Origin of the sequence: Mycetocola miduiensis (genome assembly GCF_900115155.1) — a bacterium.
GTDB lineage: Bacteria > Actinomycetota > Actinomycetes > Actinomycetales > Microbacteriaceae > Mycetocola_A > Mycetocola_A miduiensis.
Window position 1 is genome coordinate 1 of sequence record NZ_FOVM01000011.1, and the last position, 98607, is coordinate 98607.

A 98607-nucleotide genomic window follows, 5' to 3' on the forward strand; every position below is an offset into this window, starting at 1 on the left:
GGTTCGCCGCCCGCGGCGTGACGGTCGAACGCGTGCTTTCTGACAACGGCTCTGCCTACAAATCTCACCTCTGGCGCGACACCTGCTCCGAGCTTGGCGTCAAAGCGAAGAAGACCCGCCCTTACCGTCCACAGACGAACGGGAAGATCGAACGCTTCCACCGCACTCTCGCCGACGGTTGGGCATTCAGCAAGCACTACCCAACGGAATCAGCCCGCCGGAACGCGCTCCCGGCCTGGCTCCACGAATACAATCACCACAGACCCCACACCGCCATCGGAGGCCACCCACCCATTAGCCGGCTAACTAACCTGCCTGTGCAGTACACCTAGGACGCCGGATTCGCCGCCAGGCGCCAGAGCGAGGTCACTTCTGCCGCGCGTGCCGCATACAGCGGGTCCGTGGCATCCGTCGCCCGAGCGTGCGTCGGTCTGGTGTCCATTCGCGCAATCACGGTGAGCCCGGCGTCGTCGATGGCGTCAAGCAGGTCGCCGCGTGAGCGGAGCCCGAACCGTTCAGCGATGTCGGAGATCACGAGCCAGCCTTCGCCGCGGGGTGTCAGGTGCTCGGCCAGCCCGGAGAGGAAGCCGGCGAGCATCTGCCCGTCGTCGTCGTACACGGCGAAGTCCGTTGCGGTCTTCGGTATCGCCGGGATCCACGGCGGGTTGCAGGCGACGATGTCGGCGCGGCCGGGCGGAAACAGGTTCGCCTGCACGACGGTGACGGAATCCGCGTAGCCGAGGGTCTCGAGGTTCTCGCGCGCGCAAGCGATGGCCCGGGGGTCCATGTCTGTGGCGGTGATCGAACGGATGCCACGCGAGGCAAGGATCGCAGACAGTACGCCGGTCCCTGTGCCGATGTCGAACGCGGTTGCGGCATCCGGGGGAAGCGGTGCCGTCGCGACGAGGTCGAGGTATTCACCGCGGACGGGCGAGAAGACACCGTAGTGGGGGTGGATCCGGGCACCGAGGGCCGGCACGGGAACCCCCGTCGTGCGCCATTCGTCGGCGCCGATCACACCGAGAAGCTCGCGCAACGAGAGGACGGATGCCTCGTTCACGGCGCCCCAGACGTGGGAGGCGGCACGGCGGATGTCGGGGGAGCGACGGAGCGGGATGGTTCCGTCGGCTGCCAGCGGGACGAGGAGCATGCCCAGGATTGTTGCCCGGCGAAGCGCGTCTTCCCGCGAGCGGTGAAAGGCGGCGGTGATGTTGTCGTTCTTCGGTCGGGGAGAGTCCGCCAGGCGCCTGCCCATTGCGCTGAGCAGCTGCCTTGCGTTGTGGAAGTCGCCTTTCCACAGGATGGCGGTTCCCGCTGACGCAAGACTGAACGCCGCCTCAGCCGTCAAGTCCTCGTCGCCGAGTAGAACGGTGGCCGGGGCCGGCCAGCCGCTTTCAGAGCGCCAGAGGGCTGAGCGAGGAGTGCCGTCTTCCAGCCACGAGATCTGTGCGGGCGCACTGGTTCTGGCGGCTTCGGGGGCGTGCGTCCTCTCGGACATGTGTCTGCTTTCGGGATTTTTCGCTTGCGCGGGTCCAGTCAGTATCGCACGCCGTTGTGTGCCCGGAATGATCGGGATGAGACGCGCCGGTAATGTTCCGTCATCCTCGGCGCTTGGTCATTCGCGACGCTCGATCATTCACGAGGGCGCGGTTCGCTTCGGTGCCGCAGGCAGGGTTTTCTTAGCGTTGGAGCCAGTCGGGTGGGACGACGCGGGGTTTGCCGTTGTCGACGGTGATGGTCCATTCGCCGAAGTCGAGCATGCGGTGGTGGTACCAGCAGAGCAGGATCCCGTTGATCACGTCGGTTTGTCCGCCGTCTGACCATTCCTGGATGTGGTGTGCTTCGGTGGCTGTGGCGGGGATGGTGCAGTCTTTCACCGCGCAGGTGGGGCCGTCGCGGGCGATCATGCCGAGGCGTTGGAGCCGGTTGAAGGTGCGGTTCTCGGTGCCGAGCGCGACGAGCGCACCGTCTGGGTCGAGGAACGCGGGAACGGTGCTGGCGTCGCAGAGGATCTGGCGAATCGTGGAGTACGGCACCGGGTCCTGGATCCCGACGATCGTGCCGGTGCCGGTCTTCTTCTGCAGCACGTCGGCGGTGACGGTGACGACGACGGTGGGCGCGGCACCGGTGACGGTGGGGGCATCGGTGGAGCGGGCGAGGGAATCGATCATCGCCGCGAACACGTCGGCGCGTTGCTGGCCCGGTGTGCGGCGATCCTTCGTCAACTCCCGTTCGGCTTCTTCTTGCTCCGCCCGTTCTTGGTTGGACAGGAACCGGGGTGCGGTCCTCGGGGAGAGGATCGCGTCGAGCAGGGCGAGCAGTTTCGCTCCGACGTCGATGGTGACTTTGCCGCCGAACCCGATCAACCCGTTCTCCGGGTGCCGGCTGACCCAGAGTTCTCGTTGCTCGAACGCCGCTTTCGCCCGCGGTTCGATGCCGTCTTCGTCGAGGGCGTCCCGCCACACCCGGGCCTGCACCGCGACGAGGTCCGCCGACAACGGGGCCCCGCCGGGGTGGGTCGCTCCGGTCGCTTCACCGACCAGGGTGGCTTCGGCGACGGTGAGGGCGTCGACCTTCGCCCGGGGTGCCGCTTTGCCCAGTTCGGTGCTGATCGTGTCGGCGGTGTCGATGCCGAGCAGTCCCGCCCGGAACGCTTCACCGACGATCGGGAACAACGGCGGTAACGGCAGCCCGGTGTCGGTGGCCCGGTCGAACACCCGACCGCCGACCCGGATCAGCCGCGACGCGGTGCGGGCGGACACCCCGCTGACCTGCTCGATGAGTTGCGATGCCCGGTGGTGCCCGTGCCGGGCGGCGAGACCAGCGGAGCCGCGGGCCGGGTCCGAGCGCACCGCGATCTCGTTCGCCACCTCCGCGAGCGTCGCTTCACATCGCCGAAGTGCACGGGCGGCGTCCGACGCTAATTGCAACAGTTCTTCACCCGACAGCGACCCGAGCAACCCCGGCGAACCAGCGCCGGCAACTCCAACACCGGAAGCGCTCCCGCGCGCCCCAGACTCCCGCGCCCCAGACTCCCGCGCCCCAGACTCCAATGGCGTCTTCGCCGGGCGGGCCTTCGTTGGCGGGATGTTCATGCACTAAGTGAACCAGCGACCACCGACATTGACCCCGCCGAAACCCCCGGTATGAGGCTCCCTGTGGATAAGTCGCACAGACTTATTCGCTTGAGAAATGCGACTCTCCCGGGCCGTTTCGCCCGATTGACTTAATCGAACGTGTGTTCGACTATTAACGTATGTCCCTGTCCGTCGCTACTCCTCGACCCCCGGTTTTTGCCGGCGCACCGGCGCCGGTCGAAACCGCTGCGAACCAGGTCGCGGAGTTGCAGGCACGCATCCGGGGAATGCAGCGCACCCGGATAGATTCACACGGGCTACCGACATCCCCCGGCATCGCGGAGCTGCTGCCGGGCGGGGTGCTTCGTGCTGGCGCCGCCTACTCGGTCCACGAATCAACCAGTCTCGCCCTCGCCCTCCTCGCCGGCCCCAGCGCGGCCGGGGCCTGGTGCGGCGTCGTCGGCCTGCCCGCCCTCGGCGTCGAAGCAGCGGCAGCGGCAGGTATCGACCTCGACCGGCTCGTGCTCGTGCCCGAACCGGGGGAGCAGTGGCTGCAGGTCACAGCAGCCCTCGCCGACGTCGTCACCGTCGTGCTCGCCCGACCGCCGGCCTCGCTCTCCGCCGCGGAAGTGGCGAGGCTCGGCTCCCGGCTGCGCCAGCGGGGATCCACCCTGGTCGCCCTCGGCGAATGGCCGCAGAGCGAGGCGACGCTGCGGGTGTCAGACGACCGGTGGATGGGACTCGGCGACGGCCACGGCTTCCTGGCCGCCCGCCGGGTGACCGTGTCGGTCAGCGGGCGCACACTCACCGGCAAGCCACGGCGCAAGCAGTTGTGGCTCCCAGACACCGAACAGGTCGTCCGCCCGGCAGGGCTCGCCGGCGTGCCCACCAGGCCCGTGCCCGCCCAGCCCGTGCCCGCCACCCCCGTGCGATTCGACGAGGCGGCCGTCTCATGACCGCATCGATGTCACCGGTACGGAGCATCCTCCTCTGGTGCCCGGACTGGCCGACCAACGCCGCTGCGGCAGAACTCGGTCTCGCCCCTGGCGCCCCGCTTGCCCTGATCGAACGGGGTGACGTGTTCGCCTGTTCAGCGGCGGCCCGCAGCGAAGGGGTGCGTCGCGGGCTCCGCGTGCGCGAAGCCCAGTCCCGCTGCACCGACCTTGTCGTGCTGCCGTACGACCCGGTGCTCGACCACCGGGTGTTCGAACCGGTCGTGGCCGCCGTCGAGCAGATCGTGCCCGGTGTCGAGCTCTCCCGCCCAGGCACGTGCGTGATGCGTGCCCGCGGGCCGAGCCGGTATTACGGCGGAGAACGACAGGCAGCCCAGGCACTGCTCGACACCCTCGCCGGTGTTGGTGTCTCCGATGCGCGGGTGGGAATCGCCGACGGCCCGTTCGCCGCCGAGCAGGCAGCGAAGCTGCACTCGCCGACGGTGACGGATGCCATCCGCATCGTCCCGGCCGGAAGATCTCCGGAGTTCCTCGCCCCGTTCGGTGTCGAACTCCTTGAGCGCCCCGAACTGGCCACGTTGCTGCGCCGGCTCGGCATCCACACCCTCGGCAGTTTTGCCGCGCTCGACGACATGCAGGTCCGTGACCGGTTCGGGCCTCACGGAGTGCTCGCCCACCGGCTCGCCTCCGGATTCGACCCGAGCGATGTCGACGCCCGGGTGCCTCCCGCCGACCACTCCAGCGTCCTGGAATTCGAACCGCCGCTCGACCGGGTCGACCAGATCGCCTTCGCGTTCCGCACCGCCGCCGAAGAATTCGTGGCGAGGCTGCAGGCGTCATCACTCGTGGCGACCGCCATCCGCATCAATGTCTCCACCGAGAACGGAGACTCCCGGTCTCGCACCTGGTTGCATCCTCGGTGGTTCACAGCCGGCGACGTGCTCGACCGGGTGCGCTGGCAGGTGCAGGGCGCTGGCCTCGCCGAAAGCGGGCTGAACAGTGCCATCACCCGGCTCCGGGTGGAACCGGAGAGCGTCGACCCGGCAGGCAACCACGAAGCCGGGCTGTACGGCGGCGCAACCGATGAACGGATTCACTCGGGCCTCTCCCGGGTGCAGAGCATGGTCGGTCACACCGGAGTGCTCACCGCCCGCATCGCCGGCGGCAGGCAGCCGTCTGATCGCCGAATCCTCGTGCCGTGGGGCGACCTGCCGCCGGGCGGGGAGGCATCCGTTCGCGCATCGCAGGCGCTGCCCTGGCCGGGCCGGGTGCCTGGACCACCGCCGGCGACCGTGTTTCCCGAGCGTCGTCGTGTCCTCGTCTCCGGCACTGGAGGTGCTGACGTCGCCGTCGACGACCGGGGCGAGCTTTCCGCCGTCCCCGTGTCGTTCGCGGAGCCCGGCGGCAGGCCCGGTGCGGTCTCGGCGTGGGCGGGCCCGTGGCCGGTCACCGAACGCTGGTGGGATGCCGGCGGCCGGCGGCTGAACCGGTTCCAGCTCGTCGATGAGAGTGGGGGAGCCTGGCTCCTCGTCCTCGACGATTCCGGCTGGTGGGCGGAGGCCCGCTATGACTGACACCGCTGAAAGGAGGAATTCGCATGGGCTGGCATAACCCTCCGGTGCCGTGGTCCGAGTTCGAACGCGCCCTCTCGGACGCCAGCCGACCCGGTTCGCCTCCCACCGGGGTGGACGGCGGCGACAGCCCGGCCTGGTCTCGCAAGCGACTGGCTTACATTCCCGAGGCGACCCCCGAGCCCGTCGCCGAAGCGGTGCCATACGTCGAACTGCACGCCCACTCCAACTTCAGCTTTCTCGACGGTGCTTCATCACCAGAGAAGCTCGTCGAGGAGGCAGCGCGGCTGGGTCTCGACGGCCTCGCCCTCACCGACCACGACGGGTTGTACGGCATCGTCCGTCTTGCCGAGGCGGCCGAAGCCCACCCGGGGCTCCGCACGATCTTCGGCGCTGAACTGTCGATCGGCCTGAGTAAACCGCAGAACGGCGAACCCGACCCCGAGGGCACCCACCTCGTCGTGCTCGCCCGGCGGGAGGAGGGCTACCACCGCCTCGCCGGTGCGATCACCGCGGCGCACCTCGCGGCCGGGGCCGAGAAAGGCAAACCCTGCTATGACATCGCCGACCTCGCCTCCGCAGCCGATGGCACCTGGCTGGTGCTCAGCGGATGCCGCAAGGGCGCGGTCAGGAAGGCGCTCGCCGCCGAGGGCGCAGAAGGCGCGCGACGGGAACTCGCCGAACTCGTCCGGCTGTTCGGCGACGGTAACGTCGTCGTCGAACTCGTCGACCACGGCAACCCGGAGGACACCACCTCCAATGACACCCTCGCGGCCGTCGCCGCCGAGCTCGGGCTACCGGTCGTCGCAACGACTGGGGCGCACTACGCAACGCCGGCGCAGTATCCGCTCGCTTCGGCGCTCGCCGCGGTGAGGGCACGGAGAAGCCTCGACGACCTCGACGGCTGGCTGCCGGCATCCGGTGCCGCACACCTGCGGAGTGGCGCCGAGATGGCCCGCCGGTTCGCCCGTTACCCCGGTGCCGTCGCCCGCACCGTCGAGATCGCCGACGAGCTGGCCTTCCGGTTGCGCAGCGTGAAGCCAGGGCTGCCGCTCCAGGAGGTTCCGGAGGGCCACACGCCGATGAGCTGGCTGCGGGAACTCACCTGGCAGGGTGCTGCGAGACGCTACCCGGATGCCGACGCCTCCGTCACCGAACGGATCCGACGGGAACTCGAGGTGATCGAGCAGAAGGACTTCCCCGGCTACTTCCTCATCGTCCATGAAATCGTGCAGTTCGCCCGCAGCCGCGGCATCCTCTGCCAGGGCAGGGGATCAGCGGCCAATTCGGCGGTCTGCTACCTGCTCGACATCACCGCGGTCGACTCGATCGCCTACGGGTTGCCGTTCGAACGGTTCCTTTCCAGCATGCGTGACGAGGAACCAGATATCGACGTCGACTTCGACTCCGACCGGCGTGAAGAGGTGATCCAGCACGTCTACGAGAAATACGGCCGGTTCAACGCCGCCCAGGTGGCGAACGTCATCACCTACCGGCCGAAGTTCGCGGTGCGCGACATGGCGAAGGCGCTCGGCCACAGCCCAGGGCAGCAGGACGCCTGGTCGAAACAGGTGGAGCGCTGGGGTGCGATCACCTCGAGCGACGACCACGACATCCCCCAGCCGGTGGTGGATCTCGCCCAGCAGGTGCTGACTTTTCCCCGTCATCTCGGCATCCATTCCGGTGGCATGGTGCTCACCGACCGCCCCGTAGGCGAAGTATGCCCGATCGAGCATGCACGGATGGACGGGCGGACGGTGCTGCAGTGGGACAAGGACGACTGCGCCTGGATGGGCCTCGTCAAGTTCGACCTGCTCGGTCTCGGCATGCTCGCCGCTCTCCAGTACTCCTTCGACCTCGCCGATGAGCACTGCGGGGAACGGTGGGACCTGCAGTCCATGCCGAAGGAAGAACAGGGGGTGTACGACCAGCTCTGCCGCGCGGACACCGTCGGCGTGTTCCAGGTGGAGAGCCGGGCGCAGATGGGCATGCTGCCCCGGTTGCAGCCGAGACGTTTCTACGACCTGGTGATCCAGATCGCGATGGTGCGGCCAGGGCCCATCCAGGGCGGTGCGGTGCATCCGTACATTCGCAGGCGCACCGGGGGAGAACCTGTCACCTACCTGCATCCGGATCTTGAACCGGTGCTCAAACGCACCCTCGGGGTTCCGTTGTTCCAGGAGCAGCTCATGCAGATGGCCATGGTCGTCGGCGGCTGCACCGGTGAGGACGCCGACCTGCTGCGGCGAGCGATGGGCTCGAAGCGGGGCCAGGAGAAGATCGAGTCGCTCAAGGCCAAGCTTTACGAAGGGATGGCGGCCAACGGGATCACCGGTGAGGACGCCGACACCATCTACCTGAAAATCCAGGCCTTCGCGAACTTCGGTTTCGCCGAAAGCCACTCGATCAGCTTCGCCCTGCTCGTCTATGCGAGCGCGTGGATGCGGCTTCACTACCCAGCGGCGTTCCTGGCCGCCCTGTTGCGGGCGCAGCCGATGGGGTTCTACTCGCCGCAGTCGCTCGTCGCGGATGCCACGCGGCACGGTGTGGAGACGTTGCGTCCCGACATCCTGCTCTCCGGGGTGGAGGCGGGGCTCGCCCTTCGGCGCGGCCGCCAGCGGCCTTGCTCAGGGACCGAAAGTGAGACGAGCCCACCGCACGTAACAGGCCTCGACGCCTGCCTCGACCCGCACCAGCCCACGGTCCAGGCTTTTGACCGGTCAGCGCCGTTCGACCCGGCCGAGCACAGACGCGACGGGCGTTACGCGGTCCGGCTCGGGCTCGCCTCTGTCACCTCGATCGGCGTCCGCAAGGCGGAGCAGATCGTGGCCGAGCGGGAACGCGGCGGCGACTACCGCGACATGCGTGACCTCTCCCGGCGGGTCGGCCTCAACTCCGCCCAGCTCGAAGCGCTCGCGGCAGCCGGGGCTTTCGACACGTTCGGGCTGTCGAGGCGAGGCGCGTTGTGGGACGCCGAGCAGGCGTCCCAGGAGCGCCCAGACCAGTTGCAGGGCAGCCACCTCACTGTGCAACCTCCGCTGTTCGCCATGCTCACCGACGAAGAGCAGGTGGTCAGCGACCTGTGGTCGACCGGGATCACCCCAGACGATCACCCGATCCGGCATGTCCGGAGTGCGCTGGCCGAGCGGGGTGTGAAGAGCGCTGCCCAGCTCAAGACCACCGAATCCGGGCGGAGGATCGAGGTCGGTGGTGTCGTGACCCACCGGCAGCGCCCGGCGACGGCGAGCGGCATCACCTTCGTCAACCTCGAGGATGAGACAGGGCTGGTCAACGTGATCTGCAGTGTCGGTGTGTGGGGGCGTTACCGGAGGACCGCTCGAGAGGCGCCGGCGATGATCGTGCGCGGCATCCTCGAGCGGTCACCTGATGGCATCATCAACCTGCTGGCCGACCGGCTCGAGCCTCTCTCGCTCAGCGCCAGGACCCGCTCCAGAGACTTCCAGTGACCCGGCGCTGTCTCTTTACGACCGGCGCCACCGACTCCAAGAACTTTCGATAGACTGGCCGCATGGCTTTCGTCCTCTCCTTCGCGCTGTTCCTGGCTGGCATCTTCCTCTTCTATTTCGCGTTCACCGTCGAAAGCTTCCAGGCCATCATCTTCTTCGCGGGCATCCTGTCGATCTCGCTGTCCTTCGGTATCCCGGCCCACGTTCTCGCCAGGCGCTAGAACGACCTGCTAGACGAGGTCGTCGAGCGGCCTCACCCGTCAACGGCCAGCAGATGACCCATCCGGTTGCGTTTCGTCCGCAGGTACTCACGGTTGGCCGGGTCTCGCCTGCGGAAGTCTTGAGCTCGGCTGTCGAAGAGTCCGACCGCACCGGAGCGCCGATCGGCGAGACATTGCGCCGTGTCTGCTGGCGCAGAGCCACCCGCAGACGATCTGCGGTGCGAACGTCGCGATGCTGCGGGGGGCCGCTGACGGAGTGGGCGAGTGGGACCGCCGGGTCGATTTCGAGCCGCGGGCGGATGGGTACTGCTGCGTGCACGTTGTGCCTGTTGCCCCCAGATCATCCGAACCGGATGAGTTTGCCGATAGCACGCCGTCCATAAACTGACCCGCGCGTCGTACTGAGCGTCGATGTCCGCGCTCATGTCGATGTCTGCGCTCATGACGATGTCCGCGGTCAGTACGATCTCTGCGCGCATACAGGGTGGGCCCCGCCGGGCTCGAACCGGCGACCCGCGGATTAAAAGTCCGATGCTCTACCAACTGAGCTAGAGGCCCCAACACAGTTAATCTACCGGTTCCCGCTGGACGTTGTGACCACCCACACGCAGTGAGCGCGGAGTACCGTTAACCGTTGCCCATTGCGAAAGGGGAAAACTCATGGCTGACGAGTTCCACAAGCCCACCAAATTTCCCGGCAAAATCTTCGAGTCGTTCGTCGGCGGGATCGACCCGGCCGAGTCGAGCCGCATCGCCCACGAGACGGCGATGGCGCTGCTCGCGCGAGTTCGCGTCGACCCCGACCCGGATGTTGTCGAGCGGCTCGTGGCGTACACCGACGAGAACGGCATCGACACGATCGCCGAGCTGTGGTCGCGGGCGACGCCGCGAAGCCTGCCGGGCGCGCTCTGGCGGATCTACCTGCTGCGGCTGATGATCCGTGAAGACCCGCACGAGTCGAGCTACCTTTTCCAGCGGGGGAGCGAGATCATCGGCACGATCGACCCTGTCGTGGCCGGAGCGTCGATGCCGACCGGCCCCGACGAGATCATTACCCTCGCCGATCAGATTCTCCGCGGCATCTTCGAAGGCGACTTCGCGGTCGCCCTGGAGAGAGCGGCAGCGTTCTGCCGGGTGTCAGCGGCAGGCAGTGCGAGCGTCGCCGACGATTCGGATGCCGCCGAACCGACCCGGTCGGCGGCGCTCACCACCCGCGCCCTCAGGCTGTCGACCCTCGCCGACGAGCTCTCTAGCTGTGCCAGGCTCTGGCGGCACGAGTCGCTCGACTGACCCTTACCGCGCGGCCGCGCCGCTCACTACTACTGTTGCGTTATGAGCCCGAGCCGTTTGGCACATCCGCTTCTTCTCCTGAGGCGGGTCGTCGTCCTGCCCGCCTGGGTTCGGCGCCTTGACGCTGCGGCCGGTCGCCGCATCAACGCCAGGAAGGTGCATCCCCTCCTCGATCGGGGATTCGTCCGGCTGTCGCACTTCGCCGACCGGGGTGTCCTCTGGTTCACCGCTGCTGCCGTCCTCGTCCTGCTGACCCGGTACCGCGCCGCGCTGCGCGGAGTGGCGTCGCTCACGGTGGCCAGCGCGCTCGCCAACCTGGTCGGCAAGCAGATTTTCGGTGGGGACCGGCCACTTCTCAAGGACATTCCGATCGGGCGCCGCCTCGCGAAGCACCCCGAATCCGGGTCGTTCCCGTCCGGTCATTCCGCAAGCGCCGCTGCTTTCGCAACGGGCGTGGCGCTTGAGTCGCCGCAGATCGGGGCGGTGACGGCTCCTGTCGCCGGGGCGGTCGCCTACTCCCGGCTGCACACCGGTGCGCACTGGCTCTCCGACGTCCTCGGTGGCGTCGCCATCGGGGCAGGCGTTGCTTTCCTCGGCAGGCTACTTGTTCCAGTTCCGCGGCGCACACCGGAGCGGCACGGCGGAACCCCGACCCCGCTTCCAGCCGCCCCCACCGGGGAGGGATTGTTCCTGGTCCGGAATCGCGCATCCGGTCGCGCCGTCGTCACCCGACCGGACCCCGCCCCCACTCTGGCCCGCCTGCTGCCCGATGCCCGAATCCACCTCCTCACTGAGGGAGAAGACGTCTCAGCGGTCGTCCGGGCGGCGCTCGACGCCGAGCCGAGACCCCGCATCCTCGGGGTCTGCGCCGGCGACGGCACAGTGGCATCCGTCGCCCACCTGGCGCGAGAGGCAGGACTACCGCTCCTCGTCGTGCCGGGCGGTACGTTCAACCACTTCGCGCGGACCGCCGGCGTGGAGTCCATCGAGGATGCCGTCGGCGCGCTCGCCGCCGGCGAAGGACTGGTCGTCGACGTCGGCGAATTGCGCCTCGGCACAGGGGAGCCCGAAACGGTACTCAACGCGGCATCCGTGGGGATCTACCCCGACTTCGTTGCCGAGCGCGAAGAACGCGAAGTCCTTCTCGGCAAATGGGTGGCTGGCATCGTCTCGGCGATCCTCGTGCTGCGGCGAGCGGAACCGGTCGAGCTCGTCCTGGATGGCCGCCCGATCCGGGCCTGGTCGCTGTTCGTCGGCATCAACCGCAACCATGCGATCATTCCGGCGCCGCTGCAACGCCGCCGGCTGGACGACGGTGTGCTCGACATCCGGATCCTGCACGCGCACAGCCGTGCCCACGCGGTCGCCGCTCTGTCGTTCGGCCGGAGGATGAGCGCCATCCTCGCCCGGCTGCGACTGATGCCTGTTGGTTCGACCGTTGAGTCGTTCACGGTGGAGAACCTCGTCACAGCAGTACTGCCGCGCGAGGGCCAGGCGCCGGGCTTCGCGCACGACGGCGAGGTTCAACGCGAGGTGGGCGACGGCGGGATGCCGCTGGGCGGCTACCTCTCGACGGTAAGCATCGTGGAGGGCGGGCTTCGGATCTACGCACCGCACCGGTGACGCCGCAGGCTGGTGTCTCTCAATCGAACCGAAGCGAGTGACACAGGACAAATACCGATCCCGCCGCAAGTCAAGTGTGTTCGCGCGGCGAGAACACGGACTATCGCTCGCCCTCGGTTGCTACACTTGTTCAAGCCGGGCCGCATAACCCCGGGCTCCAATTTTTGCCGCCGCGAGCGGCCTTCCGCCGAGAGGCGTTTTGCGGCCCGGCACCTTCAGTTAACGCGCGGGTTCGACCGCAGCCGCGGACTCGCGAGGCTGACAGTTCCCTGAGATCCGACATCCGGGGCAAACCAGTTCACATCCCGCGCCGAATCGCTTGCATGACTTCACTGCTTCGGTTCCGCACCCGCATCGCCCTCCCGGCGGCGCTCGCGCTGTCGCTCGCCGGGCTCAGCCTCACCGGCTGCGCATCGGGCGAACCCGGATCAACGAAGCCAGGCGGTTCGAGCCCGACATCGTCGGCTGTGAACAGCGACGTCACCCTGGTGAGCCTCAACTTCATGCCGGAGACCCTCACGGTCTCTGCCAGAGACACGGTCACCTGGGTCAACGGAGAATCCATCACCCACACCATCACGAGTGGGGCCTTCTCCGACGTCGACGAGACCACGGGCCTTCGCGGTAGCGAAACGTCCGATGGCCTCTTCGACGAGCGACTCGGCCAGAAAGGTGGCACGTTCTCGTACACCTTTGAGACCGCCGGGACCTACCCATACTTCTGCGACATCCATGACGGCATGAACGCCACCGTGGTCGTCGAAGAGGGATGATCGCCGACGCTGGCGATCGAATCCAACCACCCCCGTCACATCCGCCCGCTAGGGCACATTCCAAGGAGAACGTCATGAAAAAGGCAACACCCCTCGTCGGCGCAGCGCTCGCCGCAGCTCTGCTCCTCTCCGGATGCAGCATGGGCGCCGCGAACGACTCCATGTCGAGCGGTACATCGTCGAGCGACGAGAAAGCCGCCGCCAGCGCCGAAACGGTCGACACTGTCAACAGTGACGGCGCCGGACTCCGAGCCGGGCTGACCGCGCTATTCAGCGACCACGTCTACCTGGCCGGCGCGGCCATCCACGCCGCCCTCGCCGCAAACGGCGACCTGACCGAAGCGAAGACCGCCGGAGCCGTCGCAGCGCTCGACGCCAACTCGGTGGACATCGCCGCCGCCGTCGGTTCGGTCTACCCGGATGCCGAGGAGCCGTTCCTCGAGTCCTGGCGCGAGCACATCGGGTTCTTCGTCAACTACACGATCGGAAAGGCCACGGGCGACCAGGCCGGAGCCGACGCCGCCGTTGCCGACCTGACAGAGTACGCGGCAAGCTTCGGCGAGCTGCTCAACTCGGTCGTACCGACCCTCCCGGCGGATGCTGTCGAGGAAGCGCTCGGGATGCACGCGACGTCGCTCATCGCGGCGATCGACGCGGACATCGCCGGCGACCCGCAGTACTACACCCTCCTGAAGGAAGCAGCCGGCCACATGCCGATGACCGCAACGGCTATCGCAGGCGCCATTGCTGAAGATCAGGACATCGAATAACACGTCCCGAACGTGAAGGGCGGGCGACGGTATTAGATCGTCGCCCGCCCGAGCGGCGTCTGCGTATCGTCGGGGAACCTGACATGCTAGTTCTTGTGGAAAATGCACAAGGTACCGAGAGCGACGTGGCTGCCGGCCCGTCGACGCTCGAGGAACTACTCGGGCGCGTCGCGACCGGAGACCAGCAGGCATTCGCTTCCCTGTACGACCTGCTTGCACCTCGGGTTCTCGGGCTGATCCGCAAGGTGCTGCTTGACCATGCCCAGTCCGAGGAAGTCGCACAGGAGGTCTTCCTCGAGATCTGGCAGAACGCTACCCGCTTCGAACCGGGAAGGGGCGCCGCCGCCTCCTGGATTCTGACGATCGCCCACCGCCGGGCGATCGACCGGGTCCGGGCATCACAGGCTGGCCGGGACCGAGACGTGAGGATCGGAATCCGGGATTTCCCCACCGCATTCGACTCAGTAGCCGAATCGGCGGAGATCTCCGTCGAACACGAGAGAGTGAGCCGGGCCATGGCGAACCTCACCGAGATACAGCGACAGGCTGTCTCTCTGGCCTACTACGGCGGATACAGCCAAAGCGAGGTGGCCGACATCCTGTCGGTTCCCCTTGGAACAGTGAAGACCCGTCTGCGTGACGGGATGATGAGACTACGAGACGAGATGGGGGTGGCATCATGACCGAGAACCGCGATCCGGCAGAACTCGCGGGAGCGTACGCCCTCGACGCGCTGAGTGCCGACGAGAAGGCAGAATACGAACGTCACCTCGCCTCGTCCGCCGACGCACGCCGCGAGTCCGAGAGCCTTGCAGCGACCGCGGCAATGCTCGGCTTCGACGCTGACCCGGTCCAGCCGTCAGCAGGCCTTCGCGCCAGTGTGCTTGACGCGATCGCGTCCACCCCACAACTGCCCGAAATAACGGTCCCTGTTATGGATGCCGCAGGGCCGGTAGCGGATGCCGCGGCCCCGGCAGTCAGCCAGGCACCGGTCGCAGCGACCGACGAAGGCGCCCCGAAGGCGCAGCCCGTCCGGCCGACGTCACAGCCTGCAGCACCGACCACCAAGGCCGCCACCGCCCGGTCGGCGTCGGGTAACGCCGAGCGCAAAGCCAGCCGACGGTGGTACACGCAGCCGCTCGCCGCTGTGGCTGCCGCCGCGGCCCTCGTCGTCGTGCTTCTCGGTGTCAACGGGCTCACCAGCGCGTTCAACAACGGCAATGGCCTCCCCGAGGCGCTGCAGCTCGCGCACATCAATGCCCAGCCTGACGCCCAGCGGGAGACCGTGAGGCTGACCAACATCAACGACGACAAACGCGTCGTCGCCACTCTGGTCTGGTCGGGGGAGCTCGGCCAGTCGGCGCTCGTCGTCGACGGACTCGCCTCACTCAGCGACGAACAGATCTACGAGCTCTGGTACATCGGCGAGGACGGGGCTACCCCTGCCGGAACCTTCAACACGACCGGGACCGGCGACAGCTGGCGGATCCTCGAAGGTGCCATGGAAGCCGGCGACGCCGTCGGCGTGACCGTGGAACCGGCGGGCGGTTCGGAGCAGCCCACCACAGACCCGCTCATCGTCGTCCACACGGCGTAGCGCAAAACCACGAAAGCAGGAGATCCGATCGGATCTCCTGCTTTCTGCTGCCCCCCGGCCGAACTCGGAACGCGGATGTTATCCGAAGCGCCCCGAGACGTAGTCCTCAGTCGCCTGCACGCTCGGCTGAGTGAAAATCGTGTTCGTGTCGTCGTACTCGATGAGTTTGCCCGGCTTGCCGGTCCCGGCGATGTTGAAGAAAGCGGTGCGGTCAGAAACCCGTGACGCCTGCTGCATGTTGTGGGTGACGATCACAATCGTGTACTCGTTTTTGAGTTCCTCGATGAGGTCTTCGATGGCGAGCGTCGAGATCGGGTCGAGGGCCGAGCACGGCTCGTCCATCAGCAGCACGTCCGGTTCAACGGCAATGGCACGAGCGATGCAGAGCCGCTGCTGCTGGCCACCGGAGAGACTGGAGCCGGGCTTGTCGAGCCGGTCCTTGACCTCTTTCCACAGGTTCGCTCCCTGAAGTGATTTCTCGACGAGGTCGTCTGCGGTCGACTTCGGCATGCGGCGATTGTTGAGCGTCACGCCGGCGAGAACATTTTCGCGGATCGACATCGTCGGGAACGGGTTCGGCCGCTGGAAAACCATGCCGATGTTCCGGCGGACGAGCACAGGGTCGACGCCAGGTCCGTAGAGGTTGTCGCCGTCGACGAGGACTTCGCCCTCGACGCGTGCGCCGGGGATGACCTCGTGCATGCGGTTGAGCGTGCGGATGAACGTCGATTTGCCGCAGCCGGACGGCCCGATGAAGGCGGTGACGCTTCGCGGTTCGATGGTGAGGGAGACGTCTTCGACCGCGAGGAACTTGCTGTAGTAGACGTTGAGGTCTTTGACTTCGATGCGCTTGGACATGGTTTCCTTTGGTGCTAACGGCCGAGCTTGGGGGAGAAGGCGCGGGCGACGAGTCTCGCGATGAGGTTGAGTGCCATCACGATGAGGATGAGGGTGAGGGCGGCAGCCCAGGCGCGGTCGAGGTACGCCTGTGCGTCGGTGCCCTGGCTCACGTATGAGCTGTAGACGAAGACCGGCAGGCTCTGCATGCGGCCGTCGAAGGGGTTGTAGTTCATGTTTGCGGTGAACCCGGCGGCGACCAGGAGGGGAGCGGTTTCTCCGATAACGCGGGCGATGGCGAGCATGACGCCGGTCGTGATTCCCGCGATCGAGGTGGGCAGGACCACCTTGAGGATGGTCAGCCACTTGGGTACCCCGAGGGCGAACGCCGCTTCGCGGAGTTCGTTGGGCACGAGGCGCAGCATCTCTTCGCTTGAGCGGACGACAACGGGGATCATCAGCACGCTGAGCGCAACCGCGCCGGCGATACCGAGCCGGATGCCAGGTCCGAAGAAGATGGCGAAGAGCGCGTAGGCGAAGAGGCCCGCGACGATCGACGGGATGCCGGTCATGACGTCGACGAAGAACGTGATCGCCCGGGCGAGGGCGCCGCGGCCGTACTCCACGAGGTAGATCGACGTGAGCAAGCCGATGGGAACGGAAATGAGCGCGGCGATGCCGGTCATGATGAGCGTTCCGACGATTGCGTGGAGCGCACCGCCTCCCTCGCCGACGACGTTGCGCATCGACTCGGTGAACAGCTGGACGTCGAACCGTGCCGTACCGCGGGAGAGGACTGTGATGAAGAGCGAGACCAGGGGCGCCAGTGCGATGATGAACGCGCTGGAGACGAGCGTGGTGACGAGGCGGTCCTTGGCCTGGCGGCCGCCCTCGACGAGGAGGGCGGTGAGGTAGATCGCCACGCCGTTGAGCACGCCGGTGAGAACGACCGCGCCCGCGACGTTGAAGCCGCCGCCGGATGCCACCTGAACCAGCGCGAAAATCGCAATGCTCACCAGCAGCGAGGCGCCGAGGACGATCCACGGGACGCTCTTGCCGAGTCGGCCGCTGGCGTAGACGTTGGGCATCGCTCCGGAGCCGGTGCCTGGTTTCGACCCCTGGCCGGAACCCGACGCGGGGCCGGATCGCTGGAGCGGGGCAGTTTCTGTCTGTGCCATTAGTTCGCTCCCGAGAATTCCTTGCGGCGGTTGATGATGTATCGCGCGATCGCATTCACCGCGAGGGTGATGGCGAACAGCATCAGGCCGGTGGCAATGAGGACGTTGACGTTGAGCCCGTACGCCTCGGGGAAGCTGAGGGCGATGTTTGCTGCGATAGTGCTCGGGTTCGACGACGTGAGAAGCGCGAAGCTGATGATCCCTGAGGAGGAGAGCACCATGGCCACGGCCATCGTCTCACCGAGTGCGCGGCCGAGACCGAGCATGGCGGCGGAGACGACGCCGGCGCGGCCGAACGGCAGGACGGTCATGCGGATCATTTCCCACCGGGTCGCGCCGAGGGCGAGTGCGGCTTCTTCGTGGAGGACCGGAGTCTGGAGGAAGACCTCCCGGCTGAGCGCCGTGATGATCGGGAGGATCATCACCGCGAGGACGACCGCCGCCGTGAGGATCGTGCGGCCGGTGCCGGAAGCAGGCGGGGCGAAGAGCGGAATCCAGCCAAGATTCTCGGTCAACCAGAGGTAGAACGGCTGCACCAGCGGAGCGAGCGTGTTTGCGCCCCAGAGGCCGAAGACGACGGAGGGGACGGCCGCGAGGAGGTCGACGACATAGCCGAGGCCCTGGGCGAGCCGGCGCGGCGCGTAGTGCGAGATGAAAAGGGCGATGCCGATGGCAACGGGGACGGCCATGACGAGCGCGAGCGCCGATGCCCACAGCGTCCCGAAAATCAACGGCCAGACGTAGGTCCAGAAGGTTTCACCTGACGTGAAGATCGAAATGTCTTCGGGGTTCTCGGTGAGGGCCGGAACGCTCTGCAGCACCAGGAAGGCGGCGACGGCGGCGAGAGTTGCGAGGATGAGAGCGCCCGCGGTGAGCGTCGATCCCGAGAAAATTCGGTCGCCGAGGCGCTGAACGGGCTTGGAAGGCGGGGCGCTTTCGGTGCGGGCAACCGCTGGCGACGACATCTGAGGGGTTCCCCCTGGGGTTCGGGTAAAGATGGGCGGGGAGATTACGAGGACCGTAACCGGTGCAACCCCGGTTGTGACCTGGGCAGGCCACAACCGGGGTCAACGGGAGTTGTTACTTGATGAGTTCGATGGCTGCCGCGGACTTCTCGGCGATGTCGGACGAGATCGGAGCTGAGCCGGCGGCTTCCGCGCTGACCTGCTGTCCTTCTTCGCTCACAATATAGCTGAAGTACTCCTTGACGAGCTTGGCCGATTCGGCGTCTTCGTACTCGGTGCAGCCGATCAGGTAACTGATCAGGACGATCGGGTAGACACCGGCCGCGGTCGATGCGCGGTCGAGCTCGATCGCGAGGTCACCCTCGCCACGGCCTTCAGCGGCAGGCGACGCGTCGACGATCGCGGCGGCGGCTTCAGCAGAGTACGGGACGTACTCCTCGCCGACCTTCACGGAGACGGTGCCGAGTTCACCGGCGCGAGACGCGTCGGCGTAACCGATCGTGCCGGTGCCTGTGGTGACCGCGTCGATGACGCCGGAGGTCTGCTGTGCAGCCTCGCCGCCGGTGACGGCATCCGGCCACACGCCGTCAGCTTCCCAGCTCCACACGTCGGGTGCGGTGACGTTGAGGTAGTCGGTGAAGTTCTCAGTGGTTCCCGAGTCGTCTGCACGGTGGACGGGAGTGATCGCCTGGTCAGGCAGCTGTGCGTCGGGGTTCTGGGAGACGATGGCGTCGTCGTTCCACTTGGTGATGGTGCCGGCGAAGATGCCTGCGATGGTAGCCGGGTCGAGGTCGAGGCTGTCGACGCCGTCGAGGTTGAAGACGACGGCAATCGGCGAGATGTACGCGGGGAGTTCGACAAGCCCTGTACCGGGGACGCACGCTGCGAAGTTGTCTTCGGCGAGTTCCTCGTCCCTGAACGCACGGTCGGAACCGGCGAAAGCGCTGCCGCCGGCGATGAACGTGTCGCGCCCTGCGCCGGAACCGGCGGGGTCGTACTCAACGGTGACGTCGGCGTGCATTCCCTGGAATGCGGCAACCCAGGCTTCCTGGGCCGACTGCTGCGATGACGCGCCGCCGCCGACGAGGGTGCCGGTGAGCTCGCTGGCCGCGCTGTCGGTGCCTCCGGCAGCCTGTCCTTCGTTTGCTGCGCAGGAGGTCAGGGTTAGTGCGGCGAGTGCTGCGACGGCCGCGACGCGGCCGAACTTGGTGAACTTCACGAAAATTGTGTCCATTCATTGTGATTTCGGGACGGACCGGTGCAGGCCCACGAAGTACGTTAGGCATCCGGCTTAACGAGAGTCCCTCACAATGGTGAACGGAAGGTTAACGGCATCCGACGGCTCCCGCGACATCGCCTCAGGCGCGCGGTTCGTGGGTTTCGATCGAGATAATTCCCGAGCTCGGATTCGTCGCGGACAGGTGCACGATGCTGAACGCGCCGGTGGGCAGGTCCGCCGCGCTGGACAGGTAGGAGCCAGAGAGACTCCCGGTGGCCAGTGCGATTTCCCGCAGGATCTCGGGCAGAACGGGCCCATGGCTGCACAGCACGGCGGTCTTGCGCGATTTCACGCGTTTGCCGACGACTTTACGGACGTCCGCTTCGCCGCGCTCCCATGCGTCCTGGCTGATCAGATCGGTGCGGCGCAGATCCAGCCCGGACGCCGCGGCGAGGGGCGCTGCGGTTGTCACGCACCTCACAGCCGTGCTCGAGACGATCCGCCGCACGCCGAACGCCTGCAGCGTCGGCACGATGCTTGCGGCCTGCTCGACGCCGCGCGCGGTCAGTGGACGCAGGGCGTCCGGTCCCGACCACGCGGATGCCGCAAGCGCCTTACCGTGCCTAAGCGCGATGATTGCGAAGGTGGAGGTGACGCCTTCCTCGAGCAGCTTCATGAACGTGTCGAGGATTTCGAGGTCGGGGGCATGGCTCAGGTAGGTGCGGGCTTTGCGGGGCAGCACCCACTCCAGGGCGGCCACTTCACTGTTCGGCACGAAGGTTGACGACCGGACGGCAGCGTCGCTGACTTCGGCGGCCCAGTAGTGCACGATCTTTTCCCGGCCGGATGACAGCGGGTACCGGGAGACTCCGAGGGGCGCCCCGAGCACCACGGCCAGTCCGGTCTCCTCGAGGATCTCGCGTACCGCGGTCTGCGGCAGTGATTCTCCGGGGTCGACCTTGCCCTTGGGGAGGGAAACATCCGCGTACTTGGTGCGGTGGATGACGAGGATGTGCACTTTGCCGTCGATTCGGCGCCAGCATAATGCGCCCGCTGCGTAGATCGCCGTCGTCACCGTCGCGCCCTCGGCCGGCGCCGGAGACTCGTCTTGAGCATCAGCCGATCCTGGATGTCGACGAGCGGAAGGCCGGATTCATCGGTTGAGTGACGTTCCCAGACGCCGTTCGCATTGAGGTGCCACGTCGACGTGTTGTCGTCCATGGCCGTGTCGAAAAGGCTCGCGATCTCGGCGAGGTGCGCGGGGGCGGTCAAGCGGACCAGCGCTTCAACCCGGCGGTCGAGGTTCCGGTGCATCATGTCGGCGCTTCCGATGAAGACGTGCGGGTCGCCGTCATTGACGAACGAGAAGATCCGGGAGTGCTCGAGGAAGCGACCGAGGATGGAGCGCACGCGAATGGTCTCGCTCATGCCCTTCTGACCAGGTTTGAGCCCGCAGATTCCGCGCACCCAGATGTCGATCGGCACACCGGCCTGGCTGGCGCGGTAGAGCCCGTCGATGATCGCTTCGTCGACCATTGAGTTGACCTTGATCCGGATCCCGCTCGGCTTGCCCGCCTCCGCGTTCCGGCGTTCCTGGTCGATGTGCTTGAGCAGGCCCTTCCGCAGGTGGAGCGGAGCGACGAGGAGCCGTTTGAACTTCTTCTCGATGGCGTACCCGGAGAGTTCGTTGAACAGCCGGGTGAGGTCCTTGCCGACCTGGGCATCCGCGGTGAACAGGCCGAGGTCCTCGTAGATCCGGCTGGTCTTCGGGTTGTAGTTGCCCGTGCCGATGTGGCTGTAGTGCTTGAGCGTTCCTTTTTCCTCACGGATGACGAGGGCGAGCTTGCAGTGGGTTTTCAGCCCGACGAGTCCGTACACGACGTGCACACCCGCCTTCTCCAGTTTGCGAGCCCAGGTGATGTTCGCCTGCTCGTCGAAGCGGGCCTTGATCTCAACGAGCGCGAGGACCTGCTTGCCGGCCTCGGCCGCGTCGATGAGAGCCTCGACGATGGGGGAGTCGCCCGATGTGCGGTACAGCGTCTGTTTGATGGCGAGCACCTGGGGGTCGGCTGCGGCTTGCTCGAGGAACGCCTGCACGCTCGTGGCGAAGGACTCGTACGGGTGGTGGACGAGGACGTCCTGCTGGGCGATCGCCCGGAAGATGTCGGCTTTGCTGTTCGGCTCAACCGGCTGGAACTGCGCGACGGTGGTCGGTACGCGCGGCGGGTAACGCAGGTCGGGGCGGTCGATTCCTGACAGGCTGAACAGGCCGCCGAGGTCGAGCGGTGCGGGGAGGCGGTATACCTCCTGGTCGGTGACGTCGAGCTCACGCACGAGCAGGTCGAGGGTCACATCGTCCATGTCCTCGGTGATCTCCAGCCGGATCGGCGGGCCGAACCGGCGTCGGAGGAGCTCCTTCTCCAGGGCCTGGATGAGGTTCTCGGTCTCGTCCTCTTCGATTTCGACGTCTTCGTTGCGGGTGACCCGGAAGACGTGGTGCTCGATGATCTCCATGCCGGGGAACAGGTCGCCGAGGTGGTTGGCGATGAGGTCTTCGAGCGGGATGTATCGCACCGAGTCGAGGGAGGCGGACGGGTCGACCGGCACGAACCGGGGGAGCATCTGCGGGACCTTGAGCCTCGCGAACTCCTGACGACCGGTTTTTGAGTTACGTACCCGAACGGCGAGGTTGAGTGAGAGCCCCGAGATGTAGGGGAACGGGTGCGCGGGGTCGACGGCCAACGGCATGAGGACGGGGAAAATCTGCTGTCCGAAGTAGTCCCGAAGGCTCTCGCGGTCGTCGTCGTTGAGAGAGTCCCAGGTGACGACGTTCACGCCTGCGGCGGTGAGGTCCGGTTTGACCAGTTCGGACCACGCGCGGGCATGGCGGGCCTGGAGTTCGTGCGCCTTGTCGGAGATATCACTGAGCACGTCGGCCGGGGCACGGCCAACGTTCGTGGGAACAGCGAGTCCGGTGAGCACACGGCGCTTGAGCCCGGCGACACGGACCATGAAGAATTCGTCGAGGTTCGACGCGAAAATGGCGAGGAAGTTGGCCCGCTCGAGCGTCGGCACCGTCGGGTCTTCAGCCAGCTCAAGGACCCGCTGGTTGAATGCCAGCCAGCTCACTTCCCGGTCGAGGTAACGGCCCTCAGGAAGCGCTGGATCGTCCCGCTCGAACACCGGGTCGAAGTCGTCGTCGTCGCCGCCGAGTCCCGAGTCATGCGCGATGCTCTGTGTTGCCATCCCAACATCTTGTCACGGTGAACACGGTTACGCGCCAGGTGGCGACGAGCAATGCGGGACTTCTGCTCGCGGTGCGGAGGTGGTGCCGCTCGGATCAGGCTTTTTCTCTCCTGCGGTACTGCACGTCGACCGCATAATCCGTGAAACCGAGCGAGCGGTACAGCGATACAGCCCGTTCGTTGTCTCCCTCGACGTACAGGGATGCCGTGCGCACGCCACGCTCCCTCATCCGCTCGAGTCCGGCAAGCATGAGCGCGCGTCCAAGCCCCTGTCCGGGTTCCCCAACGCCGAGAACGTAGATTTCTCCGTGGTCGGCGTCGATCTTGAGCCAGTTGTAGCCGAGCAGCCGGCCGGACTCGTTGCGGGCGAGCAGGAAGTCGCCGGCGTCGAACCAGGGTTCCGACTGCCGGGCTCGGAGATCCTCGACGGTGATCCTGCCCTGTTCTGGGTGGCTCGCGAACACCCGGGCGTTCAGCTCAACCCACTCCGCATCGTCCGTCCCCGGGCTGAACGATGTGATGCCCGCGGGAAGAGGGGGGATGTCGGCAGCCGGTGAGAGCGGCATCCGCAGCTGCAGGAGGGTCCGCACCCGGTCGAACGCGAAGCGGGCAGCAAGCAAACGGGATGCGGGGTGGTCGCCGTGGGCCCAGGCAAGCAGGGAGGGGGGAGCGCTGGCGAGGATCTCCGCGAGCATCGACGAGCCAACGCCGGTGCCGCGCCACTCCGGGTCGACGACGAACTCGAGTTCGCCGTGGCCGATGAGGGCAGCGCCGACGAGAAGCTCCACCGCGCTCGGCGACTCGGGCGGCGTGATGGCGAGGAGCAGCGACCGGGCGCCGGCCTCAGCGTCGATGAGGGCCTGGTCGTTGAACGGGGATGCCCCGTCGACGGCGACGGCGCGGCGAACGAGACGATCGAATGCGGCGCGCGGCGCGGCATCCGTGATGTTACGAACGCGCAGGATCGGCTTCGGCATTGTCGTCCTCGTAAACGTTGAAGCGGTAGCCGACGTTGCGGACCGTTCCGATCAGCTGTTCGAGCTCGCCAAGTTTCGCGCGCAGCCGCCGAACGTGGACGTCCACCGTCCGGGTGCCCCCGAAGTAGTCGTACCCCCACACCTCGCTGAGCAGTTGTTCACGGGTGAAGACGCGGGACGGGTGCGCGGCCAGGAAGCGAAGCAGTTCGAATTCCTTGTAGGTGAGGTCGAGCGGCTTGCCTTGGACTTTCGCGGAATAGCTGGCTTCGTCGATGACGACGCCTGACGTCTGGATTTTGGTGCTCGTCTGCTCGAGCGCCTGCCGCCCGATAGCGAGGCGGATCCGTGCGTCGATCTCGGCAGGCCCGGCCATCTCGACGAGGACGTCGTCAACACCCCAGTCGGCGCTGACAGCGCTGAGGCCGCCTTCGGTGAGGATGACGAGGAGCGGAACGGCGATGCCCGTTGTCCGCAGAATCTTGCACAGGGACTTGGCGCCTGCGAGGTCCGTCCTCGCGTCGACCATGATCAGGTCGCTGGAGGGCGCGTTGACGAGCTGGGCAGGCTGAGCGGGGATCTGCCGCACACGGTGACTGAGCAGGCCGAGTGACGGCAGCACGTCATTGTCGACCTGTGAGGTCAGAATCAACAGTTGCGCCACGTGTGACCTCCAGTGATTACGTGGACTCATACTAGCTTTCGCTCGGCAACCGATCTGACCGAGCGTGTCAACCGGAGGCGGAGGAGCGAGTATTCAGGCAAGATAGGAGCATGACTGACGCTCCGATGGCTCCGTCGCGCACCTGGCGCGGCATCTTCGGTGTGTGGGGTGCCGCCGCCGCGGGAGCCATCCTGGTCGCGGTGTTCGCACCGTCCGGGCTGCACTTCACCTGGCTGTCGATCACATTGGCGGCCTGCACAATGCTCGCGTTCGTCGTTCAGTTGCTCACCCACCAGAAAATCGGGTTCATCGACCGGCTATCGATCAGCGTCGTCGGAATCCTCGGGATTCTCTCCATCGCCGCGGCCCTGCTCGGCATCGGTGCACTCTTCCAGGGATAGACTGCTGCCATGGACCTCGTCGCACTTGAACTTTTCTTTGTTGGTCTTCTCGGGTTGGCCAGCCTCGCGATTGCCGGCATCTCGGTCGTCGTGCTCCTCAACCTCTTCCGCGGACAGCGCTGACGCGAGGCGCGTCGATGTTTGAGATCCCGACCGACCTGCCCGCGGAGCTCGTGCCGTTGTCCTGGCTCATAGGTGTCTGGGAAGGCACCGGGGTGATCGACTACCCGGCCGGCGAGGGCACCGTGAGTTCAGAGTTCGGCCAGCGCGTGAGCTTCAGCCACGACGGGATGCCATACCTCAACTACAACGCGTACACCTGGCTCCTCGATGAGGAACACACCGGGCTCACCGCTGAAACCGGCTACTGGCGGTTGCACCGCCCGCAGCGTGAGGGCGACCCCGGCCCTGCCCTGTTGCCCGCAGTCGGTGAACGCCCTTTCCAGACCGCCGAGGACGTCGAATCCCTCCGCAACGACGATGGCGGTTTCGACGTCGAAGTGTCACTGGTTCACCCTGGCGGTGTCAGCGAACTGTACCTGGGTCAGGTTCGCGGTCCGCGCATCGACCTCGCGACCGATGCGGTGATGCGCACGGCGGGGGCGAAGGAATACGCCGCTGCCACGCGGCTGTACGGTCTCGTTGAAAACCACCTGCTCTGGGCCTGGGACATCGCAGCGCTCGGCCAGGATCTTCGCTCCCACGCCTCAGGGCGACTCGCAAAGGTTGACTGATGACTGTTCCATCTCCGTTCCTGAACCGTCCGGGCGCGGTCGTGCTTCCTGACGCGGTCGACGCGGGTGTGCCCTCTCATTACGGCAGTCCCAATATCGAACAACGGATGCTCGCCGCGGGTGAGGCGATCGTCGACCTGTCTAATCGTGGCGTCGTCTCCGTTTCAGGCCCTGACCGGCTCAGCTGGCTCAACTCGATGACATCCGCCGAGCTCACATACCTTCCGGCCGGAGCGTCGAGGGAGACCCTGTTCCTCGACCCGAACGGGCGTGTCGACTACGCCGCCGGGATTGTCGATGACGGCGAGACCGCCTGGCTTCTCGTCGAGTCCGACGATGTCCCGCCGCTGGTCGCGTGGCTGAACCGGATGAAGTTCATGCTTCGGGTGGAGGTGGCCGACCGGTCGACCGAGTTCGCGCGCATCGGGCTGATGCCGGGTGACGCGCCCCTCGACCTCGCCGTCGCTTCCCCGAACGGTGTTCCCCTGGTCTGGAGCGACCCCTGGCGCGAGGTCGTCACCGGTGGTCATCAATATGCGCAGGGGGAGCACCCATCAGCTGGCTGGCGCTGGACCGAAGTCCTGGTACCCCGAGAAAAGCTTCCCGCCCTCGCAACGGGAATTCTGCCGGTGGCCGGGTCGCTCGCGGCCGAAGCACTTCGGGTCGCCGCGTGGCGTCCGAGGAAGGCAACCGAGGCCGACGAAAAAACCATCCCGCATGAACTCGACTGGCTGCGCAGCGCCGTCCACCTCACGAAGGGGTGCTATCGGGGCCAGGAGACGGTGGCGAAAGTTCACAACCTCGGGCACCCGCCGCGGCGGCTGGTTCTGCTGCATCTCGACGGCTCGGACTCGGTCCTGCCGAGTCGGGGCGCGACGGTGCTTACCGAGCGAAATGGCGAGCCAGCATCTGTCGGTACCGTGACGACGGCCGTGATGCACCATGAACTTGGGCCGATCGCCCTGGCCGTCATCCGCAGGAACATCGACCAGGTCGCGCACCTCACCGTCGACGAGGACGGCATCTCGATCGCTGCCGCGCAGCAGGTCATCGTGCCGGCGGATGCCGGCGCCGTCGTCGACGTGCCGCGGTTGCCGAGGCTCGGTGCTGTGCGGCGTACGCCGTAGCACGAGCAGTTAGATCCGCTCGATAGAGTGGGGGGCATGTCTTTGCCATACACACTCATCCTGCTGCGCCACGGCAACAGCGAATGGAACCAGAAGAACCTGTTCACCGGCTGGGTAGACGTCCGCCTGAGCGACCTGGGCGTCACCGAAGCCAACCGGGCCGGGGAACTGCTGAACGAGTCGGGCCTCACCCCCGACATCCAGTACACCTCCCTGCTCACGCGCGCCATCCAGACGGCGAACATCGCACTCGACGTCGCCGACCGCGCCTGGATTCCCGTGAAGCGCAGCTGGCGGCTCAACGAGCGCCACTACGGCGACCTCCAGGGCAAGGACAAAGCCCAGACGCTCGCCGAGTACGGCGCAGAGCAGTTCCAGATCTGGCGTCGTTCGTTCGATGTTCCCCCGCCCCCCATCGCCGACGACAACGAGTACTCCCAGGTCCACGACCCACGTTATGTCGGAATCGACGGCGAGATCCCCAAGACCGAATGCCTCAAGGACGTCGTCGACCGGATGCTCCCATACTGGCACTCCGACATCACTGTCGACCTCGCCGCAGGAAAAACGGTCCTCGTCACCGCACACGGCAACTCGCTCCGGGCGCTCGTGAAGCACCTCGATGGCATCTCCGACGACGAGATCGCATCACTCAACATCCCGACCGGCATCCCGCTCGTCTACAAGCTCGACGAGAACTTCGTGCCGATTGAGCCCGCCGAGTACCTCGACCCCGAAGCCGCAGCAGCCGGCGCTGCCGCAGTCGCCTCACAGGGCAAGGGCTGACCCACGCACAGCTGAACCCACAGAAAAGGGGCGCGAACCGAATGGTTCGCGCCCCTTTTGCGTTGCTTGAGGTCAGTCTTCGGTTTCCGCGATCCAGTCACCCGTCGAGAGGTACTGGACCTTCTTCGAGATGGAAACGGCGTGGTCAGCGAAACGCTCGTGGTAGCGCGACGCGAGCGTGGCGTCGACCGTCGCAACGGGCTTTCCCTTCCACGTCTCGCCGAGCACCTTGTCGAATACGCTGACGTGCAGCTCATCGACTTTGTCGTCTTCGTTCCGGATCTCTTCGGCCAGGCGGACATCCTGGGTGCGCAGCAGCTCGGTCAACTTGTGTGCGATCTCGACGTCGAGTCGCCCCATCTCGACGAACGTCGAACGCAGCCCCTTGGGGACGGCCCGCTCAGGGAAGCGGTACCGCGCGAGTTGCGCGATGTGCTCTGCCATGTCGCCCATCCGCTCGAGGGACGAGCTGATCCGCAGCGCGCTGACGACGATGCGGAGGTCGCGGGCGACCGGCTGCTGCCTGGCGAGGATGTTGATCGCCAGCTCGTCGAGTGCGAGGGTGAGCTCATCGATTCGAACGTCGTTCTCGATGACCTCGTCGGCGATAGAGACATCGGACTGGGTGAAGGCCTGGACGGCGTTGGTGATTGAGATCGCCACGAGTTCCGAAATAGCGACGAGTCGCTCCTGCACCTCGGCCAGCTCTTGCTGGAATACTTCACGCATCTGATCTCCATTCGGATGTCGGGACCTGACGCACCGCTCTCGGGCGTCCGGGGACGAGCCCGCGGCCACTCTGCCGTGCGCAGGTTAACGTTTGGTGGCGTCCACCTGAACAACGACCCCCCTGCCCCGCTGGGGGCCGTATCCGGCCGAGACGCCACCGCTATGCCTCTAACCTAGTCGTATGGACTCTCCCTGGCTGCTGGTTGCAGCCGTGCTGCTCGGACTGATCATCGGCAGCGGATTCGCGGCCGCCCTCTTCTATGCGGCCCGCAGGGGAGAACGCGTGGCAAGAGTGGTCACACCGTCTGTGCCGGACGGCGTGAGCCAGGTTCTCGACGCCCTGGAAATCGCCGGCATCGTCGTTGACCCGTCCGGCAACGTCGTCAAGGTCTCGCCGGGGGCGCTTGCCCTTGGCCTCGTCCGCGACGGCAGGATCGCCCACACCGAGATCGGCCGCCTCGCCGATGAGGTCCGGGACACCGGGGTGCCGATCAGCGCCGATATCGACATCCCGCGTGGCCGGTTCAGCGACGCGACGCTGCACCTCGGCGTCCGCGCCGCTCGCCTGGGGACTCGCTACGTCCTGGTTCTCGCCCAGGATCACACCGAGTCGCGCCGGCTCGACGAGGTGCGTCGTGACTTCATCGCCAATATCAGTCACGAACTGAAAACCCCCATCGGAGCGGTCGGTCTCCTCGCCGAAGCACTCGAACCTGCTGCAGACGACGCCGTGCAGGTGCGCAAGTTCGCTGCCCGCCTCCGCACCGAGGCGTCGCGTCTCGCTCGGCTCACCGGCGAGATCATCGACTTGTCCCGGCTGCAGGCCGCTGACGCGCTGCACCAGCCGGAGCTTGTCACGGTCGACCAGGTGGTCGCGGCTGCGCTCGACCAGAACCGGGTCGCTGCTGAGGCAACAGGCGTTTCCCTCGTCTTCGCCGGGGACAGCGGGGCGCGGGTATACGGCGACGAGGCACTGTTGGTCGTCGCTGTGCACAACCTCATCGCCAATGCCATCACCTATTCGCCGCCGCGCGGGCGGGTCGGGGTCGGCGTCTCGCGTAAGGGCGGCCTCGTGGAGATCGCCGTCACCGACCAGGGGGTCGGCATCCCCGAAGACGACCGCGACAGGGTCTTCGAACGGTTCTTCCGCGTGGATCAGGCGAGATCGAGGAACACCGGCGGCACCGGGCTCGGTCTTTCGATCGTCAAGCACACGGTGCAGAACCACGGCGGCGAGGTCAAGGTGTGGTCTCTTGTGGGCAAGGGGTCGACGTTCACCATCCGGATCCCCGAAGCATCCGAGAAACCGCTCACCGCCCCGATCCCGGTAACCGGAGCTTCCGCCGCGACGCCGGCACACGACAACGCACGATAGGACCACAGCACATGACACGCATTCTCCTCGTGGAAGACGAAGCAGCCCTCAGCGAGCCGCTCGCCTATCTGCTCGGGCGAGAGGGCTATACCATCGACGTCGTCCAGGACGGCCCGAGCGCCGTCGCCGCGTTCCAGGTCGAGGAACCGGACCTGGTTCTTCTGGACCTCATGCTGCCGGGCATCCCGGGCACGGAGGTGTGCCGTCAGATGCGGGCCGTCTCGAACGTCCCGATCATCATGCTCACCGCCAAGGATTCCGAGGTGGACATCGTCGTCGGGCTGGAGCTCGGCGCGGACGACTACGTGACCAAGCCGTACTCAAGCCGTGAACTGCTCGCCCGCATCCGTGCCGTTCTCCGGCGGCGGGGCACCGATGACGAGGTCGACGAGTCGGTCCTCGAGGCGGGCACGGTCCGCATGGATCTCGAACGTCACACGGTCGAGGTCAGCGGCAAGGAAACACCCATGCCGCTGAAGGAATTCGAACTGCTCGAGCTGCTTCTGCGCAACGCGGGGCGGGTGCTCACCCGCGGTCAGCTGATCGACCGGGTCTGGGGGAGTGACTACTTCGGTGACACCAAGACGCTTGATGTGCACATCAAGCGGATCCGTTCCCGGATCGAGGCAAACCCGTCAGAGCCACGGATGCTCGTCACCGTCCGTGGGCTCGGCTACCGTTTCGAAGCCTGACAGAGAACGACAAAGCGCGACGCCCGGCAAGGGGCGTCGCGCATTGATCGTTGGTCTACTTGGTTGCGCTCGCGGTCTCGGGGACGAGGTCGCTGTACTCCTCGAGCGCGCCATCGAGCACTGGAACGAGGATCTCGACGCCGGTCTCGTCGCCGTACTGGAAGAACACTTCGACCATCGAGCCGGCTTCGGCGTGGATGCCCTCGAGGAGGATCGGGTCGTCCTCCGCCGTGCCGAACGACACGGTGGACTGCTCAGGAATGGCGGTCGTGACGGTCGCGTCCTCGCCCTCCCCGAACTGGATGGACAGCGACTGCGCATCGCCACCGTTTGTCACGGAGGCCACGAGGTTGCCGTCGGTGCCGTTCTCGTCGACGATGATCATCGCGTTGCGGATCTTCAGGTCGCCGGTGCGGCCGCTGACACCGTCACTGGCGTCGTAGTGCTTGGTCGTGGCCTGCGGGGCGACCAGGTTGCACGCGCTGGTGCCCAATACGACGGATGCCGCCAGCACGACGGATGCGATCAAACGCGCCTTCACAGGTCCTCCAAAAACACAGGGGTGCACGCGCAGAAACGGCGCACGGAACGAGTCCGAGTTTAGCCTAGCGAGATCTCACCGCCGCCCACTGCAGTGCGAACTGTAGTGCATGCCCTCTGTGGTATTCTGGTAGATGCTGAAGGGATACACATCCATGCTTTTTGAGGTTGGCGAAACCGTCGTATACCCCCACCACGGAGCCGCAACTATTGCGGAAGTGAAAACTCGGGTCATCAAGGGAGAAGAGAAGCTTTATTTGAAGCTTCGAGTCACCCAGGGTGACCTTGTTATCGAGGTGCCCGCTGAGAACGTCGATCTGGTCGGCGTTCGTGATGTCATTGGTAAAGAAGGTCTGGAACGCGTCTTCGACGTGCTCCGTGCGCCGTTCACTGAAGAGCCCACGAACTGGTCACGCCGCTACAAGGCAAACCTTGAGAAGCTCGCCTCCGGCGATGTCATCAAGGTGAGCGAGGTCGTGCGCGACCTGTGGCGCCGCGACCAGGACCGCGGCCTCTCAGCTGGCGAGAAGCGCATGCTGGCTAAAGCGCGCCAGATCCTGATCTCGGAGCTCGCCCTCGCGGAGAAGACCGACGAGGAAAAAGCTTCGAACGTTCTCGACGAAGTGCTGGCGTCCTAGCCAGTACTCTGCTCTCGACAAGCTCGATCACCGGGTATCCCGGTGGTCGAGCTTTTGTCGTCCACGGTGACAGCTAGGCTCGGATGCTATGAATAGTCGCGCTCCGATTGTCGGCGTCGTCGTCGTCGCCGCAGGCAGCGGAACCCGCCTCGGTGCTGGCCGCCCCAAGGCATTCGTTGAACTTGCCGGGCGCACCGTCCTCGAACGATCGCTAACCTCCGTGTTCGGCATGCAACGCGAAGCGCAGATCGTCGTCGTTGCTCCGGCCGATCGGGTTTCCGAGGCTGAAGCGATCGCTACACACGCTGCCGGTGTGGCCGCATCATCGATCTCCGTCGTCGCCGGAGGGGACACCCGGCAGCAGTCGGTCGCCCTCGGGCTCGCCGCCCTCGACGCGTCGGTTCGCATCGTGCTCATCCACGACGCCGCGCGGGCGCTCACGCCGTCGGCGGTCTTCGACGCCGTCGTTGCCGGTGTCGCCCAGACAGCGTCAGGGATCGTCCCCGGCATCGCCGTACAGGACACCGTCAAACGCGTTGATGACGATGAAACCGTCGTCGAGACGGTGGACCGTTCGGAACTCCGCTCCATCCAGACTCCGCAGGGATTCCCTCGCGCCGCACTCGACGACGCCTACGCTGGGGCGACGGTGGAACACACCGACGATGCCGCCCTCTTCGCGGCGGCGGGACACACCGTCTCCGTGATCGACGGCGACCAGGCGTCGTTCAAGATCACGACCCCGTGGGACCTTCGCCGCGCGGAAGGGCTGCTCACAGCGCTTTCCGGGCCCACGGGCATCCGCACCGGGATCGGCACAGACGTGCACGCCTACGACGACGAATCGGAACTGTGGCTCGCCGGACTGCACTGGCCGGGGGAGCGCGGCCTCTCCGGGCACAGTGACGGCGACCCCGTCAGCCACGCCATCACCGACGCGTTGCTCTCGGCGGCTGGCCTCGGAGACATCGGCAGCGTGTTCGGCACGAGCGACCCACAGTTCGCCGGTGCGCACGGCGAGGTCTTCCTCGCCTCCACCCGGTCGAGGCTTGAAGCGGACGGCTTCCTCATCGGCAACGTCGCGGTTCAGCTCATCGGAAACAGCCCCCGGTTCGCGCCACGCCGGTCGGAGGCCGAAGCCCTGCTGACCGGGCTGCTCGGCGCCCCGGTCAGCATCTCAGCGACGACAACGGACGGCCTCGGGTTCACCGGCCGCGGAGAAGGCGTCTGCGCCATCGCGACGGCGACGGTTTCACGCCAGTACTCTTGACGGGTGGCAATGCAACTCTATGATTCCCGGGCACAGGCCCTCCGTGACTTCACCCCGCTCGTCCCAGGACGGGTCGGAATGTACGTCTGCGGACCGACCGTGCAGTCATCGCCGCACATCGGACACCTGCGTTCGGCGCTGGTCTACGACCAGATGCGCCGCTGGCTCAACTACAAGGGGTTCGACGTCACGCTCGTGCGCAACGTCACCGACATCGACGACAAGGTCCTCGTCAACGCCACCGAGAGCGAGGAGTGGTGGGCGCTCGCGTACCGTACCGAGCTGGAGTTCTCTGACGGTTACCGGGCCCTCGGCATCCTTCCCCCCACCTATGAGCCGCGTGCGACGGCGAGCATCCAACAGATGCACGCCATCATCGAACGTCTGATCGAGAACTCCCACGCGTATGCAGCCGAGGACGGTTCAGGCGACGTGTATTTCGACGTCCGCAGCTGGCCGGAGTATGGCGCACTGACCCGCCAGAACATCGACAGCATGGACGCCGCGACGGACGCCGATCCGCGCGGTAAGCGCGACCCCCGCGACTTCGCGCTGTGGAAAGGTCACAAGCCCGAGGAACCCGCCTCAGCGGCGTGGCCCAGTCCGTGGGGCGACGGCCGGCCGGGCTGGCACATCGAATGCTCAGCGATGGCGAGCCGCTACCTCGGGGCGGCCTTCGACATCCACGGTGGCGGCCTCGACCTGCGGTTCCCGCACCACGAGAACGAACTCGCCCAGTCGACCGCTGCCGGTGACCCGTTCGCCGGTTACTGGGTGCACAACGGCCTCGTCAACGTTCACGGCCAGAAGATGTCGAAGTCGCTCGGCAACTCGGTGTACGCCGCAGATCTGCTCGGCGCCGCCCGGCCGATCGTGGTGCGCTACTACCTCGGCCAGGCTCACTACCGGTCAACTATCGACTACCACGACGGTGCGCTCGCAGAAGCGGAGGCAGCGCTCGACCGGATCGAGAGCTTCCTCGACCGGGTCAGCCGCAGACTCACCGGCACCCGGTTCGCAGGCACAGGAACGGAGCAGATCCCGGATGCCTTCGCCGCGGCGATGGACGACGATCTGTCTGTCCCGCAGGCTCTCGCCGTATTGCATGACACAATAAGGCAAGGCAACGCGAGCATCGACGGGGAAGACCTCGCCCGGGCCGCCGCCGCGCAAGGGCAGGTGATGGCCATGACCGAAGTACTGGGCATCAACCCGTTCTCGGCCGAATGGTCCCGCGGTCAGGACAAGGCAGCTTCCGGGGTCTTGAACACCCTCGTCGATCAGCTTCTCGACGAACGCCAGAAAGCCAGGGGGGCACGCGACTTCGCGGCCGCCGACAGAATCCGCGACGTTCTCATAACGGCGGGTATCACGATTGAAGACACCTCGACAGGTGCACATTGGAGTATTGATGGCCAGTAAGGCAGGCCGCCCAGGGGCGGTTCGGAAGACGAAGAAGGGCCCGGCGAAGGGCACGGGCGGCCTCGGCCGTCGCTCACTCGAGGGCAAGGGTCCGACCCCAAAAGCGGAGGACCGCACCTACCACGCCGCAGGCAAGCGCAAGATCGCCAAGGAGCGCCTGAACCAGGCCCAGGCGAAGGCCGGAGGCGCTCGTTCGAGCACCGCTCCGGTCGCCGGCCGGAAGCCCAAGCAGAAGCAGGCCGACGACAGCGAGATCGTCACGGGCCGCAACTCCGTGCTGGAGGCGCTGCGCGCCAAGATCCCAGCGTCGGCGCTGTACATGGCCACGCGCATCGAATTCGACGACCGGGTGAAGGAAGTCCTCGCCATCGCGACCGCGCGCGGACTCCCGATCCTCGAAGTTATGCGCCCTGAACTCGACCGCCTGGCCGGGTTCGACTCCGTTCACCAGGGGCTCGCGCTCAAGGTTCCGCCGTACGAGTACGCTCACCCCAACGATTTGCTCGAGACGGTGATCTCCCGCGGCCAGAAGCCTCTCTTCGTCGCTCTCGACGGCATCACCGACCCGAGGAACCTCGGAGCGATCATTCGTTCGACGGCGGCGTTTGGCGGACACGGAGTCATCGTGCCTCAGCGTCGCTCTGTCGGGCTGACGGCATCCGCCTGGAAGACGAGCGCGGGGGCCGCGGCACGCACCCCAGTCGCCATGGCGCCGAACCTGACCCAGACGCTGAAGGCGTTCAAGGCTGCAGGCGTTTTCGTCATCGGCCTCGACGGCGGCGGAACCACCGACCTGCCTGGTCTCGACCTCGCCGACCGCCCCGTCGTCATCGTGGTCGGGAGCGAGGGTAAGGGACTGTCCCGTCTCGTCACCGAGACGTGCGACGCGATTGTCTCGATCCCGATCTCTTCGGCGACGGAATCGCTCAACGCCGGCATTGCGGCATCCGTCACCCTCTACGAAATCTCGAAGTTGCGTTCAGCAAAGGGCGCGGCGAAGAAGAAGTAGCGCCACCACGGTGCGGTGATTCGGGTACGTCGATCGGTCCCCAAGGGTCGATCGCTGCACTGATTGGTCCGAAAGGGATGTTCGCGGGCGACGCGAGGCACCCTTTCGGACCGATCGTCGAGGCCCCGATCGGTTGAGCCGCGGGGGCGTTGCGCGATCGCGCCTCAGACGCGGTCGCGCCAGTTCACCTCGTCCGCGGCCTCGACGACGTCGATTGGCACGGTGACGGAACCCGTCGGCGGCGCGATCACGGTTGCCTCGTCGCGGCGGTGGCGCAGGATGTCGTTGATGTACTTGGTCAGCGCCTCGGACAGCGGGATGTCCCTGCCTTCTTTCTGTGACAGGAACCAGCGGTGCTCGAGCAGCTGGTGGAACACCTCGGCGGGCTCCAGCTTTCCCTTGAGGTCGCGTGGGATCGACTTCACCACCGGCTCGAAGACGCGGATGAGCCACTCGTGCGCCATCATCTCCTCGTCCATGTTCGACTTGCCGAACGTGGCGCCGTACGAGTCCAGGTCGTTCAGCAGGCGGCGGGCCTGGTTCTCGCCCGTGTCGAGCCCGGTGAGACGAAGCAGGCGGCGCTGGTGGTGGCCGGCATCGACGACTTTAGGCTGGATCTTGACGCGGGACCCGGTTTCGTCGGTCTTGATGGCGAGCTCCTCGATGTCGAAACCGAGGGCATTCAGCCGGTCGACCCGCTCGTTGATCCTCCACCGTTCACTGGATGAGAAGATCTCCGATCCGGTGAGTTCGGTCCACAATGACCGGTAGGCGGCCACGATGCCGTCGGACAGTTTGATCGGATCGAGGTCGTCGTCGACCCGGCCGCCGGCCTCGAGGTCCATGAGCTCGCCGGCGATGTTGACGCGGGCGATCTCGAGGTCGTTCTCGCGCTGGCCGTTAGAAAGGCCGCCGGAGTAGAGCTTGCCGGTCTCAGCGTCGACGAGGTACGCGGCGAACGCGCCGGCATCCCGGCGAAAGAGCGTGTTGGAGAGCGACACGTCGCCCCAGAAGAACCCGGCTATGTGCAGTCGCACAAGGAGAACGGCCAGGGCGTCGACAAGGCGACCAGCGGTGTCTGGGCGCAGTTGCTGGGAGAAGAGTGCCCGGTAGGGGAGTGAGAACTTCAAGTGTCGGGTGACGAGCGCGCTCGGCAGCGGGTCGTTGGAGGCGTCTGAGCGGCCGGTGATGACCGCGACCGGTTCGACGCAGGGGATGTCCAGCCGCTGCAGTGTGCGCAGCATGTCGTACTCGCCACGCGCCATCTCCGTGGTGGTTTCCTTGACGGCGACGACGTACCCGGACAGGTTCGCGAACCGTACCAGGTGTCGTGAGATGCCCTTGGGAAGTGACGCGATGGTGTCGTTCGGCCAGTCCTCGAGGGGAAGATCCCAGGGGAGGTCGAGAAGCGCGGGATCGACGGTGGCCGCTGTGATGTTGAGTGATGCGCTCATGGTGGTTAAACAGTAGCGCCGGCTGACTGGGCAGGACCCATTCAGCCGGCGCGGGAACTGTTTACTCCGGAACGACAGCCTTGTTCCCGAGGCGGAGGCCCGACTCGACATCGAAGACGTGCACGTGGCGCGGCGTCGGGATGAGGAAGACCTTCTCGCCGGCGTGGGCGTGGATGCGGCCGTCGACTCGCGCCACGAGGTCGGTGCGCTTGCCTTCGACGTCAGCGTGACCGTAGAGGTAGCCGTCGGCGCCGAGCTCTTCGACCAGGTCGACCTGGACCTCGAGGCCGTTACCCGGCTCCGTCGACACCTGGATGTCTTCGGGGCGGACACCGACAGTGACCTGCCGTCCGGTTGCCTCACCGATGACGTCACGGTCGACAGGAACGACGCGGGCGCCGAACTGGATGCCACCGTCTGCCACATCCGCGGTCAGCAGGTTCATCGCAGGGGAGCCGATGAATCCGGCAACGAAGACGTTCTGTGGCTTCTCGTACAGGTCGCGCGGAGTTCCGACCTGCTGCAGGATGCCGTCCTTCAGCACGGCGATCCGGTCGCCCATGGTGAGGGCCTCGGTCTGGTCGTGGGTGACGTAGACCGTGGTGACACCGAGGCGGCGCTGGAGCGACGCGATCTGCGTACGGGTCTGGACACGGAGCTTGGCGTCAAGGTTCGACAGCGGTTCGTCCATGAGGAAGACCTGCGGCTGGCGGACGATGGCGCGGCCCATGGCGACACGCTGGCGCTGTCCACCCGAGAGTGCCTTCGGCTTGCGGGTGAGGTACTCCTCCAGGTCGAGGAGCTTGGCCGCTTCGAGAACACGCGCCGCGCGCTCGTCTTTGTTGACGCCGGCGATCTTCAGGGCGAAGCCCATGTTCTCAGCGACCGTCATGTGCGGGTACAGCGCGTAGTTCTGGAACACCATGGCGATGTCGCGGTCCTTCGGCGGCACGTCGGTGACGTCGCGGTCACCGATGAGGATGCGGCCGTCGTTGACCTCTTCAAGGCCGGCGAGCATGCGCAGGGAGGTGGACTTACCACAACCGGACGGGCCGACCAGCACGAGGAATTCGCCGTCGGCGACCTCGAGGTTCAGCTTGTCAACGGCGGCGCGCGTACCTCCCGGGTACAGCCGAGTCGCGTTATCGAACGTTACGGATGACATGTTTTTCTCCTTCACCGGCAGGTACGTGCCGGACGATCCGAGTGAATGGAATCATGCGTTGCGTGCTGCATTGCATGCGCGCGACCGGGCTGACGTCCGGTTGCGAGATCTTAGTATGGCAGAAAGCACCCCGGAACGCGCGGGTTCGCGGTGATTCACCCGCCTGCCGCTTCCAGCATCCGTTTGGGAATTTCCCAGTGTGCGCAACTACGATCGGTGGATGTTGAATTCTGCAGCGAAGCTGAAGCCGACTGCCTACTGACCGACCGAAGCGAGGATTCATGGACAACGACGCACCGGAAGTTCTTCCGACGAAGAACCAGCGTCGTCAGGCGACCCGTGAGAAGGCGAAAGAACTCCGGGATGCGCAACGCAAGCAGGAGAAGCGCAAACGTGCCTTCTTGCAGGGTGGCATCCTGGTCGTCGTCATTGCCATCGTCGCCGGGGTGGCTTTCATCCTCACCAGCGCGATCCGTCCCCCAGCGCCAGGACCGATGAATATGGCCAGCGACGGCATCGTCATCGGAACAGATCTCCAGGCCGTCGAGACCCCGGCTCTCGCCGCCGGAGCAGCGCCCGTTTCGACCTCCGTCGATGCGAACGTGCCGAACATCCGGATCTACGTCCACTACCTGTGCCCGGTCTGTGGTCAGTTCGAAAAGGCCAACGCCGAACAGCTCGCCACCTGGGCTGAGAACGGCACCGCCACGGTCGAATACCACCCGATCGCTATCCTCACCGGGCGTTCTGCCGGATCGCAGTACTCGCTGCGTGCCGCCAACGCGGCTGCCTGCGTTGCCAACTACGCGCCGGACAGCTTCTTCGCCTTCAACACCCTGATGTTCGACAAGCAGCCGGAAGAGGGAACCGAGGGCCACTCCAACGACGACCTCAAGAAGATCGTCGCGGATGCGATCAAGACCGACGCAGGAACGGCCACGGCCGGCCCCGTCCAGACCAACATCGCAAAGTGCATTGACGACGCAAGCTACAAGGCGTGGGTGCAGTCGGCCACTGACCGGGCGACCACCGAGCCCGTGCCCCATTCCTCGCTCGACAAGGTCAAGGCGACTCCTACCGTTCTGGTCAACGACAAGCAGTACACGGGTTCGATCACCGATGAGAAGGAATTCCAGGCCTTCGTGCTCTCGGTCGCGAGCGAGACGTACGCCAAGTCCAGCCCGAGTCCATCCCCTTCGGCGCCAGCCCAGTAGCGGGCCGGCGTAGCAGGACCGGTTAGATCTTCTCGTCCCGTTTGCGGCCCAGCCGCACCTGGACACCCATCAGGGGGCCGACGAACCGGCGCTGGATCCGTCGCGCGGGCCCGAGCGCGTTCTGCACCAGGTACTGGCCGAGCAGCGCGCCAGCGGCGAGGGCGACGGCGACGGATGCTGCCTCGAGCATGCTGAGCAGCCCATCGATCGAGCCTGCGCTCAGTTCGAGCAGGCCGCGGAACAGGATCAGGCCGGGCACGAGCGGCACGAGAGCTGAGACGACGAGGGGCAGCGGCGGCGTGCGGACGATGCGGGACGCCACCGCGGAGAGCACACCGACGATGACGGCTGCGGATGCGGCCGACCAGCCAACGCCGAACTGTGCGGCGATCCCGCCGGTGTACACCAAGTACGCCGCGATACCGAGCACGCTGACCGCCCAGATGGCCCGAGGCGGAACTTCCACGGCGAGAGCGAAGCCGATGATGGTGACAACGGCTGCGACAAGCAGAAGGGGCAGATCCGAGAACGTCGGCGCCATGTACGGTGCGATGTCGAGCACGAGGCCGAACCGGGCCAGCAGCATCGTGGTGCCGGCCACGCCGGCGACGAGGCCGCCGGTGATCAGGAGCGCTTCGAGAACGCGCGCTGTCCCTGTGACGTAGAAACCCGTGAGCACGTCCTGGACGGCGCCGAATGACGTCACACCAGCCAGCAGCATGATGATCGTTGCGACGACCACCAATGAGGAGTTCGCGGTCGGGTCGATGTAGTGAACCACCGCGGCGACGAGAGGCCCGACGGCGCCGCCCGCAAGGTTCTGGTAGAAGACCGACATGCGGGTCTTCGCGAGCTTGCTGGTGAGCAGGTCGACGAAGAACGTGGCGGCGAACGCGGCCACGACGACGAGCGGCCCGCCCCCGAGCAGGAACGCAGCGCCCGCTCCGACGAGGCTCCACCCGACCCGTCGCACGGGCCAGGGGTAGATCGGCCTGGCGGTGATGATGCTGTTCACCCGGAGCCGGGCTTCGACGAGGGGGAGTGGGTCGTGCAGGAGTTCGCCGATGAGAGTCGAGGTGTTCGTGAGCCTCGTGTAATCGAGCGTCCGGTACTTCACATTTCTCGAGCGCGTGATCGTGTCGTTGGACGCGGGGTCGTCCCAGGTCAGCGTGATTACGGTGTGCGTGACATCCGCTTCGCACCCCTTCAAACCGTATGCCCGCGTCACCGCGAGCATCGTCGCGGTCGCATCCTCTGCACTCGCGCCGGAGGCGAAGATGACCTCACCGCAGCGGATCGCGAGATCGAGGACACCGCGCCCGGTGCGTTCGGTGACGGACGGTGCGGTGGACTGCTCGGGCATACGTGTTCCTCGTTGTGGTGATGTCCTCCAAGGATGTCATGGCCAGATGAACGACAGGGGTTCGTTATGATTGACGAGCACACGCCGCCTTAGCTCAGTTGGCCAGAGCAGCGCACTTGTAATGCGCAGGTCGTCGGTTCGAATCCGACAGGCGGCTCCATCACGTCCCGCGCCGGTTGTGGGGTCGCAGTCCGCCCGTCGCAGCAGGCTCAGAGAACTACTGGTTCGGGCAGTGCGGATGCGTCGGATCGCGGCTGCAGCCTCGCGACCAATTCTCCGCGGCTGCGGACCCCGACCTTTGCGAAGACCGACTTCAGATGATCCTGCACTGTGTTGGCGGTGACGAAGAGGTGAGCGGCGATGACCGTCGTCGGATACCCGGCGATGACCTGGCGGCTGACCTCGCGTTCGCGAGGCGACAGGCCGTGCCGGCGACGGGGCAGAGATCCACGCGCCCGACGCCACCCTCACGGTCAAGGTGGACAGCGGACATACGGACGACTCCTACGAGATCTTCGAGGTCGACGCGCCCCGCGATGACCCCACGCCACTTCATCGCACAGGATGGGCGAAGACCTATTACGTTCTCCAGGGCAGGATGCTGGTCCAGGTCGACGACGAACGTTTCGACCTCGGGCCAGGCTCCGTGATCGCTATTCCGCCTGGCGCTCTGCACACCTTCACCGTGCTGACTCCGACGGCGAAATTCCTGGTGTTCAGCATGACCGGCGCTATGGGCCGGTTCCAGGCGGACCTCGACGCGTCAATGCCTCGTGGACGGCCGCTCGGAGAAACGATGCCGGCGATTGAAGAGGTCCTCAGCCGCCACGATGTGTCGATCGACGGGGCGAAGGTTTCGCAATGACCTGGCTTGCCTGGTTCTTCGCCTCAGTGGACGCCCAGGGCCTTCCACCGCTCATCGCGCTGGTCGCCACCGTGTGACAAGCCAGAGCATCCGTTCGGCGGATGTTTCGGACACCTCCGCAGAGGGAGCAAGATAGTAGGTGGGGAACGCCGGCGGGGCTCGCCCCGCTGACACCCGGGAGTCGCATGTCCGTTCGGAAGGTCGCCGATTCGGTCACCTCCTCGGGGGTGCCGGCTCATTCCCCGACGTCCGACGCTCGAGTTCCACTGGTACTCGCGATCAGTCTCGCTGCGGCCTGTGGTGCTCTCGCGGCCGTCCAGACCCGGATCAACGGGGCGCTCGGGCTTGCGATCGGCGACGGTGTCGTCGCGGCCGCCATCTCCTTCGGCTCAGGCCTGGTCATTCTTCTGGTCTGCCTGCTCTTCGCGCGGAGTGGACGACGCGGGCTGCTCGCCGTCGCCGGGGCGCTCCGGGAACGCAGCATGCCGTGGTGGACAGTCCTCGGCGGAGTATCCGGTGCGTTCCTCGTGCTTTCCCAGGGTGTCACCGGCGCCGTGATCGGGGTCGCCCTCTTCAGCGTCGCACTCGTTGCCGGCCAGACTGTTTCGGGCCTGATCCTGGACCGGATCGGCTTCGGGCCCCACGGACGTGTGGCGACGACCTGGCCCCGGCTGCTCGGGGCGGCGCTCGCCGTGGCAGCCGTGCTCTGGTCGGTGTCAGGTCAGATCGGCGGGGATTTGCCGCTGTGGATGCTCACCATGCCGCTGCTCGCCGGGTTCGGCACCGGCTGGCAGTCGGCGGTCAACGGGCGGGTTCGCTCGCGGGCGCAGAGTGCGTTCGCCGCGACTTTCATCAACTTCATCGTGGGGACGTGCGCCCTCGTCGCCGTCATGCTCGGCCGGGCGCTGTTCGTCGGCTGGCCGGACCAGCTGCCCTCTGAACCCCTGCTCTATATCGGCGGTGCGATCGGTTGTATCTTCATCGGCGTCAACGCGTTCCTGGTGTCGCACACCGGCGTGCTGATCCTCGGGCTTGGCACTGTGGCTGGTCAGCTGGTCGGCTCCGTCCTTCTCGACGCCGTCGCGCCAGGCGGGGCGGGGCTCGCCTTCTCCACGGTGGGTGGTGCGGCCCTCGCGCTTGTCGCTGTCTGCGTGGCAACGCTTCGGTCGCCGGCAACAACCCGGAGAACCCGGCAAGCTACAGCTCGGAAATGAGCGACTCCGCGTCAACGGGCTTGCGTGAGCCCGGTTTGGCGTCAGCAGGCACTCCACCGACGTAGAGCCAGCCCAGCAGTTGCTCGTTCTTCGCAAGTTTGTGCATCTTGCGCACCGGTCTGGACCGCGTGTACGTGCCGCTGCGCCAGAAGACGCCCCAGCCGGCGTCGTGAAGCAACAGGCTGAGCATGTGGGCAACGCCGGACGCGACAGCTTCCTGCTCCCAGGCGGGGACCTTCGAATTCTTCTTCACCGTCACCACGATGGCGATCAAGAGCGACGCGCGCAGCGGCTTGGTCGACGGATGCTTGTCGCCCTCCGCCTTCGCGATCGCAGCTCCGAGCTTCTCGCGTGCCCGCCCGCGCAACTCGATCAGCCGCCACGGCCGCAGGGCGCTGTGGTCGGCGACGCGGGCGGATGCTGCGACGAGAGGAAGTAGTTCCTCGTGCGTCGGAGCATCCGCTGTTACCCGCGACCAGGACCTGCGCCCGGCGACGACGTCGACCAGTTTCGTCACGTTACTCGACGGGTGCGAAGTTCAGTGCCAGCGAGTTCATGCAGTAGCGATCGCCGGTCGGGGTGCCGAATCCGTCGTCGAAGACGTGGCCGAGGTGTGAATCACATGTGGCGCAGCGCACCTCTGTGCGGACCATTCCCAGCGAGTTGTCCTCGATGAGCTTGACAGCCTCCGGCCGCACGGACTCGTAGAAGCTCGGCCAGCCGCAACCGGAGTCGAACTTCGTACCGCTCTTGAAGAGCTCGGCGCCACAGGCTGCACAGGTGTACAGACCTGAGCGGCTCTCGTCGAGCAGTTCTCCGGTCCACGGGCGCTCGGTTGCTGCTTCACGCAACACGGCGTACTGCTCCGTCGTCAGCTCCTGGCGCCACTCTTCGTTGCTCTTGTTCACAGGCTGCGTCATTGTGCTCCTCACGGGTTGATGCTTGCTCCTTATCTAACCCCTTCCGAGGCGAACGTGTTCCCGGTTGGTGTTCAGGCTGCGTAACAAACCTGGGGATCCGTTGCTCGTTCTGGGATGCGCACGGTGTGTCGGGCTCCGTGAAACACGCACAGCTTAGGATTGCAGCACGGCCGAGGTCAGGCGAAACAGATTCTTCAGCGGTGGTGAATGATGAACGACAATCAGCACAAATCGACACACGGCCACGACGAACCGCTGGGGGAGCGCGACCTCGCGATCCTCGAGTTCGAGAATCGCTGGTGGCAGCACGCCGGGCAGAAGGAAGAGGCTGTGCGCGCCGCGTTCGGTTTCTCGCCCACGCGCTACTATCAATTGTTGGGCGTACTCATTGATTCGCCCGCAGCACTTGTGCACGATCCCCTCCTGGTCAAGCGCCTGCAAAGGCTGCGCGACACACGGCAGGCCGCACGCCGGGCGCGCGCCAGGAACGCCGATTAGACAAGCGGCGCCCTGGGCCGGATCGATGCCAGCACACCGCCTGACCGCGACACAGAGGACCTGAGACCACCGACATGGCACACCACTTCGCCAAGGACAGGTTCGACGAAGTCCCCGCTGATCTGAAGCGGGTCGGCGCCCATCGGGCACCAGTGCCGCCGGGCCGAGGTTGGTCGCTGTTCCTCTGGGCCGCGCTGGCAACACTGGTGCTTGTCACGGCTGGGATCGTCGGGCTGACCCTGCTCGGCGACCGCCTCAACTTTGCCGACAACTCGACTCCGGCGGCCAGCGCTTCCGAGAGCGTCGAAACGCCCACGGCTGTTGCCACGATCGACCCGGACGCCATGGTCACCGTGCTCAACGGGACCGAGACTCGGGGGCTGGCCACCGAAGCCATCGAGAAGCTCAACGAAGCTGGCTGGACGCAGAGCATCACGCCGGGAAATGCCTCGGCCACGGATGTCGAGACGACGACTGTGTACTACGCAGATCCGTCGCAGGAAGGCGCGGCCCGCGGTCTCGCCGAGGGGCTTGGCGTGGGAAACATCCAGATGTCGACCCAGTTCCAGATTCCGGCGGAGGAGGGCGAGGAACCCATCATGCAGCTCACCGTCGTGCTCGGCAGCGACTTCGCCGCGCGATAGCATCCGCCGGGAAATGCCCCTCGGGCGCGGTCAGGCCCGCGTCGGCTGGGAAAAATTCCGCACATCCAGCGCCAAACCCCTGTTGGGGCCGCAGTTCTCCTCGCTAGTATCTGGAACTGGTCATCATTGTGCGCCGCCGAACGCCCCAGGCAACCGAGGTCAGCACGATTGCCGGGCCTTGGTACGGCAGACCCGGGCTGGCGCCTGCCTGCACGGAGTGAACACAGCAATGGGAGTAACACATGGCGAACGGAACCGTGAAGTGGTTCAACGCTGAAAAAGGCTACGGCTTCATCACCGTCGACGGCGAAGGTCAGGACGTCTTCGTCCACTATTCGGCTATCGACAGCTCAGGATACAAGTCTCTCGAAGAAGGCCAGCAGGTCAGCTTCGAGATCGGCACAGGGGCCAAGGGCCCGCAGGCGGAGGCCGTGCGTCCCGCCTGAGTTGCGCGTTTCGCCCTGCGATGCCGCTCACACTGTGTGGGCGGCGTCGTTGCGTTATGCGGGGTTCGTGCCCCACCGGTCGCGCGAGTTGCTTGGTGATGGGTGCGAGCTTGCACTCCCTGAGGGAGAGTGCCAGAATCGTGTTAGCACTCGCATTCGTAGAGTGCTAACTACGTTCATCACGTCCGGGAGGGACGAAAAACCACATGGCAAAAATCATTGCTTTTGACGAGGAAGCCCGCCGCGGCCTCGAACGCGGTCTGAACATTCTGGCCGACACCGTCAAGGTAACGCTCGGCCCACGCGGTCGCAACGTTGTCCTTGAGAAGAAGTGGGGCGCCCCCACGATCACCAACGATGGCGTGTCCATCGCCAAGGAGATCGAGCTCGACGACCCGTACGAGAAGATTGGTGCGGAGCTCGTCAAGGAGGTCGCCAAGAAGACCGATGACGTCGCTGGCGACGGAACCACCACCGCTACCGTCCTTGCCCAGGCACTCGTCCGCGAAGGTCTGCGCAACGTTGCAGCTGGGGCTGACCCGATCTCGCTGAAGCGCGGCATCGAAAAGGCCACCGCTGCGGTCATCGAAGAGCTCATCGCCAACGCGAAAGAGGTCGAGACCAAGGAAGAGATCGCCGCGACGGCATCCATCTCTGCCGGTGACACCGAAATCGGCTCCATCATCGCCGAGGCGATCGACAAGGTCGGCAAGGAAGGCGTCGTCACCGTCGAGGAGTCGAACACGTTCGGCACCGAGCTCGAGCTGACCGAGGGCATGCGCTTCGACAAGGGTTTCCTGTCGGCATACTTCGTCACCGACCCCGACCGCCAGGAAGCTGTGTTCGAGGACCCCTACATCCTCATCGCGAACACCAAGATCTCGAACATCAAGGATCTGCTCCCGATCGTCGATCAGGTCATCCAGTCCGGCAAGCAGCTCCTCATCATCGCTGAGGACGTCGACGGCGAAGCGCTCGCGACACTCGTCGTGAACAAGATCCGTGGCATCTTCAAGTCGGTCGCCGTCAAGGCTCCCGGCTTCGGCGACCGCCGCAAGGCCATGCTGCAGGACATCGCGATCCTCACCGGCGGACAGGTCATCTCGGAAGAGGTCGGCCTCAAGCTCGAGAACGTCACCCTCGACCTTCTCGGCCGTGCACGCAAGGTCGTCATCACCAAGGACGAGACCACCATCGTCGAAGGTGCCGGCGACCCCGAGCAGATCGCGGGCCGTGTCGCCCAGATCCGCAAGGAGATCGAGAACACCGACAGCGACTACGACCGCGAGAAGCTGCAGGAGCGCCTGGCCAAGCTGGCCGGTGGCGTTGCAGTCATCAAGGCTGGAGCAGCAACCGAGGTTGAGCTCAAGGAGCGCAAGCACCGCATCGAGGACGCTGTCCGCAACGCGAAGGCTGCCGTCGAAGAGGGCATCGTCGCCGGTGGTGGCGTTGCGCTCATCCAGGCAGGCAAGACCGCTTTCGAGAAGCTCTCGCTCTCGGGCGACGAGGCAACCGGCGCGAACATCGTCAAGGTCGCCATCGACGCACCGCTCAAGCAGATCGCCCTCAACGCCGGCCTCGAGCCGGGCGTTGTTGCCGACAAGGTCCGCAACCTGCCCGTCGGACACGGCCTCAACGCCGCGACCGGCGAGTACGTGGACATGCTGGCTGCCGGCATCAACGACCCGGTGAAGGTCACCCGTTCAGCGCTGCTCAACGCATCGTCGATCGCGGGCCTGTTCCTCACCACCGAGGCCGTTGTCGCCGACAAGCCGGAGAAGAACCCGGCTCCGGCCGGCGACCCGACCGGTGGCATGGACTTCTAGGCACCGCCTTCTCAGTTCAAGCAGCTCGCAACAGCGGGGCGTCTCCTTCGGGAGGCGCCCCGCTGTTCGTTGTCGGCGCTCTTGCCGCCATAGGTCGGTCAGATGCGGAAGAGGTCGGTGTTCGACCGCTCAATCTCGGAGTACTGGGTGCCGGCCCTCGCCAACGCTGTGTTGATGGTGACGGCGCTCTCCTCGACCCGGCGCTGGGTGCCCCGCCAGTCGGCGACGACGCCCTGGAACGCATTCGACGCCTCGCCGGTCCAGGTCGACTGAAGCTCAGTCAGTTGGTGCATCATCGCCTGCACTTCCGCCTGGATCGTTTCGATCCGGGCGCGGACCGACCCCGTGGTCCCCATCATGATGTCGCTGTCAACCTGGTACCTGGTCATGGACGTCCTCCGTCAGGATCCGGATGCGCCGTGCGCAGCATCCGATCGTCCGACGGTAGGCGCGAACGAGGCGGCATCCGGCTCGCCCGCCTGATGGTGGAGAACCGGCACGGACGCGGTCACTGGGAGGGGCCGCGGGCGGCGTGCTGCTCGGTCGGTAGCGGCTGGAGTTTGCGGTGAAGTTTGACCCTTTGTGGCCGAGCAACGGCGGTTCGACCATAAACGCCCGAGCGACTGCTTCGACCGTTAGTGCCCGAGCAAAGGGGCGCCCGGATGTCGTCAGCCGACGGCAGGTGCGGCAGGCGGCTCGGCCAGCGGCAGCTCGATGCGGAACGTCGCCCCGCCGCCCGGAGTCTCGGAGACCGAGACAGTTCCGTGGTGGGCTGCCACGATCGACGAGACGATGGCGAGCCCAAGTCCGGACCCCCCGGTTTCGCGGGTGCGCGACGTGTCCGCCCGCCAGAAGCGCTGGAAGATCTTCTCCCGGATCTGCGGCGGAACACCGTCGCCATGGTCGATGACCGCAATCGTCGCGGTGCCGGTGTGGGGATTAGCCGACACGCCGATCTCGAGCGGGCTGTTCTCGGGGGTGAACCGGAGCGCGTTGCCGACCAGGTTGGTCACAACCTGGCGCAGTTTGTTCTCCTCGCCGAGCACGATGGCCGGCACTTCGGGGGCCGGTTCGGGCGCGACAGTGTGACCGGTGTCGACCGTGGCGCCGCCGACGTCCTTCTCTGACCCCTTTCGCGGCCGACGCTGACGCAGCCGGGCGAGAGTCGCGCCGGCGAAGGCGATCGGTCGTGTCGGAGTGGTTTCTTCTTCCGGCCGGGGCGGACGGTTGACGGCGGGGGCCGGGGCTGCGGGTTCCGTTGCAGGCTGGGGTGCGGTTTCCGTCGCGGGTGGGTGATCGACGATGACGGTCACCGTGCGGCGAGGAGACGACGCGTTCGCGTCGAGGGCTGCGTCCCTGGCGATGGGGGAGAGGTCCACGGGGGTCATCACCATGGGCTTGGTTTCGTCGAGTCGGGCCAGTTCGAGCAGGTCCTCGACCAGCCCGCCCATCCGGATCGCTTCTTTCTCGATCCGATCCATGGCCTGGGTGAGGTCTTCGGAGTTCTGCAGCGCTCCCATCCGGTACAACTCGGCGTAGCCCCGCACGGTTACCAGGGGCGTGCGCAATTCGTGGCTCGCGTCGCCGACGAAGCGTCGCATCTGCTCGATGGTGCGGGCACGGTCGGAGAATGCCTGGTCAATGCGCGCGAGCATGGTGTTGAGCGAGCGGTTGAGCCGGCCGACCTCCGTGTTCGGCGTCGCCACAGCGAGACGCTGGCTGAAGTCACCGTCTGCGATCGCCGCCGCCGTGTGTTCGACCTCGCGAAGCGGGTGGAAGGTGCTGGTGACGAGAAGCCGGGTGAGGAGGGCGCCGATGATGATGACGCCGAGTCCGAGGCCGAAGAAGATCGTCAGGTAGGTGGCGATGATCGTTTCGGTTTCGCGCATCGAAATGGCCACGAGGACCACTCCGATGCTGCCCTGGTGATCCCACTGATAGGGCACGACGACGGCGTGATACGTCGTCTTTCGGTCGAGGCTCCTCAGCTCGAACACCCCGTCGCTCTTGACCGCAGTGGACAGCTCGAACGTCGGGCTGATATCGGGCAGTGAATGCTCCGGCCGGTCCTGCCAGGTCGCCGCGCGCAACCGGCCATCAGCATCGTAGATCGCGGTGAAGTAGTCAGACGACATCGCGTCCTTGACCATGTCGCCGGCGTTGTCGGCCTCGGCGCTGCTGTCCAGTCCCACGAACCCGGGCGGCACAGGAGACTGCGCTGCCGAGATGAGGTCGGTGTCGACCTTGTCGACGAGCGCCGGCCGCAGCATCACAACGGTGCCCACACCGGCGATGAGCAGCCCGAAGGTCAGGACGAGCACGGTCACGCCGGTGATCTTCGTCCGCAGTGAAATCGCGTTCCACCACTCGGCTACTGGATCGTGCATGTACCTGTATTCGGCTTAGGTCCTCGCTGTCTTCAGCATGTAGCCGAATCCGCGCTTGGTCTGGATGAGCGGTTCAGTCGAGAACTGGTCCAGCTTGCGTCGCAGGTAGGAAATGTAGCTCTCGACGATGCCCGCATCGCCATTGAAGTCGTACTCCCATACGTGGTCGAGAATCTGCGCCTTGCTCAGCACCCGGTTGGGATTGAGCATGAGGTACCGCAGAAGCTTGAACTCGGTCGGGCTCAACTCGATGGGCGTTTCGCCGACGAGAACCTCATGGGTGTCCTGATCCATGGTGAGTTCGCCTGCGCGGATGACGGCATCCTCATCAGCATGCATTGTGCGCCTGAGGATTGCCTTGATGCGGGCCACGATTTCGTCGAGGCTGAACGGTTTGGTGACGTAGTCGTCGCCGCCGACCGTGAGGCCCATGATCTTGTCTTCGGTGTCGTCCTTCGCCGTGAGGAAGAGGATCGGCGCGGTGTATCCAGCGGATCGCAGGCGTTTGGTGACGCCGAAGCCGTTCATGTCCGGCAGCATGACGTCGAGGATGATGAGGTCCGGCTCTTCTTCGAGCACGGCTGAGATGGCCTGGGCACCGTTCCCGACCGCGCGCACGGCGAAGCCGGCGAAGCGGAGACTTGTGGTGAGCAGGTCGCGGATGTTCGGTTCGTCATCGACGATGAGAATGCGTGGTCCAGTCATACGACCAGTATCTGCGTGTTAGCTGCTACTTTCCTGAACGTCACCCATACGTGGTGTGGACCTGTCGCCAGAGAACGGATGCCCCACTCGCGCGCTCCGGCATGTCACTGATGGACGCGGGTGCGGCACGATGGACTCATGACGAAGCCACCGCCGGCAGGCGCCGCCAAAATGCCGGAGTTCATCTCCCCGGTCCGGACAATCGGACAGCGCACATTCGACTTTTCGCGGCAGGTCGTTGTGATGGGGATCGTCAACAGGACGCCGGATTCGTTCTATGACCGCGGCAGCACATTCGGCCTAGACGCGGCCGTGGCCGCCGCTCTGGCGGCGGTTGCCGACGGCGCCGAAATGGTCGACGTCGGGGGAGCGCCGTTTGCACCAGGACCGGAGATATCGGTCCAGGCGGAGATCGACCGGGTGGTGCCCGTCATCGCGGCCGTGCGGGCGGAATCCGACGTCGTCATCTCGGTCGACACCTTCCAGCCCGACGTCGCGCGGGCGAGCATCGATGCGGGCGCGGATCTCATCAACGACACCACGGGCCTGCGGGACCCCAGCATGGTCGCCGTTCTCGCGGACACGACGGCTGGGGTCGTCATCACCCACAGCCTCGCTGAACCACGTACCCCATTCGCCCGTCCGCAGTACGCCGACGTCGTCGCTGAAGTCAGGACATTTCTGGCCGGGCGCGTCGACGCTGCGCTGGCCGCCGGGATCTCGGCCGACCGGATCCTCATCGACCCCGGGCACGACCTGAACAAGAACACCCTTCACTCCCTGGAACTGACCCGGCGCTTCGCCGAGATCGCGGACCTGGGCTATCCGGTGCTCGCCGCAGTGTCGAACAAGGACTTCGTCGGTGAGACGCTCGACCGGGAACGCGGGGAGCGAGTTTCCGGATCGCTCGCCGCGGCGGTTGTCGCTGTTCTCAACGGGGCGAGGATTCTCCGGATGCACAACGTCGGCCCGGCCGTCGATGCCGCACGCATGACCGAAGCGATCCTCGGATTTCGGCAACCGGCGTACCTGCGCCACAACACGGGGGAAAACAATGACTGAACCAGGCATTTCGTTGCTCGGCACGGGCATGACACTCAGCGACGACGAAATCGCCGTCCTCTACGCGGTTGACGACCGATCTGCGCCGTGGCTCCGGGTGAACTTCATCTCGAGCATCGACGGCGCAGGCACCCACGACGGCCTGACCGCGGGTCTTGGCACGCCGGCTGACAAGCGGGTTTTCGACATTCTCCGGCGACTCTGCGATGTCGTTCTCGTCGGCGCTGGCACCGTGCGGGCCGAGGGCTACGGTCCGATGCGACTCGACGAGCCTGCCGTGCACTGGCGACGGGGGCACGGACTTTCCGACCAGCCCGTTTTCGCGATTGTCTCGGCCGGGCTGGGTCTCGACCCCGGGCACCGGATCTTCACGGAGGCCCCGGTGCGACCGATCGTCCTTACCGGGGAGGCGGCGTCGCGGGAGCGTCGCACCGCGCTCGCCGAGGTCGCGGACGTTCTCGTCGCCGGCGACGAGAACGTCGACCCCCGACGGATGCGGTCGCTCCTTGCCGGCCGCGGGCTCACGCAGGTGCACTCGGAGGGTGGACCTTCTCTGTTCGGCGACTTCCTCAGGGAGGATGCCGTCGACGAGGTATGCCTGACGATCAGCCCTTTCGCAGAGGGCCCGGGCGCCGGCCGGATCGTCGCAGGGGCGCCGACGGATATCCAGCGACCGATGATGCTCGCCCATGTGCTGAGTTCCGACGGAACGCTGCTGCTGCGCTACCTGCGCCAGCCAGAGGGCTGAGTTCTACTTCAGGGCGATGATGCTCGACAGTGGAAGGGTGCGCTCGATGTCGGCTTTCTTGTCGCGTCCGCGCAACCGGCCCCCTGACACGCCGGTCGGTTCGAGCACGAAGTCCATCGGGCCCGAACGCGGCACTTCGACGGTGATCGTGACGGTCTGTTTCGCACGAATCGCCGCGTCGAGCTGGCGCGCGATCCAAGCCAGGTCGGTCCCTTCGGATGTATCGCCCTCGACCTCGCGGAGCCGGTTGATCAAAATCCCATGGTCGGGAAGTTCGGGCTCAGGTTCGACCGGCGGCGCCACGCGGCGGCGGCGCAGGCCGATGAGTTCACCGGAAGCGGTCTCGGCGGCGACGGGGTACCGTGCGTCGCTGATCGCCCAGAACACGTCCTCCAGGTCGAGCCGGGAAAGCATCCGGTTCGCATCCGACCGTCGTAACCCGAGCGCGTTGAGTGCTTGGTCGCCGTCGAGCATGCCGATCAGGCTGCTGTCGTCGGCACGAACGTACGTTCTCGCGGAGACGGCATCCGGGTGATTGACGGGGATCGAACCGACCCGGATGGCGCCGAACCGTGCCGCAGCCTGCGAGATGAGGGAATGGACGGGCTCGGGGACACCGGTCAGCGAGAGCGAGGAAAGGAAGTCCAGCATGTCTGCCGCCGTGTCGCCGGCAGACAAAGCCCGGTTGACGCTCTCCACTGAGAGGCGGTAGCTGAAAGCCTGCGCGCGTCCCTCGAGGTCGGCGAACGTGCGGAGCCGCAGGTCGAGTTCCGGTTGAAGAGGGCCAGGCGCGATGACGGTCAGGTCGTGCTGGAGGTAAACCTGGCTGACGTGGGTCGGAAAGTGGGAGGCCATCGCGGTCGCAGCGGTTGCGGCATCCGTTTCGAGCAGGATCCGACCGGCGGTGCTGGGCACCTGGGCGTCGGCAGATGGGCCGCTCGTGATGCCGAGCATCGTGGCCTGTTCGGTTACGCGGGCGACCTGGTTACGGATCCAGTCGCCGCCTGCTGGGTACAGCCAGTGTGCGTAGTCGTGTAGCGCAGGACCCCAGGTGGAGCGCGTGCGTCCGCGGAGCACGGTGCGTACCTGGGAGGGAAGCGCGTCGAGCCACGCGGCGGCAAGAATGCGCCAGCGTTCTGCGGCAGTGAGGGCGAGCCAGTTTTCGCCGGCCGGGGCGGTGAGCCAGAGCCCGGGCACATGGCTCACGAGGCCGGCGCGAACCGAGAGGTCGAGATGGGCGTCGATTGTGTGCCCAGGGACCTGCATGACGGTCGCCAGTCGCTTGCGTTCGGGAAGCGCCGGCCCGCCCTTGCCCAACTCACGCGCGGGATTGATGAGGAGCTCCAGGAGCAGTTCGCCGCACGCTGAGGTGGTCTGGAACGCCTGCTCCGCCGCGCTCATGTCGGTCAGGGCGTGTGCGGCCTCGGACGCAGCCGCCGGAAGGGACGGGGCCGGAGCGGATGCCAGTTCCACCGCGATCGGGACACCTGCAATCGCCCAGCTGGCCAGAACCGCTTCGACGGCGTCGATGGAGACGTAGCCGCCGTCGACGCGCGAGAGGAGGGCTCGGTCGGCGGCGAACGACGCACGTTTCTCCACGTCGGCGACATCGACATCCGCGGCGCCCAACCCGGAGAGCCGGTCGACGATCTGTTCGGCAGGAAGCGGAGTCGTCGTCGCGGCCGCAAGCACACTGAGGGTTTGGCGGTCCAGGCGCTGAAGAGCGCTCCGGATACTTGACGGGTCGAGCAGAAGCTCGGCCAGGTCGAAGAAATCCTCCGCCCGTGCGGCGGACGCCACGCGGCGGTCGATGAGCAACTCCTCGAGCGTAGCGTCCGGTAGAGCCCGGAGATTGCCTGCGAGAGTGAGGATGTCAGTCATCTGCAGTCAGTTTCCCGGTCAGTGCTCCGGCTGGTCCCGGCGGGATTCACGCGCACGCCGAACAGCACTGGAGATCATGAGGATGATGAGGAGGACGATCGCGAGCGGAAGGCCGATGTACGGGACCATCACGACGACGGGCCAGAGTCCGCTGGCGAAGTCATCCGATCCCATGCCCTGCATCGTGCCGACCATGATCGCGATGAACGTCGCGACAGAGAGGAGGACGAGCGCGAGGAGCATGAACGCCAGGACCCGTTCGAGGCGGCTGACGTTGTGCTTTTGAGGATCGGTCACAGTTCTCAGGTTATCGGCATACCGCGCCCATCCCCAATGATGAGGAAGGTGCCGGGGAATCCGCAGACGCTCTAAGCTGGAGGGGCGGGAGTTCTCCCGTTCGCCTGCGGCTCCTGCCGGGGCGACAGCACCGCACGCCGGCTCGTGGCCGGCGTGTCCAGTTCACAGCGAGGTTCGTCCATGCCCACCGGCAAGGTTAAGTTCTACGACGACGAGAAGGGCTTCGGCTTCATCTCGAGCGACGATGGCCAGGAAGTCTTCCTGCATGCCTCGGCTCTGCCCGCAGGCGTGACCTCCGTCAAAGCAGGTACCCGCCTTGAGTTCGGTATCGCCGACGGCAAGCGTGGAGTGCAGGCGCTCTCGGTTCGGATGCTCGACGCTCCGCCGAGCCTCGTCAAGATGAAGCGCAAGCCCGCGGACGACATGGCGATCATCGTCGAAGACCTCGTGAAGCTGCTCGACGGCCTCGGAGGAGACCTCCGAAGGGGCCGCTACCCCGACAACGCCCACAGCCGCAAGGTTGCACTGTTGCTGCGACGCGTGGCCGACGAACTGGACGCGTGATCGCTGCGCCAGGCTGGGCCCGCCGTCTTTTCCAGAGGAGCACTCCGATGACAACCACTGAGAACTCCACTATCGATCCGACGCACGAGCCATCAATCTCCGCCGAGAACGTGTCGGAGACCACCATTCGACCCCAAACGGGCACGATGGGTGAAGCAGAGGCCCCTCACGACGCGGATGCTGACGTGCGAGAAGCTGGAACAGGCAGACGCGACGTGCCGACCGTCCCGGTCGATTCGCCGGCGGTTGAGGTTGCTCCCGAATCCGGCCGTACGGCTGAGGGCACCGGCGAAACAGCGGATGCCGCTGGAGAAGCCACCGCAGAACTCGCCGTTGAACGACCGGCGCCGGTCGCCGACGAGGTCTTGCTTGCATCAGTCGACGTTGCTCGCGCCGCACTGCTCGAGGTGACACCGGCCGAGACGATAGGCGAACCCGTGGGTCACCTGGCGGAGGACGATCATGTTCTCTCGCTCTTCTTCGACAGCAAGTTGCGCGGGTACCCCGGGTGGCACTGGACGGTCACCCTCTCCCGCGCCGGCGACGAGAACACTGTGACCGTGCTTGAGACAGAGCTCATGCCGGGCGAGACCGCCCTGCTCGCCCCGGAATGGGTGCCGTGGTCTGAGCGCCTCGCCGATTACCAGGCCAGTCAGGAAGTAGCGGAGAACGAGGCAAAAGCCCTCGCTGAAGCTGCCGCGGTTCTCGACGAGAGCGACGACGACGATGACGAAGCCGAGTTCAGCATCCTGCATGCTGGCGATGTCGATGGCGTCGATGTTGACGAAATCGACGACGACGAATTGGATGATGACGAGTCGGACGATGACGAGTCGGACGATGACGGCGACGATGATGACGACGAAGAGTCGGACGATGACGACGACGACGAAGAGTCGGACGATGACGACGACGACGAAGAGTCGGACGATGACGATGACGATGACGATGACGACGATGACGATGACGACGACGACGACGATGACGACAACGACGACGACGATGACGAAGGACTCGACCGCAGTTACTGAGCGACGCTCCTCCTGGGCGATACGTCCAGAAACGTCAACGTAAACAAGAACGGCCCCCTCCGCGGAGGGGGCCTCTCTTGTTGCCCTTGGGCTTTACAACGCGTCGACGATGAACTCGATGCTGCGGGTGAGCTGGCGGACATCGTCCGGCTCGATCGCGGTGAAGGTTGCCACGCGCAGCTGGTTCCTGCCGAGCTTTCGGTATGGCTCGGTGTCGACAATCCCGTTGGCCCGGAGGACCTTGGCGATCCCGGCCGCGTCGATCGAGTCGTCGAAGTCGATGGTGACGACAACCTGCGAGCGGTGGTCCGGGTTCGAAACGAACGGCGTGGTGTACGCCGTCTTCTCTGCCCAGTCGTACAGGTGCGATGACGATTCCGCGGTTCGTGCCGACGCCCAGCCAAGGCCACCGTTGCCGTTCATCCACTCCAGCTGGTCGTTCAGCATCACGAGGGTCGCGAGCGCTGGTGTGTTCAGCGTCTGGTTCAGGCGCGAGTTGTCCACCGCGTTCTTGAGGCTGAGGAACTCGGGGATGTAACGACCGGATGCCGCAACGCGCTCCACGCGGTCAAGGGCGGCCGGTGAGAACAACGCGAACCACAAACCACCATCCGAGGCGAAGTTTTTCTGTGGCGCGAAGTAGTAGACATCCGTTTCGCGTGCGTCGAACGAGATCCCGCCGGCGGCGCTCGTCGCGTCGATGACGGTGAGGGCGCCATCGTCACCCGCCACGCGTCGTACGGGCGCCATGACGCCGGTCGACGTCTCATTGTGGGGCCACGCGTAGACGTCGATCCCCTCGGCTACCTCCACCTCGCTGCGTGAACCGCCAGGGGCATCGAGGACGAGCGGTGCCTCAAGCCACGGCGCTGCCGCTGCCTTGGCGAACTTCGAGCCGAACTCGCCGAAGGTGAGGTTCTCGCTGCGGCGCTCGATCAGGCCGAACGCAGCGGCATCCCAGAACGCCGTCGAACCACCGTTGCCCAGGATGACCTCGTAGCCCTCCGGGAGATCAAACAAGGTCTCGAACCCGGAGCGAACACTCCCGACGAGATTCTTGACAGGAGCCTGCCTGTGCGACGTGCCGAGCAGGCTGGTGCCGGCGCGAACAATGGCGTCCACCTGCTCCGCCCGGACTTTCGAAGGGCCGCAACCGAAGCGACCGTCAGCGGGCAGGAGTTCTGGGGGAAGGGAAATCTCTCGCATCCGCCAATTGTAGAAGCTCCCGTATGCCGCCTCGGTGCCGAATGGGGGACGGTGTGGGCGGGCCGAACCGTGCAGGGTGGACCGGTAGGCTGGGTCGCAACTGCGCTGAACCCTGGGGAGACGTCAATGACAGATCTGATTGACACCACCGAGATGTACCTCCGTACGATTCTTGAGCTGGAAGAAGAGAACATCGTGCCCCTGCGGGCACGAATCTCCGAGCGGCTTGGGCACTCGGGTCCGACGGTGTCTCAGACGGTTGGCCGGATGGAACGTGATGGCCTCGTCGTGGTCTCCGGTGATCGCCACCTCGAATTGACTGGTCCTGGCCGGCGCAAAGCGGTGCATGTGATGCGCAAGCACCGCCTCGCGGAACGGCTGCTCAGCGACGTCATCGGACTGGAGTGGGAATTCGTCCACGAAGAAGCCTGTCGTTGGGAACACGTGATGAGCGAGCAGGTCGAGCGGAAGCTCCTCGCCATGCTCGACCACCCCACTGAGTCGCCGTACGGGAACCCGATCCCCGGCCTCGATGAACTGGGTGATACCCCGGCCGGAACCTTTTCGCACGGTGTCACGAGCCTCGTGGAACTGGTCCGCGGTGCCGTCGGGCCGACCACTGCCACGATCCGTCGCCTCGGTGAACCGGCCCAGGTCGACCCCGAACTCCTGCTCCAGCTCAAACAGGCCGGTGTGATGCCCGGCAACATCGGCGTGTTCTCCGCCGTCGGGTCCTACGTTCTGGTTCGGGTTGAGGGCTTTGGCGGCGGCCTCGAACTGCCCAATGAGGTGGCTGGGCACATCTTCGTCCAGGACGCGTAAAGACAGGGCATCCAGCCCCGTCGCGTGGCCTCGCTCACGGTCACTGAGGCAGCCACCAGAATCTGTCGTTACCAATTCGTTAGAAATGTCTGGCTTTTTGGTGACAAATCGGTAACGATCACGTAGCCTCGGATAAGTCCGAAGGTCGCAAGTCGATCGCAGGACCCGGTGCCGGGCGTCTCACTCGCTCGTCTCCCTGTGCCGGTAAACCCGATATTTGTTGCGGACGAGGCAGTTTCCCTAAAGGCTGTGCGAGGCGCCGGAGGTTTTTACCTTGGCCAATTCTACTGATCCTGGCGCGCTCGGGAAATCGTTGCAGCCTTCGGGCTCCGGAACCGTTGCGAACCAGGCCGCGGTCTCTCCACGCCTCGCGGCTCCGCGTCGCGCGGCGACACCCACCCCGTCATCCGCGCCAACGCCGAAAGCGCCAGTCAAATCAGGCTGGCGGGGGTGGCGGTCGACGGCCATCATGGCGCTCGTCGTCCCCGGCCTGTTCGCCACCATGGCGCTGCCGGCATACGCATTCACGCCGGCAACGGATGCGGCGGGCAACTCGTCACTCCAGTCCCTGAAGGAAGCCGGGGCGCAGTCCCTTTCTGTCGACGCGGGCGTCGCCGCCAACGCCGTCGCAAGGGATGGTTACTCGGCCACGACGGAAGCCGAACTGGCCGCAGCCAACGCGGCTGCCGCGGCGGCCAAGGCCGCTGCCGACGCTGCAGCAAAAGCCGCGGCGGACGCCGCGAACGCCGCAGCCCAGCGCGCCACGTTCACGAACACCCAGAAGAGCTTCTCCGGGCCGTCGGCTGAGGACCTGGTGAAGGCGCCGCCGTACCCCAACTTCAGCCTCTCGCAGGTCTACTCGGTTGCGCTGCAGTACCAGGTAGTGCCTTACGTGTACGGCGGAGCGACACCTGCAGGCTTCGACTGCTCAGGTTTCGTGAAGTACGTCTACGCCCAGTTCGGCGTCAACATGCCGCACTCGTCGACTGCCCAGGGCAACATGGGAACCCGGATCTCGATCGAGGACGCCGTCCCGGGCGACCTCATCGTGAGCGCCGGTCACATCGGCTTCTACGCCGGCGACAATAAAATCCTTCACGCCTCGCGCCCAGGAACACCGCTGCGCATCGGCCCGATCTACGCGGATAACTGGTGGGTCGTCCGCATCGGGATTTGATCGTCCGGGTGCTGTCCATTCGGGAACAGTCCTCGAAACGACACAGAATCGGTGTGCCTCCGTGCGGAGGCACACCGATTGTGGGTTACACACCGATTGTGGGTTACATTAAAGCCCTGACCTTTGGAAAGTGCGGGAAGCTCATGGTTCGAATACCCAGAATCCACACCACGGATGCTTGCGGTTGCCTCGAAACAGGGCCCGCCGGCTACTCATGTCACTGCCGCTCGTCGGCCGTGGAAAGGCGCTGTCTGTAAAGACGGCGCCTTTTTTTGTGCCCGGATCCAGTTCTTCCCTCGGTCGGAGACAACCGAATGACCGTGAAGCCGTCACGGCGATTTGAGAGGAACCGACATGCGCACACTGGTGTTGAACGCCGGGTACGAACCCCTTGCCATCGTTTCATTCCGTCGAGCGCTTGTGCTCGTGATGAATCACAAGGCATCCATCGTCGAAATCGACACCGGCCACCCGGTGTGGGCGACAGACGGTGCGCATGACCGCCCATCCGTCATCGTGCTGAGCCGATACGTGAAGATTCCGAATTCGCGCCGCGTGCCGGTCACCCGACGTGGCGTGCTGCGTCGCGACGCGAACCGGTGCGGGTATTGCGGCACGGCAGCGTCGACCATCGACCACATCCTGCCCCGTTCCCGAGGGGGAGCAGACTCGTGGGAGAACCTCGTCGCGTGCTGCCTGCGCTGCAACAACGCGAAGAGTGACAGGACCCCGGGCGAAATGGGTTGGTCGCTGCGCACGAAACCGCGGATGCCGTACGGCCCGACCTGGGCGGTTCGCGGAGCAGAGCGAGCGACTCCGCTGTGGGACCAGTACCTCACACCGGCGGCAGCCTGAGCTCTAACCTTTGGACTGGGACAGGCAGACGAAGTTTCCTTCGGAGTCCTTGAACCAGGCGCCGTACTCGTCCCCGTACTCGGCGACACCATCCACGGTCTTGAGGTCGCCGGAGTCGTACTCTTCGAAGGTGACTCCGGCGCTCTTCAGCTGGTCCATGGTGGCTCGGATGTCGGTCACGGCCCAACAGATCTGAGTGTTCTGGGCCGTACCGGCGTTGGGGGTCCGATAGATCAGCAGGTCAGGGGCGTCGGCAGAGCCGTAGATCAGGTTATCGTCGTCCTCCCGGGTCGGCTCCAGGCCGAGTTTGTCGCGATAGAAGTCGCGGGCGCGAGTGATATCGGAGGCAGGCAGGACGGTATATGAATCGGACAATTTGAGCATGATGTCAGCTCCAGGTTCTTCGGCCGGAACGACGTGGGGTGTTGTCGCCGGTCTGGTGGGACTGGTCGGGACAGGGGAGGGGAAGACGTCTCGCTCTGCCGGATACCGATCCGAAGAGCAGGGCGCCGCGAATCACCGTGTTTCATCCGGAATGGTACGCCAGAGCGGTCACGGCGCACAGGGGGTTTTCGGCTCCGCTAAACTGGCGGAGTCAGCCTCTGTAGCTCAACGGAAGAGCACCTCCGTCCTAAGGAGTTGGTTGGGGGTTCGAATCCCTCCAGGGGCACCAGGAAAATTGGCCAGCGGCCCTCTTGCGCTGTGTACGCACCGGGGCCATACACGGCTGCAGCAGAGCTTGTTCTGACAGCCTGCACCCGTTCCCGACTCGAGCGCTCCCCAGTGCAAGCCCTCCACCAAGTCACGGAGGCTTCGCATGTCCATGTCTACGTCCACGTCCACGTTCTCGCGAGTGCTGACCCTCGCCATCGTCGCGACGGCCGGCGTCCTCACTCCGTCGATCGCCGGCACCCCCCGCCGAGGCACATCCGCCCGTCGGGACCGACCCGGCTGTGATCACCGAGTGGGACGCGATCGCCACCCGCACCATCTTCACGGAGAACGCAACTCCTTCCTTCCTTTCGCGGTTCCCTGGTTGGGCTTCGTTTGTCCGCTGGCGCTCAAGTCGGCAACGCAATTCGACCTCCCCGAGCCGTACCCGCTCGACAGTGAGGCTTACCCGCGTGACCGGGTCGACATCCAATGTCTTCGGCTACCTGTTCGGCGAGAATTCTCTCGACATCGACGCACCGGCCCTCGTGGACTCGACGACGACGAGGCATTACGACAGCACGGACGTCTGGGATCAGGATGCCATGAACGCACGAGTCTGGCTCGGGCTCCATTTCCGTGCCTCGATGGGATTCGCGAACGAGGTCGCGCACAACGTGTCTGACGAAGTGATCAGGACGCATTTCCGGCCGGTGAACTGACCGTTCGACGGGTTCGCCGCTGAACTGCAGATTCGGTGACGACCCCGTTTGCGATTTCCTGAATAAACAAGCTGGGCTCCTTTCGTCGTCACGGTGAATAGGCTGGGGCGATGTATCACCGCCCGGAGGTCCCCAGCGAAACGTTCCGGGATGCCGCCGGACGTGCCATCCCGTACGGGGCCCGGTGGGGGAGCGACGCGCCACCGGATAACGCCTACAGCGTTGACTCCCACCCCGAGCGATTTGCTCCGGTTCACCTCGCCGCCGACGCGCTCATAGCCCACTTGACAGATACGTTCGAGGTTATCGTCGAGCACACCCTTGCTGCGACGGATGACCTGCTCCGTCCTGTTACTGACGCGGTCCGGGCCGTTCGTCTGACGCCTGCGTCTGCCGAGGCGGCATCACTGACCTTCGTCTTCACCTCATACCCCGGCGTACTGCTGCATGCGGGACTGCTGAACGACTTCAGTTACCCCGTCTGCGGATGCGACGCGTGCGATGAGACGTGGCAGTCGGTGGCCGCCGAAATGGAGTGGCAGGTTCTGGCGGTCGCCGGCGGAGGTTATCGCGAGACGTGGCGGCCGGGGCTCCTGCCGAGCGTGACTTTCTCACTTGACGCTGTGGACGGCAGCCAGGGCATGAGCGGCGAGAACCGAGCCGCCGACGTGCCCCGCCAACCGACTGGCCGCGGCGAAGAGTCGGCTGCGCGGCATCGGACAGGCATGGAAGCCGTGGTCGCCGCGTCCGTCAGCCATTTGAACGCTCCTTGTGGCAGCACTCGACCCGCAACAAGTCAGCGGCCAGGATACTGACATGGAAATCTCCGGGGGCACAGGCATCAGCGGGCCTAGGGCGGGCAGCGAAGCGGAAGGCGGGCCAGCGCCGACTCGCCTTCGGGGAAGCCGCTCGGCATCCGTTCTCGCAATAGTGGCTGGACTTCTGCTCGAACTATGAACCCTGTTACAGCGGCAGCAACGGCTGCTCAGGCGGCGGATAGCCCACGAACACAGCCAACTCGGCGAAAAACCGGTGATGCTACCGGCATTTCATACCGCGAGCGCTTAGGGTGTGGGTTGTGTGGCGGCTAGACAAGAAACCAGATGCGCGTGATTTTGAGATCGACGACGCAAATACTTCGCTTGCGCTCTCGGTCACCAGTCCGACCGGCCTGAGCGTCGGCGACCCGAACTTCGCGGTGGCAAACGTGGCAGACACGGAACGGCAGCGGTGGCGCGACCAGCTGGCAGCGGTGGGTGGACGTTCACCCCTTCTGCACTTCATCGACGAACCCCGCACCCGGATCGAGCTGAGTTCGACGCACCCCGGCGGCCTTCCCCAGTTCATCACCGGGCACTCCACCCTGCTCTCGAACCTCATCCGCGATGAGCTCGCTCTCCGGAGTGCCAAGGCCGCTGCCGACCAGATCACCGTCAAGGGCATCGAACTTCGCACGGTCCGCGGCATCGAGTCCGTCCACCTCGCCATCGGCCTGGCCCAGTGGCGCAACAACGGCGAAGACTTCTCCGCCCCCGTTCTCCTCCGTCCTGTTGCCATCCGGCGCTACGGTCGCGACTTCGAGCTCAAGCTCAAGGGAGCACCGTTCCTCAACCCGGAGCTGGCCCGCGCGCTCCACGAGCAGTACCGGATCACCCTCGACGCTGAGGCTTTCGAAGCGCTCGCCGTCACCAACGGAGTCTTCAAACCGCAACCGGTGATCGACCGGCTCCGCGGCCTGACCCAGCACCTCGAGTGGTTCAGCGTGCAGCCACGGCTCGTCGTGTCGTCGTTCGCGGATGTCGGGAACGCGCTGGCTCGAGACGCAGGCGACCTCGAGCATCCCGTCCTCGACGCACTCGCCGGTAACCCTGGTGCGCGTCGGCTCGTCGAAGGCCTGTTCAGCCCGGTGGATGCCATCGGCCAGGACGAGCGCCCCCCGGCCACAGACACCCTGCTTCTCGACGCGGACACCGAGCAGGAGAATGTGATTGCACAGATCTCCGCCGGGCATTCCATCGTCGTAACCACGCTCCCTGGCACCGGTGGAACCCAGACCGTCGTCAACGCGATCGGCGCCCTCGTCGCCCAGCACAAGCGGGTACTTGTCGTCAGCGCCAGGCGTTCAAGCCTCGACGGCATCCGACACCGTTTCAGCAAGGTCGGGCTCCCCGGCTTCACCGTCAGCCCGGCAACGATCCGGCGCGACCTCATCCAGGCGATCTCACGTAACGAGAAGGCTGTCGCTCCCAAGGTCGCCGACGTCGACGACGCCCTCGTGCGCCTGCGCAAGGTGCTCCTCGACTACCGCGGTTCGCTCGGCCGCGTCGACAGTGGCCTCGGCGTCAGCGTGATCGACGCGCTTGAAGCCCTGACCAGGCTCGGGAACCTCCCGGTTCCTCCGACGACATCGGCACGACTCGACGTCGCTTCCCTCGAGAAGCTCGCCGGCAATCGTGGGGTCACCGCGCGCAAGCTGGCGACCGCGGCCGCCCTCGGCGAGTTCCAGTACGGCCCCGACGACTCTCCCTGGTACGGCGCACAGTTCGCCAGCACCCGGCAGGCGAAGGCAACCCATGATCTCGCAAAGAAGCTGCATCGCACCGAACTTCCCCGGCTGCTCGAGCGTGGCTTCGAACTCATCGGTCAGACCCGCATGCGCGCATTCGAGTCCGTTGAAGAACTCGGCATCTACCTGCGCCTGCTCCTCGACGTGCGTGAAACCCTCGACAAGTTCCAGCCGAGCGTCTTCGACCGGTCGCTCGGCGAGCTGATCGCCGCGACGAGCAACCGGCGGGATGCCCCGGCCATGTCAGGCGCGAACCGTCGCCGCCTCAAGAAACTCGCGCGCGAATACGTGCGCCCCGGGGTTCATATCGCGGACATGAACGCGGCCCTTCACCGCATTCAGCAACAGAGGACCCTGTGGCAGCGTTACGTCGCCGCTGGGGTGACCCCCGAGGTTCCGCTCGGCATCGCCGACGTGCAAGTCGCCTACCAGCGCGTGGTCGAAGATCTGAGCAAACTCGACGTCCCGCTCGGTCGCCACAAATCCGAGCCCCTGGTCTCGTTGCCAGTCAAGGAACTCATTCGCCTGCTCTCCGGCCTCGCCGCCGACTCCCAGGTGATGGAGAACCTCCAGGAGCGCACCACCCTCATCGCGGAGCTCCGCGAGAAGGGTCTCGCACCCCTGATCACCGACCTTTCCGTCCGCCACGTTCCCGAAGACCAGGTGGCCGCCGAACTCGAACTGGCCTGGTGGCAGTCGGTCCTCGAGCACATGCTCGCGACAGACCGGGCGCTTCTCGGCGCCAATACGAGCGTCATCGACCGCCTGGAGGCAGACTTCCGGTTGGTCGATGAAGCACACGCGTCGGCATCCGGCGCGCTTCTCGGCGCACTTCTCGCGGACACCTGGAAGATCGGGCTCGTCGACTTCCCCGATGAAGCCAGCGCCCTCAAGAAACTGCTCCGCGGCGACAGTGCCACACCGACGAAACTCGAAGCAACCGCACCGCACCTGTCTCGGGTGCTCTCGCCGGTCTGGCTGGCTTCGCCATATGAAGTCCATGTGATCCCCGAGCGCGTTCGGTTCGACGCCGTCTTCGTCGTCGATGCGGGGGCGACGACCCTCGCCGAGAATGCCGTGGCGATCCGCCGTGCACGACAGATCGTCGCCGTGGGAGACCCCGTCACCCAAAGTCCTACGCCCTTCCAGATCGCCATCGGAAACTTGCCTGAGCCGGCCGCCGTCGAGAACGTCGACGCACGCCACGCCGACTCCGCCCTTGCACGCCTGTCCGGTCTCCTGCCGACGCTCACTCTCACCCGCAGCTACCGCGCAGGGGGAGAAGACCTCGCCGAGCTGGTGAACCACCGCTTCTACGGCGGAGAGATCGAGTCGCTCCCGTGGGCAGGCTCCTTCCTCGGCCACGGCAGCCTGACCCTCGACTACGTTCCCAACGGCCACGGCATGCCGGACCCGGAGACCGGGGGAGTGGAAAGCGTCGACGCCGAGGTTGCCCGCGTCGTCAACCTTGTGCTCGAGCACGCCATCAACCGGCCACGCGAGTCACTCATGGTCGTCACCGCGAGCGAGAAACACGCCACCCGCGTGCACCAGGCGGTCATCTCGGCGTTCGGGATGCGGTCCGACCTGTCCGAGTTCATCCTCAAGGAACGGGCTGAACCGTTCACCGTGCTCACGCTCGAGCAGTCGGTCGCCGAAAGCCGTGACCGGGTCATCTTCTCGCTCGGTTACGGTGTCACCCCGCACGGCCGCGTGCTGTCGAACTTCGGCGCCCTCGGTGACCCGGGCGGAGACCGTCTGCTCGCCGTGGGTATGACCCGCGCCCGTCGCTCGATGGTCATCGTCTCGTGCATCCGTCCCGAAGACATCGATGTTGACCGGATGCAGCATGGGATCGCCGCCCTGACCGAGATCCTCCGCCAGCCCGTGCAGCACGAGCCGACCCCGCCCGCAACGGACGGCGCCGAACCGATGCTGCTCGACCTGGCCGAGCGGCTCTACCGCCACGGATTGTCGGTCGAAGTGGGGTACCGCGGAAAGCTTGCGCTGGTCGCCTCATACGGAAACAAGGCCATCGCGGTCGAATCGGATCCCGAGATCGGTTCCGACTCACTGCGCGAATCCCTTCGACTCCGCCCTGACGTTCTGCGCCGGCTCGGCTGGCATTACCTCCGGGTGCACAGCTTCGACCTGTTCAGCGACCCCGACGGCGTTGCCTCGAAGATCGTGTCGATGCTGGGTGTCCCGGTTCCTGAGGCGACCGTTCCTGAGCCTACGGCTCCTGAGGCGACGCCTGCGTCCACCGAGTCGACGGCGTAGGGCCTCTTTCCCGGTTTAAGCTTGAGGGTATGCCTGCCACTTCGCCCTCCGAGGAGAACCCCGATGCGCCGGTCGTCCGCCGCATCCGGGGGTCTCGTCGTGTGATCCGGCCAGGCGCCCCCGGCGCGGATCCCACGCCGCAGTCCAGTGCCCGGCCAACGGAGGGCGCCGTGCGTGCCGGGGAAGACACCGATGCCTCATGGGGTGCGGCCGGCGCCGACACCAATGATGCCCAGTTGAAGCAGGATGTCCCTCCGCACTGGGGCTGAACCAACACTTAACGACGAACCGCGAGCTGCCGAAGTTGCTCGCGGTTCGTCGTTTGCTCGTGAAGTCGCTGGCCCTTGACGTTTGCTCGGCCTTGGAGTTACTGGGCCTTGGAGTTACTGGCCCTTGGAGTTACTGGGCCTCAAAGTTACTGGCGCGCGGTGTTCCTGGCGAGAAGGTCCCGGATCTCGGTGAGGACGTCGATCTCGGTGACGGGGGTGTCCTCCCGGACCACTCCGGCCTTGCGCCTGGCGTCTGCGTGCTTCTTCATGGTGTTGATGGGAAGGACGAAGACGAAGTAGACGACAGCGGCGACGATGAGGAAGGTGAGGGACGCGCCGATCACTGCCCCGAACTTCAGCTCCGCCGATCCGATCGTGAGGATCAGGGACTTGTCCAGGCTGTCGGCCTGGAACAGCGCACCGATCAGCGGGTTGAAGATGTTCTGGACGATCGAGTTGACAACTCCGGTGAACGCGGCGCCGATGACGACAGCGACGGCAAGGTCTATGACGTTGCCGCGCATGATGAAGTCCTTGAAGCCTTTGAGCATGCGGGTCTCCCTCTTGAGGTGGTTGTCAGGCGGCGGGCGTGCTGGAAGAGCTTCCGGACGACGAAGCCGACGAAGCCGATGAGGCCGTCTTCTCCGACTTCGGCTCCGATTTCTTCGTCTCGGTATTCTTCGTCTCGGTGTTCTTCGATTCTGAGTTGCTCGATGCCGGCTTCTTCGACGTCTTGCTCTCAGACGCCCGCGAATCGTTGCGGTAGAAACCTGAGCCGTTGAAGCTCACCCCGACGGCGCTGAAGAGTTTGCGCAATTTGCCCTGGCAGGTCGGGCATTCGGTGAGGGAAGCGTCGGTGAAGGATTGCTGGATGTCGAACGCGGTGTCGCAGACAGTGCATTTGTACGAATAGGTGGGCATGGTGATTTCCTGGCTGGTTGCGGCAGTGTGCCGGGTCGGTCGTGCTGAAGTCGGGGAGGTCAGAAGTCGAGGATGCGCGACGGAGTGACCACGCCGTTCACCGGCTGGTCGTGCAGCTCGCGCGGAATGTCCGCATGGATCTCGGAATCGTAGACAACGGCGTACACGGGAGGGCACTTCTCCATCGATCCGAGTGTCTTGTCGTAATAGCCGCGCCCCCAACCCAGGCGTGTGCCGTCGGTGCCGATCGCGGCGGCGGGAACGATGATGAGATCGACATCGTTGATGGCGATGGGGCCGAGTGTGTCGCCGACGGGCTCAGGCATGCCGAACAAGCCCTGCTGCTCTTCCTCGCCTTCAGTTCCGACGGTCCAGTCGAGCAGCCCGTCTTCGCGGCTGACGGGGAAGAGTACACGGATGTTCTGGGCAAGTGCCCAATTCACGAACGGCCGGGTGTCTGGCTCTGTGGGCGACGACAAGTAGCAGGAGATGCTCCGGGCGTCGAGGCCCGTGACGAGGGAGACGAGGTTGTTCGTCACACCGATCGTCGCTTTCTCCCGCTCGTTGGTGGTGAGGTTCTGCCGTCGCTCGCGTAGTTCGGCGCGCATTGCGCGCTTCTGATGATCCGCGGGGGTGGGCATGTGCCCATTCTAAACGGCGGATGCCGGTCTGCCAGCATCCGCACGTCGGGTTGTCCCCATAAAATGTGTGGCCACTACGATTGAGCCATGTCGCCATCTGTACGAAAAGTAGTCATTCCAGCCGCAGGCCTCGGAACCCGCTTCCTTCCGGCCACCAAAGCGATGCCGAAGGAGATGCTTCCGGTCGTCGACAAGCCGGCAATCCAGTACGTGGTTGAAGAAGCGGTCAGTGCGGGGCTCAACGATGTACTGATGATCATCGGGCGCAACAAGAACGCGCTCGCCAACCACTTTGACAGCGTCATCGAGCTGGAACTCGCGCTCGAAAAAAAGGGCGACACGAACCGGCTCGACCGGGTGGTCGAGTCGAGCGAGCTCGCCGACATCCACTTCCTGCGCCAGGGAGACCCGCGCGGCCTTGGGCACGCCGTCTCCCGTGCCAGGCGGCACGTCGGCAACGAGCCATTCGCCGTGCTGCTCGGTGACGATCTCATCGACGCCAGGGACCCGCTCCTGACCAAGATGATCGCCGAGCAGGAGAGCCGACAGGCCACGGTCATCGCGCTCATGGAGGTGGACCCGTCCACGATCCACATGTACGGCTGCGCGGCGGTCGAGGAAACCGACACCCCGGACGTCGTTCGCGTGACTGGCCTGGTCGAGAAGCCCGCCCCTGAGGATGCCCCGTCCAATCTCGCCATCATCGGCCGGTATGTTCTCACTCCCGAAGTGTTCGACATCCTCGATCGGACAGCGCCGGGCAAGGGCGGCGAAATCCAGCTCACGGACGCTCTCCAGGAACTCGCAGCAGACGAGTCGATCGCCGGCGGAGTGTATGGAGTGATTTTCCGCGGCCGCCGTTACGACACCGGCGACCGTCTCGACTACATCAAAGCCATCATCCAGCTCGCGTCCGATCGTGAAGACCTCGGCGTCGACCTGAAGCCGTGGCTCAAGGACTTCGCCGCCAAACTCAACTAGATCGCCTTATTGCCCGAAGGAGAACCACGGTGGCCCAATTCGCGCCTGTGCTGAATGACGGAGTGATCACCGTCCGGCCGGTCCGCGTGCGCGATGCGAAGGTGATCGAGCACGAGTTGCTCAGTAACCGCTCGTGGTTGCGGCCGTGGGAGGCGACCAGCCCGTACGCGCCGCGTTCCTTCGACATGCGCTCGAGCATCCGTTCACTCCTCTCGAACGCGCGGGCGGGCGGCGGACTCCCTCTCGTGATGGAATACGAAGGTGAGATCGCCGGCCAGCTGAACGTGTCAGGCATCACCTACGGTTCGCTGTCGTCGGCGACGCTGGGTTATTGGGTGTCTGAGCGGTTCGCCGGGCGTTCGGTCACGCCGACGTCGGTCGCCCTCGCCACGGACTACTGCTTCACCGAGATGGGGCTCCACCGGATGGAGATCTGCATTCGGCCCGAGAACGCGCCGAGCCTTCGAGTGGTCGAGAAGCTTGGGTTCCGGTATGAGGGGTTCCGGCGGCGGTACATCCATATCAACGGTGACTGGCGCGACCATTTCTGCTTCGCGCTCGTCCGCGAAGAAGTTCCGCAAGGGGTGCTTCGCCGCTGGCAGGCCGGTGAGGTGCCGGCAGACGCCGCCGACGTCCCCGCGGTCGACCGGGTGGCCTCGCAGACGCCTCTGCTGCCACCGCCGGCACTTTTCTGAACCTTCAACCTCAACTTTCGGGTGACACACCCGTCGCAATGAGAAAGAAAGCGCGAAAGCGCTCGTAGTTTAGAGCCATGACTGGTGGCGGGCTCCTGAGCGGCGGAATTGTCTTCGCTGTCGCCGCTGTGCTCTGGATCGTCTATCTGCTGCCGACGTGGCTGCGCCGGAGCGAGTATCTCGCCACGGAACGCAACGCCATCCGCTTGCAGCAGACCCTCCGAATCCTGGCCGAGACGGCTGAGGTTCCCGCCGAGATCCGCGTCGAAGCCACCGCCCGCAACGTTGCCGAACAGCAGAAGGTTCTCAAGCGCGTCGAGGCCGAAGCTCGTGAGCGGGCACGCCTGGAGGCAACAGCATCCGTCGAAGCCGCTCGAGCCAACGCATCCGCAGAAATCGCGGCGCTGAGGGCCCAGCCGCGCGTCCGCATCGCCCGAGCACGTCGTCGCGCCCGGCTCACGGCTACAACGGTGCTCTTCCTCTCCCTCGTCGCCGCCGCTGTTGGCGGCTGGATGTTCGCCACCGCAGGGTCTGCCCTCCTCCTCGCCACCGCCAGCGGAACCGGGTTCCTGGCGCTCGCCACGATCGTCCGAATGGCGAAAGTCGGCAAGCGTATGACCAGGGCCGCGGCGCCGGCCAGGACCGTTGAGCGTCAGGCCGTGTTCGAGCCGGTCGAATTCGAGGCAAGCGCCCCGGCGACGACAACCTGGACCCCCATGCCGCTGCCGAAGCCGCTTCACCTCTCTCACGGCTCGTCTGCCGCTGAGGCGATCGCGCAGGCTGATGCGCACGCTGCTCTGCGCCGGGCTGCCGTCGCGCAGGTCATGGCCGCCCGTGCCGCTGAGCAGGCCCCGGTGGTGCCGTCAATCGTTGCTGCCGTGGAGGAGAGCGTCCCGGCGGCCGTCGCTCCGAGTCGCTTCGCCGGGATGGGGATCGTCGACGAGGCGGAACTGGCACCGACAGACGTCAACGCGATCCTCCAGCGTCGTCGCATCGCCAGTTAGTGAATCGCACGCGCCCGATCGCGTGATAATCTTGACGACACCAGGGCCTATGGCGCAGTTGGTAGCGCGCCTCGTTCGCATCGAGGAGGTCAGGAGTTCGAATCTCCTTAGGTCCACCCTGTAGAGAATCGCCGAGTTCGTGTTTGCCCGTCACCGCCGGACGCTGGATGTCCAGCGTCCGAGTTGGAAGGGCACATGATGTCCGGTTCGAAGAAGAAGGCCAAGAAGAACAAACGCCTCGCCAAGGCGTTGTACGAGGCTGAACTGACCCGACTGCAGGTCGAGCTTGTCACCATGCAGCGCTGGGTCACGGCAACGGGCGCTCGAGTGCTCGTCCTGTTCGAAGGACGTGACGCCGCAGGTAAGGGCGGCGCGATCAAACGCATCGTGCAGTACCTCAACCCCCGCTCGGCGCGGGTCGTCGCGCTTCCCACCCCGAGCGAACGCGAACGTGGACAGTGGTACTACCAGCGGTACATCGAACGGCTCCCGACAGCCGGGGAGATCGTACTGATGGACCGCTCCTGGTACAACCGGGCCGGTGTCGAAAAGGTGATGGACTACTGCACGGTCGAGGAGTACGAGCGGTTCCTCGAGCAGACCCCCGTCCTCGAGCGGATGCTCGTCGATGACGGCATCATCCTCGTCAAGTACTGGTTCTCCGTCTCAGACACTGAGCAGGAGAAGCGGTTCAAGTCGCGCCTCCAGGACCCGGTACGGCGGTGGAAGCTGTCTGAAACGGACCTCGCATCGATCACCAAGTGGGAGGACTACTCCCAGGCGAAGGACGCCATGTTTGCCGCAACCGACACCCCGGAAGCGCCGTGGTGGACGGTGGAGAGCGACGATAAACGCTCGTCGAGACTGAACACGATCGCGCACCTGCTCTCACAGGTGCCGTACGAGCAAAGCGAGCCAGCCAAGGTGAAAATCCCCGAACGCCCGGACGCCAATGAAACGGACCGTCCGGACATCGACGAACAGAACTTCGTTCCCGACCACGCCGGGTCGTTGTCGGCCTGATCCTGTGAGGCCGGTCACTTGAGCAGCCGGGAAAGAACCCGGTCGGCGAGCGGCTTACCCCCGGTCTGGCAGGTCGGGCAGTACTGGAACGTGGAGTCGGAGTAGATCACCTGCCTGATCATGTCGCCGCACACCGGGCACGGTTCACCGGTGCGTCCGTGGACCTGCAGCCCCGATTTCTTCTCTCGCTTCAGGTCCGATGCGGCCAGGCCGTCGGCTCGCGAAATCGCCTCAGCGAGGGTGAACTGCAGCGCCATGAAGAGCCGCGAGGCATCGTCGTCGCTCATCGCAGCGGGTTTGAACGGAGACATCCGTGCCGAGTGCAGTATCTCGTCCGAGTAGGCGTTGCCGATGCCGGCGATCAGTGACTGGTTACGCAGCACTCCCTTGATCTGGGATCGCCCCGCCGATTTGAGGATGCGGGCGAACACCTCCTCGGTGAATTCCGGTGCCAAAGGATCGGGGCCCAGCCGGGCGATCCCCTGGACCTCGGCCGGACTCCGGACGAGGTACACCGCGAGGCTCTTCTTCGTCCCGGCCTCGGTGATGTCGAAACCGGAGCCGTCGTCGAGCACCAGCCGGGCGGCAAGGGCGGTGCGGCCGGGTTTGCCTGTTGGCGCAGGAGGATCGTCGCGCCACCGGATCCAGCCGGCCCTCGCCAGGTGGAAGATCAGGTGGACGTCGTCGACGGTGATGTCGAGGAACTTGCCGTGCCGCGTTACGCCGCGGACGACTCGGCCGTTCAGCGCGCTCACCGGCGGATCGAAGGTCTTGAGCGCGGCGAACGAAACCATGTCGAGTCGATCGACTGTGCGGCCGCTCAGGCGCGTGCCAAGGTCGGTCACGAGCGCGTGGACCTCTGGAAGCTCTGGCACGGTCCCAGTCTCTGCCAGCCCACCGACATCCGTCCAGTGGGAATCAGGCTCCGGTCGCGCTGCCTCACTAAACTGGGACTACTAGCGAGGGGGAGGGGCAGCCATGTTCGAGAACGCTGGATGGATTTGGGGTATCGCCATCGTCGCGATGCTCGTGGTCGTGATCGCCCTGTTCGGTAAGCGACTCAAAGGCGTCTTCTCCGCCGAGGGGTCAGCGCGATTCGACACGACCGAGATTCCGCCGGATGATCCTGAAACGCGCGAGTTCATTGTGCGTGACGACCAGACCGGTTCACGGCTGCAATTCGTGACACTGCACGAGCAGGGTCGGGTTGTCAGCATCGTTGTGCCAGCCAAACACCTGCGTACCGGCGTGGAGGTCGACCTCTTCGAGGCGGCCCTGCCGTCAGCGCCACAGGTGCTCCGCTGGACCTGGCCACAGACGACCCCCGACGGTTACGCCGCGCTGCAGATCATCGCCATGCGGATGCCGCAGCTCGAGTTCGTAGACGCACAGGGAAACCGCGTTCCCTGAACCGTGAGCTAACTGCTCTCCAATGGTGTGTCGCAACGCCAGCAGGCCTCCAGCGAGGTGTCGACGAGGGCTCCGCACACGTCGCAGACCCGGTTGAGCCAGCAGACCGGCTCGCCGCCGGTCTCCGTCTGAGTATCCTCCGCCTGGCCGTCGGCGCTGTTGTTGGTCATTTCAGGCGTGGGAGTCGAGAGAACCTTCGGCCTCGGCGTGGGCGTGCGCGATGAGTTCACGCAGCACGTCGGTGTCGACGTCGTCGAGTCGTTTGATGTAGACGCATCCCTTACCGAGGGTGTGTTTTCCGAGCCCGGAGAGGAGTTCAGCGCTGCGGGCGTGCCCTTGCAGGCCGTAGAGGGTCAGCGCGGTCTTTCTCGGCGCGAACCCGACCTTCATCGTGTCGCCTTCGTGGCCTGATGCGTAACGGTAGTGGAATGAGCCGAATCCGATCATCGTCGGACCCCACCGTTTCGGCGGCTCGCCGGTCGCCTCGGCCATCAGCCGGAGCAGTCGATCGGCGTCGTCGCGTTTACGTTCGTCCCCGATCCCGTCAATGAGCGCCTGCGGATCCTCGTCGGTCTGCTGTGTCTTCGGAGCGGCCATGCCTCATCGTGGCACCGGTGAACGCCGCAGGTCAACGGCGCCTGTCGCGAGAGCCGCTTCGTAGTGTCCGACAAGCCGGGTGCAGAGAACCGGCCGTGCGTCACACCGTTCACTGGGGCAGAAGGTTTCGGCGACAACCGCGACTCTCATGGTGTGAGCATGCCGCCGATGCGACGGGACAACGACCCCCGGGTGAATGGCCGGTGAAGCCTCAGCCGCCGAACAGGACGGAAGCGACAGTGAAGATCACGAGCCCCGCCAGGGCACCGACGACCGTGCCGTTGATGCGGATGAACTGGAGGTCCTTACCGACCTGCAGTTCGATCTTCTCGCTGGTCTCCTGCGGGTCCCACCGTTCGATGGTGTCGGTGATCACGCTCGCAATGTCGTGGCGGTGGTTGCCGACAAGCGACACCGCGGCATCCGTCACCCAGTCATCGACCTTGCCGGCGAGCCGGTCGTCGCGTTGAAGGCGCTCGCCGACGTCGACGAGGGTCGCGGCCAGTTGCTGTCGCAGGCTGCTTGTCGGGTTCTCGAGGGAAACGATGAGCGCCTCCCGCGTCGTGTTCCAGGCCCGCGCTGCGAGGTCGCGCACGCGCGGGCTGTCGAAAACCTCGGATTTGGCGCGTTCGAGTGCCGCGATCGTCTCAGGATCGTCCTGCAGCTTCCTGGCGAGCTCGAAGAGGTAGGTGTCAATGGCGACCCGGGCCGGGTGTCTCGGGTCGAGCCGGGCGCGTCGGACGAAGTCAACGGCTTCGCGGTAGATCCGCTCGTCGACCAGCCGGTCGACGAAGGACGGCACCCAGGTGGGCAGGCGAGCAGACACCAGCCGGGAGAAGGCCGCCGGGTTGGCGGTCATCCACTCATCCAGCCCGTCGAGGAGCAGGTTCACAGCGCTGTGGTGGCCTCCCTCTGCGATGAGGCGTTCACCCCAGGCGCCGACGTGTTCGCTCCAGCCCGGGTCGATAAGGTGCGTTCGGGTGATCTGTTCGACGACGTCCTGGACGTTCTCATCGTCCAGGAGTTCGAGCATGCCCCGACCGGCCGTGGCAGCGTCGTCGGCCACCCGGGTGGCGTTCTCGGGCCGGGCCAGCCACGCGCCGACGGTGCGGCCGAGCCCGATCGACTCGAGCTTCTGCCGAACCACCCCTGCCGAAAGGAAGTTCAGTTCAACGAACTCGCCGAGAGTTGCGCCGATCTCATTCTTGCGACGGGGAATGATCGCCGTGTGCGGGATTCTCAGGCCGAGCGGATGCCGGAACAGCGCGGTCACGGCGAACCAGTCCGCGATCGCCCCGACCATGCCGCCCTCGCTGGCCGCCCTCACCCAGGCAAGCCAGGGGATTTCGTCTTGCAGGGCGAACGAGAAGCAGAAAATGACCGCCATCACTCCGAGCAGCGCGGTCGCCGTGCGCTTCATCCGGGTGAGGGCGACCCGTCGTTCGGCGTCCGCCGGGCTGTCGATCAGTATCGTCATTCGCCCATCGTATGCGCGCGTCCGGGGAGGTCAGGCGGGGTTGCGATCGGCCGCGGATCACTCGTGGGTGGGCGTCGGATCCGCCGCCGGCGCCGCCTGCGGCGGCAGCGGTGGACGCGGCGGCAGGGGCGGTTGCTGGTAGCCGGCCGGCCCAGGCGGCACGCCTGGCGTACGCCTGCGCCGCACGAACCAGAGGATCAGGATCGCCACCAGCCCGAGCGGGATGAGCCAGGGGAGCAGCACGCCGAGGACGACCAGAAGCCCGCCGAAGAACGCCACCAGGGCCTGGAAGCCAACGATCACGCCGCCCCAGAAGTCGCCGGGAGCCGCCCCAGCGACCTCTCCCGGAGTGGTGATGAACATCTCGATCGCCGCGTAGTCCACCATGTCCTTCAGCGAGTCCCGCTGCGCGACGAGCCCGTCCAGCTCGGTCTGGCGTTCGGACAGCGCCGACTCGAGGTCGATCAGATCGGCGGTCGTCGTCGCCTGGGACATCAGGGTAAGCAAGCGCTGAACACCCGTCTCGAGGGCGGCGATTCTCGCGTCGAGGTCGGCGGACTGCGTCGTGACATCCGTCTGGCTGAGCGATGAACGAACCAGCTCACCGAGCGCCTTCAGTTCAACAAGAGTGGTGTCGAGGCTTTCGGACGGTACGCGAAGTACGAGCTGGGCAGATCCGTGCCGGGAATCCTCGGTGGGGGAGTCCATTCGCCTGTCCACATGTCCATCCGCGTCGAGTGCCACCTCCACGGCCTTGTCCGCCGCAGCGATGGGGTTCTGCGAAGTGAGCGAAATCGAGGCGGTACTGACCACCTGACGGTCAGCTGCCTCTTCACCCACAGGGCCCTGAACGCCAGGTTCGGCCACCGTTCCGCCGTCTGACGAGACGCCATTGTCCGACGAGGAGCCAACGGAACAGCCGGCAAGTGCAAGGCACGAGAGGAGCAGGGCAGCAAGGGGAGCTCTGCGGGCGGTTCTGCGTCGTCGCGTCACGGTGGGAGCCATGCCCTCACTCTAGAAGCGGGCAACACGCGGAAGAAGGGCGGCTGCTCACGGTACTGTCACGATTCGGTCGGGCCGCGACGTGGGCTACCCGACACTACGAATTGTGACATCCACCCATTAGTGGGGGGTTGCGGGAGCAAAGTAGTAGGGGATGCTTGAGGTCACGTATCGAGGGTTGCCCCACCCGACTGCCGCTGTACCTTCCCGAAAATCCCGCGAGGACTGCTGCCCCCAGTATTCGCCTTTGCTGGAGAGAACCCCTATGTCTATACGTACTTTCGATCGAGGACCCGAAACCCCGATCAAACTCATGGTCGTCATCGGCAGTGTCCGCCCCGGCCGCATCGGACTTTCCGTCGCGTTGTGGGTGCACGAGCACATCACCGACCGCGGCGGATTCGAGATCGATTTCGTCGATCTCGCGGAACTGAACCTTCCGATGGTCGACGAACTGCGCCTCCCAAAGACGCAGCAGTACGGCCGCAGGCACACGGAAGCGTGGAGCGCTCGCGTCGAGCAGGCGGATGCCTTCCTCTTCGTCTCACCCGAAATCAACTCCAGCTTTTCTCCAGCGCTCAAGAACGCCCTCGACTTTTTGTTCCACGAATGGGGCCGCAAGCCGGTTGGGCTCGTCAGCTATGGCGGGCGAGGCGGAGGCGCATTCGCCACTGCAGCGCTGCGACCGGTTCTTTCAGACCTGCAACTGATCGCCGCCAGCTCTTACATCGACATCGCGCGCGCCTCCACCCAGGTGGAGGACGGCTTCTTCATCCCCGAGGAGCAGCAAACCGCGCGGCTGGACAACCTGCTCGACGAACTGAACGCACTCGCTCCTGCGTTGCGTTCCATGCGCGAGTCCGCACTCGTTGCCGGTTAGCGTTCCTCGTTGAAACGCCAACCTCAGGTCCACTCCGTCACACGGAGTGGACCTGAATCGGTTCTGTGTCCGGGATCGGGCTGGCGTCGCGCCCACGAAGGTCCGGGTGCCAGCGCTTCCCGAGGAGCGGCACGAGGAAACCGAGGAAGGCGAACGCCGCCGCTGCCCAGAACGCGCCGACGGCTCCGTTCTGGTCGATGAGGAGTCCTGCAGCGGCCGAACCGAGTGCCGCCCCGATGAGCTGTCCGGTGCCAACCCAGCCGTATGCCTCTGCCGTGTCGCTGAACTTCACACTCGCTGAGACGATCGCGAAGAGCACGGCAAGCGCGGGCGCGATGCCGATCCCGGCCACGAACAGCGTAATCGAGAGAAGAAGGGCATCGGAGAAGAAGATCGACACGGCGATCCCGGTGAAGACGATGAACATGCGCCTGGCCAGCGCCCACGGACCGATGGGGATGTGGCCGAGAGCCAGGCCACCGGCCAGGCTGCCGAGGGAGAAGATGCCGAGAACGATGCCAGCGTCGAGCCCCTCGTGGCCGAACGTAGCGACAACCCCGGCTTCCAGGGCGGCACATGCCCCGATGAGCAGGAATCCGACAACGGTGGCAAGGAGTACCGGTGGGCGTTTCAGCACCTGGCCGATTTTGCGTCTGCTGCGCGGGATGCGCACGCGGCTCACCTCGGGCGAGGAGATGAACCAGGCGCCACCGAAGACCATGATCAGGGCCGCGGTTAGGATTCCCCAGTCTGTACCGACCTGAGTGGAGATGAACGTCGTGATGACGGGGCCGAGCACCCAGATGATCTCCTGGGCAGACGCGTCGAGGGAGAACAACGGAGTGAGTTGCTTGGAGTTCACCATCTTGGGGTAGATGGTGCGAACGGCTGGCTGGATCGGGGGAGTGGCGAGCCCTGAAACGAGGGCCAGTGCCATATAGCCGGGCACGGGCATGTCGACCAGGGCAATGGCGGTGACGGTCACCACGCACACGACCAGGGTGAGCACGAGCACGCGGCGCATTCCCCAGACACCCATCCACCTGCTGGTGAGCGGGCCGGCGGCAGCCTGCCCTACGCTCGCCGCAGCAAGCACGAGGCCTGCAGCGCCGTAGGAGCCGGTGACCTGCTCGACGTGGAGAAGAAACGCGAGCGACAGCATCCCGAACGGAAAACGGGCGACGAGCTGGGCGGCGATGATTCGAGCGACGCCTGACGTTTTCAACAGGCTCGAGTATCCGCTCATGGGTCCAATTCTAGGGAGGTGCGACTGGCACCGATTGACGGATGCCCCGCGGCTCACGACACGCCGTCGTGAACCCACTTCGGGAAATTAAATGTCAGTGGTGCGTCGTAGCGTGAGAACTGTGGAGAACCACCCAGGAGGGCTCAGGAATCTGCTTCTTTCCGCACTTCATGAGGTTGAAAAGACTGTGGATAAAAGGGTGGACAAATGGTGGAGAACGGAACAAATCGGTGGAATCAGCTGTTGATAACTACAGGCGTGTAACTACTACTGGTTGGGGTGCTCCCCAAAGCGACCAACTATATGTAGTATTGGACAACCGGCAAGCCAGTGCCGCACCGCAATAGGTGGAAAGAAAGAAGAAGGGCCCCAGTTCGATGACAATCACGGTCTACACCAAGCCTTCGTGCGTCCAGTGCACCGCGACGTATCGCGCACTCGACAACAAGGGGCTCGAGTACGAAATCCTCGACCTTTCGGCTGACGAAAACGCGCTCGAGGCCGTCAAGGCGCTCGGGTACCTCCAGGCGCCCGTCGTCATCACCGATGAGGACCACTGGTCCGGTTTCCGCCCGGACAAGATCAACGAACTGGCTTCGCGCCTCGCGTAACGCCGGCCCTCGATCCCGACCCGGGTGCTCGGCTTGTCGACGTGCGATCACCTCGAACCTTCGCAGAAACACCCCGTTGAAGTAAGGCAGTGAATCCCATGACGAAGCTGGTGTATTTCTCCAGCGTCTCGGGCAATACCCATCGCTTCATCGACAAGCTTGGCGTGCCTGCGGCCAGGATCCCGCTGCACGCCAAAGAGCCCGCCCTGACGGCGGACGAACCCTTCGTGCTCGTCACCCCCACCTATGGAGGGGGAGACGGGCGCGGTGCTGTACCCAAACAGGTGATCCGTTTTCTCAACGATGAGAAAAATCGGAAGCTCCTTCGAGGAGTGATCGCCGCAGGCAACACCAATTTCGGTTCGGCATACGGCCTGGCCGGAGACGTCATCTCCGCCAAATGCCAGGTGCCGAACCTGTATCGCTTTGAAGTATTCGGAACACCAGACGACGTTCGCGTCGTTCACGAAGGATTGGAATCATTTTGGCTGGAACAGTAATCACCGAGGTCCCTATGGACACCGGTATGGATTATCACTCGCTCAACGCGATGCTCAACCTCTACGGGCCGAACGGTGAAATCCAGTTCGAGAAGGACCGCGAAGCTGCCAGGGAGTTCTTCCTGCAGCACGTCAACCAGAACACGGTGTTCTTCCACTCGCTCCGCGAACGGCTCGACTATCTGGTCGAGAAGGAGTACTACGAGAAGGCTGTCATCGACGCCTACTCGTTCGACTTCATCACGAAGCTCAACGACCTCGCCTACTCGAAGAAGTTCCGCTTCCAGACCTTCCTCGGTGCCTTCAAGTACTACACCTCGTACACGTTGAAGACGTTCGACGGAAAGCGTTACCTCGAGCGGTTCGAGGACCGCGTCGTCATGACGGCGCTCGGCCTCGCCCAGGGCGATGAAGACCTGGCGACGGCGCTCGTCGAAGAGATCATCGCCGGCCGTTTCCAGCCGGCAACGCCGACGTTCCTCAACTCCGCCAAAGCCCAGCGGGGTGAACTCGTCTCCTGCTTCCTGCTGCGGATCGAAGACAACATGGAGTCGATCTCGCGCGGCATCAACTCGTCGCTCCAGCTCTCGAAGCGCGGCGGCGGTGTCGCTCTGCTCCTGTCGAACATCCGTGAGGCCGGTGCTCCGATCAAGCAGATCGAGAACCAGTCCAGCGGCATCATCCCCGTGATGAAGCTCCTTGAAGACTCCTTCAGCTACGCCAACCAGCTGGGCGCGCGCCAGGGTGCCGGTGCCGTCTACCTGCAGGCCCACCACCCCGACATCATGCGGTTCCTCGACACGAAGCGTGAGAACGCCGATGAGAAGATCCGGATCAAGACGCTCTCGCTCGGCGTGGTCGTCCCTGACATCACCTTCGAACTCGCCAAGAAGGGTGAGGACATGTACTTGTTCTCGCCGTATGACGTCGAGAAGGTCTACGGCGTGCCGTTCGGTGACATCTCTGTTACCGAGAAGTACTACGAGATGGTCGACGACGCGCGCATCAAGAAGACGAAGATCAAGGCGCGCGACTTCTTCCAGACACTCGCAGAGATCCAGTTCGAATCCGGCTACCCGTACATCATGTTCGAGGACACTGTGAACAAGGCGAACCCGATCGAGGGTCGCATCAACATGTCGAACCTCTGCTCGGAGATCCTCCAGGTCAACACGCCGACGACCTACAACGCCGACCTGTCGTACGACGTCATCGGCAAGGACATCTCGTGCAACCTCGGTTCGATGAACATCGCCCTGTCGATGGACTCGCCGAACTTCGGCCGCACGGTCGAAACGGCTATCCGCGGTCTCAGCTCCGTCTCTGACCAGAGCCACATCGAGTCGGTCCGTTCGATCGAAGACGGCAACGACAAGTCGCACGCCATCGGCCTCGGCCAGATGAACCTGCACGGCTACCTCGCCCGTGAGCGCATCTACTACGGCTCCGAAGAGGGCATCGACTTCACGAACATCTACTTCTACACGGTGCTGTACCACGCGCTGCGGGCATCCAACCGGATCGCGATCGAGCGCGGTACCGCGTTCGACGGGTTCGAAAAGTCGACGTACGCGTCGGGCGAATTCTTCAACAAGTACACCGACCAGGTGTGGGTGCCGGCGACCGAGCGCGTGGCGGAGCTGTTCGCGAACTCGGCCGTTGAAATCCCGACGCAGGCCGACTGGACCGCGCTGAAGGCATCCGTCATGGAGCACGGCATCTACAACCAGAACCTGCAGGCCGTGCCGCCGACCGGGTCGATCTCGTACATCAACAACTCGACCTCGTCGATCCACCCGATCGCGTCGAAGATCGAGATCCGCAAGGAAGGCAAGCTCGGTCGCGTCTACTACCCGGCGCCGTTCATGACGAACGACAACCTGGACTACTACCAGGATGCCTACGAGATCGGTGCCGAGAAGATCATCGACACCTACGCTGCCGCGACCCAGCACGTGGACCAGGGCCTGTCGCTGACGCTGTTCTTCAAGGACACCGCCACGACGCGCGACATCAACAAGGCGCAGATCTACGCATGGCGCAAGGGCATCAAGACGATCTACTACATCCGTCTTCGCCAGCTCGCGCTTGAGGGCACCGAGGTTGACGGCTGCGTCAGCTGCATGCTCTAGCCTCGACCTCTTTGACAACTAAGGAACACAATGATTGAGAAGCTCAAGCTGGTCGACCACGTCCAGGCGATCAACTGGAACAAGATCGAGGACGAGAAGGACGTCGAGGTCTGGAACCGCCTTGTCAACAACTTCTGGTTGCCCGAGAAGGTGCCGCTGTCGAACGACATCCAGTCGTGGAACACGCTGACTCCGGAGGAGCAGCAGCTCACGATGCGGGTCTTCACCGGTCTCACGCTGCTGGACACCCTCCAGGGAACCGTTGGCGCCGTTTCGCTGATTCCGGATGCGATCACCCCGCACGAAGAGGCGGTGTACACCAACATCGCGTTCATGGAGTCGGTGCACGCCAAGAGCTACTCCTCGATCTTCTCGACGTTGTGCTCCACCAAAGAGATCGACGAGGCGTTCCGGTGGTCGGTCGAGAACGAGAACCTTCAGAAGAAGGCCGCGATCGTCATGGACTACTACACCGGTGATGACCCCCTCAAGCGCAAGGTCGCTTCGACCCTGCTCGAGTCATTCCTGTTCTACTCCGGTTTCTACCTGCCGATGTACTGGTCGAGCCGCGCCAAGCTCACCAACACGGCCGACATGATCCGTCTCATCATTCGTGACGAGGCGGTGCACGGGTACTACATCGGGTACAAGTTCCAGAAGGGTCTCGAGAAAGAGACCGAGGAGCGCCGCCAGGAGATTAAGGACTACACGTTCAACCTCCTGTTCGAGCTCTATGACAACGAGGTGCAGTACACGCAGGACCTCTACGACACGGTCGGACTGACCGAGGACGTCAAGAAGTTCCTGCACTACAACGCCAACAAGGCGCTGATGAATCTCGGCTACGAGCCGATGTTCCCGAAGGCGGTCACCGACGTGAACCCGGCGATCCTGTCGGCGCTCTCGCCGAACGCAGACGAGAACCACGACTTCTTCTCAGGGTCGGGTTCGTCGTATGTCATCGGCAAGGCCGTTGTCACCGAAGACGAGGACTGGGACTTTTAAGAGGTCTGGCTTGTAAAATACCTGATCAGGGTGTAGAAATAGCTCGCATTTCTGATTTGGCCCTGATGTTCAGAGAGGTTCGTGGAAGAGAAGGACCGGCATGGACTTGAGTTCCCGCTCGGGTAGGCACGCAGGGTCCGGGCTTGAGGCGTCAATTCCCGAGCTGGTTTCTCTCGCTGATGAGTGCTCCATGTCGCCCTTCGAGCGGGACGGTCTCCGGCGTCGATGTGGGTCGGCCGGGTAAAAGGCCCGCTCAGACGCGGTCTAAGAAGCTTTCACGCCCTCGACCACACTTCTTGAGGGCCAGGCTTGGGCTAGATAGATGCCGCCCCATAGGGTGCTCGGCTTCCTCGACGGTACGCTCACGGGAGCCCATTTGCGCGCTACCGAACCTCTCGGGCTGAGCTTGGAGGCGAGTGAGCAGCCAGCCGGCTCCACCCCTTCCGTCGCTTCGCGGAACGTGAACGCGGTCCCCGGAACCGACTGTTGAGTGAACTCCTGTCGGAATTACGGAGCCATCAACTGAGCTCGGCCTCAGCAGGGTGTGTCGGGAGTGGTCAAGGGCTACCGGCAGGGTCATCTGTATTCGCCGACTGTTGGAGTAAGCCCGCTCAGCGGTTAGTCAGTTGCGGTCGCCGATCTCCCGTCCTAAGCGCTGCGACGCCCATACGGGGAGGAGCGAGAAGAGGATCACAATTGTGGCGACCACGTTGACCGTGCTGGCTTCATTGGGGCGGGCCATCTGGTTCATCATCCATAGGGGCAGTGTGTCGACGCCTGCGGGCGCGGTGAAGATCGTGACGACCACTTCGTCGAACGACAGAGCGAAGGCCAGGATGCCGCCGGCGATGAAGGCAGAGCGGAACTGCGGGAATGTGACGAGGCGAAATGTCTGCCACGGGGTGGCGCCGAGGTCGCGGGATGCTTCCTCCACGTTCGGGCTCAACCGGCGCAGCCGGGCAAAGACGTTGTTGAACACCATGACGATGCAGAAGGTTGCGTGGGCGATGATCATCCCGAAGTAGCCGACCTGGATTCCGATCGGCTCGAGCAGCTGGTTGTAAGTGTTGTTGAGCGCGACGCCGGTGACGACGCCGGGGAGGGCGATCGGGAGCACGATCAGCAGGCTGACGCTCTGCTTGCCGAAGAAGGAGTGCCTCTGCAGCGCGAAGGCGACGAGGGTGCCGAGCACGAGGGCCACGGCGGTCGCGCCGAGTCCGACGAGCACCGAGTTCAGAAGCGCTGCGCGGATCGGCTCGCTGGCGAATGCCTTGCCCCACCACTCGAGTGAGAAGTCGCGGATCGGCCAGCTCGCGATGCGCGCGGCGTTGAACGAGTTGAGGACGACAAGCAGGAGGGGTACGTACATGAACACCAGAACGACTGTGACGATGGTGCCGAGGCCGATTCGGGCTCCGCGGGAAAGTCTGAGCATGAAAGTACTCCCTACATCCGCTCGAGCGCGCCGGTGCGCTGCACGCTGAGCAGATAGACGACGACGAAGGCAATGGGCACGACCGCGAAGGCAGCGGCAACCGGCGGGTTGAGATTTATGTTCGACGCAATGATGCTCCCGATCATCTGGGTCGAACCGCCGACGAACTTCGCGGCGATGTAGTCGCCGAGGCTGAGCGAGAAGGTGAAAATTGATCCCGCGATGATCGCCGGCTTGATAAGGGGCAGCACAATGGTGCGGATTGTCCTCCACGCACCCGCGCCGAGGTCGGCTGACGCGTCGAAGAGGTTGGCTGGGAGCTGGCGGATCGCCGTGTAGACCGGAATGGCCATGTACGGCAGCCACAGGTAGGTGAGAGTGAGGATGACTGTGGTGACGCTGAAGCTCGGACCGGTGATCCCGAACGGCCCCAGGGCCCAGTTGAAGAATCCCTCGTCGGTGAACGTCACCCGCATTGCAAGGATCTTGACGAGGTATCCAGCCCAGAGCGGCAGGGTGATCGCGACTGCGAGGAGGCCACGAAGCCACGGTTTCGCGATCTTGGCCATGAAGATGCCCAGAGGAACGGAGATCAGCATGCAGAGGGCGGTCACAGCGAGGGCGATCAGCAGCGTCCGGACGGCTGTTGACAGGTAGGCCGGGTTCACGATCAGCTGTTCGAAGTTGCGCAGTGTGAAGCCGGGTTTGACCTTCGACGTGAAGGGGTCGGTCGTCCAGAACGCGGTCGCGAGAAGCATGATGAGCGAGAAGATGTAGATGCCGACGAGCCAGAACATCGGCAGGGCGAGCAATCCCGCAAGCTGTGTGCGACGCTTCATGGGCGTTCCCTTTCGAATCGATGATGCGGCCGGTGACGGCCAGAGGAGGTGGGGCGGCGCAGACTGGCGCCGCCCCACCTCACGGGGCTATCCCTTGACGGTCAGCCAGGCGTCGGTCCACTCCTGGAAGTTTGTGCACTGCACGTCGGTGCGTCCGTCGATGCACTGCTCGATAGGGGTGGTCCAGAACCACACCTTCTTGAAGTACTCCTCGTCGGTGGCGTTGAAGTAATCGCAGTGTGCCTTTGCTTCGTCATTGAGGTCACAGAATGCGGCGTTGGCGGGAGCCATGCCGAAGCCCATTGCGATCTGGCCGTTGACTTCCGGTGCGCTGGTGTAGTCCATCCACGCGTACGCGCAGTTGGGGCTGTCGGATTCGGCCGAGAGCATCCACGCGTCTGACCAGCCGGTCGATCCTTCCTCGGGCAGCACGCTCTTGAACTTCTCGTCTTCGGTGAGCTTGCGCAGGATCTCCCACGACGTACCGACCACGGTGTTGCCGCCCGCGAACGACGTAATCTGCGCAGCAGGGTCAGCCCAATATTCGGACACGATCTTGTTCTGCTGCTTGAGAAGGTCGATCGCCGCAGCGAGCTGTTCCTTGTCGAGTGCGTAGGGGTTCTTGATACCGAGGTCAGGCTCGTGAGCCATCAGGTAGACGGCGGCGTCCGCGATGTAGATGGGTGCGTCGTACGCAATGATCTGGCCGGCGTACGGGCTGTCTGGCTCCCAGGCGACCGACCAACTGGTGGGCTCCTCTGTGACGACCTCGCTGTTGTACTGCAGGATGTTCGCACCGCGGCCGATCGGAACGCCGTAGGACTTTCCATTGATCGTGTCGTAGATCTGGCCCTTCATACCCTCGACGATGTCATCGCCGAAGTTCGGGACTAGATCAAGATTCAACGGAGCGACATCGCCACCGGCGATGAGTCGCAGGCTCGCGTCGCCCGACGCCGTCACCAGGTCGTAGTCTCCGGTGCGCATGAGCTGAACCATCTCGTCACTGGTGCCCGCGACGCGACGGTTGACGGTGCATCCCGTCTCCTTGGTGAAATCATCAGACCAGGCAGGCTCCACGAAGCCGCTCCACGCGACGATGTCGAGTGAGTCCTCGAAGTCGCCGATCTTTTCGTGCGTCGGCAGATCGGGAACGTCGATCTTGAGTGCGCCTCCAGCGGAGTCGGACTCGTCAGCGCTCGCGGTACAGCCGGTCAGCGCGAGAGCGGCGACCGCAACGACTGCGGCGCCGGTGAAGAACCTGCTTTTCATGGACTACTCCTTGTGTCGGTATCTCTGGGTGGAAGGGTGATGCGGGTGAAGTCAGGGCAAGGTCGCCGAGTGGTCGTCTGTCCACGCCACGCGAACCCGGTCGCCGCGACGAACCTCGACGTCGGCCGCCGGGTGGTGACTGTTCTGGGTTTCGGTGATCAGGCGTAGCCCATCGGCCGTGTCGACGAGAACGCGGGTCGTGGGTCCGGTGTAGACGATTTCGGCGACTGTGCCCGCGAGAACGATGTCGTTGCCGGATGTGGCGTCCGCGTCGGTCAGCAGACGGACGCGCTCCGGCCGCACGCTGACCACGCGGGCCTGACCGGTCAGTTGCTCCACTGTGCGAGCCGGGATGATGTTGGAGAGTCCGAGGAACCGGGCAACGAACTCCGTCTGTGGGTACTCGTACACCTCGCGGGCTGTGCCGATCTGCTCGATCCGGCCGTTGTTGAAGACCGCGACCCGGTCGCTCAGCGTGAGAGCTTCCTCCTGATCGTGTGTCACGAAGATGAAGGTAATCCCGACCTCTCGCTGGATGCTCTTGAGCTCGATCTGCATCTCTTCGCGGAGCTGTTTGTCCAGCGCACCGAGCGGCTCATCCAGTAGCAGCACGCGAGGACGGAGAATCAGGGCTCGGGCGAGAGCGATGCGCTGCCGCTGACCGCCAGAGAGCTGGTGGGGCAGGCGTGAAGACACATGCTCAAGACGAACCTGTGCGATCGCACTTGAGACGGCATCCGAGCGGTCGCTCTTCGACTGCCCGCGAACTCGAAGCCCGTAAGCGACATTTTCGGCGATCGTCAGATGCGGAAAGAGGGCGTAGTCCTGGAAGACGGTGTTGACCGGGCGCTGGTGCGGAGGCACCCGCGTGAGGTCTTCGCCGCCGATACGGATGCTGCCGCTTGTCGTGTCTTCGAAGCCAGCGATCATTCGGAGAACGGTGGTTTTGCCGGATCCGGACGGTCCGAGCATTGACAGGAACTCGCCCTGGGGCACGTTGAGGTCGAGGTCCCGCACGGCTGTCATGTCGCCGAAGGTCTTCGTCACTCCGGTGAGGGATACATCTCCCGCAGCCGTCGTTGAGGCCATGGTGGCGGCGATGGGTGACGACATGCAGTGCTCCTAGGGACGACTTTGTGCTCAGTGCACGAGTAAACCTATAAAACCAGAGGTCATATTTCAAGCGTGTGTCACAATCGTGACATTCGCGTTCCCCCGCCCCGGCGGAGGTGTCCGATGAGAGGATGGGACCGTGACCAGCCAGCCCCCAGCGTCGGATCGGCGACCACATCGACTCCAGGGTGCGATGTTCCTGCCTATCGGCGATGCCGGGCGAGCCGAGCTCGTAGAAAGGCGCATCGCCGAGGCGATCATGGGAGGCCACCTCCGCGCCGGAGATCGGCTCCCGTCGGAGGCTGACCTTGCCCACACTATGGGGGTAGCCCCGGTTACGGTTCGCGAGGCCCTCCTGGGATTGCGATCACGAGGACTCGTCGTGACTCGTCGCGGCCGAAACGGGGGCAGTTTCGTGTCGGCAGAGGCAGATCCCCTCGTCTTCGCCCGGGAAGCTCTTGTCGCTTCATCGCGATTCGCCATTCGCGACCTGGGTGTGCACTACGCGGCGCTTACGATGGCGGGCACGCGTCTAGCCGCGCGTCGCGCCGCCCTGAGCGAGGTTGCCGCTATCCGCATCCGTCTGGCAAAACTCGACACTGCCGTTGGGCAGAAACCGGGCGCCAGTGAGCTCAGTGCGTGGCGCCAGACCATGGATGATCTGCAACTGGAGCTTGTCGCCCTCAGCCAGTCCGCGCGCCTCACGCGTGATCAGATGCGTTTGCAGGCTGAGTTTTCCCCCCTGCTGCGACTTATCGACGTCGATGCTGGAACCCGGTCTCGTCACCGCGAGCTGTTTGGAAGCGTCCTGGATGCGGTGGAAGCTGGTGATGAAGACGCTGCCGGCGCCGCGACCGAGCGCCTTGTGGGTGACGCTATTGACGCGCTTGATGCACTCCGACTTCAGGCGGACGATTTCTGACGAGCGGCAGCTTGTGTATGATGCGGAACACGGCGCCGTCGATAGGATGTGGCCAACGACAATTGGAGATGCCATTTCCGCGACCACGGTGCCGGCTTCAGGTGCCACGACCTCCGCGCTCGACTCCGCTTCCTCTATCGTCTCTGCCTACTTCGCTCGCCTTCTCTCGGTACTGGAGGACCACGCTGAGCAGCTCTCGCGTGAGATCATCTTTCAGGGTCGTGAAGGTTTGACCGCGACTCGCATCGATGATCTTGTAGAGCCGCACGCGAACGAACTGCTCGATTACGCCAGCGAACCGATTTATGGGGCTGGCTTTATCGCTACTGTGGACCTTCTCGCCGATGCCCCAAGTCACCTCGCATGGTGGCAGGGCGCCGATCGTCGAAAACTTGTCTTCCCGCCCCGATCGGTCAAGCAAGGCATCGATTATCGCGAATTAGAGTGGTTTCGTATCCCGTCGCTAACCGGTAATTCGCACGTTGCCGGACCATATGTCGACTATCTGTGCAGTGATGAATACACTATGACGGCGGCGGCGCCGGTTTTGGTCGACGGCAATTTCGTCGGCGTTGCGGGGCTTGATGTCCTGATCGAGACAATCGAGCGGCGACTCACCCCGCCGCTGCGCGCCCTCGGCTTTCCGGTGCTTCTTGTGAACGGGGTGAATCGCGTGCTCGTCTCGACCGATCCGCGCCTCTCGCCCGGCGACGTGCTGCGCCATCAACCGGTTCTTGACCGACGCCGGTGTGACGCAGTGGACCTTGAAATAGTCGTCCTCCACTGAAGCCCGTGTAAGCAAGAGCTATCTCGGCCACATCAGTCAGGGACGACACCCACGCGTCGCCGCAGATCAGCAGGATGAACTGACTGACTTCATCGCCGCGGGCGACACACCACAAGCGCCGTAGATCGATGATGAGTCACCTTCAGCAGGCCGAGCGAGATCTCAGAGCCTCCCTGAGCAGGCTGAAGCGAGTTCAGATGCGGGTGGCACGCAGAAGGAACGAGCGAAGAGACGTGCCGTAGCATCCGCGATATTCCGGGCTAAACAGCTCAGCGGGCAAGTACTGGGACTTCTAGAGATTCAGATCACGCGGCCGCCCGCAAGGCGACGGTAGAGAGGCCCGGACCCGCAGTATTCTGCGAGTCCGGGCCTTTTTCATGCCTTCTCTCGACAGGCAGCGGAGGACTGACATGGACATGAATAGCCGTTCGAGGTGGCACGGGGCTGGCACGCGCGCCCCCGTCCTTTCACGCCGTAACTACGATCGACCCAAGGTTGGTGAATTGTGCAGAGATTTCGTCGCCAGCGCTGACGAAAACGGCGTCGGTTAGCCCGCCGGTCAGCACAATGTCGCCAGCCTTGATGTACTGCCCGCGTTGGGCAAGCGAGTTCGCGGCCAAGGCGAGCGCTTCGGCCGGGTGCCCCTGCACCGCGGCGCCAGTAGCGGTGTCGACGACTTCTCCATTGACTCGTACGACGCAGGCCTCAAGGGAAAGGTCGAGGTCGGCCGGATTCCGGATGACGTCGCCGATGTAGAAGCCTGCTGAGGAGGCGTTGTCGGCGATCACATCCGGCAGCGCGAAGTTGAAGTCACGATAGCGGCTATCGATCACTTCGAACCCGGCTCGTACTTCGCCCACGGCGGCTATCGCGTCAGCAGCTGTGACGTCCGGGCCGCGAAGATCCCGCGCCATGGTGAAGACGATTTCGGGCTCGATCCGCGGGTGGATGAATCGGTGAAGGTCGACGGGTTCGCCCGGTTCAAGGTACATGCGGTCAGTGAGAACGGCTGTCAGCGGCGAGTCGATGCCCATCCGCTTCTGCTTGGCGCGAGAAGTCAGGCCGAGCTTGACGCCCACCACGGTATGACCCTCGGCGACCTTTTCCCGGATGATCGCTTCCTGCACAAGGTAGCCGGCCGAGATGTCCAGCTCGGGCCATGCATCGGTGATTCGGGTGATGTCCCTGCGCTCTGCTTCGGCGTCCAGCAGGTGGCGAGCGGCGCGATCAACGTTCCATTCGGTCGTCGTTTCGAGAGGGCTGTCGTTCGCTGGTGGGGGCGTCGTCACGGGGTCGCTTTTCAGGGTTGTACCCACAGCGAAAAGGTCGGGTTCGATCTCAGAAACCATCACCCGTACGCTCGTCAGGGGGGCGTCGAGTGTCGTTGCGACCGTCTGGGCGACTTCTCTGATACAACGAGCGACGCTCTGCCGGTCGCGGCCTTTGACGATGCTTATCTGGACAATCGGCACTAGTGTTCCTCGATTTCTTCTTCGTTTCTGATGGGAGGTGGCTGTTTGAAGCCGAAGTCGGCCGAAAGATCGGCCGACGCGGCCATAAGGGCCTCTATCGTCGCGGGTTCGGGCGGGTCCGGCAGGTAATGAACCGACCCGACGATAGCCAGTGTGCCGACGAGACTTCCCCTCGCATCAAGCACCGGAGCCGCAATGGCGTTGACACCGACATACGTCTCCTCCGGCGCGGAGGCCCAACCTCGCTCGCGCGCTTCTTCGACCTCCACGCCGAGCTTCACTCGGTCGGTTAGGGTCCGCTCGGTGCGAACGTCCAGCGCGAACGCTTCCCAATCCCTCAGTTGCTCCTCGGATCCAAACGCAAGCGCGATCTTGCCTTGCGCAGCCGCATTGAATCCGAACGTCGTTCCAGGGTGAAACAGGATGTCCATCGGTGAATGCCCGGGCAGTACTTCCATCACGACGACACCTGTCTCGTTGACCTGGGAGAACACGATCGTCTGATTGACGGCATCCCGCAGTTGCTCCATCCGCGGTTTGGCGGTGATGACGGGGCTGGCCTGAATCGCGATGCGATTCCCGAAAAGCGCGAGTCGCCAGCCGATCTCGTAGCGGCGCGTCTTCGGATCATGTTGCACAAAACCGGCTGCGCGCAACTGGGTGAGGTGCCGATGCACCCTGGCCTTCGGCAGGTCGAGGTTCGCAGCGATTTCAGACACACCGCTGGACCCGGTGCCTTCAAGCATTACTTCGAGTATGCGCAAGGCCGTGATCGAAGCGGCATCGCTGGCCGCCGGGTCCGCTGCCCCTCGTGCTACCACAGTGAGTCCTTCAGTGAGATGGCGTCTCGCGGATCGAGACGCCCGTGACTCCTAGTAAACAGGGCTCAGCACACGTTCGCTGAAGACGTGGTACTTCTGGGTATTGGGTTTGTCGCGGTCCTCAGGCAGGACGACCCGGAATGACGAAGCCCCACGGTTGTGGGCCGGCAACAGGAAGCACCGGATGAACGTTGTGCTTGTCTCGGGCGTCGTGGGAGCCAACACGGGAACGACCCCTTTTTCTGACCACGCCTCACCCGGTCCGTAAGTGCTACTGGCCCCTTCGGTGTCGATCGTTATTTCACCGTCCCGGCAAATTCGGATGCCGGGACCCTGGTGCTGGTGCGTCCACGCGGTTCCGCCAGCGGGGAAGGTGACGCTGTCGAGACGCATCAGCCAGGTGAACCGTGGGTCGAGGTCGTACGCGGCTTTCAACTTGAGTTCTGACGTCGTAGCGGGGGCGGAGCGCAGTGTTTGGGGCAGGTCGGCAAAAGCCGGTTCGACGAGATCCCAGCGCCACAGTCGTGCACCACTCGCACCTGCGCGAATGGTGAGTTCTCCAGTGGTCACCATTCCGTGCGCACTGGAGAGGTACTGCGACGCGATGTCGTCGTCCAGGTGCACAGAGCCCTCCCGCACGAATATTGCCCGAGTTCCGCGGGGCAGGTAGACCGGCTGGCCATGGGCGGGAAGCACGTCTTCGTGCAACATCAATGTTGGCGTTGGCAAGACGGCGCTCCTCTGCGTTTTGAAAACTTGTCTCGCTGACCAATATATATCTATCGCTCATCGAAACGAAATATTGACATTGGCTTCAAAGTGCTGCACGCTCTCTACGCAGAGCATCACATCCAGTCCGTCGGGGTGGTGCGTCAGGACATCAAAGGAGAGTCACATGTCAGCACCGACCGTCGTCGAAGCCCCGAGCGGCCCGTGGTATCGGGGAGCGACGAAGAACCAATGGCGCGCATTCGCCGGCGCATATCTGGGCTGGATGCTGGACGTGATGGACCTCATCATCTTCTCCTTCGTCATCAGCTACGTGATCGCTGAATTCGGAGCGGATGCCGGGGCGGCGGGACTCGTGGCCTCCGGTACTCTTATCGCGTCGGCCTTCGGCGGGATTGTGTTCGGTTTCCTCGCCGACCGTATCGGTCGCACAAAGTCGATGATGTTGAGCATCCTCTGCTATTCAATCGGCACTCTCTTGTGCGGTTTCGCCCCTAACCTCCAGATGCTCTTCGTTTTCCGGATCATCGTTGGCCTCGGCGTTGGCGGCGAGTGGGGGGCCGGCGCGGCGCTTGTCTCAGAAACCTGGCCCGCGCGCCACCGCGGCAAGGTCATGGCATGGGTGCAGAGTGCATTCGCGACTGGTTACGCGCTTGCCGCAGTCGTCGCGGCAATCGCCATTCCGCTGGGAGGCTGGCGCTGGGCGTTCTTCGTGGGCGTGATTCCAGCGATCCTTGCCTTCTGGGTGCGGCACAACACGGAAGAATCGGACATCTGGAAAAAGACCCAGCGCGTGAGCGCCGCGGGTGCCGTGAAGAAGTTGTTCGCCGAGCATCGTCGGGTCGTGCTGGCTTGCCTGGGATTCACCGCGGCCGCGTCCTGCGGTTATTGGGGCTTGTTCACCTGGGTCCCGAGCTATCTTTCCACGCCGACCGCCGATGGCGGGCAAGGATTGGATTTGCTGAAATCCACCACCTGGATCATCATCATGCAAGTCGGAGCGGCCGCAGGTTTCATCAGCTTCGGGTACATCTCTGACCGGATCGGCCGGCGAAAGACCTTCATGTTCTTCTTCGTCGCGGCCGCGGTCATGGTTCCCGTGTTCATGCTGGTCAGAGGGGATGTGGCGGTCATCATTTTCGGCGCATGCATGGCCTTCGTTGGCACGGGCTTCTATAGCGGCTTCGGACCGACCTTTGCGGAGCTCTTCCCCACGGAGATCCGAGCTTTCGCGCAAGGTTTCATTTACAACACGGGTCGGGCCATCAGTGCGCTTGCGCCGGCCATGGTTGGATTCCTGCTCCTGACATTCGGCCCGACTGTGGCTCTCGGCAGCACCGCAGGCTTCTATCTCCTCGCGGCGATCCTGGTGTTCTTCTTCCTGCCGGAGACCCGCGGTAAGGTACTCGAATCTGATTCGGTCGAATCATCCAGCCCTGCCACAAATGGGGGAACCGGGGTGGCGGCGTGACCTCGTCCCGTAGCTGCGAGATGGGGGATGCCCTGCTTGAGGCATACAGCTCCGGCGTGCCCGTGGCACCGCTCACCTCGAATGGCCCTGAGTTGAGCGTCCAGGACGCGTACGACATCCAGCTGCACCAGGTCGCCGCCTGGAAGGCCGCCGGCCGAGCGGTCGTGGGGTACAAAGTGGGACTTACGTCTCGCGCTATGCAGCAGCAGCTCGGTGTCGATCAGCCTGACTTCGGACACCTCTTCGACGACATGGGGCTTGATCCCGAAGTTCCGGTAAGTCTGGGTGGATACATCGCGCCCAGAATCGAACCCGAAATTTCCTTCGTGCTGAAAAGCGACCTGAAAGGGCCAGGACTCTCCGCCGAGGACGTGGCGGGTGCCGTGGACTATGCCGTTCTCTCACTGGAAATCATCGACTCGCGCATTGCGAACTGGCGAATCAAGCTTGCCGACACGATCGCGGACAATGCGTCCTCCGGGGCATTCCTCATCGGCTCCGAGAGAATCCGGCTCGAAGAAGTCGATCTGGCCGCAGTCGAGGTGGTTCTGCGACGTAATGGCGAGGTCGTCGGCACGGGTGTGGGGTCGGATGTGCTGGGCCACCCGATCGAGGGTGCGGTTTGGCTGGCGAACCAACTTGGAGCACTCGGGCAACGGTTGGAAGCTGGATCGATAATAATGGCGGGTTCGATTACAGCAGCAGTGGCCGTCGCCCCGAGCGACACGATCAGTGCTGAATTCAGCGGACTTGGCGGGATCACCGCACGTTTCACTGAGTAGCGCGACATGCCATTGGGGGTGTATTTTGCCGCCCCTATGTAACGTGGCGTGGCTGGTCCTCGCGCACGATCAATCGGAAAATTGAGGCCCGGACCCGCAGGATTCTGCGAGTCCGGGCCTCTTTTCGTGCCCCTCTCGACCTCTGACCACCAGAAGTCCTGTCCCTTTACAACCGATCGACCCGTCACGTACCCTCTGTGTCATTGCCACGAAGACGTGGAGGTCAGATCATGAAAACTCGCCGGATCGCCGCCCTGTCGATCGCCTTTCTCGTGTTCGGGTCGGTGACGGTTCCTTCCGCCGTGCTGGCCGAGGGCATCCGTCCCTCTCCGACGCCGTCTCCGACTCCGGGTGAGGTGGCCCCGAACTACAAGAATCCCCTCGACCTGCGGTTACCCGGCGGCGAGCAAGCGGTGAGCTGCGCGGACCCCGACGTGATCCGCGGGCAGGAGCCCGGTGACATCAACTGGTACCTGTATTGCACGTCCGACCCGCTGACCGAAGACGAGGTTTCGGAGGTTCCGGGAGCCACGGTATTCCACAACATTCCGACCTTCCGGTCAACCGACCTAGTTCACTGGACGTACGTCGGAGACGCGTTCGCGACCAAGCCGGCCTGGGTCACCGGCGGGATGTGGGCGCCCGACATCGCATACGTGGACGGGCAGTACCTCCTCTACTACGCGGCCTCGGAAACAACCCTTCCCGGCGGCGCATCGGCCGTCGGTGTCGCGACCAGTGACAACCCAACCGGGCCATGGACCGACAGTGGCACGCCCGTTGTCGAGCCGGCCTCCGGTGGGCAGTGGCGGTTCGACCCGGAGTTCCTGTCAGTCGGCGGAACCAACTACCTCTACTTCGGCAGCTATTTCGGCGGCATCTTCGTGCGTGAACTTTCCGACAATGGGCTTACGTCCGACCCAGCCACCGAGCAGGCGATCGCCATCTCCAACCGCTATGAGGGCACGGAAATCATCGAGCACGACGGTTGGTTCTACTTTTTCGGCTCAGCAACCAATTGCTGCGATGGCCCCCTGACCGGATACTCAGTCTTCGCGGCCCGGTCCGAGAGCCCCCTGGGTCCCTTCCTCGACGAGCACGGCGTGTCGATCCTCGAAGGTCGTGTCGGTGGCACGCCAGTGATCACTCAGAACGGGAATCGCTGGGTCGGCACCGGGCACAACACCGTGTTCACAGACGTCAGCGGCCAGGACTGGACGATCTACCACGCCGTCGACCAGTACGACCCGTACTTCGTGAACGATGTGGGCTTGACGAAGCGGCCGGCGTTACTCGATCCGATCGACTGGGTGAACGGCTGGCCTGTTTTGCGCGGAGGCAAAGGGCCGTCGGACGAGCCGATGCCTGGCCCGGTAGCCCAGCCGGGCCAGGTGACCGCGTACCAGCCGGAGTCCCCTGAAGATCAAGAGCCTGGACGCCGCTACGCCAAGCTCTCCGACCAGTTCGGTGGGAAGAAGCCCGACAACCAGTGGACCTGGGTGCGGCCGCCCGACCCGTCAACCTACGCGGTGCGACACGGGGAACTGACCTGGCAGATGCAGAACGCCGACCTTCATCCGGAGTCGGGAACGCCGTTGGCTTCGGTCCTGACCGAACCGGCGCCACAGGGCGACTTTGTCGTCGAAACCAAGGTGAGCACCACGATCCCCGCCGAGGGATGCTGCCAGAACTACGTGCAGGGCGGCATCCTGATCTACGGCGACGACGGCAACTACGTCAAGCTCGTGGTCGTGTCGATCTGGGAGACCCGGCAGACCGAGTTCGGCAAAGAGGTCACTCCGGTTCCGGAAGGCTATCCAAACTACGGCAACACCGTCGTCGGCCCCGTTGGTGATGAAACTTACCTACGCATCGTGCGCCAGCAGGTCGGCGACACGGACGTGTATACGCCGTACACGAGCCCCGATGGGAAGAATTGGGACCGTGGCGGTGCCTGGACCCACGACTTGGGAGACCAGCCGCGGATCGGCCTCGTATCGATGGGTGGTTCTGGCGATTTCGAGACGAGCTTCGACTACGTGCGGGTGAGCGCCCTGAAGCGTTGACCCCACAGGACTGACCAACCCCGGCTTGATGCTCGAAACGACTAGGTCGCCCTGGGGCCGGTCAGTCTCCATTCGCACTGGTCGCTTCGGGCGGACGGGCCGCATCGTCGATCCACACCTCGACGCCGAAGCCCTCAGCGCCGAGATCCACGAGTTTGCCGGTGAGGGTCACTGGCTGGCCGACCAGTGAGCGGAGCGGCTCGACAGCCGCCGGCCCATAGACCGGAACCGCCGACCCGTCCGGCCGTTCGAGTTCGTAGACGAGTCCCGGCCGGTTTCCCGGTCCCGCGCCGCCACCCCGGCGACGCAGGATGCCACGAAGCGTCTCCTCCGGTTCCGGCCTCTCCGAGTACCAGGTGTTAGAAGCGGACATGCGCCGCCCAGTACACCGATGGCCTGATGAACGGGATCCGGTAACCCCGAATCCTCAGTTTCCAGGTGCCCGCGTCCACCCCATCCGTCACCCTGGCACGCTCGAAGACACTCGGGATGGAGATGCTCGATGCCCGAGTGCCTCCGCCCGGATCGAGCAGGTACAGGTCAACGTCACTGTGCCAGTCCAGTTCGAAACCGAAAAAGCGGATGCCGCCTTCCGGCCACCACAGCGCGGCATCCAGCATGCGGGCGCGCCGCGCGATGGACAGTGGGATGTCGATGTTCTGCCGCTCTCCGACCGTGACTTTGCCCCACCACGCCGTTCCGTTGGTCGGCAGTTGCAGCTTGCCGGCTCCGCTTGTGTTGTCGAACGGGTACGGGTCCTGCCCGGAGAGGATCATCTGGGCGTAGACCTGGCCCGGGTCGATGCTGCCGGTCGGCCGCCGCAGCCAGTTGCGCAACAGCGCCGCGGCTCCTGCCGCGTACGGGGTGGCGCCGCTCGTGCCGGTGAAGATCCGGCGGGCGGAGTCGGAGGCGTTGCTGGCGGTCTCGGTGTTCGTCGGCGCCTGGATGTCGGGTTTGAACCGGTTGTCCGCGGCCGGCCCGCGACTCTGGCTGGCGACCTGGTTACCGGATGCGACATCAAAGTTTCCGACGCCGATCACCTTGTGCGCGACAGCCGGGACGTTGACTGTGTTGGCGCCGGGGCCGTTGTTACCGTTCGCCGCGATGATCACGGCTCCGGCATCGAACGCACTGTCGGCGGCCAGCGAGATCGCATCCGTCGACCCGCCCGAGCCCTGCATCTCGGCGACGATGACCCGGTCAAGCACCCGCACGGCGTTCTCGAACGCTCGCACCGAGGCGGTGGTGCTCAGAAAGCCGGTGCAGGCGCCGCTGGAATCCGTCGTCGACGGGTACACCTTCCAGCTGTCAAGAGTGATCGCAGTGACACCGCGGAACGCGTTGCCCTGGCGTGAGTTCGCGCTGATGATTGCCGCGCTGGACGTGCCATGGTTCCAGCAGTCATCAATGGGATTGAGGGTGTTACCGGTGTTGCAGTTCGCCCCACCGTTGACGCAGTCACGCATGAAGTCGATGTGCGTGGGGCTGTTGAACAGCACATGGGTGCGACGAATACCCGTATCGAGTAGCCCAATCCACCCGGACGTCAGTCCCAGGTTGAAGTACGGATCTGTGTCCATCGCGGCGCGACCGTCTACGACATCGTCCTGTGGCGGCGCATCCTCGGATTCCTCGGGCTGAAGGTAGAGAACCTCCTCATCCTCGGCCAGTTCGGCGACCGCTTTCAACGGCAGGTCGACGCTCATCGCACGGATCAGCCAGAAGGTGTCCAGAATCTTGGCATCGTGGCGGTTCAGCCGTTCGGTGAGCCGCCGGTAGTCCTTATCGCGCGCGCGCTCGATCTCCCCGGCCAGAGCCTCGGCCCGCTCCATTTTGCGCGCGTTCTCCGTGTGCTCGCGCGGCTCCTCCACGTCGGGTTCCGGGAATCGGGGGATCACGAGGTCGTCCCGGAACGACACGACGACGGTAGCCCTGTCATCGGGTCGCTCGTCGAGCCAGCGCTGGAGCAGCGGATGGATTTTCTGCCGAGGGTCCCGAGGGTCTGGAGGCTCCATAAGCTCTTCGCCGGTCCGCTTCTCCTCGATCGGAGCGTCGCTGACCGCATCCTTCGGCAGGGCAGTCGCCTCGTAGCGACCGACCTCCCCGTTTTCGATGGTCGCTGAGTGGATGATGCCCTCTTCGTCCTCCCAGCCGGTGAGTTCCTCCGAGAAGTTCTTCTTGCCTGCAGCCATGACCGTGCTCCTGTCCACCGTCTGAGCCCTGCCGCCACAAGGGTGCGGCCCAATACGCCACCGTAGAAATTGCCGCGTTACCGCCGCGTTACTGCCGGGAACACGAAGGCGATTTCGGTGACTCGCCCGCTCGAAGCAATGTCGGTGGTCGGGTGTTCACTTGTGGCATGGAAAGCAACGATGCTCCAGATGAAACCGGCGACGGCGAAGTGCCCGCGAACGAGTTGCCGTTGCCGGCCCTGGTTGCCGAGACCTGCAGTGCGATGCTGGACGCGGTCGCGATGATCGACCGGATTGAGGCGAAGCAGGATGCGTGGAAGGTCGAGTTCCTCGATCAGGCCCGCCGGATCGCGGAGACCACGAATCATGGTCTGGTCACGGTGGGGTCGAAACTGACCGAAACCCAGCAGCGGGAGATGGTGCGGCGCTCGTTCGTCGCGGAGGTGGCTGGGGTGCTTCGCATCCCGGAGGTCACCGCGGGCCGGTTGATCGATGACAGTGCTGTGCTGATGGACCGGTTGCCGGCAACATTGGCTGCTCTTCGCGAGGGAGAGATCAGTCTTCGTCATGCCCGGGTGATCGTCGACCAGGTCGCGACCCTC

The 98607-nt window shown here is 64.8% G+C and carries 98 protein-coding genes, 4 tRNA genes and 2 pseudogenes; 60 read left to right on the forward strand and 44 right to left on the reverse strand.

Annotation, left to right across the window (positions count from 1 at the left end; all coding sequences use genetic code 11):
- On the forward strand, window positions 1-332 hold a 332-nt coding region (locus BM197_RS14960), incomplete at its 5' end, for an integrase core domain-containing protein (RefSeq protein WP_143095089.1).
- On the opposite strand, the gene BM197_RS14965 is transcribed toward BM197_RS14960, so the two are convergent.
- The gene (locus BM197_RS14965; protein WP_090712967.1) at window positions 329-1498 is read right to left on the reverse strand and encodes a methyltransferase; all 1170 of its coding nucleotides are present in this window, start codon (window positions 1496-1498) and stop codon (window positions 329-331) included. The genes BM197_RS14960 and BM197_RS14965 overlap by 4 nt on opposite strands.
- Window positions 1499-1679: 181 nt before the next feature.
- Window positions 1680-3095: an HNH endonuclease signature motif containing protein gene (locus BM197_RS14970; RefSeq protein ID WP_090712970.1), complete on the reverse strand. Its 1416-nt coding sequence runs from the start codon at window positions 3093-3095 to the stop codon at window positions 1680-1682.
- A 161-nt stretch (window positions 3096-3256) separates the two neighbouring features.
- Between BM197_RS14970 and BM197_RS14975 the strand changes: the two genes are divergently transcribed.
- From BM197_RS14975 to BM197_RS16385, 4 genes are all read left to right on the forward strand, one after another.
- A complete protein-coding gene (locus tag BM197_RS14975) occupies window positions 3257-4033 on the forward strand; it encodes a hypothetical protein (protein WP_177216858.1) in 777 nt (258 codons plus the stop codon).
- On the forward strand, window positions 4030-5604 hold the full coding sequence (locus BM197_RS14980) for a DNA polymerase Y family protein (RefSeq protein ID WP_090712971.1): 1575 nt from the start codon (window positions 4030-4032) through the stop codon (window positions 5602-5604). The genes BM197_RS14975 and BM197_RS14980 overlap by 4 nt, the downstream gene beginning before the upstream one ends.
- Before the next feature lie 23 nt (window positions 5605-5627).
- Window positions 5628-9068, forward strand: a complete 3441-nt coding sequence (locus BM197_RS14985) for an error-prone DNA polymerase (RefSeq protein ID WP_090712973.1) — start codon at window positions 5628-5630, stop codon at window positions 9066-9068.
- A gap of 62 nt (window positions 9069-9130) precedes the next feature.
- Window positions 9131-9289, forward strand: coding sequence for a hypothetical protein (locus BM197_RS16385; protein ID WP_177216859.1), 159 nt, complete (start codon window positions 9131-9133; stop codon window positions 9287-9289).
- A 485-nt stretch (window positions 9290-9774) separates the two neighbouring features.
- Here the strand turns inward: BM197_RS16385 and BM197_RS14990 are convergent.
- A tRNA-Lys gene (locus BM197_RS14990) sits at window positions 9775-9847 on the reverse strand.
- Between the two features lie 102 nt (window positions 9848-9949).
- On the opposite strand from BM197_RS14990, the gene BM197_RS14995 reads away from it, so the two are divergent.
- The 6 genes from BM197_RS14995 (at window position 9950) to BM197_RS15020 (ending at window position 15342) form a co-directional block, all read left to right on the forward strand.
- Window positions 9950-10579: a DNA-directed RNA polymerase subunit beta gene (locus BM197_RS14995; RefSeq protein ID WP_090712975.1), complete on the forward strand. Its 630-nt coding sequence runs from the start codon at window positions 9950-9952 to the stop codon at window positions 10577-10579.
- Between the two features lie 42 nt (window positions 10580-10621).
- Entirely contained in the window at window positions 10622-12202 is a 1581-nt protein-coding gene (locus tag BM197_RS15000) for a bifunctional phosphatase PAP2/diacylglycerol kinase family protein (protein ID WP_090712977.1), read from the forward strand.
- Window positions 12203-12525: 323 nt separating this feature from the next.
- Window positions 12526-12975 (forward strand): cupredoxin domain-containing protein, encoded by a 450-nt coding sequence (locus BM197_RS15005; RefSeq protein ID WP_090712978.1) that lies wholly within the window; start codon window positions 12526-12528, stop codon window positions 12973-12975.
- 74 nt (window positions 12976-13049) lie between these two features.
- Window positions 13050-13745, forward strand: a complete 696-nt coding sequence (locus tag BM197_RS15010) for a hypothetical protein (RefSeq protein WP_090712980.1) — start codon at window positions 13050-13052, stop codon at window positions 13743-13745.
- Window positions 13746-13828: 83 nt separating this feature from the next.
- Window positions 13829-14428 (forward strand): ECF RNA polymerase sigma factor SigK, encoded by a 600-nt coding sequence (sigK, locus tag BM197_RS15015; protein ID WP_090712982.1) that lies wholly within the window; start codon window positions 13829-13831, stop codon window positions 14426-14428.
- The gene (locus tag BM197_RS15020) at window positions 14425-15342 is read left to right on the forward strand and encodes an anti-sigma factor (RefSeq protein ID WP_090712984.1); all 918 of its coding nucleotides are present in this window, start codon (window positions 14425-14427) and stop codon (window positions 15340-15342) included. Before sigK ends, BM197_RS15020 begins: the two co-directional genes overlap by 4 nt.
- 78 nt (window positions 15343-15420) lie before the next feature.
- On the opposite strand, the gene pstB is transcribed toward BM197_RS15020, so the two are convergent.
- The 8 genes from pstB to BM197_RS15060 all read right to left on the reverse strand — a co-directional run bounded on the left by pstB (window position 15421) and on the right by BM197_RS15060 (window position 24424).
- Complete coding sequence (gene pstB, locus BM197_RS15025) at window positions 15421-16200, reverse strand: phosphate ABC transporter ATP-binding protein PstB (protein ID WP_090712987.1); 780 nt, start codon at window positions 16198-16200, stop codon at window positions 15421-15423.
- A gap of 14 nt (window positions 16201-16214) precedes the next feature.
- Window positions 16215-17267: a phosphate ABC transporter permease PstA gene (gene pstA / locus BM197_RS15030; protein WP_090713132.1), complete on the reverse strand. Its 1053-nt coding sequence runs from the start codon at window positions 17265-17267 to the stop codon at window positions 16215-16217.
- 89 nt (window positions 17268-17356) lie between these two features.
- Window positions 17357-18322, reverse strand: a complete 966-nt coding sequence (gene pstC / locus BM197_RS15035) for a phosphate ABC transporter permease subunit PstC (protein WP_090712989.1) — start codon at window positions 18320-18322, stop codon at window positions 17357-17359.
- A 115-nt stretch (window positions 18323-18437) separates the two neighbouring features.
- Window positions 18438-19541: a phosphate ABC transporter substrate-binding protein PstS gene (locus BM197_RS15040; protein ID WP_425435742.1), complete on the reverse strand. Its 1104-nt coding sequence runs from the start codon at window positions 19539-19541 to the stop codon at window positions 18438-18440.
- A gap of 139 nt (window positions 19542-19680) precedes the next feature.
- The gene (locus BM197_RS15045) at window positions 19681-20616 is read right to left on the reverse strand and encodes an NUDIX hydrolase (RefSeq protein WP_090712993.1); all 936 of its coding nucleotides are present in this window, start codon (window positions 20614-20616) and stop codon (window positions 19681-19683) included.
- Window positions 20613-22787 carry an RNA degradosome polyphosphate kinase gene (locus BM197_RS15050; protein WP_090712995.1) on the reverse strand — a complete coding sequence of 725 codons (2175 nt, stop codon included), beginning with the start codon at window positions 22785-22787 and terminating at the stop codon, window positions 20613-20615. Before BM197_RS15050 ends, BM197_RS15045 begins: the two co-directional genes overlap by 4 nt.
- Before the next feature lie 94 nt (window positions 22788-22881).
- Entirely contained in the window at window positions 22882-23763 is an 882-nt protein-coding gene (mshD, locus tag BM197_RS15055) for a mycothiol synthase (RefSeq protein ID WP_090712997.1), read from the reverse strand.
- Window positions 23735-24424: a response regulator transcription factor gene (locus BM197_RS15060; protein ID WP_090712999.1), complete on the reverse strand. Its 690-nt coding sequence runs from the start codon at window positions 24422-24424 to the stop codon at window positions 23735-23737. The genes mshD and BM197_RS15060 overlap by 29 nt, the downstream gene beginning before the upstream one ends.
- Before the next feature lie 110 nt (window positions 24425-24534).
- On the opposite strand from BM197_RS15060, the gene BM197_RS15065 reads away from it, so the two are divergent.
- The 4 genes from BM197_RS15065 (at window position 24535) to BM197_RS15080 (ending at window position 27472) form a co-directional block, all read left to right on the forward strand.
- Window positions 24535-24825: a hypothetical protein gene (locus BM197_RS15065; protein ID WP_090713001.1), complete on the forward strand. Its 291-nt coding sequence runs from the start codon at window positions 24535-24537 to the stop codon at window positions 24823-24825.
- Between the two features lie 137 nt (window positions 24826-24962).
- Window positions 24963-25559 (forward strand): nitrobindin family protein, encoded by a 597-nt coding sequence (locus BM197_RS15070; RefSeq protein ID WP_090713003.1) that lies wholly within the window; start codon window positions 24963-24965, stop codon window positions 25557-25559.
- Window positions 25559-26686: a CAF17-like 4Fe-4S cluster assembly/insertion protein YgfZ gene (ygfZ, locus tag BM197_RS15075; RefSeq protein ID WP_090713005.1), complete on the forward strand. Its 1128-nt coding sequence runs from the start codon at window positions 25559-25561 to the stop codon at window positions 26684-26686. The genes BM197_RS15070 and ygfZ overlap by 1 nt, the downstream gene beginning before the upstream one ends.
- A 36-nt stretch (window positions 26687-26722) precedes the next feature.
- Window positions 26723-27472 (forward strand): phosphoglyceromutase, encoded by a 750-nt coding sequence (locus BM197_RS15080; protein ID WP_090713006.1) that lies wholly within the window; start codon window positions 26723-26725, stop codon window positions 27470-27472.
- A 72-nt stretch (window positions 27473-27544) separates the two neighbouring features.
- On the opposite strand, the gene phoU is transcribed toward BM197_RS15080, so the two are convergent.
- Window positions 27545-28201 (reverse strand): phosphate signaling complex protein PhoU, encoded by a 657-nt coding sequence (gene phoU / locus BM197_RS15085; RefSeq protein ID WP_090713007.1) that lies wholly within the window; start codon window positions 28199-28201, stop codon window positions 27545-27547.
- A 181-nt stretch (window positions 28202-28382) separates the two neighbouring features.
- Between phoU and BM197_RS15090 the strand changes: the two genes are divergently transcribed.
- Window positions 28383-29576: a sensor histidine kinase gene (locus BM197_RS15090; RefSeq protein ID WP_090713010.1), complete on the forward strand. Its 1194-nt coding sequence runs from the start codon at window positions 28383-28385 to the stop codon at window positions 29574-29576.
- 11 nt (window positions 29577-29587) lie between these two features.
- A complete protein-coding gene (locus tag BM197_RS15095) occupies window positions 29588-30268 on the forward strand; it encodes a response regulator transcription factor (protein WP_090713012.1) in 681 nt (226 codons plus the stop codon).
- Window positions 30269-30323: 55 nt separating this feature from the next.
- Here BM197_RS15095 and BM197_RS15100 read toward each other — a convergent pair whose 3' ends face one another.
- A complete protein-coding gene (locus BM197_RS15100; protein ID WP_090713014.1) occupies window positions 30324-30809 on the reverse strand; it encodes a hypothetical protein in 486 nt (161 codons plus the stop codon).
- Window positions 30810-30963: 154 nt separating this feature from the next.
- On the opposite strand from BM197_RS15100, the gene BM197_RS15105 reads away from it, so the two are divergent.
- The 4 genes from BM197_RS15105 (at window position 30964) to rlmB (ending at window position 35147) form a co-directional block, all read left to right on the forward strand.
- Entirely contained in the window at window positions 30964-31446 is a 483-nt protein-coding gene (locus BM197_RS15105) for a CarD family transcriptional regulator (protein ID WP_090713134.1), read from the forward strand.
- An 88-nt stretch (window positions 31447-31534) separates the two neighbouring features.
- Window positions 31535-32716: a 2-C-methyl-D-erythritol 4-phosphate cytidylyltransferase gene (ispD, locus tag BM197_RS15110; RefSeq protein WP_090713016.1), complete on the forward strand. Its 1182-nt coding sequence runs from the start codon at window positions 31535-31537 to the stop codon at window positions 32714-32716.
- A 3-nt stretch (window positions 32717-32719) separates the two neighbouring features.
- Window positions 32720-34138: a cysteine--tRNA ligase gene (gene cysS / locus BM197_RS15115; RefSeq protein WP_090713018.1), complete on the forward strand. Its 1419-nt coding sequence runs from the start codon at window positions 32720-32722 to the stop codon at window positions 34136-34138.
- Window positions 34128-35147: a 23S rRNA (guanosine(2251)-2'-O)-methyltransferase RlmB gene (gene rlmB / locus BM197_RS15120; RefSeq protein WP_090713020.1), complete on the forward strand. Its 1020-nt coding sequence runs from the start codon at window positions 34128-34130 to the stop codon at window positions 35145-35147. Before cysS ends, rlmB begins: the two co-directional genes overlap by 11 nt.
- 164 nt (window positions 35148-35311) lie before the next feature.
- Here the strand turns inward: rlmB and BM197_RS15125 are convergent, their stop codons facing one another.
- Window positions 35312-36601 (reverse strand): DUF4032 domain-containing protein, encoded by a 1290-nt coding sequence (locus tag BM197_RS15125; RefSeq protein ID WP_090713022.1) that lies wholly within the window; start codon window positions 36599-36601, stop codon window positions 35312-35314.
- Between the two features lie 61 nt (window positions 36602-36662).
- A complete protein-coding gene (locus BM197_RS15130; RefSeq protein WP_090713024.1) occupies window positions 36663-37766 on the reverse strand; it encodes an ABC transporter ATP-binding protein in 1104 nt (367 codons plus the stop codon).
- 281 nt (window positions 37767-38047) lie between these two features.
- Between BM197_RS15130 and BM197_RS15135 the strand changes: the two genes are divergently transcribed.
- Window positions 38048-38980 (forward strand): DsbA family protein, encoded by a 933-nt coding sequence (locus BM197_RS15135; protein WP_090713026.1) that lies wholly within the window; start codon window positions 38048-38050, stop codon window positions 38978-38980.
- A 22-nt stretch (window positions 38981-39002) separates the two neighbouring features.
- On the opposite strand, the gene BM197_RS15140 is transcribed toward BM197_RS15135, so the two are convergent.
- Window positions 39003-40343, reverse strand: coding sequence for a threonine/serine exporter family protein (locus tag BM197_RS15140; RefSeq protein WP_090713029.1), 1341 nt, complete (start codon window positions 40341-40343; stop codon window positions 39003-39005).
- Between the two features lie 83 nt (window positions 40344-40426).
- Between BM197_RS15140 and BM197_RS15145 the strand changes: the two genes are divergently transcribed.
- Window positions 40427-40503: transfer RNA gene (locus tag BM197_RS15145), tRNA-Thr, on the forward strand.
- Window positions 40504-40552: 49 nt separating this feature from the next.
- On the opposite strand, the gene BM197_RS15150 is transcribed toward BM197_RS15145, so the two are convergent.
- Window positions 40553-40786: a LuxR C-terminal-related transcriptional regulator gene (locus BM197_RS15150; protein ID WP_090713031.1), complete on the reverse strand. Its 234-nt coding sequence runs from the start codon at window positions 40784-40786 to the stop codon at window positions 40553-40555.
- A 35-nt stretch (window positions 40787-40821) separates the two neighbouring features.
- Here BM197_RS15150 and BM197_RS15155 point away from each other — a divergent pair, with 35 nt between their 5' ends.
- Both BM197_RS15155 and BM197_RS15160 read left to right on the forward strand, forming a co-directional pair.
- Window positions 40822-41208 (forward strand): cupin domain-containing protein, encoded by a 387-nt coding sequence (locus BM197_RS15155; RefSeq protein WP_218151878.1) that lies wholly within the window; start codon window positions 40822-40824, stop codon window positions 41206-41208.
- A gap of 185 nt (window positions 41209-41393) precedes the next feature.
- Window positions 41394-42422, forward strand: a complete 1029-nt coding sequence (locus BM197_RS15160; protein WP_090713035.1) for a DMT family transporter — start codon at window positions 41394-41396, stop codon at window positions 42420-42422.
- Here BM197_RS15160 and BM197_RS15165 read toward each other — a convergent pair.
- Complete coding sequence (locus BM197_RS15165; protein ID WP_090713037.1) at window positions 42406-42939, reverse strand: nitroreductase family protein; 534 nt, start codon at window positions 42937-42939, stop codon at window positions 42406-42408. The two genes, BM197_RS15160 and BM197_RS15165, sit on opposite strands and share 17 nt — an antisense overlap.
- 1 nt (window position 42940) lies before the next feature.
- Window positions 42941-43342, reverse strand: coding sequence for a peptide-methionine (R)-S-oxide reductase MsrB (gene msrB, locus BM197_RS15170; RefSeq protein ID WP_090713039.1), 402 nt, complete (start codon window positions 43340-43342; stop codon window positions 42941-42943).
- A 207-nt stretch (window positions 43343-43549) separates the two neighbouring features.
- Between msrB and BM197_RS15175 the strand changes: the two genes are divergently transcribed.
- From BM197_RS15175 to groL, 4 genes are all read left to right on the forward strand, one after another.
- Entirely contained in the window at window positions 43550-43840 is a 291-nt protein-coding gene (locus BM197_RS15175) for a DUF3263 domain-containing protein (RefSeq protein WP_090713040.1), read from the forward strand.
- 74 nt (window positions 43841-43914) lie between these two features.
- Window positions 43915-44484 (forward strand): LytR C-terminal domain-containing protein, encoded by a 570-nt coding sequence (locus BM197_RS15180; RefSeq protein ID WP_090713042.1) that lies wholly within the window; start codon window positions 43915-43917, stop codon window positions 44482-44484.
- A 242-nt stretch (window positions 44485-44726) separates the two neighbouring features.
- Window positions 44727-44930, forward strand: coding sequence for a cold-shock protein (locus BM197_RS15185; RefSeq protein WP_090713043.1), 204 nt, complete (start codon window positions 44727-44729; stop codon window positions 44928-44930).
- A 206-nt stretch (window positions 44931-45136) separates the two neighbouring features.
- Entirely contained in the window at window positions 45137-46756 is a 1620-nt protein-coding gene (gene groL, locus BM197_RS15190; protein WP_090713045.1) for a chaperonin GroEL, read from the forward strand.
- A gap of 98 nt (window positions 46757-46854) precedes the next feature.
- On the opposite strand, the gene BM197_RS15195 is transcribed toward groL, so the two are convergent.
- From BM197_RS15195 to BM197_RS15205, 3 genes are all read right to left on the reverse strand, one after another.
- Window positions 46855-47145 carry a WXG100 family type VII secretion target gene (locus tag BM197_RS15195; RefSeq protein ID WP_090713047.1) on the reverse strand — a complete coding sequence of 97 codons (291 nt, stop codon included), beginning with the start codon at window positions 47143-47145 and terminating at the stop codon, window positions 46855-46857.
- Between the two features lie 279 nt (window positions 47146-47424).
- Window positions 47425-49143: a sensor histidine kinase gene (locus BM197_RS15200; RefSeq protein ID WP_090713049.1), complete on the reverse strand. Its 1719-nt coding sequence runs from the start codon at window positions 49141-49143 to the stop codon at window positions 47425-47427.
- A gap of 15 nt (window positions 49144-49158) precedes the next feature.
- Complete coding sequence (locus BM197_RS15205) at window positions 49159-49848, reverse strand: response regulator transcription factor (RefSeq protein WP_090713051.1); 690 nt, start codon at window positions 49846-49848, stop codon at window positions 49159-49161.
- A 138-nt stretch (window positions 49849-49986) separates the two neighbouring features.
- Between BM197_RS15205 and folP the strand changes: the two genes are divergently transcribed.
- Both folP and BM197_RS15215 read left to right on the forward strand, forming a co-directional pair.
- Window positions 49987-50910, forward strand: coding sequence for a dihydropteroate synthase (gene folP, locus BM197_RS15210; RefSeq protein WP_245762568.1), 924 nt, complete (start codon window positions 49987-49989; stop codon window positions 50908-50910).
- Window positions 50903-51658 (forward strand): pyrimidine reductase family protein, encoded by a 756-nt coding sequence (locus BM197_RS15215; RefSeq protein ID WP_090713055.1) that lies wholly within the window; start codon window positions 50903-50905, stop codon window positions 51656-51658. The genes folP and BM197_RS15215 overlap by 8 nt, the downstream gene beginning before the upstream one ends.
- Before the next feature lie 3 nt (window positions 51659-51661).
- Here BM197_RS15215 and BM197_RS15220 read toward each other — a convergent pair whose 3' ends face one another.
- Together BM197_RS15220 and BM197_RS15225 are read right to left on the reverse strand one after the other, a co-directional pair.
- The gene (locus BM197_RS15220) at window positions 51662-53539 is read right to left on the reverse strand and encodes a helicase-associated domain-containing protein (protein WP_090713057.1); all 1878 of its coding nucleotides are present in this window, start codon (window positions 53537-53539) and stop codon (window positions 51662-51664) included.
- A gap of 18 nt (window positions 53540-53557) precedes the next feature.
- On the reverse strand, window positions 53558-53836 hold the full coding sequence (locus BM197_RS15225) for a multidrug ABC transporter ATPase (protein WP_245762569.1): 279 nt from the start codon (window positions 53834-53836) through the stop codon (window positions 53558-53560).
- A 180-nt stretch (window positions 53837-54016) separates the two neighbouring features.
- On the opposite strand from BM197_RS15225, the gene BM197_RS15230 reads away from it, so the two are divergent.
- Window positions 54017-54400 carry a cold-shock protein gene (locus BM197_RS15230; RefSeq protein WP_090713061.1) on the forward strand — a complete coding sequence of 128 codons (384 nt, stop codon included), beginning with the start codon at window positions 54017-54019 and terminating at the stop codon, window positions 54398-54400.
- A 47-nt stretch (window positions 54401-54447) separates the two neighbouring features.
- Window positions 54448-55431, forward strand: coding sequence for a DUF3027 domain-containing protein (locus BM197_RS15235; RefSeq protein WP_245762570.1), 984 nt, complete (start codon window positions 54448-54450; stop codon window positions 55429-55431).
- Window positions 55432-55524: 93 nt separating this feature from the next.
- Here the strand turns inward: BM197_RS15235 and serC are convergent, their stop codons facing one another.
- Window positions 55525-56637 carry a phosphoserine transaminase gene (gene serC / locus BM197_RS15240; protein ID WP_090713063.1) on the reverse strand — a complete coding sequence of 371 codons (1113 nt, stop codon included), beginning with the start codon at window positions 56635-56637 and terminating at the stop codon, window positions 55525-55527.
- Window positions 56638-56763: 126 nt separating this feature from the next.
- Between serC and BM197_RS15245 the strand changes: the two genes are divergently transcribed.
- The 3 genes from BM197_RS15245 (at window position 56764) to BM197_RS15255 (ending at window position 59491) form a co-directional block, all read left to right on the forward strand.
- Complete coding sequence (locus BM197_RS15245) at window positions 56764-57459, forward strand: iron-dependent transcriptional repressor DtxR (RefSeq protein WP_090713065.1); 696 nt, start codon at window positions 56764-56766, stop codon at window positions 57457-57459.
- Between the two features lie 469 nt (window positions 57460-57928).
- On the forward strand, window positions 57929-58636 hold the full coding sequence (locus BM197_RS15250) for a C40 family peptidase (RefSeq protein WP_090713067.1): 708 nt from the start codon (window positions 57929-57931) through the stop codon (window positions 58634-58636).
- Window positions 58637-58990: 354 nt separating this feature from the next.
- Entirely contained in the window at window positions 58991-59491 is a 501-nt protein-coding gene (locus tag BM197_RS15255) for an HNH endonuclease (RefSeq protein WP_090713069.1), read from the forward strand.
- Window positions 59492-59494: 3 nt separating this feature from the next.
- On the opposite strand, the gene BM197_RS15260 is transcribed toward BM197_RS15255, so the two are convergent.
- On the reverse strand, window positions 59495-59875 hold the full coding sequence (locus BM197_RS15260) for a VOC family protein (protein ID WP_090713072.1): 381 nt from the start codon (window positions 59873-59875) through the stop codon (window positions 59495-59497).
- Between the two features lie 214 nt (window positions 59876-60089).
- Here BM197_RS15260 and BM197_RS15265 point away from each other — a divergent pair.
- The 5 genes from BM197_RS15265 to BM197_RS16160 all read left to right on the forward strand — a co-directional run bounded on the left by BM197_RS15265 (window position 60090) and on the right by BM197_RS16160 (window position 65979).
- Window positions 60090-60164, forward strand: a tRNA-Arg gene (locus tag BM197_RS15265).
- 451 nt (window positions 60165-60615) lie between these two features.
- The gene (locus tag BM197_RS15270) at window positions 60616-60864 is read left to right on the forward strand and encodes a phosphatase PAP2 family protein (RefSeq protein ID WP_090713074.1); all 249 of its coding nucleotides are present in this window, start codon (window positions 60616-60618) and stop codon (window positions 60862-60864) included.
- A gap of 110 nt (window positions 60865-60974) precedes the next feature.
- The gene (locus tag BM197_RS15275) at window positions 60975-61679 is read left to right on the forward strand and encodes a DUF6226 family protein (RefSeq protein ID WP_245762571.1); all 705 of its coding nucleotides are present in this window, start codon (window positions 60975-60977) and stop codon (window positions 61677-61679) included.
- Between the two features lie 263 nt (window positions 61680-61942).
- Complete coding sequence (locus tag BM197_RS15280) at window positions 61943-65710, forward strand: AAA family ATPase (protein WP_425435740.1); 3768 nt, start codon at window positions 61943-61945, stop codon at window positions 65708-65710.
- 29 nt (window positions 65711-65739) lie between these two features.
- A complete protein-coding gene (locus BM197_RS16160; protein ID WP_143095090.1) occupies window positions 65740-65979 on the forward strand; it encodes a hypothetical protein in 240 nt (79 codons plus the stop codon).
- A gap of 146 nt (window positions 65980-66125) precedes the next feature.
- Here BM197_RS16160 and mscL read toward each other — a convergent pair whose 3' ends face one another.
- Window positions 66126-66530: a large conductance mechanosensitive channel protein MscL gene (gene mscL / locus BM197_RS15285; protein ID WP_090713076.1), complete on the reverse strand. Its 405-nt coding sequence runs from the start codon at window positions 66528-66530 to the stop codon at window positions 66126-66128.
- A gap of 38 nt (window positions 66531-66568) precedes the next feature.
- Here mscL and BM197_RS16805 point away from each other — a divergent pair, with 38 nt between their 5' ends.
- Window positions 66569-66745 (forward strand): hypothetical protein, encoded by a 177-nt coding sequence (locus tag BM197_RS16805; RefSeq protein WP_342714592.1) that lies wholly within the window; start codon window positions 66569-66571, stop codon window positions 66743-66745.
- Between the two features lie 62 nt (window positions 66746-66807).
- Here BM197_RS16805 and BM197_RS16810 read toward each other — a convergent pair.
- Both BM197_RS16810 and BM197_RS15295 read right to left on the reverse strand, forming a co-directional pair.
- Window positions 66808-66900 (reverse strand): annotated as a pseudogene (locus BM197_RS16810) (FmdB family zinc ribbon protein); the annotation flags it as partial.
- Window positions 66901-66959: 59 nt separating this feature from the next.
- Window positions 66960-67541: a 5-formyltetrahydrofolate cyclo-ligase gene (locus BM197_RS15295; protein WP_090713080.1), complete on the reverse strand. Its 582-nt coding sequence runs from the start codon at window positions 67539-67541 to the stop codon at window positions 66960-66962.
- Between the two features lie 87 nt (window positions 67542-67628).
- On the opposite strand from BM197_RS15295, the gene galU reads away from it, so the two are divergent.
- The 5 genes from galU (at window position 67629) to ppk2 (ending at window position 71244) form a co-directional block, all read left to right on the forward strand.
- On the forward strand, window positions 67629-68522 hold the full coding sequence (gene galU / locus BM197_RS15300; protein WP_090713082.1) for a UTP--glucose-1-phosphate uridylyltransferase GalU: 894 nt from the start codon (window positions 67629-67631) through the stop codon (window positions 68520-68522).
- Window positions 68523-68551: 29 nt separating this feature from the next.
- Window positions 68552-69217 carry a GNAT family N-acetyltransferase gene (locus tag BM197_RS15305; protein WP_177216860.1) on the forward strand — a complete coding sequence of 222 codons (666 nt, stop codon included), beginning with the start codon at window positions 68552-68554 and terminating at the stop codon, window positions 69215-69217.
- Window positions 69218-69294: 77 nt separating this feature from the next.
- On the forward strand, window positions 69295-70221 hold the full coding sequence (locus BM197_RS15310; protein ID WP_090713084.1) for a hypothetical protein: 927 nt from the start codon (window positions 69295-69297) through the stop codon (window positions 70219-70221).
- A gap of 43 nt (window positions 70222-70264) precedes the next feature.
- Window positions 70265-70337 (forward strand) — tRNA-Ala (locus tag BM197_RS15315).
- Window positions 70338-70419: 82 nt separating this feature from the next.
- A complete protein-coding gene (gene ppk2, locus BM197_RS15320) occupies window positions 70420-71244 on the forward strand; it encodes a polyphosphate kinase 2 (RefSeq protein WP_090713139.1) in 825 nt (274 codons plus the stop codon).
- 14 nt (window positions 71245-71258) lie between these two features.
- Here the strand turns inward: ppk2 and BM197_RS15325 are convergent, their stop codons facing one another.
- A complete protein-coding gene (locus BM197_RS15325) occupies window positions 71259-72119 on the reverse strand; it encodes an Fpg/Nei family DNA glycosylase (protein WP_090713086.1) in 861 nt (286 codons plus the stop codon).
- 103 nt (window positions 72120-72222) lie between these two features.
- Between BM197_RS15325 and BM197_RS15330 the strand changes: the two genes are divergently transcribed.
- Window positions 72223-72654 carry a hypothetical protein gene (locus BM197_RS15330; protein WP_090713088.1) on the forward strand — a complete coding sequence of 144 codons (432 nt, stop codon included), beginning with the start codon at window positions 72223-72225 and terminating at the stop codon, window positions 72652-72654.
- An 8-nt stretch (window positions 72655-72662) separates the two neighbouring features.
- Here BM197_RS15330 and BM197_RS16390 read toward each other — a convergent pair whose 3' ends face one another.
- From BM197_RS16390 to BM197_RS15345, 4 genes are all read right to left on the reverse strand, one after another.
- A complete protein-coding gene (locus BM197_RS16390) occupies window positions 72663-72824 on the reverse strand; it encodes a hypothetical protein (protein WP_177216861.1) in 162 nt (53 codons plus the stop codon).
- 1 nt (window position 72825) lies between these two features.
- Complete coding sequence (locus tag BM197_RS15335) at window positions 72826-73251, reverse strand: DUF1801 domain-containing protein (RefSeq protein WP_090713090.1); 426 nt, start codon at window positions 73249-73251, stop codon at window positions 72826-72828.
- Window positions 73252-73462: 211 nt separating this feature from the next.
- The gene (locus BM197_RS15340) at window positions 73463-74728 is read right to left on the reverse strand and encodes a DUF445 domain-containing protein (RefSeq protein ID WP_090713092.1); all 1266 of its coding nucleotides are present in this window, start codon (window positions 74726-74728) and stop codon (window positions 73463-73465) included.
- A 57-nt stretch (window positions 74729-74785) separates the two neighbouring features.
- Window positions 74786-75733 (reverse strand): DUF4349 domain-containing protein, encoded by a 948-nt coding sequence (locus BM197_RS15345; protein WP_090713093.1) that lies wholly within the window; start codon window positions 75731-75733, stop codon window positions 74786-74788.
- A gap of 262 nt (window positions 75734-75995) precedes the next feature.
- Here BM197_RS15345 and BM197_RS15350 point away from each other — a divergent pair, with 262 nt between their 5' ends.
- Window positions 75996-76610, forward strand: coding sequence for an NADPH-dependent FMN reductase (locus tag BM197_RS15350; RefSeq protein ID WP_090713095.1), 615 nt, complete (start codon window positions 75996-75998; stop codon window positions 76608-76610).
- Between the two features lie 37 nt (window positions 76611-76647).
- Here the strand turns inward: BM197_RS15350 and BM197_RS15355 are convergent, their stop codons facing one another.
- Complete coding sequence (locus tag BM197_RS15355; RefSeq protein WP_090713097.1) at window positions 76648-77856, reverse strand: MFS transporter; 1209 nt, start codon at window positions 77854-77856, stop codon at window positions 76648-76650.
- Between the two features lie 377 nt (window positions 77857-78233).
- On the opposite strand from BM197_RS15355, the gene nrdH reads away from it, so the two are divergent.
- The 4 genes from nrdH (at window position 78234) to nrdF (ending at window position 82104) form a co-directional block, all read left to right on the forward strand.
- The gene (gene nrdH, locus BM197_RS15360; protein WP_090713099.1) at window positions 78234-78467 is read left to right on the forward strand and encodes a glutaredoxin-like protein NrdH; all 234 of its coding nucleotides are present in this window, start codon (window positions 78234-78236) and stop codon (window positions 78465-78467) included.
- A 98-nt stretch (window positions 78468-78565) separates the two neighbouring features.
- Window positions 78566-78967, forward strand: a complete 402-nt coding sequence (nrdI, locus tag BM197_RS15365; RefSeq protein ID WP_090713101.1) for a class Ib ribonucleoside-diphosphate reductase assembly flavoprotein NrdI — start codon at window positions 78566-78568, stop codon at window positions 78965-78967.
- Between the two features lie 14 nt (window positions 78968-78981).
- Window positions 78982-81099: a class 1b ribonucleoside-diphosphate reductase subunit alpha gene (gene nrdE / locus BM197_RS15370; RefSeq protein ID WP_090713103.1), complete on the forward strand. Its 2118-nt coding sequence runs from the start codon at window positions 78982-78984 to the stop codon at window positions 81097-81099.
- A gap of 30 nt (window positions 81100-81129) precedes the next feature.
- Window positions 81130-82104, forward strand: a complete 975-nt coding sequence (gene nrdF / locus BM197_RS15375) for a class 1b ribonucleoside-diphosphate reductase subunit beta (RefSeq protein WP_090713105.1) — start codon at window positions 81130-81132, stop codon at window positions 82102-82104.
- Window positions 82105-82726: 622 nt separating this feature from the next.
- Here the strand turns inward: nrdF and BM197_RS15380 are convergent.
- The 4 genes from BM197_RS15380 to BM197_RS15395 all read right to left on the reverse strand — a co-directional run bounded on the left by BM197_RS15380 (window position 82727) and on the right by BM197_RS15395 (window position 86763).
- Window positions 82727-83539, reverse strand: coding sequence for an ABC transporter permease (locus tag BM197_RS15380; RefSeq protein ID WP_090713107.1), 813 nt, complete (start codon window positions 83537-83539; stop codon window positions 82727-82729).
- Window positions 83540-83550: 11 nt separating this feature from the next.
- The gene (locus BM197_RS15385; protein ID WP_090713109.1) at window positions 83551-84378 is read right to left on the reverse strand and encodes an ABC transporter permease; all 828 of its coding nucleotides are present in this window, start codon (window positions 84376-84378) and stop codon (window positions 83551-83553) included.
- An 87-nt stretch (window positions 84379-84465) separates the two neighbouring features.
- On the reverse strand, window positions 84466-85650 hold the full coding sequence (locus tag BM197_RS15390; protein ID WP_090713111.1) for an extracellular solute-binding protein: 1185 nt from the start codon (window positions 85648-85650) through the stop codon (window positions 84466-84468).
- 51 nt (window positions 85651-85701) lie between these two features.
- A complete protein-coding gene (locus BM197_RS15395) occupies window positions 85702-86763 on the reverse strand; it encodes an ABC transporter ATP-binding protein (RefSeq protein WP_090713113.1) in 1062 nt (353 codons plus the stop codon).
- A gap of 259 nt (window positions 86764-87022) precedes the next feature.
- Here BM197_RS15395 and BM197_RS16860 point away from each other — a divergent pair.
- The 3 genes and pseudogenes from BM197_RS16860 to BM197_RS15405 all read left to right on the forward strand — a co-directional run.
- Window positions 87023-87103, forward strand: a pseudogene (locus BM197_RS16860) (hypothetical protein); the annotation flags it as partial.
- A gap of 75 nt (window positions 87104-87178) precedes the next feature.
- Window positions 87179-87685 carry an FCD domain-containing protein gene (locus BM197_RS15400; RefSeq protein ID WP_245762578.1) on the forward strand — a complete coding sequence of 169 codons (507 nt, stop codon included), beginning with the start codon at window positions 87179-87181 and terminating at the stop codon, window positions 87683-87685.
- On the forward strand, window positions 87654-88472 hold the full coding sequence (locus tag BM197_RS15405) for a cache domain-containing protein (protein WP_245762572.1): 819 nt from the start codon (window positions 87654-87656) through the stop codon (window positions 88470-88472). The genes BM197_RS15400 and BM197_RS15405 overlap by 32 nt, the downstream gene beginning before the upstream one ends.
- 467 nt (window positions 88473-88939) lie before the next feature.
- Here BM197_RS15405 and BM197_RS15410 read toward each other — a convergent pair whose 3' ends face one another.
- Genes BM197_RS15410 through BM197_RS15420 form a run of 3 tightly spaced genes read right to left on the reverse strand, consistent with a single transcriptional unit; the run spans window position 88940 to window position 91494 of the window.
- Window positions 88940-89944: a fumarylacetoacetate hydrolase family protein gene (locus BM197_RS15410; RefSeq protein ID WP_245762573.1), complete on the reverse strand. Its 1005-nt coding sequence runs from the start codon at window positions 89942-89944 to the stop codon at window positions 88940-88942.
- The gene (locus tag BM197_RS15415; RefSeq protein ID WP_281247455.1) at window positions 89944-90765 is read right to left on the reverse strand and encodes an IclR family transcriptional regulator; all 822 of its coding nucleotides are present in this window, start codon (window positions 90763-90765) and stop codon (window positions 89944-89946) included. Before BM197_RS15415 ends, BM197_RS15410 begins: the two co-directional genes overlap by 1 nt.
- A gap of 51 nt (window positions 90766-90816) precedes the next feature.
- Window positions 90817-91494 (reverse strand): cupin domain-containing protein, encoded by a 678-nt coding sequence (locus BM197_RS15420; protein WP_143095091.1) that lies wholly within the window; start codon window positions 91492-91494, stop codon window positions 90817-90819.
- Window positions 91495-91660: 166 nt separating this feature from the next.
- On the opposite strand from BM197_RS15420, the gene BM197_RS15425 reads away from it, so the two are divergent.
- The 3 genes from BM197_RS15425 to BM197_RS15435 all read left to right on the forward strand — a co-directional run bounded on the left by BM197_RS15425 (window position 91661) and on the right by BM197_RS15435 (window position 95813).
- Window positions 91661-92965, forward strand: coding sequence for an MFS transporter (locus BM197_RS15425; RefSeq protein WP_090713121.1), 1305 nt, complete (start codon window positions 91661-91663; stop codon window positions 92963-92965).
- Window positions 92962-93747, forward strand: a complete 786-nt coding sequence (locus BM197_RS15430; RefSeq protein WP_245762575.1) for a 2-keto-4-pentenoate hydratase — start codon at window positions 92962-92964, stop codon at window positions 93745-93747. The genes BM197_RS15425 and BM197_RS15430 overlap by 4 nt, the downstream gene beginning before the upstream one ends.
- A 230-nt stretch (window positions 93748-93977) precedes the next feature.
- The gene (locus tag BM197_RS15435; RefSeq protein ID WP_090713125.1) at window positions 93978-95813 is read left to right on the forward strand and encodes a glycoside hydrolase family 43 protein; all 1836 of its coding nucleotides are present in this window, start codon (window positions 93978-93980) and stop codon (window positions 95811-95813) included.
- Window positions 95814-95874: 61 nt separating this feature from the next.
- Here BM197_RS15435 and BM197_RS15440 read toward each other — a convergent pair whose 3' ends face one another.
- Both BM197_RS15440 and BM197_RS15445 read right to left on the reverse strand, forming a co-directional pair.
- A complete protein-coding gene (locus BM197_RS15440; protein ID WP_090713128.1) occupies window positions 95875-96186 on the reverse strand; it encodes a hypothetical protein in 312 nt (103 codons plus the stop codon).
- A complete protein-coding gene (locus tag BM197_RS15445; RefSeq protein ID WP_090713130.1) occupies window positions 96173-98005 on the reverse strand; it encodes a S8 family serine peptidase in 1833 nt (610 codons plus the stop codon). The genes BM197_RS15440 and BM197_RS15445 overlap by 14 nt, the downstream gene beginning before the upstream one ends.
- 167 nt (window positions 98006-98172) lie before the next feature.
- On the opposite strand from BM197_RS15445, the gene BM197_RS15450 reads away from it, so the two are divergent.
- On the forward strand, window positions 98173-98607 hold a 435-nt coding region (locus BM197_RS15450; RefSeq protein WP_143095092.1), incomplete at its 3' end, for a DUF222 domain-containing protein.

What these genes read in the sequence shown, in the direction of transcription:
- pstC (WP_090712989.1), bottom strand. Translation starts at nt 18,322, where the DNA reads ATGTCGTCGCCAGCGGTTGCCCGCACCGAAAGCGCCCCGCCTTCCAAG.
- BM197_RS15425 (WP_090713121.1), top strand. Translation starts at nt 91,661, where the DNA reads ATGTCAGCACCGACCGTCGTCGAAGCCCCGAGCGGCCCGTGGTATCGG.
- phoU (WP_090713007.1), bottom strand. Translation starts at nt 28,201, where the DNA reads ATGCGTGAAGTATTCCAGCAAGAGCTGGCCGAGGTGCAGGAGCGACTC.
- BM197_RS14985 (WP_090712973.1), top strand. Translation starts at nt 5,628, where the DNA reads ATGGGCTGGCATAACCCTCCGGTGCCGTGGTCCGAGTTCGAACGCGCC.
- BM197_RS15005 (WP_090712978.1), top strand. Translation starts at nt 12,526, where the DNA reads ATGACTTCACTGCTTCGGTTCCGCACCCGCATCGCCCTCCCGGCGGCG.
- rlmB (WP_090713020.1), top strand. Translation starts at nt 34,128, where the DNA reads ATGGCCAGTAAGGCAGGCCGCCCAGGGGCGGTTCGGAAGACGAAGAAG.
- ispD (WP_090713016.1), top strand. Translation starts at nt 31,535, where the DNA reads ATGAATAGTCGCGCTCCGATTGTCGGCGTCGTCGTCGTCGCCGCAGGC.
- BM197_RS15175 (WP_090713040.1), top strand. Translation starts at nt 43,550, where the DNA reads ATGATGAACGACAATCAGCACAAATCGACACACGGCCACGACGAACCG.
- BM197_RS15380 (WP_090713107.1), bottom strand. Translation starts at nt 83,539, where the DNA reads ATGCTCAGACTTTCCCGCGGAGCCCGAATCGGCCTCGGCACCATCGTC.
- BM197_RS15050 (WP_090712995.1), bottom strand. Translation starts at nt 22,787, where the DNA reads ATGGCAACACAGAGCATCGCGCATGACTCGGGACTCGGCGGCGACGAC.
- BM197_RS15105 (WP_090713134.1), top strand. Translation starts at nt 30,964, where the DNA reads ATGCTTTTTGAGGTTGGCGAAACCGTCGTATACCCCCACCACGGAGCC.
- BM197_RS15065 (WP_090713001.1), top strand. Translation starts at nt 24,535, where the DNA reads ATGACTGACGCTCCGATGGCTCCGTCGCGCACCTGGCGCGGCATCTTC.
- BM197_RS15340 (WP_090713092.1), bottom strand. Translation starts at nt 74,728, where the DNA reads ATGACGATACTGATCGACAGCCCGGCGGACGCCGAACGACGGGTCGCC.
- BM197_RS15235 (WP_245762570.1), top strand. Translation starts at nt 54,448, where the DNA reads ATGACAACCACTGAGAACTCCACTATCGATCCGACGCACGAGCCATCA.
- pstA (WP_090713132.1), bottom strand. Translation starts at nt 17,267, where the DNA reads ATGCCCAACGTCTACGCCAGCGGCCGACTCGGCAAGAGCGTCCCGTGG.
- BM197_RS15160 (WP_090713035.1), top strand. Translation starts at nt 41,394, where the DNA reads ATGTCCGTTCGGAAGGTCGCCGATTCGGTCACCTCCTCGGGGGTGCCG.
- BM197_RS15010 (WP_090712980.1), top strand. Translation starts at nt 13,050, where the DNA reads ATGAAAAAGGCAACACCCCTCGTCGGCGCAGCGCTCGCCGCAGCTCTG.
- BM197_RS15230 (WP_090713061.1), top strand. Translation starts at nt 54,017, where the DNA reads ATGCCCACCGGCAAGGTTAAGTTCTACGACGACGAGAAGGGCTTCGGC.
- pstB (WP_090712987.1), bottom strand. Translation starts at nt 16,200, where the DNA reads ATGTCCAAGCGCATCGAAGTCAAAGACCTCAACGTCTACTACAGCAAG.
- BM197_RS14995 (WP_090712975.1), top strand. Translation starts at nt 9,950, where the DNA reads ATGGCTGACGAGTTCCACAAGCCCACCAAATTTCCCGGCAAAATCTTC.
- nrdE (WP_090713103.1), top strand. Translation starts at nt 78,982, where the DNA reads ATGGACACCGGTATGGATTATCACTCGCTCAACGCGATGCTCAACCTC.
- BM197_RS15070 (WP_090713003.1), top strand. Translation starts at nt 24,963, where the DNA reads ATGTTTGAGATCCCGACCGACCTGCCCGCGGAGCTCGTGCCGTTGTCC.
- nrdI (WP_090713101.1), top strand. Translation starts at nt 78,566, where the DNA reads ATGACGAAGCTGGTGTATTTCTCCAGCGTCTCGGGCAATACCCATCGC.
- BM197_RS15295 (WP_090713080.1), bottom strand. Translation starts at nt 67,541, where the DNA reads ATGCCCACCCCCGCGGATCATCAGAAGCGCGCAATGCGCGCCGAACTA.
- BM197_RS15335 (WP_090713090.1), bottom strand. Translation starts at nt 73,251, where the DNA reads ATGGCCGCTCCGAAGACACAGCAGACCGACGAGGATCCGCAGGCGCTC.
- BM197_RS15140 (WP_090713029.1), bottom strand. Translation starts at nt 40,343, where the DNA reads ATGCCCGAGCAGTCCACCGCACCGTCCGTCACCGAACGCACCGGGCGC.
- ppk2 (WP_090713139.1), top strand. Translation starts at nt 70,420, where the DNA reads ATGTCCGGTTCGAAGAAGAAGGCCAAGAAGAACAAACGCCTCGCCAAG.
- BM197_RS16385 (WP_177216859.1), top strand. Translation starts at nt 9,131, where the DNA reads ATGGCTTTCGTCCTCTCCTTCGCGCTGTTCCTGGCTGGCATCTTCCTC.
- BM197_RS15310 (WP_090713084.1), top strand. Translation starts at nt 69,295, where the DNA reads ATGACTGGTGGCGGGCTCCTGAGCGGCGGAATTGTCTTCGCTGTCGCC.
- nrdF (WP_090713105.1), top strand. Translation starts at nt 81,130, where the DNA reads ATGATTGAGAAGCTCAAGCTGGTCGACCACGTCCAGGCGATCAACTGG.
- BM197_RS16390 (WP_177216861.1), bottom strand. Translation starts at nt 72,824, where the DNA reads ATGACCAACAACAGCGCCGACGGCCAGGCGGAGGATACTCAGACGGAG.
- BM197_RS15220 (WP_090713057.1), bottom strand. Translation starts at nt 53,539, where the DNA reads ATGACTGACATCCTCACTCTCGCAGGCAATCTCCGGGCTCTACCGGAC.
- BM197_RS15275 (WP_245762571.1), top strand. Translation starts at nt 60,975, where the DNA reads ATGTATCACCGCCCGGAGGTCCCCAGCGAAACGTTCCGGGATGCCGCC.
- BM197_RS15440 (WP_090713128.1), bottom strand. Translation starts at nt 96,186, where the DNA reads ATGTCCGCTTCTAACACCTGGTACTCGGAGAGGCCGGAACCGGAGGAG.
- BM197_RS16160 (WP_143095090.1), top strand. Translation starts at nt 65,740, where the DNA reads ATGCCTGCCACTTCGCCCTCCGAGGAGAACCCCGATGCGCCGGTCGTC.
- BM197_RS15135 (WP_090713026.1), top strand. Translation starts at nt 38,048, where the DNA reads ATGGACAACGACGCACCGGAAGTTCTTCCGACGAAGAACCAGCGTCGT.
- BM197_RS15130 (WP_090713024.1), bottom strand. Translation starts at nt 37,766, where the DNA reads ATGTCATCCGTAACGTTCGATAACGCGACTCGGCTGTACCCGGGAGGT.
- BM197_RS15255 (WP_090713069.1), top strand. Translation starts at nt 58,991, where the DNA reads ATGCGCACACTGGTGTTGAACGCCGGGTACGAACCCCTTGCCATCGTT.
- BM197_RS15180 (WP_090713042.1), top strand. Translation starts at nt 43,915, where the DNA reads ATGGCACACCACTTCGCCAAGGACAGGTTCGACGAAGTCCCCGCTGAT.
- BM197_RS15205 (WP_090713051.1), bottom strand. Translation starts at nt 49,848, where the DNA reads ATGACTGGACCACGCATTCTCATCGTCGATGACGAACCGAACATCCGC.
- BM197_RS15330 (WP_090713088.1), top strand. Translation starts at nt 72,223, where the DNA reads ATGTTCGAGAACGCTGGATGGATTTGGGGTATCGCCATCGTCGCGATG.
- BM197_RS15445 (WP_090713130.1), bottom strand. Translation starts at nt 98,005, where the DNA reads ATGGCTGCAGGCAAGAAGAACTTCTCGGAGGAACTCACCGGCTGGGAG.
- mshD (WP_090712997.1), bottom strand. Translation starts at nt 23,763, where the DNA reads ATGCCGAAGCCGATCCTGCGCGTTCGTAACATCACGGATGCCGCGCCG.
- BM197_RS15390 (WP_090713111.1), bottom strand. Translation starts at nt 85,650, where the DNA reads ATGAAAAGCAGGTTCTTCACCGGCGCCGCAGTCGTTGCGGTCGCCGCT.
- galU (WP_090713082.1), top strand. Translation starts at nt 67,629, where the DNA reads ATGTCGCCATCTGTACGAAAAGTAGTCATTCCAGCCGCAGGCCTCGGA.
- BM197_RS15405 (WP_245762572.1), top strand. Translation starts at nt 87,654, where the DNA reads ATGCACTCCGACTTCAGGCGGACGATTTCTGACGAGCGGCAGCTTGTG.
- BM197_RS15095 (WP_090713012.1), top strand. Translation starts at nt 29,588, where the DNA reads ATGACACGCATTCTCCTCGTGGAAGACGAAGCAGCCCTCAGCGAGCCG.
- BM197_RS15020 (WP_090712984.1), top strand. Translation starts at nt 14,425, where the DNA reads ATGACCGAGAACCGCGATCCGGCAGAACTCGCGGGAGCGTACGCCCTC.
- BM197_RS15395 (WP_090713113.1), bottom strand. Translation starts at nt 86,763, where the DNA reads ATGTCGTCACCCATCGCCGCCACCATGGCCTCAACGACGGCTGCGGGA.
- nrdH (WP_090713099.1), top strand. Translation starts at nt 78,234, where the DNA reads ATGACAATCACGGTCTACACCAAGCCTTCGTGCGTCCAGTGCACCGCG.
- BM197_RS15090 (WP_090713010.1), top strand. Translation starts at nt 28,383, where the DNA reads ATGGACTCTCCCTGGCTGCTGGTTGCAGCCGTGCTGCTCGGACTGATC.
- BM197_RS15385 (WP_090713109.1), bottom strand. Translation starts at nt 84,378, where the DNA reads ATGAAGCGTCGCACACAGCTTGCGGGATTGCTCGCCCTGCCGATGTTC.
- BM197_RS15000 (WP_090712977.1), top strand. Translation starts at nt 10,622, where the DNA reads ATGAGCCCGAGCCGTTTGGCACATCCGCTTCTTCTCCTGAGGCGGGTC.
- sigK (WP_090712982.1), top strand. Translation starts at nt 13,829, where the DNA reads ATGCTAGTTCTTGTGGAAAATGCACAAGGTACCGAGAGCGACGTGGCT.
- BM197_RS14980 (WP_090712971.1), top strand. Translation starts at nt 4,030, where the DNA reads ATGACCGCATCGATGTCACCGGTACGGAGCATCCTCCTCTGGTGCCCG.
- BM197_RS15245 (WP_090713065.1), top strand. Translation starts at nt 56,764, where the DNA reads ATGACAGATCTGATTGACACCACCGAGATGTACCTCCGTACGATTCTT.
- msrB (WP_090713039.1), bottom strand. Translation starts at nt 43,342, where the DNA reads ATGACGCAGCCTGTGAACAAGAGCAACGAAGAGTGGCGCCAGGAGCTG.
- mscL (WP_090713076.1), bottom strand. Translation starts at nt 66,530, where the DNA reads ATGCTCAAAGGCTTCAAGGACTTCATCATGCGCGGCAACGTCATAGAC.
- BM197_RS15125 (WP_090713022.1), bottom strand. Translation starts at nt 36,601, where the DNA reads ATGAGCGCATCACTCAACATCACAGCGGCCACCGTCGATCCCGCGCTT.
- BM197_RS15355 (WP_090713097.1), bottom strand. Translation starts at nt 77,856, where the DNA reads ATGAGCGGATACTCGAGCCTGTTGAAAACGTCAGGCGTCGCTCGAATC.
- BM197_RS15435 (WP_090713125.1), top strand. Translation starts at nt 93,978, where the DNA reads ATGAAAACTCGCCGGATCGCCGCCCTGTCGATCGCCTTTCTCGTGTTC.
- BM197_RS15200 (WP_090713049.1), bottom strand. Translation starts at nt 49,143, where the DNA reads ATGCACGATCCAGTAGCCGAGTGGTGGAACGCGATTTCACTGCGGACG.
- BM197_RS14970 (WP_090712970.1), bottom strand. Translation starts at nt 3,095, where the DNA reads ATGAACATCCCGCCAACGAAGGCCCGCCCGGCGAAGACGCCATTGGAG.
- serC (WP_090713063.1), bottom strand. Translation starts at nt 56,637, where the DNA reads ATGCGAGAGATTTCCCTTCCCCCAGAACTCCTGCCCGCTGACGGTCGC.
- ygfZ (WP_090713005.1), top strand. Translation starts at nt 25,559, where the DNA reads ATGACTGTTCCATCTCCGTTCCTGAACCGTCCGGGCGCGGTCGTGCTT.
- BM197_RS14975 (WP_177216858.1), top strand. Translation starts at nt 3,257, where the DNA reads ATGTCCCTGTCCGTCGCTACTCCTCGACCCCCGGTTTTTGCCGGCGCA.
- BM197_RS15195 (WP_090713047.1), bottom strand. Translation starts at nt 47,145, where the DNA reads ATGACCAGGTACCAGGTTGACAGCGACATCATGATGGGGACCACGGGG.
- BM197_RS15185 (WP_090713043.1), top strand. Translation starts at nt 44,727, where the DNA reads ATGGCGAACGGAACCGTGAAGTGGTTCAACGCTGAAAAAGGCTACGGC.
- folP (WP_245762568.1), top strand. Translation starts at nt 49,987, where the DNA reads ATGACGAAGCCACCGCCGGCAGGCGCCGCCAAAATGCCGGAGTTCATC.
- BM197_RS15250 (WP_090713067.1), top strand. Translation starts at nt 57,929, where the DNA reads ATGGCGCTCGTCGTCCCCGGCCTGTTCGCCACCATGGCGCTGCCGGCA.
- BM197_RS14965 (WP_090712967.1), bottom strand. Translation starts at nt 1,498, where the DNA reads ATGTCCGAGAGGACGCACGCCCCCGAAGCCGCCAGAACCAGTGCGCCC.
- groL (WP_090713045.1), top strand. Translation starts at nt 45,137, where the DNA reads ATGGCAAAAATCATTGCTTTTGACGAGGAAGCCCGCCGCGGCCTCGAA.
- BM197_RS15345 (WP_090713093.1), bottom strand. Translation starts at nt 75,733, where the DNA reads ATGGCTCCCACCGTGACGCGACGACGCAGAACCGCCCGCAGAGCTCCC.
- BM197_RS15260 (WP_090713072.1), bottom strand. Translation starts at nt 59,875, where the DNA reads ATGCTCAAATTGTCCGATTCATATACCGTCCTGCCTGCCTCCGATATC.
- BM197_RS15215 (WP_090713055.1), top strand. Translation starts at nt 50,903, where the DNA reads ATGACTGAACCAGGCATTTCGTTGCTCGGCACGGGCATGACACTCAGC.
- BM197_RS15350 (WP_090713095.1), top strand. Translation starts at nt 75,996, where the DNA reads ATGTCTATACGTACTTTCGATCGAGGACCCGAAACCCCGATCAAACTC.
- BM197_RS15080 (WP_090713006.1), top strand. Translation starts at nt 26,723, where the DNA reads ATGTCTTTGCCATACACACTCATCCTGCTGCGCCACGGCAACAGCGAA.